The organism is Nocardia sp. NPDC055050, assembly GCF_053608345.1.
Genome location: NZ_JBSGVG010000003.1, coordinates 222,737 through 310,845, shown reverse-complemented (window position 1 = coordinate 310,845; position 88,109 = coordinate 222,737). Strand labels below are relative to the sequence as shown.

Sequence of the window (88,109 nt, the reverse complement as noted above, 5' to 3'; positions counted from 1 at the left end):
CGGGGGTTCTGTGCTGGAACGGGCTACAGCGAACGGGCGATCAGTTCCTTCATGATCTCGTTCGTTCCCGCGAGAATACGAAGCACCCGCGCACTGGTGAAGATCTCCGAGATCGGGTACTCGGTCATGAACCCGTATCCGCCGAACAGCTGCAGGCAGCGGTCGGCGACCACACTCAACTGATCGGTGAGCCAGTATTTGGCCATCGACGCCGTCGCCACGTCGAGCTCGCCTGCCAGGTGGTCGGTGAGGCAGTCATCGAGGAAGACGCGACCGATTCTGGCGATGGTGGCGCACTCGGCGAGCTCGAACTTGGTGTTCTGGAAGCCGAGCAGCGACTTTCCGAACGCTTGCCGATCCTTGGTGTAGGCGATGGTCATCGCGACCGCGGCCTCCATCGACGCCACGGCCATCACCGCGCAGACGAGTCGCTCCTGCTGGAGCAGCTTCATCATCTGATAGAAGCCCTGGCCCTCGGCCTCGCCGAGCAGGTTGCCGACCGGCACCCGCAGGCCGTCGAAGAACAGCTCGGCGGTGTCCTGGCCGGTGCCGCCGATCTTGGACAGGGTCCGCCCGCGGGTGAAGCCGGGGGTGTCGTCACCGACCTCCGCGACGATGAGCGACACCCCGGCGGCGCCCTTGTCGGGGTCGGTCTTGGCGGCGATGATGACCGCGTCGCAGAGCGCGCCGTTGCTGATGAACATCTTCGAACCGGTGATGACGTACTCGTCGCCGTCGCGCACCGCCCTGGTCTGAATGTTCTGCAGGTCCGATCCCGTTCCCGGTTCGGTCATCGCGATCGAGAGCAGGCACTCGCCGCTGACCACCTTGGGCAGCAGGCGCGCCTTGAGCTCTTCGGCGGCGAACTCGACGAGGTAGGGCGCGATGATCCCGGAGTGGATCGCGAGGCCCATGGAGGTGTCGCCTGCCTTCGACTGGGCCTCGATGATCGCCGCCTCGTGGGCGAAGGTGCCGCCTCCGCCGCCGTACTCTTCGGGAACAGACGGGGCCAGCAACCCGAGCTTGCCTGCTTTGAGGTAGAGGTCACGGTCGGGGTGACCCTGCTGTTTGTACCGCTCGGCGCCAGGAAGCACCTCTTTCTCGAAGAACTTCGTCGCGAGTTCGCGAACGGCTTCGATCTCATCGTCTACCCAGCCCGCTTGTGCGGTCATCCGTGCCTCCCAGGACGCAATCTGCCTCAATCTGCGGAAACAGATTGTCAGATATATTGGCACGGCGTCAATAGGGAATGCTCGGCGGTCGGGGTCGCCGTGATCAGCGGCGACCCCGGGTGCGCCGGTAGGCGGCCGGAGTGGTGGCCGTCCAGCGCTTGAAGGCGCGGATGAAGGGGGCCGCCTCGGTGTAGCCGAGCCGCACGGCGATCTCCTCGACCGAGAGCGCGGTGGCGGTCAGCATGTCCTCGGCCAGACCGCGCCGCGCCTCGTCGAGCAGGACGCGGTAGCTGGTGCCGTCGGTGGCGAGATGCCGTCGTAGCGTGCGGCCGGTGGTGCCGAGGTCGTGGGCGACCGCGTCCAGCGACGGCGGAATCGCGATTCCCGCGGTACCGGTGCCTGCCAGCAGATGGTCGCGAACCTCGGCCGCTATCCCGGTGCGGGTGGTCCGGCGGTCGATCAGTTCACGGCATTGCGCCAGGCACAGGGCCAGCGTGGCCTGATTCGCCTGTGGCAGTGGCTGATTCAGGGTTTCGGCGGTGATCGTGATACTGGTTTCGGCCTGCCCGTATCGGGGGTCCACGCCCAGGATCGCGGCGATGTCGTCGCCATAGCCGGGTTCCGGGAACGCGAACCGCGCCTGGTGGATATCCACCGGTCGGCCGAGCAGGTCGTCGAGCACCCGATGCATCGCGAAGGTGTCGCGTTCGACGAGGAACTGCTGGACGTCATCCGGGATCCGATCGTGTCGGATCCGGGCAACCATCTGCTGGTCGTGGAGCTCCACGACCGGTGTGCAGAACGCGAAGCTCAACTGGAAGTAGCTCAGCGCCAAGGAGATCGCCTCGCCGAGGGTGGGACTGGTGATCCAGGCGTAGCCGTAGATACCGAAGGCGCTGATGCGGTAACTGCGCCCCACCTCGATGCCGAGCGCGGGGCGGGTTCCGAGTTCGCGCAGCAGATTGCGAACCACCAGCAATTCCGTGCGGGCATCGATCTGGCGGTCGGCGGAGTCGAGGTCGGCGACGGACAGACCCGTACCGGCGAGCATCGACGTCGCGTCGGCTCCGTGTTCGACGGCGAACCGGTGCATCACGGCGACGCTGGCAACACCCCGGGGGAAGTCCCACGTGTCCACTGCTGGTTCCTGTCGCGCGCGCATGCCTTCCATTATGGCCTGAAATGTCAATTTTCTGTCCGCGGGCATCCTCGTTCTCGCGTCGACGGCGACCTACCGTTGACCGCAGAGATCACTGACATGAGGAGCTGGGCTATGCGCACTCGGACAATGCCGTCCGCTGTCATCATCGGCACCGGGTTCGGCGGCCTCGGCATGGCGATGGAACTGCTGCGCCACGGCTTCGACGACCTCGTCATCCTGGAGCGGGCGTCGGATGTGGGTGGGGTGTGGCGGGAGAACACCTACCCGGGCGCCGGGTGCGATATTCCCTCCCCGCTCTACTCGTACTCGTATGCGCCGAAATCCGATTGGCCCAAGCGGTTCTCGGGACAGCCCGATATCCACGCGTATCTGCGGGATGTGGCGCGCGACAACGGCCTGCGCGAGCGGATCCGGTTCGGGTCCGAGGTGACCGAAGCCGAATTCGACGATGCGAGCGGGAAATGGACGGTGCGTACCGCCGACGGCTACGAGGCAACCACCGACGTGCTGATTTCCGCGGTCGGTCAGCTCTCGCGGCCCGCGCTGCCCACCATCGCCGGGATCAGCTCGTTCGCCGGACCGGCCTTCCACTCCGCGGAGTGGGACCACAGTGTCGACCTGACGGACAAGCGGGTCGCCGTTGTCGGCACCGGTGCCAGTGCGATCCAGTTCGTGCCCGCGATCCAGCCGCAGGTGGGGGCCCTGACACTGTTCCAGCGCTCGGCGGCGTGGGTGCTGCCCAAGCCCGATGTCGAGTACAAGGCGTGGCATCACCGGATGTTCGCGACGGTGCCGCCGGTTCGCCTCGCCGAGCGATTCGCGGTCTGGGTCCTGTGTGAGTTTCTGTCGCTGGGCATCGCTGATGTCACCGCGATCAGGGGCCTGGTCACCAGGATCGCCGTGAACCATCTGCGCACGCAGGTCAGCGACCCGCAACTGCGCGCGAAACTGACGCCCGACTACCCGGCCGGCTGCAAACGTGGGCTGTTCTCCAACAACTACTATCCGGCACTCACCCAGCCGAACGTGCGGGTGGAGACGACCGAGATCGCCGAAGTCGTGCCGACCGGGGTGAAAACCGCCGACGGCGTGCTGCACGAAGTCGACGTGATCATCTACGGAACCGGGTTCAAGGGCACCGAATTCCTGTGGCCGATGGCGATTCGCGGCGCGAACGGGCGCAAGCTCGAGGACGAGTGGCAGGGCGGTGCCCGCGCCTACCACGGCATCACGGTGCCCGGCTTCCCGAACATGTTCATGGTGTACGGGCCCAATACGAACCTGGGCGTCGGCTCGATCGTCTACATGATCGAATCGCAGGCTCGCTACATCCGCCAGGCGCTCGAGGAACTGTCCCGCCACCCGGCGCACACCCTCGATGTCCGGCGTGCGGTGGCCGAGGAATACGACGTGAAGCTGCAAGCCCGGCTCGCCCGTACGCCGTGGGGTCTGTGCTCGAGCTGGTATCGCAACGCCGCGGGCCGGATCACCAACAACTGGCCGGGCGCGGTCCTGAGTTATCGACTACAGACCCGAGCCCTGCGCCCCGAGCACTATCACCTGACCACCAACACGACAACGCCTGCGGGCCAGTGATATTCGCGGACCGGAATTCGAAAGAGGCTCATCGATGAAGCTGACCAACGGCACCGCGGCCGAGGTACGCGAGAAGGTGCGGGCGGTGCGCCGGTTGCACCAGACCGGCCTGATCGACCTGTGGCGACCGCGCCGGATCAAGCGCATGATCGCGCTCAACAACTCCTACGGCCCACAAGCGGCGATGATCAGCGCCGGGGCGGCCGATCGGCCCGACGAACCCGCGCTGGCCGACGAGCACGGCGTGCTGACCTACCGCGAGCTCGACGAACAGTCCAACGCCTTGGCCCACGGTCTGCTCGGGCAGGGCCTGCGCGGCGGCGAGGTGGTCGGCGTGCTGGCCCGTGACCATCGTGGCCTGGTGCTGGCGATGGTGGCGGCAGGCAAGGCAGGGTTGCGGCTGGCCATGCTGAACACCAGTTTCGCCAAGCCGCAACTCACCGAAGTCGCTGTGCGGGAGAAGGTTCGCGCGATTCTGTTCGACAGTGAATTCGCCGGGCTCATCGATGCCCTGCCCGAGACGATGCCCCGGATCCTCACCTGGGTCGACGCGGAACACACGCCGCTGCCGAGCACGGTCACCATCGACATGTTGGTGGCGGCGAACAGTAATGCCCCGCTGCCCCCGCCGGACCGGCCCGCGGGCTTCATCATCCTCACCAGCGGCACCACCGGTCTGCCCAAGGGTGCGCCGCGCACCAAGGTCTCTCCGTTCGCCACCGCCCTGGTCGTCGACCGGGTGCCGTTCCCTCGCGGTGGGGTCGTCATGATCGCGACTCCGGTTTTCCACACCACCGGGATGGGGACCTGGACGATAGCCAGCGCGCTCGGCGCCGAGATCGTGCTGCGGCGCCGCTTCGACGCGCAGGCCACCTTGGCGGCGATCGAGCGGCATTCGGTCGAGATGCTGGTCGCGGTGCCGACCCAGTTGAACCGCATTCTCGCGCTCGGTCCCGACGTCATCGCCGAGTACGACACCTCGACGCTGCGCACGGTTTTCGTCGGCGGCGCACCGCTGCCCCCCGACCTGGCGATCCGATGGCAGGAGGCCTTCGGTGACGTGCTCTACAACGGGTACGGCTCCACCGAGGTCGCGATCACCGCTGTCGCCCAGCCGCACGAATTGCGTCGTGCGCCGGGCACCGTCGGGCGGGCACCGGTCACCGCGCGCATCGCGCTCTACGACAGCGACGATCGCCGAATCACCGCGGCGAACGTCTCGGGGCGAATCTTCGCCCGCACCGTCGCCCCGTTCGAGGGGTACACCGACGGGAAGACCAAACAGATCATCGACGGGTACATGTCGACCGGGGACATGGGCCACTTCGACGCTGATGGGCTGCTGTTCATCGACGGCCGCGACGACGACATGGTCGTCTGCGGTGGTGAGAACGTCTATCCGCTGGAGGTGGAGAATCTGCTGGCGGGTCGCGCCGATATCGCCGATGTCGCGGTGATCGGTGTCGACGACGCTGACTTCGGACAGCGATTGCGCGCCTTCGTCGTCGCCACGGACGACAAGCCGGACGCGCAGGAGATCAAGAACTACGTCAAGGACAACCTCGCCAGGTACAAGGTGCCCCGTGACGTGGTGTTCCTCGACGAGATGCCCCGCAATCCCACCGGCAAGATCGTGCGCAAGGCGCTGACCGAGTATGTCGTCGACGGACACGGGGGGCGGTGAGCGTCATGACCGAATACGACTACGACGTGATTGTGATCGGTTCCGGCTTCGGCGGCAGCGTCACCGCGCTGCGGCTGACCGAGAAGGGCTACCGCGTCGGCGTTCTCGAATCCGGGCGGCGATGGAATCCCGAGGATTTCCCGAAGTCCAACTGGAATATCCGCAAGTCGCTGTGGATGCCCCGACTCGGCTTGACCGGGCCGCAGCGGATCAGCGTTCTCGGCAAGTGCGCGGTGTTCAGCGGGTCGGGTGTCGGTGGTGGGTCGGTGATCTACGGCAACACCCTGTACGAGCCGCTGCCCGCGTTCTACGAAGACCGTGCGTGGTCGCACATCACGGACTGGAAATCGGAGCTGGCGCCGTATTACGACCAGGCCAAGCGGATGCTCGGCGTGCAAACCAATCCGCGCGTCGGGCCCAAAGATGAAGTGCTGCTGAAGATTTCCGAGGGCCGCGGGGTTGCCGACACGTTCCATCGCACGAATGTCGGGGTCTTCTTCAACGAGGGTGCGGAGGGCACGGAGGTGCCCGATCCGTACTTCGGTGGTGCCGGCCCGACGCGCGCGGGCTGCATTCATTGCTCCGAATGCCTGACCGGCTGCACGCACAATGCCAAGAACACCACCACGGTGAACTATCTGTACCTGGCCGAACGCAACGGGGCCGAAGTGCACCCGCTCACCACGGTCACCTCGGTGCGGCCGGACGGCAACGGCGGCTACCTCGTGGAGACCATGCGGTCGGGCGGTATCGTCCGCCGGAACCGGCGCCGGTTCACGGCGCGCCAGGTCGTCTTCGCCGCGGCTGCGTTGGGTACCCAGAAGTTGCTGCACCGCATGCGAAACGATGGTGTGCTGCCCGGGTTGTCGCCTCGGCTCGGGGAGCTGACCAGAAGCAATTCCGAGGCGGTGGTCGCGGTATGCAGTCGTAGCCGGTACGACCTGTCCCAGGGTGTGGCGATCACCTCCTCGATTCATCCCGAGCCGCACACCCATATCGAGGTGTGCTCGTACGGCAAAGGACAGAACGCGCTGTTCACCCAGGGCCTGCCGATGGTCGACGGCGGCGCGTTCCGGATGCTGCGGCTACTGCTCATGGTGGCGGCGCATCCGCTCGAGTTCATCCGGTTGAAGAATGTCCACCGTGCTGCCGAGCGCTCGGTTGTGCTGCTCGTGATGCAATCGCTCGACAACTCGCTGACCTCCTTCTTGAAAGGCCGGCGTCTGGTCACCAGACAGGGGTCGGGGGAGCCGAATCCCGAGTGGATCCCGATCGCGCACGAGATCGCTCGGGAGTACGCCGCCGAAATCGATGGTGACGCGGGAAATCTGGTCACCGACCTGCTGGGTATTCCGGCCACCGCGCACTACATCGGCGGCGCGACCATCGGTGACTCCGCCGACACCGGCGTGGTCGACCCCTGGCAGCGGGTCTACGGATATCCAGGACTGCACATCGCCGACGGCAGTGCGGTCACGGCCAATCTCGGGGTCAACCCGTCGTTGACCATCACCGCGCAAGCAGAGCGCGCGATGGCGTTCTGGCCCAACAAGGGTGATGCCGACCCCCGTCCCGTGCTGGGTTCTGCTTACGTCCGCCTCGCACCGATCCTGCCCAAGCGGCCCGCTGTTCCCGCTACCGCGCCCGCGGCACTGCGCTACTCGGTTCAGGGTTGACCGCACCATCGTCGAACCACCACGACGCCCCGCAGCGCTTCGGCGCTGCGGGGCGTCGGTGCGTAGCGGCAGTGACCGAAAGCCCCCACTGAGTCGTTTAGTCGAATATCATCTCACTGTATCATTGCCTTAGTGGCTCTCAGAAGAAGGAGGCGCAGGACTATGCGTCAAGTGTCAACGGTGACCGATCCTGTGACGGCGAGCGATGTCGACGGAGTCCTGCGGTGTCGATACGGCACCGTCGAGGACTTCGACATCGAGCGATTCCTCGACGGGATCGGCGCCTTCGCCGGGGCGGGCGCGAATGTGATCGTGCAGCTCGCGAACCGGCCGGTGGGCTACGGCGTCGTCGAGAGCACCGTCGACTCCGGCCGCGCCGACGTCCATCCGTGGAAGCGGTTGCGCACCACGCTGACCTACATCGCGGTGGCGATGCTCGGTACCGAGCAGGACCGGGACGAGTATCGACAGGCCGTGGGTAGCGTCCATCGACGCGTTCGTTCCGCGCCCGGCGCCGAGGTGAAGTACAACGCGTTCGACCCCGAACTGCAGAAGTGGGTCGCGGTCTGCCTGTGCTGGGGAGTCATGGATACCCACGAACGCCTCTACGGGCCACTGGACAGGGCCACCAAAGAGGTCTTCGTGCAGTACGGGGCCAGATTCGGCACCGGGTTGCAGATGAGGCCCGACATGTGGTTTGCCGACCTGGCGGCTTTCGACAGCTACTTCGAATCGGGGCTGGCGAACATGCAGATCGACGACCTGGTCGCCGAATATCTGCGCAAACTGGTCGGATTGCGCAATGTTCCGAGGCCGCGTCGGCTTGCCGACTTTCATCGTTTCGCCGTCACCGGACTGCTGCCCGAAACCATGCGCGCACAGCTCTACCTTCCGTGGACCGACGAACAGGAGCGGCGGCATCGGCTGATGTTCCGTGCCATCGGGGCCGTCTACGGACGGCTACCCGTCCGTGCGCGGATCGTGCCGTACTCGACGATGCTGCGGGACATGCGGCGGCGTCAGCGGCTCGGCCGCCCCCTGGTCTGACAGAGTCGAGGTTGCGGGCTACCGGCAGACCACATTATGTTCGGGCTCTTGTCAGCTGAGGGGAATGGGATATGGCCGAGTCGATCAGGTTGCTGGCACGTATTCGCGGACACGGCGGTGTCGAGCGCGATAACGCCGACGTCCTGAACGGCGCCTTGGCCGCGTTTCTGGACTTCGGGATCAAGCGCACCAGCATGGCGGAAGTAGCCCGCCGTGGCGGTCTGTCCCTGGCGACGCTGTATCGCCGGTTCGGTGGGAAGACCGACGTGGTCCAGGCGGTGGGGCTCTGGCAGGTGCGCCACCTGCTGGAGCAGGCCGACGCCTCGATGCGCCGGCAGGCCGACGAGGGCGCCAGCGCCGAAGACCAGATCGTCGAACTGTTCGTCGCCTTCGCCCTCGGCTTGCGGAACAACCCGTTGCTCGACCGCCTCCTCGCCACCGACGCCGCCACCGTCCTGCCCTACCTCACCACCGGTGGGGCGCCGGTGATCGAGCTCGGTCGCGACTTCCTGGCCGAGTTCATCACCCGCTTGCAGGAGGCGGGCAAGCTGCCCGCCTACGACCCGCTCCCCGTTGCCGAGTTGGTGGCGCGTACCGCGCTCTCGCTGGTGCTGACCAGGCCGACGGTCATCCCGCTCGACGACGAGGCGGCGGCGCGCCGATTCGCCCGCGATCACATCGCACCCGGGTTCCGTCCGCTGGACGTGCGCACGGCGACCCAGGAGACCGGCGCCGCGCCTCGCTGATTCCCTGGCGTGGGGCAGCGACCACCGCGTGCCGCGGACAGATGAGTCACCGGCTCGGTGAGACATCCGTCCGCGGCCGGACCTCTACCTGCCGAAGCGGCGCCTGCCGCGAGCGCCGGTCGCGCGCATCGCGTTCCGCATGAAGCCGAAGTTCTTGAGGCTGTACGGGTACCAGACGAGTTCGGACTTCTGGGTCGGCAGCGCCGGAGCCGTGATCGCCTGCTTGCGGCAGTACTTGCGCACGCCGTCGGCACCGCCGAATCGGTACCCGGTGCCGGACTGGCCCCAACCACCGTGGGGGAGCGCGAAATTGAACAGATTGATGGTGGCGTCGTTGATGTTCACCGCACCGACGGCCAGTCGCCGCGCGATTGCCTGCCCGCGGGACTTGTTGCCCGTCCACACCGAGGCCGACAGTCCGTACTCGGAGTCGTTGGCGAGCCGGATCGCCTCGTTCGCATCGGCGACCTTGATGACCGGGATCGTCGGGCCGAACGTTTCCTCGGTGATGCACGACATCGAGTGATCGACGTCGACCAGCACCGTCGGTTCGAAGAAGTTGCCCTCGCCTGTCGCCTTGCCGCCGGTGAGCGCTCGCGCGCCTTGGGCCAGCGCGTCATCGACGTGGCGGGTGACGATGTCGAGCTGGGCCTGGTTGGCGAGGGGACCGACGTCGATGTTTCCGCTACGGTCGTCGCGGCCGAGCCGCAGCGTCTTGACGTGGGCCACCAGCTTGTTCACGAACTCGTCGTATACCGCGGCCTCGACGTACACCCGCTCCACCGACACGCACAGCTGTCCGGCGTTGGTCAGTGCGCCGAAGGCGATGCCGTTGGCCGCGCGGTCGAGGTCGGCGTCAGCCAGCACGATCGCCGGGTCCTTGCCGCCCATCTCGAGGCTGTAGGGCAGCGTGCGTTCCGCGCAGGCGACCGCGATGCGGCGACCGGTGTTGCCGGAGCCGGTGAACTGGATGAAATCAGCGTTGCCGACCACCGCGGCGCCGGTGGCGCCGGATCCGGAGACCACCGTGAACACCGGCGGCGCACCGATCTCGGCCCAGCCGCGCGCGAGGGCGAGCGGCGTCAGCGGGGTCACCTCCGAGGGCTTGAGTAGCACCGCGGCGCCCGCGGCGAGCGCCGGGACGAGGTCGGAGGCAGGCATGGCGAGAGGGAAGTTCCACGGCGTGATGATGCCGACCACCGGATACGGCGTGTATGTGGTGGTCAGCTTCTTGACCCGCATCAACGGGGTGTGGGGGCTCACGGCGGTATCGGCGAGAAACTTCGCGGCGTTTCGCGCGTAGTAACCCAGCAGGTCGACGGTGAACGCGACCTCGACCTCGGCCTCCACCCGAGGCTTTCCTGACTCGTCTTGAATCGAGTCCGCCAGCTCGTCGCTGTGGTCGAGCACCCAATCCTGCAGCTTGAGCAGCCACTGCTTGCGCCCGGCCGCGCTGATCGAAGCCCACCGCGGCTGTGCTGTGCGCAGCGCGGCCGCGGCTGCGGCGACCTCCTCCGGGGTCGACACGGCGACGGTGCCGACCAGTTCTCCGGACGCTGGGTTGCGAACAGCCAGTTCAGCGGCGTCGACGGTGGGTGTGGCGGAATCAGACACATTTTCTCCTGGATAGCCGTATCGGACTACCAACCACCTTAGACAGAGTGAGATGTTTTGTATATCACTCTGTCATTTCGATGACCGGCTCAGATCTTCGGGTCGAAACGGATCCGCCATGTTCATCCGCTATTTGCCCCTGCTTGCAAATATCAGAACAGGTGGAAGCCGTGTTTGACCGCTATATGTTACCGAGGATTCTCTCACTGGTGAAGAGGAAAGGGAATCAAAATGGTGATCAGGAAAGCTGGATCGGATCCGGCTACAGCTCCCGGCCCGCACGATGGACGAGACCTGCGCGCCTGTCGGCGCGCGCGGAAGGAACGTAGCGAATCCTGCGCGGTGCTACCGTCGCCGCCATCCGCAGGCCGGTGGCGTAGGAGCGGAACGCGGCCCGATCTCCCGGTCTGGACCGGACGTCGAGCAGTTCCTTGGTGCGAGGGTGGAGCAACTCGCGGACGGCGGCGGATGGCAGGAGTCGCGGGACCCAGCTGGTCGGACGCACGATCTCGGGTGCGAGCGTGCGACCGGCTGGGGTGAGGCGTAACTGCTGTGCGCACACCCGTTCGAAATAGTCGCCGAAACCCGCCCAGTCCTGCGGCATGGCCCGCGCCGACACGCCGAATCGCAGATACCACTCGCAGCACTCCTCGTACAGCCGTTCATGGTCGCGATCCGACATCGGCGCGATGAAGGTGTTGATCGCGACCACCAGCGTCTCCACGTAGGTCGCGTGCTGAAAGTGGAACAGGTCCGGATTCAGTGCGTGGAAGCGCGCGCCACGGTCGTCGGTTCCGCCGATGTGCCCATGAATGTTGACCATGCGGTGCTGCTGGTCCCGATCGTGATAGGCCATGTGAACCGTCTGCGACACGGTTCGCGCTTTGTGGTACCACAGCCGCATCGCCATGTGTTCGTCGAGAGCTGTCGCGATGGCCGGGTGCAGAATCTGTAGCCCCACCGCGCGCGGCAGGGCGAGCAGAAATCGTCGATCGCCGACGTATCGGCGAAGCAGCGAGGTCCCTTTGTGTGGTGCGGTGGGCACGGGAGACGGTGTGGTCATGGTCGGCTCCGTTCGAAGGCTGGCAGCTGTCAGAGGCTGTCGAGGGGTGGAGATCGCCATGAATGCGCAGCTGAGCGGCGGGACCGGCATATGGCTCGCCTGCCTCGCGTGGGCGTGATGATCGTGCTGCCAGAGGGTGGCGTAGAGCATCGCGAACGGGGAGCGAAACTCGCGGTGTCGGTCTCCGTGGCCGGGCGACGGCGCAGCCGCTGGAATCCCGCGACGAGGTAGCTCGCCGGCAGACAGCAGGGCATCGTTACCTCATCCGATTCTGGGCGGTCCGCCTCGAATAATTATGGTGCACGCTGACACCACAATGATGTGGTGTCAGCGTGCACCAGAAACTGCGGATGGTCAAGGGTCAGCCGTCGAGCAGGTGAGGTAAACCGGCGCGAAAGCGGTCCGCGTCGATGGCTTTGGCGGCAGCGAAAGCGGGGAGGGAGACCAGCGGGAAGATCTGGGCGCGGGGACTCGGATCGTCGGCGGCGTCGAGGATGGCGTTGGCCGCCGCGCGACCGGATTCGTTGGCGCCCTCCATGGTGGCCAGGTCGATGTGGTGGCGGACGTGATCACCGCCGAAATAGAGGTTGGGAATCGCGCAGTGTGCGTCGGGACGATCGTCGTAGGAGCCGACTGTGTTGACCAGCAGCGGGGTTTCGTTGTGGATGGTGGTTCCCGACCAGGTGATGCCGGGGTCCAGATGCCAGGAGTGGATGTCTTCGTCGCGTAGCCAGTCGGTGCCGGTGTTGAGCCAGGCTTTGAGCTGCGCCCAGGTCTCGATGGCGATTTCGGCGGCGGTGCATTCCTTGGCGGTGCGGCCGAAGTGGATTCCGGGTGTGTCCCAGTCGGAGATGTCGACCGACAGGCATTCCAGCACCGAGCCGTCGCCGTAGGTGGCAGGGAAGTCGCCCACCCACATGGGGGCTTGGCGCAGCGCGGTGAGGGCCCAGGGGGAGCCCAACGCGGCGATGTGTCCCTCGGGGATGTCGGTGGGGCGGCGCAGGTAGTACTGGATGCCGACCATCCAGTCGGTGACCAGGTTTCGCATCCCGCCCAGGCGCGGATCGGCCTCGATGATCGTGTCGTCGAGGAGGTCGACCGCGCGGTCGACCGGCATGGCGCACAGATAGTGGTCGGCTGTCACTGTCGTGGTCCCACCTGTTCCGCTGATCGTCGCGGCGGCGATGCGACCGCCGGCCATCCGCAATGCGGCCAGGCCCTGCCCCATGACGAAGCGGACGCCGAGCGTGCGCAGGTAGTCGACCCACGGATCGATCCAGGCGACGTTGGTCGGGCGGTTGAGGATTCGGTCGACGCCACCGGAGAACTGCGCAACCGTGCCGGACGCGGCCAGGACCAGCGCCTCGCCGATCGTGCCGATGGTTCGTGCGGAGCTGGTCTGCGGCTTCGCGGCGACGGTGATCCGGGTGAGCGCGTTCACCAGGTACTTCCGGTACGCGGGCGACTTTCCCTCGGCCTGCATGATCTGTTCCCAGGTCACGTATTCCCACTGGCCGAAGCGTCGTTCGGTGCTGGAGGTGAACCACACGAGCATCTGCTTGGCGAAGAACGCCAGCTCGTGTGGTGGTAGGTCGGGGATGAAGCCGAGCGCGCCGATGATGCTGTTCTGCACCAGTTCCGGCGTCAACTGACTCAGTCCACCGAGCTCGACCGGGGCGAAGATCGGCGGCAGGTCCTGGAATCCGGCGACCGTGCCCTCGACCCGCACCAGGTTGTCGAGCACACCGTTCGGGTTGCCGGGGAACGGGATTCGGCTCATCGTGTCGGGGACATGCTGATAGCAGCCGGGGAAGAAGCGGAACCCGTGTTCACCCGGCAGATGCTGACGACCGGGCGACGCGGTTCCCGGCACGCCCATGCTGCGGGCTTTTCCGCCGAGGAACGCGGGCTCGTAGACGGTGATGTCGTAGCCTCGCTCGGCCAGCTCGTGCGCGGCACTGAGCCCGGCCATGCCGCCACCGAATATCGCCACCGACTTGCCGCCGGAGCGCAGTAGTGGCGAACGCCGGGCAGTCGTCGCTGCGGCGAAGGCCGGGGGAGTCACGGCTAGTGCGGCTCCGGCGACGAGCCCGGCGCGCAGCGCGGTGCGGCGGGTGATCGGTGCTGACAACGGTGTCGGCTGATCAGGCATGGTGTTCTCCTGGACCTGCGGTGGTGAGGGTGAAAGGCGGGTTCGGTGGTGGGCAGTCATCGGTTGCGTTGCCGCGCAGGGTTGTCCGCGTGGTTCGCCATTCGCTGGTCGAGTCGCGGATCTCGCGTGCCACGTCGGAGAGGACGGCGGGCAGATGTGCCCACTGGTGGAACGAGGCGCGGACCGCGAGGCCCAGTGCGCGGGACGGGGTATACAGTTCGGCGGGCCGGTGGGTGCGGGAGAAGATGCCCGCGGTGATCTCCGCCAGTTCCGGGTCTTCGGCGGCGGTGCGGTAGAGCTCGATCTCCAAGGGCCGCAACGATTCACCACGTGCCAGCCGATTCGTCCAGTGGAAGATCTCGCGGCACTCGACGACGCGGCGGCGCTCCCACTCCGACAGGGCAGTGTCGAGAGCCCGCGGGTCGTGGAGAACCTCGTCGACCGACTCGGCGAGCGTGCGTCCATAGTGCAGGGCGTCGCGGATGCCCTGCGCGGTGACGGGATCTTTGAAGTGTCCGGAGTCGCCGGGCAATGCCCAGCCCGGGCCCGCGGAACGGCGGAAGTACGAGGAAATGCCGGTGGCGGAACGGATCCGGCCCACGCGCTCACAACCGCGCAGTCGGCTGGTCAAATCCGGAATCCGGGCCAGGGCCTCGGCGTAGCGGCGTTCCGCCACACCGGGACCTCGTCCGAGGTCGCTGACCGTGGGCGGCTGTACCAGGCTGAGCACCAGGCCGTCGTCGCACGGGAAGGCGGTGCCGAGGTCGGCACCGACACGCCACTGGGCGGCGATGTGGCGGGGGGCGTCGGCGGCATCGCGCCAGTAGGCGAAATAGCAGTCGCGCCCGCTCGGCACGCTCAGAAACGGTCGTTCGGCGCCCACCGCGCGGGCGATGGTGCTGCGCCGCCCGTCCGCGCCGACAACGAGCGCGGCGCGGATCTCCCTGGTCTGGCCCGCGGCATCGAGGTATCGCACACCGGCGCAACGGTTCCCGTCCCAGACCACCGAGGTGACCCGGCAGCGCGGCCGCACCTGCGCGCCCGCGTTCACCGCGGTGTGCACCAGCACGGCGTCGAGTCCGGTGCGGCGCACACACATCGCGTAGTCGATGCCGTCGACCGAGGGAAAGCCGGAACCGACACCGTGGCCCGCGGCCTGTGCGTAGGCCCTGGTAAGCCGTGGCGCACCGAGTGCTTCGACGGCGGCCAATGCGTCGAGGCGCTGGAGCTCGGCCAGCCCGGCCGGCCAGAGCAGGTGGGTGGACAGGGTGTCCGACGGCAAGATGGCGGCGTCGAGCACGACCACAGCGTGACCCGCCCTCGCGAGTGTCGCCGCGGTAGCCGACCCCGCGCAGCGCGCGCCGACCACGACGACGTCGGTCCTTTCGACTGCGGTGACGGGGGAATCGACCATGAAGACCACCTCGGTCACTGAGTCTCGGACAGTGTGTCCGATTGATGATGAGGCGGGCCGTATTCAGGTGTCAATAGCCAACCGGGACAGGGGGATTGCCGCGGCCCCTACCCCCGCCACCACGGCGGCCCGCGGGTCTACGGGCACAATGGGACGCATGGGCAATGCCAGCGCACCCGGTGCGGCATCGGCGACGGATAGCCGATGCCCTCACTGACCCGTGTCCCGCGATCGGCGCGCAAACCCGCTGACGACCGGCGGGCGGAATTCGAACGACGGGTCCTGACCGCGGTCGAAGACCTGCTGGCCGACGGCACGCCGTTCACCGAGATCGCCGTGCAGAAGATCGCCGCCGCGTCCGGGTCGGCGAGATCTACCTTCTATCGCTACTTTCCGGACAAGAGCAGACTGCTGATCCGGATGGCCGAGTTGGCCACCGCCGATCTGTTCGCCGCGGCCGAGATGTGGTGGAGTGCCGAGCACACCGATCAGCAGGCCGGAGTCGTGCTGGCCATGCGCGCGATGATCGGCGGGTTCCGCGACCATCGCTATCTGCTGCTCGCCCTGACCGAAGTGGGCTCCTACGACCGGGAGGTCGGTGCCTACTGGCGTTCCCGAGTGGCGACCTTCGCCGAACTGGTGCGTGCCCGGCTGGCGGCCGAACAGGCGTCGGGCCGCGTCGGGCCGCAGCTCGATCCCCGAGCCACCGCCCTGATTCTCACCTCGATGGTCGAACGCACGATCTCGGTCGCCTTCGCCGCCGAAACCGGTGTCGGCGAGGAGGAATTGGCCGAATCACTCGGTCGCGCGATCTGGCTCGTCATCTACGGTGACGCGCCCTAGTCGCTGTCCTTCTGCGAGACAGCGTCCTCGGCTGCGACTGCGGCTGTGGTTGTGGTTGTGTGGGCGGAACGTTTGCGGCGCGGTGTCGTCTGATCGATGCGCGGATCCTCGGTCACCGCATAGTGTTTGACGTACTCGGACAGGAACGCCTGCACTGTCGCGGTGGCCGGAATGGCCAACAGCGCGCCGACCGCGCCGAGCAGCGCGCCACCGGCGAGTACCGACAGCAGGGCGATCGCGGCATTGACGTCGACGGTGCGCGCGGTGATCCGAGGCTGTAGCAGATAGTCCTGGAACCACTGGTAGACAACCGCGAACACGATGATCCATACCGCGTCCATCGGGTCGACGGTCAGCGCCACGAAGACCGGAACGATCGCGGCGATGTAGGTGCCGATGGTCGGGATGAACGCGGAGATCACGCCGAACCAGACCCCGAGCGCGATGGGGTTGGGCAGGTGCAGGATCGACAGGAATACCCCGTGCACGATCGCGGAGACGATCGCCAGCAGCAACCGCGAGAACAGGTAGCCGCCGGTCTTGTCGATGGCGAGGTCCCAGGCGTGCAGGAAGGTCTGCTGGCGTGCCGGCGGCAGGAGCGAGCACACCGTGCGCCGCACCTTCGGGCCGCCCGCGGTGAGGTAGACGCTGAACAGTGCGATGGTCAGGACCTGGGCCAAGCCGCCCAGGACCGTGGTAGACACGCCCCAGGCATTGTCGGCGGCGGTGTGCGCGTAGCTCTCGAGCAGGTCGGATTCGCGTAGCAGCCGTTGACTCAGGTCGTGCGTTGTGAAGTGCTGTCCGAAGGTGTGATTGACCCAGTCCACGCCCTCGTCGAGCAGTCGTGGCGTCTCATGGACCAGGTTGGTCGCCGTCTCCACGAGCAGGGTCACCAGTGCGGCGAGAAAGGCCAGCACGCAGAGGAAGGTGGCGATGAATACCAGGCCGGTGGCGAGACCACGCGGTACCCCCCGCCGCACCAGCAGTGCGACGGGCGGCTCCATCGCCAGCGAGATGAAGAACGCGACGAACAAGATGATCAGGATGCCGGTCAGCCGGTGGAACGCCCAGTCCGCGAGCAGGAACAATCCGAAGAACGCCAGTGCCAGCGCCATTGCCCGAGGTAGCCACGTCGGCATTCTGGTTCGCGCGGGCGCCTGCGCAGCGCTGTCCCCGGGGTCGATGTCCACGACTTCCAGTGTCGCCCCGGGTCGGTCCTTTTCCCGGCATCAACGCGGCGTCGACCTGCCCGAAGAGTTGGCCCGCTTCTCGGGCAAATAGTTGCAGTTCCTGAAATATTGCAGTTTGTGCTAATTTATGGGCGTGACTCAGGAGCCGGTCAAACAGGCCGCGGTCGGTCTGCGTGAACAGAAGAAGCAACGGACCCTGCTCGATCTCTGCCTCGCCGCGCGGCGATTGGCGGTCGAGCACGGGCTGGACGCGACGAACGTCGACGACATCGCCAAGGCCGTGGGCGTCTCGCCGCGCACGTTCTTCAACTACTACGAGACCAAGCTGGACGCGGTGGTCGGCCCGATCGGTGAGATCGGTACGCCCGAAGCCAGAAGCGAATTCGTCGCAGGCGGTCCGACCGGTGTGCTCATCGAAGACCTCACCTGGCTGCACGCCGCGGGCTTCCAGCCGGAAAGCGAAGTGCGCGAGGGTATCTCGCTGGTCACGAAACTGGTGATGGCCGAGCCGAGAGTGCTCGCCGCCTTCATCGCCTCCGGCGCCCGGATGGAGGCCGCCATCGCCGAACTCCTCGCGGCCAGGTGCGGGGCCGACGTTGACCCCGAATTCGCCTCGCTCACCGCGGGAATCATGACAACCATCACCACGCGGGCAGCGATGTCGCTGGCCGCCGACCCGAACGGGTCGCTGGCGGCAGCGCTGCACGAGCACTGCGCCATGGCCTCCCGGCTGTTCCGGCCGGACGACAGCACAAGGGAGACGCTCCGATGACCACGACGGCCGACTCGCCGCCCACCCCGATCGTCCTGACGCAGAAGCGGATCTGGCTGATCTTCTCCGCTCTGATCGCGGGCATGTTCCTGGCCAGCCTCGATCAGATGATCGTCGGCACCGCGATGCCGACCATCGTCGGCGAACTGGGCGGTGTCTCGCACATGGCCTGGACCGCCACCTCTTACCTGCTCGCCACCACCATTGTGATGCCGATCTACGGAAAACTCGGCGATATGTTCGGCAGGCGATGGCTGTTCCTGTTCGCGATCACCGTCTTCACCGCCGCGTCGATCGGCGCTGCCGCGTCGACCAGCTTCTGGGAGTTCATCGCGTTCCGCGGTCTGCAAGGTGTGGGTGGCGGCGGTCTGATGATCCTGGCGCAGGCCATCATCGCCGATGTGGTGCCCGCCAAGGACCGCGGCAAGTACATGGCTCCGATGGGTGCTGTCTTCGGCATCACCTCGGTCGCCGGACCGCTGCTCGGCGGACTGTTCGCCGACCATCTCGACTGGCGGTGGTGCTTCTGGATCAATGTGCCGATCGGCATCGCCGCGCTGTTCATCGCCTTCCGCTACCTGAACATCCCCAGCCATCGGCCCAAGTTCCGGCCCGACTACCTCGGCATCGTGCTCATGTCGACCGCGACCACCTTGCTGATCCTGATCACCGACTGGGGCGGCAAGCAGTACGCCTGGGGCTCGACGGTGATGGTGTCGATGATCGCCGCTCTCGTCATCGTGGTTGCGGCCTTCGTGTTCGTCGAGTCGAGGGCCGAGGAGCCGATGCTGCCGCTGTGGCTGTTCCGCAATCGCACCTTCGTGCTCACCTCGCTGATCGGATTCCTCGTCGGCCTGGTGATGTTCGCGGCCATCGGCTTCATCCCGACCTACCTGCAGATGGCCAGCGGTACCTCCGCGTCGGTGTCGGGTCTGCTCCTGATCCCGATGATGATCGGCATGATGCTCACGCTGATCACCTCGATGAACGCGATCACCAAAACCGGTCGCTACCGGGTGTACCCGCCGATCGGCGCCGCGCTGATCGGGATCGACATGCTGTGGCTGACCCGCCTGGACGCCAACACCTCGATGTGGCTGGTCTCGGCCATGCTGTTCGTGATGGGCGCCGGCCTCGGCCTGATCATGCAGATCATCGTGCTCGTGGTGCAGAACGCGGTGGCCCCCGACCAGATCGGCACGGCGACCAGCGCCAACAACTACTTCCGTGAAATGGGTGGCGCGCTGGGCATCGCGATCTTCGGTTCCATCTTCACCGGCAGGCTGACCGAGAACCTCACCGGCGCGTTCCAGGCGAACTGGCAGGAAGCGGCGGCGGCGAAAATCGATCCGAGCGCACTGATTCCCTCGGTGGTCAAGAACCTGCCGGACAACCTGCACGACGCGATCGTCAGCGCCTACGTCGACGCGCTGGTCCCCGGGTTCTGGTACCTGATCCCGGGTGCGGTGCTCGCGTTCGCGCTCGCGTTGTTCATCCCGCATCTGACACTGTCCGACGAAGCGGGAATGGTCGCGCGTGGTGAAGCGGTGATGGCCGAGACCGAGCCGGACCTGGTCAAGGAGAGCTGAGCGGGCCGCCTGCCGATCCGGCCGATGCTGCGGCGAATGTATAAGGCCCGCTATCGATTTCGGTAGGGCGGCCTTATCATTCAGGTCGGACACCGTGCGACGTCGCAGCGCCGATCAGAGGAGCGAGTCAGTGACTACCTATACCGAGCAGTGGTCGGAACTGTTCGGAATGACGCTCGACGACTGGCTGTGCACCGGGACCGTGAACGAGGTGCATCCCGACCTGAGCTGGGATCGGGTGCGCCGGTACGCGGTGGCGGAGATGAACAAACGGCTGGCGGACAGCTGGAGAGCCGGCGTAGACGAGGCGGGGACGATCAGTAGCGCCTCGCTCGCGCTCTTCGACGAGGGGCACATGAAAGCGATCGCGACCGAGGTGCGGGTCGCGACGATCGACAGCGTCGCCTGGATGTCGCAGCTCAGCGTCAGACGTCCGGTGGACGGGTCCACCGGAGGCCGCTGACGGAGTGCGGCAGGGGCTGCCGATCACCTGATGGTAGTGGGCTTCGGGGCTGTTCGGTTCAGCCGTCGAGGTATCGCCGCGGCGATGTGCCGACCGTTCGGCGAAAGGCCGCGAGAAACGCACTGGCGGTGGCGTATCCGACGGTGTGCGCGACGAGGAAGACGGGCCGGCCGTCGGCCAGCAGTGGCAGCGCGGCCTGGATTCTCGCGTGGGTGCGCCAGCGGTCGAAACTCATCCCGGTGTCCTGCACGAACAATCGGGTGAGCGTGCGACGGCTCACGCCGACGGCCCGGGCGTGGGCTTCCAGGCTGCGCGGGTCGGCCGGGTTGTCCAGTAGCGCGTCGGCGACTGTGCGTACTCGTTCGTCGACGGGGTGGGGCACGTCGATCGGCGTCGCGGGCAGCGGCTGCAACAGGTCGAGGACGACCGCCTCGGCGCGGAGCCGCTGATCATCGGCCAGTGTGCTCTGGGCGAGGTGCACGATCAAGTGGGCCAGCAGGCCGTCGACGCGGACCGCGGTGGGTTCGGACCAGTCCAGCTCGCAGCGGTCCGGTTCGAAATAGAGGCTGCACAGCACGGCGTCGCGGCTCGCGCCGGTCTTGTGCGCGACTCCTGCGGGCAGCCATAACGCGCGGGTCGGCGGCACGATCCAATGCGCTTGTCCCACAGCGACTCCGAGTACGCCGCTGCGTGTCCAGGCCAGCTGGTGCTGGGGGTGGTAGTGCTCGTGGGTCCACTGTCCGGCCGCGAGCGGGAAGCTGCCGACCACGATCGCGCCCACGCCGGGGGGAGCGGGTTCGAAGGCGGGTTCGGGCACATTCTGAGTCTATGTCCTCAACGCGCTATCAGTTGGCCTGGTGACGGCTAGCGGCCATCTGTCTTCGCTGCCTACCGTCGATGCATGACTTCGATCTCTACGGCGGAATCCGGCTCGGGCGCAGATGTGGCTCGGCGCCGCGCGGTGCTGATCGTGCTCTGCCTGGTCCAGTTCATCTTGAATCTGGACGACAACGTGGTCAGTGTCGCGCTGCCCACCGTGCGCGACGACCTCGGATTCACCACCGCGGGTCTCGCGTGGGTGGTGAACGGCTACATCCTCGCCTTCGGCGGGTTCCTGTTGTTGTTCGGCCGAGTGGCCGATCTCCTGGGCCGGCGCCGGGTGTTCCTCAGCGGCGTAGCCCTTTTCGGCGTGGCGAGCGTGTTGTGCGCGCTCGCGCAGGAACCGTGGCAGTTGGTGGCGGGGCGATTCGTCCAGGGCACAGGTGCGGCGATGGCGAGCCCGGCCGCGCTCGCGCTGCTCACTCTGCTCTATCCGGGTGCGGGCGAACGCGCCAAGGCGATCGGCATCTGGGGGGCGACGGCCGCGGTGGGCGCCACATCCGGGCTGGTGATCTCCGGGGCTCTGACGGGGTTCGCTTCGTGGCGGTGGATTTTCCTGATCAACGTCCCGGTCGTTGTCGTGGCCTCGGTGCTGCTGCCACGGTGGGTCGCGGAGAGCCGGAGTGGACCACGTACGCGGGTCGATGTCGTGGGAGCGGCCCTCATCACCGGCGCACCGGTGCTACTGGTCTATGGCTTGCTGCGCGCGTCCGAAACCGGTTGGGGCGAACTCGGTTCCACGATGGCGATGATCGCTGCGGTCTTGCTGGCGGTGGTGTTCGTGATCGTGGAGCGGCGCACCGAAGAACCGCTGGTTCCGTTGTCGTTCCTGGCTTTTCGGCCACGAGCGGTGGCCAATGGGGCGACCCTGCTGTTCTCCGCCGCCTTCTACGCGATGGCCTTCCTGCTGATGCTGCACCTCCAGACCGTTCTCGGCTACGGACCTTTCATCGCGGGTCTGGCGTATCTGCCTTTCGGGGCGGGGATTCTGGCCGGGATGTGGGTGTCGTCGCGGGCGGTGAACCGGCTCGGTGAGCGTGCTGGGCTGGTGACCGGGCTCCTTGTCAGCGCGGTGGGCCTGGTGCTGATGTCGGGCATCGACGGCCATGACAGCTACGCCTCGGGGGTGCTGCCCGCCCTGCTCGTCACCAGCATCGGCTGCGGGATGAGCCTGCCCGCGTTGGCGGTCACCGCACTCACCGGCACCACCGCGGACAACGCCGGAATCGGCTCCGCCGTCCTCAGCTCGGTCCAGCAACTCGGCGGCGCACTGGGTTTGGCGATCCTGGTGACGCTCGCCACGCGTCGCGGTGACTCCTCGGCCGGCTCGATCGACGCTCGGCAGGCCGCGACCCAAGCGTTCACCTATGCGCTGACGATCGCCGCCGCGCTGGTCGGGCTCGCTGCGGTGCTGATCGCGACGATGCTGCGCAATCACACTCGAGAAACTGAATAGTTGTATCGTGGTGTGCGAATAGGTACTCCAGGGCGGAGGGGAGGAGGCGCGGTGGGCGGCAACATGGAGCCTGTCGATGCATCACCGCCCACACAGCGCGTCGTGTCCGTGCTGGAACTTCTCGCCGACGCGGCTGAACCGCAGACCTCGGCGCAGATCGCCGATTGTCTCGCGCTGAGCCGGTCGACGGTCGGCAACGTGCTCTCCGCGCTGCGGGCGCGCGGGTGGGTCACTCGCCGCGGTGATCTCACCTACGAGTTGGGTCCCGCGTTCCTGCGGACCGCCGAGCGAGAACGAAGCAAGCGCGCCGAGGACTCGTCGTTGCACGCCGCCCTGCAGGGCCTGGCGCAGGACGTGGATTGTGGTGTCGCACTGGTTGTTGTCGACGGCGCCGAGATCCTGTTCAGCGCCGTCGTCGAGAACCGTGGACGAATTCCCGCCGGAATCTCGGTCGGCACCAGATTGCCGCTCATCCCGCCCGCCGCGGCGACGATCGTGGCCCATTCCGCCGACCTGATCCGGCAACCGTGGCTGGCGGCGGCAGAGCCGCAAGATCGCGTGAAATTCGAGCGGCTTCTGGGCGACATCCGCGTCGTCGGCGCCGCGGTCTGGGGGGTCGACTCCCGCAGCGTCGCGACCCTCGATGTCCTCGCCGACGTCGTCGACCATCTCGCCCACGATCCGGTCAGCCGAACGCTGCGCGAACGGGTGCTCGCGCTGCTCGGGGAGATCAGCGGCACGGCTTATCGTCCTGCCGAACTCGACACCGATGTGGCACTGCCGATCAGTTACGTGTCGGCGCCCGTCTTCGGCCCCGGCGGGGATGTGCTGGCGGAGCTGATCGTCGGCCCGATGCGGGCCGCGGTGACCAGGGCCGAACGCGACCGTTACCTGGCCGCGGTGATCGCGGCAGCGAAAGTGATTCCCGGCCTGCGTTGACCGCCATCGAGAGCTTGTGATCATCGACGCCACCGCACGGGTAGCGCGTTCGGTCCACGCAGCGCCACCCCGACCTGACTGGAGCCTCTCGGTGCATGACGCGGGAAGCTAGCGGCTGGTCTCCATCGTCTGCTTGAAGATGGTCAGGCCGTGTTCCATTGCCGCGCCCATCGGGACGGCGAGGGCGTCGGGTTGGACGTCGTGGATCCAGACGAATCGGCTGTGGCCGTCACCGTGGGGGAAGACCTGCATCGACGCGTTGTCGTGGGTGGGCCGCATGGTGTCGCCGATGACGGAGTAGGCGATTCGGCGTGATTGCTCGTCGAGGGCGATGAGGCGCTCGCGAACGACCGTTCCGTCGGCGAAAGTGGCGGTCCTGACCCCGGGCTCGACGAGTCGGCTGTCGGTGACGAATCCCGGGGCCATCCGGACGGGGCCGTCGGTGAAGTCGCTGATGACCGCCCACACCTGTGCGGGGTCGGCGTCGATGAGGATCTCTTTGTGCACCGTGGCCATGCTCTGTGTCGCTTTCTGTCGTGAGTGTCTGTGAGGAGGCGTTGTCAACGGAAGTCGCGGAAGCTGGCGCGCAGGTCGTCGATGATCAGGTCGGGTTCCTCCATGGCCGCGAAGTGGCCGCCGCGATCGAATTCGGTCCAGCGCACGATGGTGTGGTTGCGTTCGGCGATGCGACGGACCGGGACACCGAGGTCGTTCGGCAACACGGCCACCGCGACCGGCACCTCGGTCGCGGGCTCGGGCAGGCCCCACGTCGCGGCGCCCTCGTAGTAATAGCGCGCCGAGGAACCAGCGGTGCCGTTGAGCCAATAGATCATGACGTTGGTGAGCATCGTGTCACGGTCGACGGCGTCCTCGGGGACATCGGTCGAATCGGTCCAGTCCTTGAAGCGCTCGACGATCCAAGCCAGTTGCCCCACGGGGGAATCGGTGAGCGCGTAGGACAGTGTCTGCGGGCGGGTGGCCTGCAGCATCGCGTACGCGCCGAGTTCGTACTGGGCGCGCTGAGCCAGCTGGAGGGCCCGCTTCTCGGCCGGGTTGTCGAGATCGGCCGTCTCGGGAGTGACGGTGGCCGAGGCGATCATGGTCACGTGCAACGCGACGAGGTGGTCGGGATCGAGCACCGCCAGTTCGCGCGAGATGGCAGCACCGGTGTCCTCGCCGTGGGCGGCGTAGCGCTCGTAGCCGAGTCGGCGCATCAGCTCGGCCCAGGCTCGCGCGGCCCGGCTGGTCGACCAGCCGATCGCGGGACCGGACAACCCGAAGCCGGGAATCGTCGGCACTACCACGTCGAACGCGTCCTCGGCCCGGCCGCCGTGCGCGACCGGATCGGTCAGCGGCCCGATCACGTCGAGGAACTCCACGATCGATCCGGGCCATCCATGGGTGAGGATCAACGGCATCGCATCGGGTTCGGCCGACCGGACATGGAGGAAATGCACGGCGTGACCGTCGATCTCGGTGCGGAACTGCGGGAACGCGTTGAGGCGCGCCTCCTGCGCTCGCCAGTCGTAGGTGGTGCGCCAGTACCGCACCAGTTCCTGGGTGTAGTCGAGCGGAATACCCTGCGCCCAGCCGACTCCGGTCACACCGTCGGGCCAGCGGGTGTCGTCCAGACGTCGATGGAGATCGTCGAGCTGGGACTGCGCGACGTCGATGCGGAAGGGAGTGATTGCTTCGCTCATGAAAACCACGCTACGAGACAGTTAGGACAGGTTCTGCCCTAGCAGTGGGGAAGAATGCGAACTGTGTTGGAAACTTCGGCTCGCCTCCTCGAACTGCTGTCGTTGCTGCAAACGCCCCGGGTGTGGACCGGCGCCGACCTGGCCGAACGTCTCGAGGTCGACGCTCGCACGGTCCGTCGCGACATCGACAAGCTGCGCACCCTCGGCTACCCGGTGCACGCGGTGGCCGGCACCGCCGGATACCGGTTGGGCGCGGGCACCAAGCTGCCACCGCTGCTGCTGAACGACGACGAGGCGGTCGCCGTTGTCCTCGGACTGCGCACGGCCGCGGGCGGATCGGTCACGGGCATCGAGGAGAGTTCGCTACGAGCGCTGGCGAAACTGGAGCAGATCCTGCCGTCACGGCTGCGACACCGGGTCTCGGCGTTGCACGCCGCGACTGTCACCGTGCCCGCCGGAACCGCAACGGTCGACCCCGAGGTACTGACCGCGATCGCCGCCGCGATCCGAGACCACGAACGGCTCCGGTTCGACTACCGCACCCACGACGGCGCCGAGGTCCGGCGAACAGCCGAGCCCCATCGACTCGTGCACACCGGGCGGCGCTGGTACCTGGTCGGCTGGGACGTCGAGAAGCAGGACTGGCGCACCTACCGTGTCGACCGACTCCGCCCGCGAATCCCCACCGGGCCACGCTTCACCCCACGCGAGGCGCCCGAAGTCGACCTGGGCGGGTGGGTATCGCGCGGTGTCAGCACCTCCGCCTACCGCTATCAGGCCCGCATCACGCTGGAGGTGTCGGCGGCCGTGGCGGCGGATCGCATCCCGCCGACTGTCGGAGTCATCGAAGCGATCGACGAAGCGCACTGTCTGCTGCGCACCGGCTCGAACTCGCTCGACGAAATAGCGGTCTACACCGGGCTTTTCGGCTTCGGATTCCACGTACACGAACCGCCCGAACTGATCCAGCACCTGCGCGCGCTGGCTGACCGAGTCACCGCGTCCATCACACCACGCGACGACCTGCGAGGTTCCGGGCACAGCGCATCGGGCTGACCGACGGTGCCGTCCGTTTTCCGCCGGATCCGAAGCGGCGCGATTCCTATCGTCGGTGCCATGGACAGCGAACGGATTCCGGAGATTTCGACCAATGCGTTGCGCGCGCCGGTGGTGTGGTTCATGGCGCTGGCCGCCGCGCTGGCGACCGCGAGTGTGTACCTGCTGCAACCGGCCGTCGCCGAGGTCGCCGGATCGCTGGACACCTCCGCGGCGGCGATCGGCACCGCGTTGGCCTGCGGCCCGATCGGCTATCTGGCGGGGTTGGTGTTGCTGGTGCCGCTGGTGGACCGGTTCGCGCCCCGCACCGTGGTGGCGGCGCAGTTCGCGGCGCTGGCGCTGGCTTCGGTCGCCGGGGCGGCGGCCCGTTCGCCGTTGACCTTGGGGATCGTCATCGGTGTGGTCGGCGCGGGATCGGCGGTCGGAGCCCAGTTGAGTTCAGTGGCAGGGCGGTTCGCGGCCCCTCGTCGGCAGGCCACGGTTCTGGGGATCGTCACCGCGGGCATTTCGGCCGGAATCCTCGCCGGGCGCATCGTCGGTGGCTGGCTCACCGAGATGATCGGTTGGCGCGCAATGCTGCTGGTGTTCGTGGTGCCCTGTGTCGTGGTGGCGGCAGTGTCGTATGTGGTGCTGCCCGCGGTGCGTGGGCGGGCAGCTATCGGATATCTGGATACGGTGCGGGGGATGCCCGGCCTGTTCGCCCGCTTCGCCGCGTTGCGCTGGGCGGCAGCGCGAGGCGCGCTGTGGTTCTTCGCGTTCTGTGCGGTGTGGGCTGGGCTCGCGGTGGCGCTGTCGCAGCCGCCGTACTCGTATACCCCCGAACGGATCGGCCTGTATGCCTGCGCCGGGCTGGCCGGCGTCTTCGCCACCAGGATCGCCGGCAGCTGGACCGATCGTGTCGGCCACCGGAAGGTGATCCTGGTCGGGCTCGCGCTCGCCCTGAGCTCGGTCGTGGTCTTGTCCGTCGCGCTGTCGAACACCGTGGTGACGCTGATCTGCCTCGGCCTTTTCGACGCCGGACTGTTCGCCGCGCAAGTCGCCAATCAGAGTGCGGTGCTGGCCATCGATTCCTCCGCGCCGGCTCGCTTCAACAGCGCCTACATGTCCGTCTACTTCGTGGGAGGAAGCTTGGGCACGGCGTTCGGCGCGGCGGCGATCGGCTGGTTCGGCTGGGTTGGTTCGGTCGCTGCCGCCGCGACCGCCACGGCAGCGGCGGGTGTGGTCGCCCTGGCCGATCGGTCGCGCATCGGCACGGATTCGTTCGGTGTCGGAGCAGGCGAGGACGGCCGCGATCGTGCGGAGATTTCGGGCGGACGCTGAGCCGGATGCGCGCGGGGCTAGGTGCTGGGGTCGGGCGCTGCTCCGGAGCCGGAAGTCGGCGAGGCCACCGCGGCCTCGCCGGTCTCGGCTTCGTCGGCATCGGGCTCGTCGACTGCTGGTTGTGCTCCGGTGGCTATGTCGATCTGCTCGCCGATGTAGCGGATGATCACCGCGATCATCGCCACGACGGGCACGGCGAGGAAGGCCCCGGTGATGCCGTAGAGCGAGCCGCCCGCGGTGACCGCGAGCAGCACGATGACGGCGTGGAGTTCCATGCTGCGGCTTTGCAGGACCGGTTGCAGCACATTGCCTTCCAGCTGCTGCACCGCGATGACGATGCCGAGCACGATCAATGCCGTGGTGAGCCCGTTGCCGACCAGCGCGACGAGGACGGCGAGCGCACCGGCGACGAACGCGCCGACCATCGGGATGAATCCGCCGATGAAGGTGATCACCGACAGCACCAACGCCAGTGGCACATCGAGGATGAACAGCGACGCGCCGATGAGGACGGCGTCGACCATGCTGACGATCGCCTGGGTCCGGATGAAGCCACCCAGAGTCGCCCACACCCGCTCCAAAACGGCTTCGACGTGGCGGCCGCTGCGGTTGCCGAACACCTGATGCATCCAGGGCAGAAAACGCGGCCCGTCCTTCAGGAAGAAGAACACCAGCACCAGGACCAGGAACAGGGTGATCAGTAGCGATGTCGCGGTGGACACGCCGGTGAACACACCGTTGGCGATCTGTGCGCCGCTGGACTGGAGTCGTCCGATGATCGCCTCGACCGCGGAATCGAGTTGCTCGTCGCGGATGCGCAGCGGTGGTCCCTGGATCCAGCCGCGTACCTGGTTGACCCCGTCGGTGGCCTTGTCGGCGAGCTGCGGTGCTTGATCGGCCACCGAGGGCACGATCGAGGCGACGACCCCGGCCAGCAGTGCGACGAACCCGAGTAGCGTGATCGACGCGGCGAGCGCGGGTGGCAGTTTGCGCCGGATCAGCCAGCGGGTCAGTGGCCACAGGATCGTGGTCACCACGACCGCCAGCGCCACGGGCAGGATCACCACCCAGAGCCGGGCGGTGATCGTGCCGAGTACCCATGCGCCCGCCGCGATCGCCACGATGCACAGCGCCCATTTGGCCAGCCACAGGATCCCGCCACCGATCACGTCCCCGCGTTCACGCGAAGGCTTGTCGTTCGGTTGCGCCCCACTGGTTTTCTTCACCGGCCCGCTCACGTCGCCCAGTCTGGCACGCGCGCCGCGTCCATCGGAACTTGTCGGTGCCACGGCCTAGCGTTTCGTCCATGTCGGAAACCATCACTGTCGGCGGCATCACCATCGACAGCAACGATCCCGCCGAACTGGCCGAGTTCTGGAGCTCCGCCCTCGGTTACACGGTCCTCGTCGACTCCGGGGACTACATCATGATCACCCCGCCCGGCGTCGGTTTCGGGGAGGGGCGTTATCTCGCGTTCCAGCTGGTTCCTGAAACCAAGGTGACCAAGAACCGGGTGCACATCGATTTCCAGACCACGGCTCGCGCGGCCGAGGTCGCCCGGCTGACGGCGCTGGGAGCCACGGTCCACGGCGAACACTCGCTGCCCGGTTTCGCCTGGACCGTGCTGCAGGACCCGCACGGCAACGAGTTCTGCGTCGTCGCCGCCGAGAGCTGAGCGAAGTGGCATGCTGTGCACAATGGCATGAAGTGCATCCTGCGCTGTCTGACGTGTTCGCATCGTGGGTGAGCTGATCAGTCCGGCGCGGGCTCGGCCTCGGCGCGATCGAGTTCTTCGTCGAGCGCGATGGCAGCGGCGATCAGGGCCAGGTGGGTGAAGGCCTGCGGGAAGTTGCCCAGCTGCTCACCCGAGGGACCGATCTCCTCGGCGAACAACCCGACGTGGTTGGCGTAGGTGAGCATCTTCTCGAACGCGTAGCGGGCCTGTTGCAAGCGGCCGGTTCGGGCGAGGGCCTCGACATAGAGAAAGCTGCACAGGTTGAAGGTGCCTTCGGTGCCGAGCAGGCCATCCGGTGACGCCTCGGGGTCGTATCGGTAGACCAGGCTGTCGCTGACGAGTTCCTTGTCCATGGCGTCGAGGGTGCTCAGCCACATCGGGTCGGTGGGGGACAGGAATCTCATCCGGGGCATGAGCAGCAGCGAGGCGTCCAGGACGTCGGTGGCGAAGTGCTGGACGAACGCTTGGCGTTTCTCGCTCCAGCCGCGGTCGATGATCTGCCGGAAGACCGCGTCGCGTTCGGCGGTCCAGCGGACCACGTCGGCGGGCCTGGCTTGCGCGTTCGCCATGCGGATGCTGCGGTCGAAGGCCACCCAGGTCATCAGGCGGCTGTAGGTGAATTCCTGGCGGCCGCCGCGGGTTTCCCAGATGCCCTCGTCGGGGCGATCCCAGTTGTTCGCGAGCCAGTCGACAAGGCGGCTGAATGTCCGCCAACCGGCGATGGCGGCCATATCGGTCCCCTGCGCCAGCGCGTCCGCTGCCTCGCCGTAGATGTCGAGCTGGATCTGGTCAGCTGCGCCGTTGCCGACCCGGACCGGCGCCGAACCCTGGTATCCCTCCAGGTGGGGCAGCGTTATTTCGTCCAGGCGTGGGTCGCCGTCGACGCGGTACATGATCTGCAAGGGTTCGCCGGAGGCGGTGCCGCCCGCGTCGACCCGGTCGCGTAGCCAGCGACGGAACGCATAGGGCTCCTCGGTGAAGCCGAGGTCGCTCAGCGCCCGCACCGACAGCGAGGCGTCGCGGATCCAGGTGTAGCGGTAGTCCCAATTGCGTTCGCCGCCGATTTGTTCGGGCAATCCCATGGTGGCCGCGGCGATCGGCGCGCCGGTCGGGGCGTAGGTGAGCAGTTTGAGGGTGATCGCGGACCGATTGACCATGTCCCGCCAGCGCCCGCGGTAGGTGGACGAGCGCAACCAGGTCTGCCAGAAGCGACGGCACTGGTCGAACTCGTGGGCGATCGTTGCCCACATCGGTGCCGACGAGAAGTCCGCGCCCGCGGGAGCGGTGGTCAGCACGACCGCGGCTCGCTCACCGGCGGACAAGGTGAATCGCGCGGTGATGTCGGCGCCGTCGGGGTGCAACGCGATCGGGTCGGTGGATTGCAGGTGCAGATCGGCGATGCCGGAACGGAAGACGGCGGTTCGTTCATCGACTCGGTCGAGGGTGTGGGTGGCGCGGGCATAGTCGAACCGGGGGCGGCAGGCGAGAGTGAACGTGAAGCTTCCCCGCACCACCCGCGCGAATCGCACCAATCTGTGCCGGTCGGCGGGTTCGGTGCCGCGAATCGGCTCCATGAAGTCGGCGACCTCGCCCACGCCGTCGGGTCCGGAGAACCGCGTCAACAGAATGGCGGTGTCGGGCAGGTACAGCTGCCGGACGGTCACCGGGTTGGTGGTGTCGACGGCGAGCGAGCAATGTCCGCCCTTCTCGCTGTCGAGCAGCGACGCGAACACACTCGGTGAATCGAACCGTGGCGCGCACCACCAGTCGATCGTTCCGGCGGCCGATACCAGCGCCGCTGTCTGCAGATCACCGACGATGCCGTGCTCGTCGATCGGCGGGTACGAGTTCACGAACACTCCTCGCCTCGGACCGCCGTTCGCGCGGTCGGCGAGCTTCAGCCAACCAGCGAACGGCGGCGTCGGCCTCATCCGGAACGGGTGAATCCCGCGCCTCGGAGCTGAGGTTGGCGTGTTCGGCACTAGATTGGCGCGTTCTGTTCTTGTCGTGGCCGCGAGGTAATTCGACACTTACGTTCGGATGGTCGGTGAGTGAACGATGGGAGTGTGCGGTGACAAGGGAGAGTGCCACTGTCTACGTGATTTCCGCGCTGGAGTCGAAAGGAACCGCGACCCGCGATGACTTCGACGTAGCCGGTATCGTCGCGACGTTCCGCGATCTCATCGACGGGTGGGACTTCCGCTTGCTGGAGCGGGAAACGTTCTGGCAGATCGCCTCGACCTACCTCAGGACGTGATGTTGCGAACCGGAGGCGAACCCGTTTCCCAGCGCCGGGCAGCCCGGCGCAGCGAGCCCGCGTCGGAGTAGCCGAGCAGTTCCGCCTGCTTGGTGCCGCTGAGCGAGCCTCCGGACGCCGCTCGCGACAACCTCGCGCTGCGGGCCCGGTCCAGTTCGGCCCGCCAGGTGGTGCCGGATTCGGCCAGCCGCCGCTGCAACGTGCGAGGGCTGATGTTGAGGATCTGGGCGACACTGTCGAGCGAGACCGCCCCGCCGTCGATGGCCTCGTCCACCGCGTCGGCCACTCGTGCGGGCCAGGCCGAGGCAAGGGTCGGCGGTGGCGCCAGGGCGGCGGCCAGCGGTTCCAGAACCGCTGCCAGGACGGGATCAGCGGTGGTCAGGGGAAGATTCAGGTCCGCGGAGCGGAAAGTCATCGAGTCGGCCGGTGCGTCGAATTCCAGTGTGGCGGAGCCGAAGACGGCACGAAAGCGGTCCACGTGCGCGGGAGCGGCCTGACGCAGTGAGACACGCACCGGGTTCAGCGGATCGTCGACGACCCGGCGCGCGCGGCTCAGGACGGCCGACAGGCCCCACAGCTGGGTGTGGTCCCTGCCACGGCCTTCGCCGTCGAGCATCTCGAGGTACAGGGTGGACTCGTCCTCGGTCTCGGTGACCAGGTCGAATCGGTGATTGGTGGTGACCGCGGTGATGTAGGGACCGCAGGTGGCCAGCCCGGCTCCCAGCGTCGGCGCGGACGCGAACAGATAGTCGTACAGCCCGAGGCTGGACAGCTCGTAGCGCTGGGCCACCTGCAGCGCGACGTCCGGGCCGAGACGATGTTCGCCGACCTCCCACAGCCGGGAGAACGTCGCACTGGGTAGATGCACGTCGTGGCCGGTCATCGTCCAATCCGGGACCCCGGTGTCCCGGATCAGCTGCGCACGATCGAGCCCGGCTGCGCCGAGCTGGGAAATGACGAAACGGTGCAGCAAGCTCTGGTCGGTAGCCATGACGTCTCCTCGTGGCAGCGCGCCGATCTGCGAACGTTTACGTCAGCCGCGGGCGTCGACCGATAGGGAGAGTCTGTCGGCGAACGTCTCGGCGCTTCGCGATCGGCACCTCGTGTTTGATCCGGTTCTACCAGTTCCGCGCAGGTCGCGAAAGCAATCGCGATTCTGGTCGGCAATCATGGCAGCGGTGATGCGATGGGCTCCGATGGCATCCGGCGAACGGTGGATGCTCGGTACTCGAGCGTGCCATGGTGAGTTGTGACCGTGGAACTGTGCTGCCTGACCGTCCGTGTCGACACCGCGCGGTGGAGCGAAACCGTGCTCACGGAGGTCGATCTGGTGGTGCCTGCCGGTCAGATCACCGCTGTGCTCGGTGGGCCCGGCGCCGGAAAGTCCATGGCCGCTTCGGCTCTCGCGGGACGATTGCCCGCCGCCGCGCAGTCTTTGGGCCAGGTCTTGGTCGACGGTGTGGCTGTCGACGGTCAGCAATGGGCGGCCTTGCGTGAGGGCGTCGTGGGCTATGTGCCGCAAGAAGGTGTGACGGCATTCGACTCGGGCAAGACGGTAGGCGCCCAATTGCGGGCGTTGGAGCGGCGCCATCGAGCGTGGAGTGTCGAGCGAGCGTGCGCCGCCGCACAGTATCCGGCCGAGGCCTCGGACCTTCTCCCACATCAGCATTCGGGAGGTCAGATCCAGCGCGCCGCGCTCGCCGCCGCGTTGCTGCCGGCTCCGCGCGTCCTCATCGCAGACGGACCGACCAATTCTCTCGACCGGGCGACGGCGTACGGGGTGTGGCGATCATTGCGCGATTACGCCGACTCCGGTGCGGCGGTACTCGTGGTCAGCAACGAGGTGCAGATGCTGACTCACGGCCGCGTCGCCGACCGAATGGTGATCCTGCACGCGGGCCGGGTCCTCGCCGCGGGAACGACCGCAGAGCTCGGAAAGTCGACCGACACTTTCGTGCGGACCCTGCTCGGGTCGTCCTTCTGACGCGGCGCCGCGATCGGCAGCTCAGTCGGCGCCGGTCACGAAAACACGCTCCAGCAGGGCGAACAGGCAATCTCGATCTCGGTCACTGAGCTTCTTCAGGCCGTCTTGCGTCGACTGCATCTTCGCACGGATCGTATCGGTGACACGCTCGCCCTCGGGCGTGATGACGAGGTGGGTGACGCGCCGGTCGGACGCGCTGGCCTCGCGGCGCACGAGGTCGCGCTTCTCCAGCCGGTTGATGATCCCGGTGACATTGGACGCGTCGCAGGACAGGGTCTCGGCCAGGGCGCGCATCGCAACAGGCCCTCGGCGCAGCACCGTCAGCGTTTTGCCCTGACTCGCCGTGAGGTTCTCGCTCGCCGCCGCCGCGGTGAAGTCCCCGTAATAGACGCCGAGCGCCACCGAGAGCAGCTCCATGAGCTGGGCCGTATCGACGCGCGCAGCTTCTTCCATGAGGGTCAGCTTATCCGCAGAAACTTGACTATCTCAAATATCTGCCTCTAGCGTGGGGGCATTGCTTGAAGTTCTCAACCTTCGACTTTGTCAAGTACCTCTGAGGAGTATCCAGTGATCGTCACCCAGTCCGAGGCCTCCCGCACGGCGGAGATCCTGTCGCGGCCCGTCACACTGAACGGCCTGACTGTCCCGAACCGCATCGTGATGGCGCCGATGACGCGGATGTTCTCGCCCGGCGGCGTTCCCGGTGACGATGTTCGGTCCTATTACGCCCGCCGCGCCGCCGCGGGTGTCGGTCTGATCGTCACCGAGGGAACCTACGTCGGCCATCAGTCGGCCGGGCAGAGCGACAGTGTGCCGCGGTTCCACGGTGAGGAGCAGTTGGCGGGGTGGGCGAAGGTCGCCGAGGACGTCCACGCGGCGGGCGGCACGATCGTGCCGCAGCTGTGGCATATCGGCATGGTGCGCAATCAGGGCGAGCAGCCCTATGTCGACGCGCCCGCCGTCGGCCCCTCCGGCATTCGCGTCGACGGCACCGAGGGCACCGGCAAGGCGATGACCCAGCGTGACCTGGACGACGTCATCGGCGCCTTCGCCGAGGCCGCCGCGGCGGCCGAGCGCATCGGTTTCGACGGCGTCGAACTGCACGGTGCGCACGGCTATCTGCTCGATCAGTTCCTCTGGGAGCGCACGAACCGCCGCGACGATGTGTACGGCGGTGACGCGGTGGCCCGCACGCGGTTCGCGGCCGAGCTGGTGGGCGCCGTCCGCGCGGTCGTCTCGCCCGAGTTCCCGGTGATCTTCCGTTACTCGCAGTGGAAGCAGGAGGCCTACGACGCCCGCCTGGCCGAGACGCCGCAGGAGCTGGAGGCGATCCTGGCTCCGCTCGCCGCGGCCGGTGTGGACGCTTTCCACGCCTCCACCCGCCGCTACTGGCTCCCGGAGTTCGACGACTCGGAGCTGAACCTGGCGGGTTGGACCAAGAAGCTCACCGGCAAGCCCACCATCACCGTCGGATCGGTCGGCCTCGACGGTGATTTTCTCCGTGCGTTCTCGGGCCAGGGTGCCGAGCTCGGCAGTCTCGACAACCTCCTCGATCGCATGGAGCGCGACGAATTCGACATGGTCGCCGTCGGTCGAGCCCTTCTCCAGGACCCGGAATGGGCCGCCAAGGTCCTGGCGGGGCGGATCGACGAGGTGAAGCCCTACGACGGGACAGCGCTGAAGACGCTGAGCTGAGCGATTCTCGCCGAGGCGGCGCCGTCAGCCGGTGACGGCGCCGTGTGCGGCCGAGCTGACGAGCTTGCGGTACTTCGACAGCACCCCCGAGGTGTATCTGGGCGGCAGCGGTTCCCAGCCGACCTTACGGGCGGCGAGTTCGTTCTCGTCGATCTCGACGTCGAGGATGCGGTTGGCGACATCGAGCACGATCGGGTCGCCGTCGCGGACGAAGGCGATCGGGCCGCCGTCCACCGCTTCGGGGGCGACATGCCCCACGCACAATCCGGTGGTGCCGCCGGAGAACCGGCCGTCGGTGAGCAGCAGAACGTCCTTGCCGAGGCCGGCGCCCTTGATCGCGCCGGTGATGGCGAGCATCTCGCGCATGCCGGGTCCACCCTTGGGCCCCTCGTTGCGGATGACGACGACATCACCGGCCACGATCGTGCCGTCCTCGAGTGCGTTCATCGCGCCACGTTCTCCGTCGAACACCCGGGCCGTGCCGCGGAAGACATCGGAGTCGAAACCGGCGCTCTTCACGACGGCGCCTTCGGGCGCGAGCGAGCCGTGCAGGATGGTGAGCCCGCCGGTACGGTGGATCGGCCGGTCGAGGCGGCGGATCACGTCGCCGTCGAGGCCGAGCTCGATGTGGGCGAGATTCTCGGCCATGGTCGCGCCCGTGACGGTCATGACGTCGCCGTGCATGAGACCGGCATCCAACAGGGCCTTCATCACGACGGGGATGCCGCCGACCCTGTCGACGTCGTTCATGACATAGCGGCCGAACGGCTTGAGATCGCCCAGGTGGGGCACCTTGTCACCGACCCGGTTGAAGTCGGCGAGGGTGAGGCCGACACCGGCCTCGCGGGCGATGGCCAGCAGGTGCAGCACGGCGTTGGTCGACCCGCCGAGCGCCATGACGACGGTGATGGCGTTCTCGAACGCCTCCATCGTCATGATGTCGCGGGCCGTGATCCCCTTGCGCAGCAATCCGACGACGGCCTCGCCGGACTTCTCGGCGAAGTCGTCACGGCGACGGTCCGGGGCAGGCGGTGCAGCCGATCCGGGCAGGCTCATTCCGAGTGCCTCGGCCGCCGAGGCCATGGTGTTGGCCGTGTACATGCCGCCACACGCGCCTTCGCCAGGACAGATCGCCCGCTCGATGCGGTCGACCTCGGCGGGGGTGATCAGACCTTTGATGCAGGCGCCGACAGCTTCGAACGCGTCGATGATCGTGACGTCCTTGCCGTCGATATTGCCGGGCAGGGTCGAACCCGCGTAGAGGAATACGCTCGCCAGGTCCAGTCGCGCGGCGGCCATCAGCATGCCCGGCAAGCTCTTGTCGCAGCCGGCGAGCAGCACCGAACCGTCGAGGCGCTCGGCCATCATCACGGTTTCGACGGAATCGGCGATGATCTCGCGGCTGACGAGTGAGAAATGCATCCCCTCGTGGCCCATCGAGATGCCGTCGGAGACCGATATCGTGCCGAACTCGAGCGGGAAACCGCCCCCGGCGTGAACACCGCGTTTGACCGCCTTGGCCAGCCGGTCGAGCGACAGATTGCACGGTGTGATCTCGTTCCAGCTCGAGGCCACACCGATCTGCGGTTTGACCCAGTCTTCGTCACCCATGCCGACCGCGCGGAGCATGCCACGAGCGGCGGTCTTCTCGAGTCCATCGGTGACATCGCGGGAGCGTGGCTTGATGTCGACGGGCTGATCGGTGTCGTGTGCCATAGCGCAAGCCTACGAGGCCGGGCAATGAAATCGCCACGACGGCGCAGCTATGGGCGGTGCGAACTACTCCGCGGCCATGGCCGATGACGAAGCCCCGATAGCGCTCAGGTCCGCTGGGCCCCGGGTGTTGGCGAGGGAACTGACTGTCGCGGTACCGAATACGCCTTTGCGGTCATAGATCGCCGCGGTGCCCAGCGCGATGCCGTCCTGTGCCAGCCGGTCCAAGCCGACCAGCCCGGCTTCGTCCCCTTCCGGAAGCCTGGTCAACGTCAGCGTGGCATCGGCGTTGATGTATTCCAGGCCGTGGCTGCCGAGGTTGGTGACCACATTCGTCACATCGGCGAGTCCCGCGACGAACTGGAACGGCGTCGGTTGCTCACCGACCACGACCGCGATCGGGCGGTGCCAGATCCCCGTGCGGGCCGCGTTGTGGTGGGTGCGGACATCGGGACTCCATCCTTGTTCCTCGCTGAAGTACACGCGATCCTGATCGGGCGAGGGTTCGCGGTCGGCAGGCGGCGGATCCGCGGCCGTCTCCGGCGACCAGCAGATGCCGTGCGGTGTCGGGCCGGGGCGCAGATACAGCGCGCCGGCCCGAGCGACGGCTCGGCCGTCTTGGATCAGCGTCGCGTCGAACAACGACAATCGGCGGCCGTCGCGGATCACGTCGACACGAGTTGTGCAGGGCCGCATGAACACCGGGCGGAACAGGTCGAGCGTCCACCGCACCGGCCGCAAGTCGCTCCGTTCGCGAACGATGAGCTCGCGCTCCACCGCACGCGCCAAGACCGCGCCGACAGCCATCCCGCGTAGCTGTCCACCGATCCATCCGCTGCTCGCCTCGGGTTCGGGATGGAGTACCTCGGCGCCACCGATCGGATCGGATTGTGCGCGAAAGAATGCATGGCTCACCGGCGGACTCCTCAGGCATGGGCAGTCTCGCCGAACGCGCGGCACCGGTGGCGCGCGACTGACAGATGCCCGGATCTGAGAGTCGGCGATTTGTCCATGATGCGGCCATCGGGAGGGGGCGGCTACTCAGGCGTGGAAGATCACAGCGTGCGTTAGGCTCGGATATGGCTCACCGATCGGTTGTTCTCGGTGCGATGCTGACCGCGGTGTCGTTGCTCTGCGCGTGCACTGTGTTCGGCCGCGGCGAAAGTGATCCGCCCGCCGTGCGTGACGCGGATGTGCTGGTGTCGATCGCTGAGTCGGCGGGGTTCCTGGAGACCGGCCGTGTCGGGAGCCGGCGTGTTCCCTTCTTCGAATTGCGGCGCGACGGTACGGTTTTCACCTACGTGGACGACGGGGCCGAGGAGAGTGTGTTCGGCGTGTACTGGGCCCGGCTCACCGAGGACGGCATCGAGCAGGTTCGCGCGTGGTTCGACGAACTCTCCTTCAACGATGCCCACTACCGCGAGTTCTCGCCGCCGACGGACCAGCCGACGACGGTGGTGTACGCGAACTTCGATGGGCCGGTGGGTGTCTCGGTCTACGGCCTGGACACCGACTCCCGCACGCATTCCGGCAATCGCGAGATGCGCAGGTTGGGGAATGTGATCGATCGTTTGCGAGCGCTGCCCGATGACGAGCAGCTCACGGTGCAGCGTCGTGCGCCGTACACGCCGACGGCCCTCGATATCGCGTTCCAGCCCGCGGTCTCACCGGACGACGAGCCGTTGCCCGAGCCGACCAGATGGCCGTTCGCCCTCCCGCTCACGCAGCGCCCCTTGGGCGTCGGCGGCTACGGCAGAGCGCTGTGCGCCACTGTCGACGGTGCCGAGGCTGCCACGATCGTCGAGCTCATGGCCGGACACGACGAGGACACCCCACCGCATTGGACCACCGGGGCGGCACCGGGGTCCGGGCAACCCACCACGGTCCTGGTGACGGCGAACGCGCTCCTGCGCGGTCGATCCGGGTGCAGCGCAGCGGCGTCGGACCCGGCGTCGTCGAATCGTATCGTCGTCGAGCCGCTCCAGGACGTGGTACTCGCCGATCCGTCGGGCTGGCAGGGCCGCTATCCGGCCGACCGGTTCACCACCGCGACCAGCCTGGAACTCTATGCGGCGGTGCCGATTCTGGTCCGCGATCTCGAGGCCAGAGAGGCGATCGAGGACACGGACGGCACCAGCGACAGCACCGAACTCCACGTGCCGACCGGCTCGGACCTCACCTGGTACGACTACGAATTCGTGGCAGCGGAGGCGGGCGGATCCCGCTACCTCGACCTGTCGGCCCGCTACCAGGGCGTGGCTCCCGATCCGTGGGAGCCACCGACCTGGCACGCCCGCATCGCGCTCGGCCCCGAGACCGTCACCAACCTCGACCTTCATTGACCGGCTGCGAACCCGTCGCTGCTGTCGGATGCCGGATCCACACATTGGGCTCCACATAGACCGCGACACCGTGCTCGACCGAACAGGACACCGGGGCCAGTGCTGTGGGTACGAGCACCTGCCCGCTGGTGTCGAACGGCAGGCCGGTCCACGCACGCCATTCCGCCAGCGTCCCAGGAATAACCATGGATCGCGGTGCGATCTTGTCGATCGTGCCGCCGGCTCGGACGTGTACACGTAGCCATGGGTCGACCGGCAGCCCATCCGCCCTCGTCAGCCCGGCGTAGACACTCATCGGCTGTTCGATGTCGGTTTTTCCGGTGGGGCGCACCGGTGCCACGAGCTCGGCGAATCCGAGCCGAGCGGCGTTGTCCCGCAGAGCGGCAAGGATTTCCGCGCTCAGCCCGGTGCCCAGCCTGCTCGGTTCGACCACGATCTCGATCGCGGACACCGTGTCGGGCTGTGCGCCGGTCGCCGAGGTATGGATGCCGCGGCGAATCGCACCGTCCCAGCCGTCGTCGGGGAGGTCGGCCGCACCGAGCCGGAACGGGACTGAATAGGCTCGACCCACCACCTCGCCCGCCTCGTCCTGGCAGACCAGGATGTAGTCGGCGAACCGATCCAGCATCGAGTAGTACAGGCTGCCGACGGGGTCGTGGCGCATGAATTCGGGCCAGGAGTCGGCCATTGCGGTGAAGGCGTCATACAGGTCGGGGCGGTCCGCGAGAACCGAAATCGTCAGCGGCATGGATCTACGATGCCTCACCCGGCGCCGCGAAATCGAGCGAAATCAGGTCAGTTCGATCGGGCCGCGGAGTTGACGGGCAACCGCGCGGAACCAGCCGAGGTGGTAGTGAGCGCCTTCGGAGTCGAATCGGGAACGTAGCTCGTACCAGCGCAGGCCGGGGTGGCGGTGGTGTACGTCGTGCAGATTGAAGCTGAGGGCGAAGCGCTCGAGGGTGCGGGGCAGGCGCAGATTCATTGCCGCTCTCGGTGATTCGAGGTCTGTGCCGTAGTGGTAGGCGTTGTCGGAGAGGGAGATGATGAGGGCGCGGCCGCCGAGCGCGGCGAGCAGCATCCAGCCGTGCGCGCCGTAGCAGAGGAACGCGACGGTGTGGATGACGACGATCGCGGCGGCGTCGGTGCGGAACTTTCCCAGAACCACCGGCTGGGCGACTCGTTCGAGTACGAGACCACCGACCGAATCGGGTGCGTCCACTCGACGTCCCAGTGCGCGAATGGTTCGCTCGGGCATCGGCGCGAGCAGGAGCGCGAGCACTTCGAGCAGGTACAAACCGCCGAACAGTTTCAGATAGAACTGGGGAGCGGCGGACCGCCGAGTGGTCGTCGCCGGGTCGTAGATCTCGCTGCGCTCGCGAACCCGGCTGTATCGATGGTGGAGCAGGTGGCCCACTTTCAGCATCGCGAAGGGCGATCCGTACACCACCGCCAGCATGCGTCCCATCCGGTCGTTGCGGGTCCGATTCCGTAGCAGCGACCCGTGTACGGCCTCGTGGATCAGTGACCAGAACGGCGTGACGGTCAGCGTCAGCGGCACCAGGGCCCAACCCCACGCGGCATCCACGGGGAGCAGCACCAGCGGGATCACGAACAGCTGGGTGCCGCCGATTGTCAACGCGAGCACGCTGAGTCGCACATTCACCAGGTCGCCGCCGGCAGTGCGCGGCACATCGGAGGGGCGCGGGGTGCGAGTTCGAGTCATGGTGCAGCGGTGCTCCGGATAGATCAGGCAAACTCCGCCCCTATCCTGCCACCCGTGCACGCAGGCGTGGCAGGCCCGACGGTACCGCGAACCGGGTGTTCGCCGACAATTCAGCAGAGATGCACCCGCACGGCCGAGGCGGAACGGCTAGGTGTTCTGCTGCTCCGGTTCGATATCGAACTGGAGAGGGAACTGGCTCACGGTCCATGCGGCCACCGCGGTCGACGCCAGGACGTGGAGCAGGTAGATCGTGCAGACCAGGCCGATGCCGTAGTCGCGCATCCACGCACCGAGGGGAATCAGGGCCACCAGGTCGAGGCCGAGCATCAGTAGCGACAGGAGCAGAGCAGGCGCGGCCCAGGACGGCGCGGCCGGTTCGGCGGCCGCATCGGTTGTGGGCGGGAAGTCGACGGGGTTTTCGGTGGCCATGGTGTCCTCACAGGCAAAGCCGGGGGCTGGACGCTGCGTGCTAGCTGATCTGTCACATATTCGGGGTCGCAGGCTGCCCGGATCGGCGCGCGAGGTGAAAATCTCGGCATCCGCAATCGATGGGCAACATGGCGCAAGCACCTGTCACGCGGCAGCGGTCGACTCTCGGAGGCCGGTTGCCCCGCGGTGTGGCAACCCGAATCGCATCACTGCAGATCGGGGCTGTCGTGGACGGGAATCCGGTGTGGTCACGGATTTGCCGCCGGTGTCGGGCGCACGAGCGCTTCCCGTTGCTTCCCCCTTCTACTGTATACACGATTCCGGGCTCTCATGAGGCGCTGAATCCTGGTCCATAATCGCTCGCGTCAGACCGAAACCACCAGGTGAGGAGTAGCGGAATGGCCTATGTGCTCGGGTTCGACGAGATCGATCGAACAATGGTCGCGATCGTCGGTGGTAAGGGTGCGAACCTCGGCGAATTGTCGCGGATCGACGGTGTCGAGGTGCCGGACGGGTTCTGCGTGACGACCGATGCCTTCGCTCGGACGGTGGCGGGGGAGCCGACGCTCGATGCTCGGCTCGACGAGGTGTCGCGCCTCGAGCCAGGTGATCGGGCCGCGATCTCCCGGCTGAGCGCGCAGTTGCGGCGCATGATCGAGGAGCTGGTCGTGCCGGACGCGGTCGTGGAGGCGATCCTCGCCGCGCATGCTCGGCTCGGAGCAGAGGGCGCCTGTGCCGTGCGATCCAGTGCGACGGCCGAGGATCTGCCGGGCGCCTCGTTCGCCGGCCAGCAGGACACCTTCCTGAATGTCGTGGGAGCGGCGGCGATCGTCGAGCATGTCCGCCGGTGCTGGGGTTCGCTGTTCACCGAGCGAGCGGTCACCTATCGACTGCGAAACGGCTTCGACCAGAAGAAGATCCGGATGGGCGTGGTCGTGCAGCGGATGGTGTTCGCGCGCGCCGCCGGCATCCTGATGACGGCCGACCCCCTCACGTCCGACCGGACCGTCGTGTCCATCGACGCCGGTTTCGGTCTCGGCGAAGCGCTCGTGTCGGGTCTGGTCGATGCCGACGTCTACCGGGTTCGCGACGACCACATCGCCGACAAGGCGATCGCCACCAAGAAGATTCGCGTGGTGCCGGTCCCGACCGGCGGCACCCAGGTGCGCGAGATCGTGGGCGAACACCGAAACGAGCAGGTCCTCTCCGATGCGCAGGTGCTGGGGCTCGCGCGGCTCGGCCGCCGCATCGAGGCGCATTTCGGCAGTCCTCAGGACATCGAATGGTGTGCGGACGGAGATGATTTCCGCATCGTGCAGAGTAGGCCGATCACCAGCCTGTTCCCGATCCCCGACGCCGACGACGGGGAGAACCACGTCTATGTGTCGGTGGGCCATCAGCAGATGATGACCGACGCGATGAAGCCGTTGGGGCTCTCGGTGTGGCAGCTCACGAGCAACGCTCCGATGCGCGACGCGGGCGGGCGGTTGTTCGTCGACGTCACCGCGATGGTGTCCGTGCCCGCGAAAGGCGCCGCCTTGGCGGCGGGACTCGGCAAGTCCGACCCGCTGATGGGGGACGCGCTGCGCACGGTGCTCGAGCGCGGTGACTTCGTTCGTGAAGTGCCAGAAGAGGATTCCGGCGCACCAGCGACGCCGTTCGGTACCGCCCCCGCGCCGATCGACACCGATCCCGACATCGTCACCGAGCTCATCGCGCAGAGCGAGGCATCGCTGGCGGCCATGAAGCGCGACATCGAGGACCTGTCCGGACCGCCGCTGCTCGAGTTCATCCGGACCGATATCCAGCAGGAGCTGCGGCGGGTCCTGTTCGCTCCCCAGGGTTTGCAGGTGATCATGGCCGCGATGGAGGCCACGGAGTGGCTCAACGATCGGTTGCGGGAATGGCTGGGCGACAAGAACGCTGCCGACACACTCACCCAGTCGGTCCCCGGCAACGTGACATCGGAGATGGGCCTGGCGTTGCTGGACGTCGCCGATGCGATCCGCCCGCATCCGGAGGTGGTGGCGTACCTGGAGCGGATCGAGGGCGACGATTTCCTGGACGGTCTGGCCGATCACCTGGGCGGTGATGACGCACGAGTCGCGATCGAGGGGTTCCTCGGCAAGTACGGCATGCGCTGCACCGGCGAAATCGACATCACCCGGCCGCGCTGGAGCGAGAGTCCCGCCACGCTGGTGCCGACGATCCTCGGCAATATCAAGAACTTCGGGCCGGGTGAGGGCAGACGTCGCTTCGAGGACGGCCTGCGCGAGGCCGAACAATCGGAACGACAGATTCTGCGACGCCTGCGCGCTCTCCCCGAAGGGGAGCACAAGGCCGCCGAGACCGCGCGAATGATCGAGCGTGTGCGCACCTTCTCCGGATATCGGGAGTACCCGAAATACGGCATGGTGAGCCGCTACTTCGTCTACAAGCAGGCGCTGCTGCGCGAAGCCGAACGGCTGGTGCAGGCCGGTGTACTGGACGAGTCCGGCGACATCTTCTTCCTGAGATTCGACGAGCTGCAGGAGGTCGTTCGCACCCATCGGGCCGAGCGGGCCCTCGTCGGTGAACGACAGGACGCGTTCCGTTCGTATCGGTCGCTCACCGCGCCGCGAGTGCTCACCTCCGACGGTGAGGCGCTCGCCGGGGCGTATCGGCGCGAGGACCTGCCCGCCGGGGCACTGCCCGGCTTGGCGGTCTCGGGCGGGACGATCGAAGGTCGCGCCCGCGTCATCGCCGAGATCGCGCAGGCCGACCTGGAATCCGGTGACATCCTGGTCACCGCCTACACCGATCCGAGCTGGACCCCGTTGTTCGTCGGGATCGCGGGACTGGTGACCGAAGTGGGCGGCCTGATGACCCACGGCGCGGTGATCGCCCGCGAATACGGCCTCCCCGCCGTCGTCGGCGTGGAACACGCCACCGAGCTGATCCGTGACGGGCAGCGTGTCCGCGTGAACGGCACCGACGGATATCTCGAGATCCTCTCGGAGCCGTAACCAGGACGGCAGCGATGCCCGCGCCGTCGCGGCGTCGCTGGTCGGTGTCGACGGATCAGTCTCGCGGCGGTCGCCGTACTGTCGGTCGGGCCGCTTCGATGCGGGCGGCGAGGTCGACCAGGTCGCCCGCGGGGCCGGATGGTGGGGTGCTGCGGTGCCAGATGGCGCGAAACTTTCGGGTCAGCACCAGCGAATCGGCCAGCTCGACCTCGTGCAAGGTGCCCGCACGGAGTTCGTGGGCGACGATCAGGCGGCTGACCACCGCGGGGGCGAGTCCGCTCCGGGTGGTCGCGAGAATGGCTGCGGCGGAACCGAGTTCGGCCGCGGGCCGCGCGGGGGTGCCGTGGATCTGTAGCGCCGCCCAGACGGTGTCCCGTGTCCCGGATCCCTTCTCGCGCCACACCAGCGGCGTATCGGCGAGTTCGCGCGGGCGCACCGAGCGTGCGCGGGTGGCCCACGAATGGGTCGGTGCCACGACCACGACCAGCTCGTCGGCCACGAGCACCCGGCTTCCCAGCCCCGCGGGTGCCTGCGGCCCCTCGACGAATCCGAGCACCACCTCGCGATCGCGCACCGCCGTGGTCACCTGCTGTGAGTTCGCGACGTCGAGTTCGACGGCGAGCTCGGGCCGGAGCTTGCGCAACGCCGCCAGCCACTGCGGAATACGGTGGTCGGCAATGGTTTTCGAGGCGATGACATGCAGTTGTGGTGACAGTTCGCGGTGCAGGTCAGCGACACCGTCCATCAGAGCCAGCCCCGCGGCCAGTACCGGCCGACCCAGCTCGACCACGGCCGCACCGGCATCGGTCAAGGCCGAACCGGTGGGTCCGCGATCGATCAGCCGCAGCCGCAGCCGCCGTTCCAACGCGCTGATGCGCATGCCGACCGCGGGCTGGCTGATGCCGTGTCTGCGCGCCGCGGCACCGAGGCTGCCCAGCTCAGCCACCGATACCAGGAGATCGAGCACCTCCAGATCAGGCGTTCCGGGCGGCAAGCTCATAAGGAAACCTTACGAGGTGGTGGATATCGGGGGCTACCCGCCCGCAGGCGCGCGCACCAGGATCAGCACTACCGCAATGTGCGGGCCAGTACAGCTGAGGAGTACAACATGACGTTCGTGGTCGGCGCCGCCTGCGTGGACATCCTGGATCGGGCCTGCATCGAGGAGTGCCCGATCGACTGCATCTTCATCGGCGATCGGATGGCCTACATCCAGCCCGACGAGTGCATCGACTGCGGCGCGTGCGAACCGGCCTGCCCGGTCGAGGCGATCTATTACGAAGACGATCTGCCACCCGGTCAAGAACAGTTCGTCACCGAGAACGTCCGCTTCTTCCACGAACCGCTACCCGGACGGGCGGAGCCACTCGGTCAGCCGGGCGGCGCGACCTCGGTCGGTGTACTCGGCGTCGACACGGTCTATGTGCGGGAGTTCCCGGCATAGTTCCGGCGGATCGTCGACCGGAAGGGCAACGAGTTCGGTGAATCGAGGGGGTAAATCCCGCAGGTCGGCGTAGTTGTACGCCAGAATGTCGCCATGCGGACATTCGCCAAGGTGTTGCACGCCGTCACTGTCGGGGTTCTGATCGTCGCCGCTGGTCACGGCGTTGCGGCTGCCGCACCCTCCGGGAGTGCTGACGGTCTGCTGCCGTGGCCGGCTGCCGGGCCCGACGGTGTCCAGGCCTCGGGCGCGGCGTTGGCGGAGGGGCTCACCGGGACGGTGGTGTGGTCGCGGGAGGCGAACACCCCGGTCCCGATCGCCAGTATCGCGAAGGTGATGACGGCGGTGGTCGTGATCGTCAGCGGTGACCTCGAACGGCCGGTGACGGTGCCGCAGGAAGCGGGCGCCTACTGTGCCAGGGAAAACGGCAGCACCGCGGGACTGGTTCCCGGCGAGGTGCTCACCGCGCGCCAGCTGCTCTACGCGCTACTGCTGCCGTCGGGCTGCGACGCCGCCTACACCGTCGCCGAGTCGTTCGGTCCCGGTCAGGGCGGTTTCCTGGCCAGGATGAACGACACCGCGCGGGTGATGGGTTTGGCCGGAACACATTTCAGTGACCCGGCCGGTATGCCGTATCCCACCGATCACTCCACCTATTCCACGCCGGCGGACCTCGTGGCACTGGGTGTGCGGGCGATGAACCTGCCGCTGTTCCGCGAGATCGTCGGTGCGCGGGACTTCCACGTTCCCGCGGGACCCGCCAACCGCGAGCACCACTGGGAAACGACGAACCGCATGCTCGACGAATATCCCGGCACCATCGGCATCAAGACCGGCAACACCGACGCCGCCGGACACTGCCTGATGTTCGAGACGGTGCGCGCCGGCATCCCGCTGATCGGTGTCGTCCTGCACAGCTCCGACCATAGCAGCGCCGCCGCGCGGCAGGACGCCGAGCGCATGCTGAACTGGGCCTACGACCCGATTCTGCGCGTGCTGCAACCAGTCGGGGGCTGACGACCGGCGCGATCCCGGCACAACGCTTAGCATTCGGGATGTGCGCGGTGGCAGATGGTTTCGGGTCCTCGTTTGCCTGGTCGTTCTGGGCACCAGCGGGTGCGTGGGCGCGGTGGACCGGGCGGATTTCGAGGATCAGCTGCGAGCGCGCGGCGGCGGATTGGTGAGTTCGTTGCCGCAGGAGGCCATCACGGCGCTGAGCCGGCGAACCGGTGCCACCGACCTCGAAGCGAACGTCATCATTCTCACCCCGCCGAACTCGACCCGGTTCCGCCTCACCTTGAACGACCAACCCGCCCAGATAACCCGGTATCTGGCCGGCGACGAGGTACTGGCCGCTCGGGAACCCACTGTGCGCCTGCGCGTTCGGCCACCTGATCGATCCCGGCAGCTCGACGACTACTCCTTCGCTCTCGGCGCCCTCAGCGCGCCACGTCCGGTTCGGGTCTCCGCCGCCGACGACCTCGACGGCGAGGATTTCGCCGTCAGCGAGGTACCCGGTCTGTCGCGTATCGAAGACATCGTCGACACCGCCCTCGCCCGAAGCGCGCTGCCCGACGGGCAGGTGACCGTCATCGTGGTGAGCTGTTTCGGCCGCGAGATCCGCATCGTCGCCAATGTCTTGTCGCCGCGCTCGGAGATGGTCGTCGAATTCGACCGGACCGGCACCTTCCTTCGAGTGCGGCAGGTATAGCGAATGCGACGAGTCCTGATTTCCGCGGTGTCGCTTGCCTGCGCCGCCGCCTTTCTCACCATTCTCCTGGCTGTTGCCATCTGGCCGGGCGAAGCGAAACTCACCGCACCCCTGTTCTGCTCACCGCCGGCCACCGAGCCGGTCGTCGTCTCGGACACCTTCCACGACTCCGAAGGAACGTCGACCAATTTCACCCTGTATTGCGTCAGCGACCGCGGGATTCTCACCGACGAGGGCTTCGCGCTCCCCGTGCTGGCGCTCTTCGTCGCCCATCTGCTGATCCTGATCGCCCTGTTCGTCCTCACCGCCCTGATCGGCCGTATCGGACAGCGGGGCGAGCGATCCGATGGGCAGGTCGAACGGTGGCAAGACAGCTGACGCCGGAAGGCCGCCGTCAGCCTCCAGGTCGACCTGGAGATCCACCGAGAAATGGTCGATCGGTAGTGGATTCCCCGACTCGGTCATCGTCAGATTCTCCGAACCGAGCCCGACTCGGTGCAGGAAGACCACGGTGACGGTGGCGGCGGCTCGTGCCTGGTCGGTCGGCCACATCCGGGTGGCACTGCCGTCACCGCAGTCGACGAAGCCGAGCCGGTCCAGGTGTGGGCGGGTGGCCTCGGTGGTGAAGGCGCGCAGGCGGATCTCGGTCGGCGACAGCTCGAGTTGGGCGTAGCGATCCGGTGTCTTGTCGCGGTCGAAGAAGTGCAGGACGAGCGGCTCGGGGCCGGGGCCGAGCGCTCGCATGGCGAGGTGCACGCTGCCCAGCAGGTCGGTCAGCAGGCCACGCAGGTGACCGAGGGTGTAGACGCTCCAGATCTCGTTGCCGCGCCCGGCCGAACCGGCCGACCAGGTGAAGCTGACCTCGTAATCGTCGGCGCTCGTGTGCGAGACATCGTGCTCATCGTTGGGGACCCGGTCGGCTTCGTCGATGAGATGCGGGTAGTGGTACTGGGTTTTCCAATTCCGCCACCTGCGCTGGGCATCCGCATCGAGGGCTTCGATTCGCAAGGACACCGTGCCGTGGTCGGAGAGCTCGAGGGTGCGCAGGGCGTCGCCGTCGACCCAGCCGACGCCGAGAGCCGACAGGCCGCAAAACCAGGTCGGTGCACCCCACGTCGTCACCGTCAGGTCCAGGTAGTGACGGAACTGTTCGGGCTCGATGGTCGTGACGGTGAGGGACAGGTGTGCGCGCTGCTCGCCGTCGGCACGGCGGTCGTCGACGATGCGGCCACCGGACGGTGTTCCCGGGATGACCACCACGCCGTCACCCTGGAGCAGCCACCCCGCGGTACCGCACACCTGCTCGACGTCGAGCCGGCTGAAGGTGCGGAAGTCGCTCGCGCACAGCTGTGTCAGCAAGTCGGCGAACCAGGCATCGGGCACGGTGTCCATACCCGAGCACGCTAGCGCTGAGCACCGACACGAAGCCGTTTCGACGAATCACCGAAACTGTTGCCCCGCTTGGCTATCGGGACCGACGGTCAGCGGGCCTCAGCCGATCGCGGGGACCTGCTCGGCGGGGATCGGCGCAGGCGGCGGGGTGCCGTCGCCGAAGGGGCGCCCACCCAGTTCCGCACGGTGGTGCGGGGTCAGCCAGTTCGACAGGTCCGGCCCCGCGGGGACGATACCGGTGGGATTGATATCGCGGTGCACGACGTAGTAGTGCTCCTTGATCTGCCCGAAGTCGATGGTGTCGCCGAAGCCGGGAGTCTGGAACAGGTCGCGGGCGTAGGCCCAGAGCACCGGCATCTCACTGAGTTTGGTGCGGTTGCACTTGAAATGGCCGTGATAGACGGGGTCGAAACGGGCAAGCGTGGTGAACAGCCGCACGTCGGCCTCGGTGATGGTGTCACCGACCAGGTAGCGCTGAGTGCTCAGCCGCTCGGTGATCCGGTCGAGGGCGGCGAAGAGCCGGACGTAGGCGGCGTCGTAGGCGTCCTGATCGCCGGCGAACCCGCAACGGTAGACGCCGTTGTTGATGTCGCGGAACACGTCTCGGTTGACCTCGTCGATCTGCTCGCGCAGCGGTTCGGGGTACAGCTGCGGTGCGCCCGGCCGGTGGTAGGCCGCCCATTCGGTCGAGAAGTCGAGGGTCATCTGCGCGTAGTCGTTGGTGACGACTTGCCCCGTGACGATGTCGACCATCGCGGGCACGGTGATGCCGCGCGGATAGTCCGGAAACCGGGCCAGATAGGCATCGCGCAGACGGTGGATGCCGAGCACCGGATCGACCTCGCCCGGATCCAGATCGAAAGTCCAGCTGAGCTTGTCGTGGGTGGGCCCGCACAGCCCGAGCGACAGCACCGGCTCGAGCCCGAGCAGCCTGCGCACGATCAGCGTGCGATTGGCCCACGGACACGCCCTGGCCGCGACGAGCCGGTACCGCCCCGGTTCGACGGGATAGCCCTCACGTCCGTCGGCGGTGATCCGCGTGGTGATGTAGTTGGTATCGCGGCGGAACTCGCCCGCCTCGACGTAGGTGCCCGCATCGGCATCGCTCACCGCCCCAGTCTCGCACACCCCGCGCGCCGGACAGCTCGACGCCGTGCACCGCTGGTCGCCGACGCACCGATCGTGGCCGGCCCGGAGCGACGGCCTAGCATCGCGGGAGCAGCTCGACACCCTCAGGGAGGAACCCGCCGATGAGCCTTCGTCAGTTCGAGTACGCCTTGGCGGTGGCCGAAGAGGGATCGGTGACGGCGGCGGCAGAGGTGTTGCACGTTGCTCAACCGTCGGTGTCGCAGCAGATTCGCGGCCTCGAGCGGGAACTCGGCGTGAAGCTGTTCGCTCGTACGCCGACGGGCCTGGTACCCACCGTGGTCGGTCGCGCCTTCCTGCGCGAAGCGGAGGTCGCGGTGAGCGCGGCGCGGCGGGCACGGGCAACGGCGCGGGCGGGCGCCGACGAGCTGGTGGGTGAGCTGGTAGTCGCGGCGCAGATGGGCTTCGGCACTCGTCAACTGCCGCGTGCGCTGGGTGCGCTGCGCCGCCGGTTCCCCCGGGTGGAGGTCACCGTCTTCGAGGAGCCGAGTTCGGCCGAACTGGAACGCCTGGGGCGCCAGGGCGTCCTCGACCTGGCCCTGATGGCGGCGTGCGAGCAGTCTCCCGACGACGCGCACCACCTCGGCGACGAGGAGTTCGTCGTCGTGCTCGGCGCCGGGCACCCCCAACTCGCCACGGAGCGGGTCGAACTGCGTGCGCTGGCGGGGGAGCCGTGGGTTCGGTTCGACCGGGACAGCGCGCTCGACGCCGTGCTCCTGGACGTGCTGGGCAGCAACGAGCTGACCCCGACCACGGCCGCCCGCGTGTCCCAGACGTCGACGGCGGTGCGGTGGGCGGCCCAAGGGCTGGGGGTGACTCTCGTCCCGGCCTCGGCCGTGCCGCACGGTCACAAGCACCTTGTTCGCCCGGTGAATCCGGTCGTTTCCCAGCCCGTCATCGCTGTCGTCCGGACCGATCCGGGCCCGGCGGAGTCAGCGCTGCTCGAACTCCTTCGCCGCCAGACCTGGACCGAGGCCGCGTCACTCCCGCCGATGCGCTGACCGGCTTCAGCCCCGGGGGAATTCGCCCCCGTCGACGAACAGATTGGTTCCGGTGAGCCAGCTCGCCCGGTCGGAGACGAGGAACAGCACCGCGTCGGCGATGTCGCCGGGGCGACCGTCGCGCCCCAGCGGCGTCGTGCTGGTCGCGGTGACCGTGTCGCCCAGTGTCGCGTCCATCCGTGCCCACAACTCGCGGGTCTCTTCACCGCCGGGGGTGGCGGTTTTGCCCGGCGACACGGTGTTGACCCGGATTCCGGCGGAGGCCAGGTCCAAGGCGAGTCCCCGGCTGTAGGTCTGCAGCGCGGCCTTCGCGGCCACGTAGTGCAGGAACTGTGGTGCCGCGGTGGGAACCGCGGCCGAGGAGACGTGCACGATCGCGCCAGACCGCCGTTCCCGCATCCCTGGCACCAGCAGCGAGTCCAGCCGCACCGAGGCGAGCAAGTTCAAGTCGAGCGCGTCCTGCCATTCCGCGTCGGGGATCGCCGAAGCGCTCGCGTGCGGGCGCGCGCCACCGGCGTTGTGTACGAGGATGTCCACCCCGCCGAGCACGTCGTGCGCGGCGGCGGCGAGCGCCTGTGCCCCAGCCTGCGTGCGCACGTCGGCGGTCACGAAGGTGGACCCGTCCGGGATGGTGTTCGCCGCCGATCTGGCGGTGGTGAGCACCTCGGCGCCCGCGTCCAGCAGCTGGCGCACGACGGCCGCCCCGATTCCGCGGGAACCGCCCGTGACCAGAGCTCGTTTTCCGGCGAGTTCTCGCGTGTGCGAAACATTCTCGATCGTGGTCATGCCAGCGGTCCTTTCGATTGCGTATTCGCCCGACGGGCAGGGAATCGACATGTGCGGCGCGCGAAACCTCGATGAAATCGCGGTGCGTTCCTCGTCGAGCTGTTTCACGGTATGCCCGGAAAACAGTGCGCGGCAAAGACGAAATGTCAGCAGGTGGCATAGGGAATTCCTATGCCGGCCCGGCTCTTCCGCCGGTGCGCGTCCCGCTGATGTCGTCGGCCGGTGGCCGTCTGGCGTCTGGCTGAACCCGCCAGTACCCTGTGCCCGTGAGACCGATGGGCAATGCGCCGGGCGGGACGGCGCGACCGCGTGTCGCTCTGACCGCAGTCGCTGTAGTGGTATTTGTGACCTTTCTCGACACCACCGTTGTCAGCGTGGCGCTGGGCGATATTCGCCATGATCTGAGCGCGGACGTGACCGCGCTGCAGTGGGTGGTCAACGCCTACACCGTCGTGTTCGCCGGGCTGATGCTCGCCGGTGGGTCGCTCGGGGACCGCTGGGGTCGCAAGCGGGTGATGATCGTCGGCCTGGTGATCTTCTGTGCCGGGTCGGTGGTATCGGCACTCGCGAGCAGTGTCGCGGTGCTCGTCGCCGGTCGCGCGATCATGGGACTCGGTGCGGCGGCGTCGGAGCCGGGCACACTGTCGGTGCTTCGGCACGTCTTCCCGGACGACCGCACGCGCGCGAAGGCGATCGGAGTGTGGGCGGCGGTGTCGGGGCTGGCGTTGGCCGCGGGACCGGTGCTGGGCGGCGTGCTGGTCCATGCGTACGGGTGGCGCTCGATCTTCTGGTTCAACCTGGTGATCGCGGCGGTGGCGCTCGTCGTCGCACTGTGGTCGGTCCCGGAGAGCGCCGACCCGAGCCCCGAGCCGATCGACTGGGCAGGTGCTCTGCTCGGCGCGACAGCTTTCGGGTCGGTGATCTATGCCGCGATCTCCGGTCAGGATCGCGGCTACACCTCGCCGTCGGTGCTCGCGTTCTTCGTGCTCGGCGGGCTCGCGTTCGCCGGGTTCATCGCCGTCGAAACACGGGCGCGCGCACCGATGCTCAACTTGCACTACCTGCGCTTTCCGGCAGTGCGTAGTGCACTGATCGTCGCCTTCGCCGTCTACTTCGGCATCTTCTCGATCTTCTTCTTCACCGCGCTGTATCTGCAAGTGATGCAGTCGTACTCGGGTGCGCGTACGGCCACGGTGTTCGCGCCGATGGCCGCCATGATCGTGATCGGCTCGCTGGTCGCGGGGTTCTGGGTGGCGCGGCGAGGTGCGCGCACACCGATGATTCTCGGCTGTATGGTCGGCGCGGGCGGGATCTTGCTGACCCGCCATATGCTGTCCGGTGAGATCCACGATCCTTCGCTGTCGGCCGCGATGGCGTTGGCGGGCTTCGGCTTCGGGATCGCGGTGGTGCCGTTGACGTCCGCGGTGATGTCGGGAGTTCCGGCGGAACACTCGGGAATGGCTGCCGCGGTGACCAATACGATGCGCCAGGTCGGTTCGGCGTTCGGTGTGGCCGTGCTCGGTGCGCTGGTGAGCGGGTTCCTGTCCTCGGACCTGAAGGCGCGCATGAACGAGCTGGGTCTGCCGACCTCGCTCCAGCCCGACGCCATTCAAGCCGTGGAACTCGGGAAGATCCCCGAGGGCGTCGATATCGGCCCGTATCTGAAATACCTGTCGAAGGTTTCCGAGGTGCTCAATGCCGGCAAGGCGGCATTCCATCACGGACTCGACGTGGCTCTGCTCGTTTCAGCGGTGATGATCCTCGCCGCGGCGGCATTCACCGCGGTCGACGCGGCTCGGCACCGTGCGGATGTCACCTAGCGAATTGCGGTTCGGGTTCGAAGGATTCCGGCCGACGCGCACCGCGCCGGCCGGAATCGGTGTCAGGCGCTGACCGAAGCGGTCACTTCACGAGTCAGTCGCGACGACCACGGACACCAGAAGCAGCCAGGCAGGAATGCCCCACACGCTTCGTCGAGGTGATCCTCGGTGTAGACAATGCTGGAGTCGCACACCTCGATGGCCATGGTGAAGAACGTGATGGTGTCGGGATCGAGGTGGAAACTCCACCCGGGGTTGTAGCTCTGCGCGGTCTTGCGGATCCGGCCCATGACATGGATGGACATCGTCTCGTCGCCGGACAGGATCCGGCGCGCCTCCGCGATCCGTTGTTCGTTGTTCAGCTGGAAAATGAATTCTTTTCCGCTGTAGTCGGTGAATGCAAAGAGCGCCATGACATTTCCCCTTGGTCGATGTGTTCGGCTAGCGGGAGTCGAGCGTGTTGCGAGGTCGAGTGTATCGGCGGAGTCGCGGCAACATGAGCGCATTGCGAATGAAAACTGTTGGGAAACAACAGGTTTAGGGAATCGGTCGGTTTCTGTGTGTGAAACGGGGAAATAGGGGAGCGCCTATCGGCGCGTCCCTGAGGCGAGCTCGTCTCGACGGGGTGATCGCCGCCCCGCCTCCGTCTTCGCCGTGGTGATCAACTCGCGCACCGCGATGGCACCCCGGGCGACCGCACCCGCGACCCGCCCGTCCGCGCCGATCAGTACCGCCGACGGCGTTCCCCGGACCCGATAGCGGAGAGCGGTCTCATTGCCCTGTTGCACCAGGACCGGGATATCACCCACCTCCTGCGCGCGCCCCCAGGCGGCATGTTCGGCAAGATCGCCGTTGCCGACCAGCACGACTGTCAACGTATCCCGCACGCGCGACTGCCAGCGCGGCAACTCGCGGGCCAGCGCCGCGCACATTTCGCACCCCGGATGGACGAACACGAGCAGGACTGCCTTTCCCGGCGCGAGCAACGACGCCAGATCGATCCGCCCGCCCTCGGCGGCCAGTAGCTCGAACTCCGGTGCTACCGCGCCGACCGGCAGACCTTCGGCCCCGAGGGTCGACAGGGCCTGTTCGTCGACCCGGCGACGAAGGGCGCGCAACTCCCCGAGCGTCCAGGTCAGCACGACCGCCAGCGCTACGATCAGCGCGAGCCCCACGCAGGCCTCGACGGGTAATCCGGCAGGGACCTGCGGATACCGGATCGCGCCGACCGTGACCAGTGCGGCCAGCGCCAGCAGTAGCCCGTTACGCACCAGCGTCGCGTGCCCGATGGGCGCCGAACTCGCCGCGCCGAAACAGGAGCAGCTCGGATGCTCGCCGCGCAGCAGCAATCGCACGATCGCCGCGGTGAACCCGGCGAGCAGCAGCGCGGACACCGCGGCCGCGATCCCCGCCGTCCACGGCAGCAGCAATCCCGCGGCCACCGAACCCTCGGCTACCGGTAACCCGATCGCCACCGCGGGAGCCCACCTGATGTCTGTCCCGAAATCGACCACCGCCTTCCGTGTCGCGGGCCCGTCCGCCAACTTCCCCCATGTCGACAGCCCGAAAGCCCCGGCCAGTACCAATCGCGAACCCCACACTCCGTATTCGATCAGCATTCCGGCACCATCCCACAGCCGAAGCGGTCTGAAAGATGATTCGCGGGAACAGCTTTCACCACGCGAGTGCTTCGGTTACCACGGCGATTCGCGTGGTTTTCGCCGTGACGGGGTGCCGGGTCGGGGCGGGTGTTCGTACCGACCAGTAACCGTGTTACTCTCTGTCGGCGCTGGTGTGACAGGCATCATGATCTGCTGTTCCGGCGACTTGGATCACTGCGGCGACGACGCCGGCCGGTGATGACGACTGAGAGGTTCTCGATGAAGCGACAGGATCTTCGACGGATGTGGCCGCATGCCGGGCGCGTCGTCGCGGTCATGGTCTTGGCCGGCGCGATGGCGGCGACGGGTGTGGTGACCCAGGCGGGGCGGGTCTCGGCCGAGCCCGTCAGCGCGTTCTACACACCGCCGGACCGGATTCCGCAGGAACCGGGCGCGATCATCAAGACCGCGCCGATGACCTTGTTCGTGACCCCGCCCACCGAGCAGGGATGGCCGGGCAAGGCGCAGCACGTGATGTACACGTCGCGATTGCAGGACGGGTCCCCGGTAGCAGTGAGCGGGACCTACCTCGAGCCGACCGGTCCGTGGCAGGGTCCGGGACCGCGTCCGACGGTGGTCATCGGCCCCGGCACGTCGGGTCAGGCGGACCGTTGCGCGATGTCGGTGGCGTTCTCGACCGGGATGGCGGTGTCCACCCAGCCGTTGGGGATCTCGGCGAACCAGGAGCTACCGTCGTCGGTGGTGTGGAGCGGCCTGGGCGCGCGGGTGCTGGTGACCGACTACGTCGGCCTCGGCACACCCGGCATCCACACCTACGCCAACCGGTTCGAGAGCGGGCACGCGATTCTCGACGGTGTGCGCGCGGCCAACAATCTGGGCGGTGTCGGACCGGAGACGCCGGTCGTGCTCTGGGGCTATTCCCAGGGCGGTGGCGCCACCGCGGCCGCCGCGGAGATGCAGCCGAGCTACGCACCGGAACTGAATCTCAAAGGCACCTGGGCAGGGGGACCGGTCGCTGACCTCACCGCGATCCTGGAGAAGATCGACGGTGCGCTGATCGGCGGAGCGATCGGGTTCGCCGTCAACGGCATGCTCGCGCGCTATCCCGAGCTGCAGCGTGCGGTGGACCGGGTCACCAGCCCGGCCGGGCGCGCGATGCTCGAGACGCTGAGCGACTCCTGCATCGCCGATGTGATCACGTACCACCCCTTCCTCAAAACCGAGTCGCTGACCAACGACGGCCGGCCGCTGTCCGCTCATCTCGCCGAATTGCCCGAAGCCACGCCGGTATTGGCGGAGCTGCGCATCGGTAACTCCACTCCGGCCACACCGGTCCTGATCACCAGTGGCCGCAACGACGACACCGTCCCGTACGGACAGGCCCGACGACTCGCCGAAGACTGGTGCGGCAAGGGCGCCACGGTCACCTTCCGCACGAACGAGCTCCCGCCGATCCTGCCCGGAACCACCATCCCGAATCACTTCGGGCCGGAGATCATCGACGGCTTCGGGCCCGACAACGCGTTCACCTATCTACTCGATCGTCTTGCGGACAAGCCGGTCTCCGGCTGCAGCATCGACTGAACAAGGATCTGTGTGTGAAAGCCATTTCGCGCCGCTCGATGCTGTTTGCCGCGGCAACGGCGAGTGGGCTACTTCTCGGTGCCCGCCCCACGGGCACGCCGACTCCGATCGCGTTGCGGTCCAACAATGTTCCGCTGACCTACGAGGACCATCGGGTGGTGGTGATCGGGTCGGGGTTCGGTGGCGGCGTCAGCGCGCTGCGGTTGGCGCAAGCCGGTGTCACGGTGACGGTTCTGGAGCGAGGTCAGCGGTGGCCCAGCGGTCCGAACGCTGAAACCTTCCCGCGCGCGTCCGCCCCGGACAAGCGATTGCTGTGGTACCGATCGAGCCCGAACCTGTTCGGGCGACCGCTCGTGTTCGACCCGTACGCCGGGTTGGTGGAGGCGGTGCCCGGGGTGAACATGACCGCGCTGTGCGCCGCCGGTGTCGGTGGCGGATCGCTGGTCTACCAGGGCATGTCGCTGCAGCCCGCCGAGGCGGTGTTCAACGCGCATTTTCCCGAAGAGCTGGACTGGGCGACGATGGATCGGGTGCACTATCCGCGAGTGGCACGGATGCTCGGGCTGGCCGAAGCTCCCGACGAGCTGATCGCCGCCGACAACTACCGGGCCGCAAGGGTCTTCGCGGATCGAGTACGCGGGGCCGGGATGCCGTTGTCGAAGATCCCGATGCCCATCGACTGGAACTTCGCGCTGGCCGAGCTGCGCGGGGAGATGAAACCCTCCTACACCAACGGTGACGGTGCGATGGGGGTCAACAACGGCGGCAAGCACTCTGTCGACGTCACCTACATCGCCGCCGCCGAAGCGACCGGCCGGTGCCAGGTGCAGACCCTGCACGAGGTGACCGATCTCGAACGCGCCCGCGACGGTCGCTGGACCGTGCACGTGCAGCGTCTCGACACCGCGGGTGTCGTGGTCGAGAACAAGGTACTCACCGCGGGATCGGTGATCCTGGCGGCGGGCAGTCTCAACACCACCCGGTTGCTCGTGCGAGCCGGTGCCAAGGGCCTGATTCCCGACCTGCCCGACGGGCTCGGCCAGAACTGGGGCACCAACGCCGATCGCATCTATGTCTGGTCGGAACCCGCCGCGAACTTCGGTGCGGCACAAGGTGGTCCGGTGGTCTACGGCAGTAAGAACTGGGACGATCCGCAGGCTGCGCACACCGTGATCCAGGCCTCCATCCCGCCGATGTCGGTGGATCCGGGCAGCACGATGCTCGTCGGCTACGGCGTCAGTGACAGTCGCGGGTCGTTCACCTACGACGCCGCCCGCGACGACGCGATTCTGCACTGGCCCCACGACGGCGACCGGACCATCCAGAACAACCACATCGACCCCGCCGTGCGCCGCATCGCGGGTTCGACCGGGATGTTGCTGGACACCAACTCGCTGTTTCCCTCGACCTGGCATCCGCTGGGTGGGGCGAGCATGGGCTCGGTGTGCGACCTGGACGGCCGCGTCCATGACCAGCCGGGGCTCTACGTGCTCGACGGTGCGCTGTTGCCGGGTAACGCCGCCGCGTGCAACCCGTCGATGACGATCGCGGCGGTCGCGGAGCGGGCCTTGGACAACCTGGTCGCCGCGGATGTGGGAACGCGCATCTGAGATCGAATCGCCTCGGTGGCGCGACGAGACGATGGACTACTGTGACGTGGTGGCTAGAAAGGGCGAAGGTGATCCCGCGCGCAAGATCACCGAAACCACCCTGTCGTTGCTCGAATCGGAGGGGTATGACGCGGTTCAGCTGCGCCGGGTGGCCCGCGTCGCCCAGGTGTCGCTGACCACGGTCTACAAGCTGTACCCCACCCGCGACGAACTCGTGCTCGCCGCGGTCGCGCAGTGGATGGCCACGAACACCTACACCGAACTCGACCCGCCGCGAGCCGACGAATCGCTCGCCGATGTGTTGAAGCGGGTGACCCGCTACGTGTTCGAGCCGTGGGAGCGTCACCCACGGATGCTCGCCGCCTACTACCACGCACGCTCCGGTCCGGGTGGGCAGCGACTCGACGCGCAGGGTTTCGCCGCGGTGTTGCCCGCGGTGAGCACGATGTTCGCCAGCCTCGACGAGGACTACGCGGCCGATCTCGCCCTCGTGCTGACCAACATGGTCTATGCGCTGCTGGGACGTTTCGCGCACGGTGATCTGGCGATCACCGAGATCCTGCCCGCACTCGAACGCGCCATCGGCCGGCTGACTCAGAACAACGCTCCGTTCGCCGCGGCCGCCGAGCGGACCGCCGGTGCGGGGGCGACTCCGTTCGAGTGGGTGCCCGGTTTCAGCTCGCCCTACTCCCCGGGCACCGAGGCCGACGAGCCGTAACCGGTGTGAAACGTTTTCACGCCGCACCGGAGCAGTTCAAGCTTTGGCAATCGCGACACGGGACTCTGAGGGTTCGGCACCGACGCCGATGCCCAGTAGGAGGAGTCCGAGCGAATGGATCGCCTGAACCACGAGTTCAGTCGGCGCAGCGTGCTGTGCGCTGCGGGGGCGGCGATCGCGCTGACCGCGGTGGCACAGCCGACACAGGCGGGCACGATCACGCGGAAGTGCTCGGTCGACAGCGGTCCGGGAGAGCGCGCCGACCTGGCCGAACAGGCGATCGTGCAGCGGCATGTGCACTCGCTGCTCGGTTTGCCCGACTATCGGCTGGGAGTGCTCGCGTGGCCTGCGGACCTGACTGAAAGGTCCTTGCTCGGGCGATGGTGTTACTGGTGGCAAGCACACCTGCTCGATTGCGCGATCGACGCCGCGCACCGAACCAGCACTCCCGACCGCGTTGATCGGGTCGTCGCCCTCGCACGCGGTATCCGCGCCCGCAACATCACCGGTTGGACCAACCGCTACTACGACGACATGGGGTGGTTGGCAATCGCCCTCGAGCGTGCCGAGCGACTGCTCGACGTCCGTTTCGGCGACGCGATCGGGAATCTGCGGGGCGCCCTGCTCGAAGGATGGAACCCGGCTGTGGGTGCGGTGCCATGGCGCAACGGCGACGACTTCTACAACACGCCCGCGATCGGCCCGACCGGCATCGCGCTGGCGCGCCTCGGTGAACTCGACCGCGCCGGCCAACTGGCCGATTTCCTGCACACGCGATTGCGTGACACCGCCAGCGGCCTGATCCACGATGGGGTCCACGAGCCCGGCGGGCAGGTGGACCGCACCGTGCACACCTACTGCCAGGGCGTGACCATCGGGCTGGAGGCCGAATTGGCGCTGCGCACAGGCGAATCGGTTCATCGTCAACGTGCTGCCGCCGTGATCGCCGCGGTCGAGCAGCGACTCACCGCCAGGGGGGTGATCGTCGCCGCCGCCGGAAACGATTCCGGGCTCTTCATGGGAATCCTCGCGCGTTTTCTCGCCGAAGCCGCACTGTCGCTGAACAACACGACCGCGGCGAATATCGTGCACGCCTCCGCCCGGGCGGCTTGGGAAAACCGTGCCGAGGTGAACGGGTTGCCGCTGTTCGGCGCGGACTGGACCCGCCCGGTCGCGGTGCCCGAGCATCCGGGGACCTTTCTCCAGCTCGCGGACGCGTCCGCCGCATCGTCGGCGAACCTGAGCCGGGACCTCTCGGTGCAGCTGAGCGCATGGATGCTGCTCGAAGCGGACTACCGGCTCACCGCGGCGGGCCACTGACCGGCCTCATTCACCCGGCGAGAAGGGGCAACTGCTGGAACAGTATTCGCGCACCGCCGTCGCCGAGCCGGCCGTCCGGCTCAATGTCACGGACGCTCTGATCGAAGCGGGTCTGCCGCCCCTGCCCGCCGATCGTGTGGCAGTCGCCCTGTGCGCCGAGATCCGGCGGCTGCTCGACGAGGCGTGAAGCGGCTCAGGGCATTTCGACGGTTTCGGCCCTGGCGATCTCGTTGATCGCGCGCTGAACGGCGTGATCCGGCGGTGTCCGGGCGAGATCGGCGAGGTACTCGATCAGGAGTACCGCCGCGGGTTGGGGGTTGGTCCATGCCCGGTCGGGCTCGGCCGACTCGTCGATCCCGAGCGCCCCGGCGAGCGCGCTGAAGACCGCGGCGGCGTCGAGTCGGGGCAGCCACGTCGCCGATCGGCGTACCACCGATTCCAGCACGGCGCGCACATCGTCGCCGGTGAGACCGTCCGGATGCGCGATCTCGAGCAGGTCGCGAACGATCCCCGCCAGCACCGAGGTGACCTGGTCGGCGGGGAGTTCGGACAGATCCGCGGTGGTCGCGCTGAATCGGGGTTCGTCGGCTGCCCTCGCCGCGCTGACGGCGGCCTCGACGGCGGTCGCGATCGCGCGGGCTGACGAAGGCCAGTCGGACGGCCACATGGGTAGTTCTCCTCGCGGGTCGGTATACGTGCCTCGCCTACCTGCGTATGCGGGCTGTTGTCAGCGTAGTCAGTGCCGGGCCGCGGGCCGCACGCGTGTCAGCAGGTCCGACCACTCCATCGGCCGGGTCCGACCCCGTGACCGTGTGGGACCCGAGGCCGATGAGCTCGTTGCCTGGCTGATCGGTAGCGGGGAGGTGACCCGATCGCGCCCGCGCGTGATCGGGTAGCGCGCTACTCACGCGCGCCCGCAGGCCGGCGGGCCACGCTTTCAAGCAGAGGCGACGGATCCCGCCGTTGCCGACTCCGACACAGGAAGCACGACCGCCATGATCATCGACGACACCCTTCGATCGGCCGTCGACACCGACGACACCGGCGAATTCCATTCCGGCCCGGAGGCGGGCTCCGCGCTGATCGGCAGTGTCGCGCACGGGGTACGCGAACTGCGCTACGCCGCGGTCGACGACCTCGCGATCTTCGAGGGCGACATCGTGCTCGGCACCGTCGAGGAGATCGATGCCCGCCGTCGACAGGAAGGCGTGGTGGTCTCCGGTGCGGTGTTCCGCTGGCCGAATGCCGTGGTCCCCTTCGAGGTCGACCCGGCCCTGCCCGCACCGCAACGGGTCTTCGACGCGGTCGCACACTGGAACGCACGCACCAGGATCCGGTTCGTCCCGCGCACCGGCGCCCACGGCGACTTCGTACGGTTCGTGCCCAGCACGTCGAGCCGGTCGCCGGTCGGGCGCCGGGGCGGACGGCAGACGATCGAACTCGCCGCTTCCGCGCTCGTGGGCACCGTGGTCCACGAGATGGGGCACGCGCTCGGACTCTGGCACGAGCAGAGCAGAGAGGACCGGGGCAACTTCATCGCGGTGCGGCTCGACCGGGTCGACCCGGCGCACCGGCACAACTTCGATCAGCACATCACCGACGGCGACGACGTCGGCGGCTACGACTTCGGCTCGATCATGCACTACCCCGCGACGGCGTTCAGCACCACTGGGCAGGCGACGATCCTCGCGCGTGTGCCCGTGGCGCCCGGCGTGACGATGGGCCAGCGCTCCGCGTTGTCGGCCGGCGATGTGAACGCCGCCCACACGATCTATCCGTGACATCGCGCAGGTGCCCGCGCGGTGAAGTCGAGTGGTCCACTACTCGTGATCGGCACCACGCACGCGCCCACGCTGAATACCCCAGCACACATTCTCCGGGCGAGGTGACCCATGGATACCGAGAGCGAAGCTCGTACCACCGCGTGGCACGAACAGATGGATGCCGCATCGCAGCGATTCGACGACACCGAGGCGCAACGCGATGAGGTGACGCGCCTGCGGGCGGTGACCGAGTCCGATGTCGTCGACACCAAGGAACAGATTCTCGCCCGCGCCGACCGGCTGCTCGTCACCGGCGAAGTCCCCGCGCAGGCGGTGATCGAACTCGGCAGGCAGGACCCGGTCGACAGCATCCGCTCGCTCGAGCGGGTCATCGGCTTCGCCAACGAGTTGCAGGCCGCGAACTTCCTGACCCGCGGTGCTCGCGCCGCCGCGGCGGTGGCGCGTATCTCGTTGGCCGACAACGGCCGTGAGGTGCCGATGGGTACCGGTTCGATGGTGTCGCCGCAACTGCTGCTCACCAACAATCATGTGCTGCCGACGCGGGGGGCGGCCGAGTCGGTGGTGATCGAGTTCCGGGCCGAGGTCGACATCGACAACGTTCCGAACCCCACCGTGCGCTATCGCCTGGCGCCCGACGACTTCTTCGTGACCGACAAACACCTCGACTACACCGTGGTGCGTGTGGCGCCGGGGCCCGACGGCGTGGCGCCCGGCGCCACATTCGGCTGGAATCCGCTGATCGCCAAGCCCGGCAAGATCGTGATCGGTGAGGCGATGAACGTCGTCGGGCACCCCTCGGGCCGGCTCAAGGAGATCTCGATCCGGCACAACCGCCTCGACCTGCAACTCGACGACTTCCTGCACTACGCCTCCGACACCGAACCGGGGAATTCGGGCTCGCCGGTCTTCAACGATCAGTGGGAGATCGTGGCGCTGCATCACGCCGGAGTCCCGAAGAAGGACGACCAAGGCCGGGTGCTGCGCAAGGACGGCAAACTGTGGCAGTCCGGGGACGGCGACGACGCGATCGACTGGATCGCCAACGAGGGCGTTCGGGTGAGCGTGCTGTTGCACGATCTCGGATCGCGGCAGTTCGATCCGGCCCAGCGCGCCCTGCTCGACGAACTCGGGCTCGCGGCGGTCGCACCGAGCGAGGCGGCTGCCGGACTGCCGGTGCCGCCACGGGGGTCGGCCGCCGAAAGCCTGGTGCGTGGCCTGCGTGGTCGGTCGAGCGCGTTCGGTGGTCGACGCAGCGTGCTGTTCCTGCACGGACGCGGACAACAGGGCCGTGACCCGGTCGAATTGCGCCGCAACTGGACGGCGGGTTTGAACAAGGGACTCACCCTCGCCGGCCTGAGCCCCATCGACCCCGCCGATGTGTACTTCCCCTTCTACGGTGACCAACTCGTGGAGAGCATGGACACCCGCGAGGCCGTCGACTCCGGTCCGGCACTCTACGAGAGCCTGGTCGCCGAGGCCGCGCGCCGGGCCGGGATGCCGGACGCCGGTGACCTGCCCACCGACCCGCAAGCGCGCGAACTCTTCGGCGGGTTCGGTGCGGTGGTGCTGGGGCGGTTGCGCGACCAGCTCAGCTGGATCGCCGCCCGCAGCGGCCTCGATTCCGCGCTCATCGGCGCCATCTTCAAAGACGTCGCCGCCTATCTCGACGACGAGCGGGTCCGCAAGAGTGTGCTGGACACGGTGCTCATCGATGCGCCCACCGAGGGCGACCTGATCCTGGTCAGCCACAGTCTCGGCACGGTGGTCGCGATGGATCTGCTCACCCAGCTGCCCCGCGAACTGAACGTGCGACTGCTGGTGACGGCGGGCAGCCCGCTCGGGATGGACGGGGTGTACCGCAAGCTGCTGACGGGCGGGCCGAGCAGGCCCGAGCGGGTCGGTGAATGGCTCAACACCTGGTACGCCGGCGATCCGATCGCCATCGGCTGCCCACTGCGTCAGGCCTGGGGGCCGGATCTGCGCGACCTCCCGGTCGAGAACCCCAAGGAGCGGGCGCACGACATCGCCGAATACCTCGCCCACGCCGCGGTGGCGGCCACGATCGGACACACGCTGTCCGCCTGAGCCACACCACGATTCGCACGAAATCACGCGACACAGGTAGGCGGGCCCGCGCCCTCGGCGCTACGGCGTGAACGGGCGCTGATCGAGAAGATCGGCGCCCGCGTTGATCGTGATCAGATAAGGAATATCCGCTCACTGCCGTTCCTCCGAGAAATCGGCCCTTCTCGATCCTCCTTCGGCCGTGTCGAACTCGATTGCGTGGCGGACTACTCGAATGTGCGACACAACCGTCGCCGCATCCGCGCGTATTCGGGTAGTGGATTACGCATTCGCGCCCGCGCGCCCGCGCGCGACGATAGCTCCAGAAAGTTTTTCCGCCGAGAAAGGGCGCCGAAATGTTGGAGACGGATACGGAAGACGCGGTCGTGGCAGCGAGCGCGGATACCGAAGAAGAGGTGTTCGAGTCGGCGAAAACCGGCTACGGCGCCGAAGAAGCCGACGTTCGGGCGATCGACCAGACCAATATCACATCGATCTTCTGGGCACAGAAGATCCTGCGCACCCATGGAACAGGTGCCTGGGTATTCGGATTCCCGAACGCCGACGTGCGGGCAGATAGTCAGGTCTCGGTGAGTCTGACCGAGATCGACACCAACAACATCCCGTTCCTCGGACCTGCCACCACCCAGGTCCTGAATGTGGTTCCGCACGCCGACGGCACCATGACAGTGCGATATCACGTGGGGTGGAACAGCAATATCAGGGTGCTGTTCAACTTCATCATCGCCAATTGAGCCGCCGCGATGGCAGTGTCACGGGTCCGCCGGACGCCGGGCTCCGATCGACAGCGTGGTCGATCCAGGCCATCCGGCACCGTGGCAGTCGCAGGGCAGGTCCGCGTCGCCGACGACGTCGATCAGGACCGGTCATCGACCCCCTGCCGAGCGTTACCGAGCCGGTGCGCCGCCGCCAGTGCGGTGAGCACCTGCTCGGTTTTGGTATCACCTGACGCGATCGTCAGGCCGAGCGTACGCAGGGCGGCTTCGAGTTCGCGCCGGGCGTCGAGCGCGCGCAGGTGCAGATCAACGGGCGAATCGGCTTGTTGCGGTGTGACTTTCAGCGACAGCTCGACCAGATCGAGTCCGGTGGTGCTCCACCGTTCGACATCGGCGCGCAATGTCCCCACCGGCACCCCCGTCCACCGTGCCGAAGCGACCGGTCCCATCGCGCGCAGGTGGTCGACCGCGACGCCGGGCGGCGTGCAGCTGACCAGGAACTGGCGCTGAGCCGAGTGGAGCGCGCCGGTGACATCGACACCCCGGGCCACGGCCGCGCGCAGCGAACCGGCAGGCCGGGAGCTGATCGCCGAGGCCGACAGCATCCGCCGATCGGCCGACCAATCGCTTTCGATGCGGTACCGCACACCCGGCTCGGTGAAGGGCGCCCCCCAGCGGCCCGCCAGCTGGGAGGGCACGCACGGTCGCAGTTTGACGGTGAGATCGTCTTCCTCCGCGCCGCTGCGCAACCGGATGACGATGCGGCTCGACAGCAGCGTGGGCGCCCCCGCGGTACCCGGGTGCAGCGGCTCGGCGAACCAGATGTCGCGGTGGACCGCGGCGGTATCGGGACATCGGAGCCGGCGCAGTGCGCCCGCGACATCCCCGTCGAGGTTCACTTTGATCTCGATCGGCGTGATCACCCGGGCCCCCTTTCTGTCGCTGTGACGGGTATTGCCCGCGGTGCGCGGGCTCCCTGGAAGCCAGATTCGCCCATCGACGGGCCGCGGCGCGCGCGTAGTGCGCTACCCGATCAGGTCGCGCGTCCGGGTCGAGCGAGGACCATCGACGACAGCTGCGCCGGATCGGCGCCCCGGTGCCCGCGTGCGCGTGCCCGCGCGTAGTGGACTACTCGTGACAGGCCTGACCAGGCGCCGGAGACTGGATTCGATCGGTCCGGTAGGCGGCGAGCACGCGCCATTCCGTGGAGGTTCTCGATGGTCGACGCACAGCAGCAAACACTGGTCACTCGCGCATTGGTCACCGCCGCGGAGGCGCTCGACCGGCGTGTCGGCTGGTTCCGGCTACCGACCCCGTTGGGGTTGGCCGTGCTGGTCGGCCTGCGCAGCAGACTGCGGGCGCGCAACCTCTTCGACACCGGCCCTCACCCGGCCGGACCGTTGCCCCCGGACGACGCCGGCGAACACCGCAACGCGCGCACCGTCGAGGGCACTTACAACAGCCCCGACGACCCGCGCGCGGGTTCGATCGGCTGCCGATTCGGCCGCAACGTCCCACTCGATCGCACCTACCCCGAGGATCCCGCGCGGATCATGGAACCCAACCCGCGCACGATCAGCAGGCAGCTGCTCACGCGTGACCGATTCCAGCCGGCCACCACCCTGAATCTGCTGGCTGCGGCCTGGATCCAGTTCGAGGTGCACGACTGGTTCGTGCACGACCCCGCCGAACAGGACCCCTTCGTCGTCACCCTGGACGACGATGATCCGTGGCCGCACCCCCCGATGGCGATCCCGCGCACGGTGACGGTGCCCGCCCCTGACCCGGGCGCCGCGCCGACCTACGTCACCGTCGAGACCCACTGGTGGGATGCCTCTCAGATCTATGGCAAGACAGCGGAATTCGCCGCTTCCCTGCGCTCGGGAAAGCACGGCCAGCTCGTGATCGACGAACTCGGACTCCCGCCGCTGGACGCCGAGCGGCTGGTGGCACTCGATCCCTCGGCGGCCAACGCCTGGGTGGGCCTGGCCCTGCTGCACTCGCTGTTCCTGCGCGAACACAACGCGATCTGTGCCCGCCTGACCCGGCGCTACCCCGACATGAACGACCAGCAGCTCTACGACACCGCCCGGCTGGTCAACTCCGCGTTGATCGCGAAGATCCACACTGTCGACTGGACACCGGCCGTGATCGCCCATCCCACCACCGTGGCGGCCATGCGCGCGAACTGGTTCGGCGTGCTGGGAGAGCGGGTTTCGCGGCGCTTCGGCCACTTCATCGGCAACGAAGTGCTGTGCGGCATACCGGGTTCCGCGCGCGACGACAGCGGAGTGCCGTACTCGCTCACCGAGGAGTTCGTCTCGGTCTACCGCATGCATCCGCTGATCCCCGACGCGCTCGTCGTCCGCAGCCTGGCCGACGACACCGTGCTGGCCGAGCACCCGCTGCCCGACCTCGGCGTCGCCCACATCCGCGAACGGCTCGCCGAGACGGCGATGGACACGCTGCTCTACTCCTTCGGCCGAGCCAACCCCGGCGCATTGACGCTGCACAACTACCCCGTTCACCTCCAACAGCTCGAGCGTCCGGGCCAACCGCTGCTCGATCTCGCGACCGTCGACATCCTGCGGGTCCGCGAGCGAGGTGTGCCGCGCTACAACGAGTTCCGGCGGCACCTGCGCCTACCGCCGGTCACCTCGTTCGACGAACTCACCGATGACCCGCGGTGGGCACGCGAACTCGAACAGGTCTACGGCGACGTGGACGACGTCGACCTGATGATCGGCCTCTACGCCGAACCCAAGCCGCCCGGTTTCGGCTTCAGCGACACCGCCTTCCGCGTGTTCGTGCTGATGGCGTCGCGGCGGCTGTCGGCGGACCGGTTCTTCACCACCGACTTCCGGCCCGAGATCTACACCGAGGCGGGCTTGGCCTGGGTGCGTGACAACACGATGCGCAGCGTGCTGCTGCGCCATTTCCCGACCCTCGCGCCCGCGCTGGAGGGCGTCGCGAATCCGTTCGCCCCGTGGAGGAGCCCGCGATGAGCTATGTGAGCTACCGCGAGGACCTGGAACAACCGCGGCCCGACGAAGAACAGATCATCGACAAGATCATCGCGGTCCTGCGCGACAACAATGAACGCGCCTACCGCAAGTACAAGCGAGGTTTGCGCGACGCCCATGCCAAGAGTCACGGCATCCTGCGCGGCGAATTGACGGTGCCCGCGGGCCTGCCGCCAGAACTGGCCCAGGGCATGTTCGCCACCCCGGGCACCTATCCGGTGATCGCGCGGTTGTCGAGCACCTCCGGGGTGATCCGCAGCGACCAGCTACGCGGCGTCCGCGGACTCGGGATCAAGGTGCTCGGGGTACACGGGCCGCGCGCGCTGCCCGACGACGAGGCGAGCACGCAGGACTTCATCATGGTGACCCATCGTGAGTTCCTCTTCGCCGACGCGCACGCCTACCTCACCAAGGGCATGCCGACCGCGTGGGTGCTGGCCCGGCTGCCCGACGCCGCCCTGCGCGCGGGCAGCGACCTCGTCGCCGCGCTGAACACGCACGTGCTGCGCCGGATCGGGCGCAGCGTGCCACCGAATCTCGGTGTCTTCGTCGCACCCAACACCCACATCCTCGGCGAGACCTTCTACTCCTCGGCGCCGCTGCGCCACGGCGACTATGTGGCCAAGCTGCTCTACGTGCCGGTGTCGCCGGAAGTCGTGGCACTGCAAGGGCAACCGGTCGACCCCGACGCGGGAGTCAATGCCCATCAGGACCTGATCGTCGACTTCTTCGCCGCGCACAGCGCCACCTACGAACTGCGCGCGCAACTGTGCACCGATACCGCCACCATGCCGATCGAGGACGCGACTGTGCCATGGCCCGAAGACGACTCACCGCACCGCACCGTGGCGACCATCCGCTTCGACGTGCAGGATCCGTACACCCCGCAGCGGCGTGCCTACGGTGACGACGTGCTCTCGTTCAACTCCTGGCGTGGCCTGGACGCGCACCGGCCGCTCGGCTCGATCAACCGGCTCAAGAAGCGCGTGTACGAGGCCTCGAGCAACTACCGCCACGACGTCAACAACGCGCCGCGGCTCGAGCCCCGTGACGCCACCGAGCTCCCGCCGTGACCATCGCGGCACCCGCCCATGCGCCGCGCGCGCCCGCCGCGCCGGTCCACCCGCGCGTCGGCCGTGTCGCCGGGCCGAGTCGTTGTGACAGGGCCGGACGGGAACTACACTTTTCATGTATGGGCGGACTCTGGCAGCTGCTCGATCGTCCCGCCGAATATGACGCCGTCCGTAAGGCTTTGACGAACCGCGACACCGGTGGCGTGATCCTCGTCGGTGCCGCGGGCGTCGGCAAGACCACCCTGGCCCGGTTGGTCACCGCTGTGCTGTCCGAGCCGGTGCGCTGGGTGGCCTGTACCGCGTCGTCACAAGCCATTCCACTCGGTGCGTTCGCGCCCTGGATCGCCGCGTCGGTGTCGCGCGATCCGCTCGCGCTGCTGCATTCGGCCCGGGAGAACGTGCTCGCCCAGCCCGATACGGTGATCGGCGTCGACGACGCGCACCTGCTCGACATCCTCTCGGCCACGCTGGTGCACCAGATCGCTGTCGACCGTGGGGCCCGCATCATCGCCACCGTGCGCACCGGGGAACCGCTGCCCGACGCGGTCACCTCACTGTGGAAGGACGGGTACCTCGAGCGAATCGAGTTGGCGCCGTTCACCAAAACCCAGTGCACCGAACTCGTCGAGACCGTGCTCGGCGGGACGCTGGAGGGGCTGAGCGCCGATGTGATGTGGGAGTCCTCGGGCGGCAACCCGCTGTTCCTGCGCAACATGGTCGAGGGTGGCGTCGAGGCGAGCACTCTGACCGATGTCAACGGCGTCTGGCAGTTGCGCGGGCCCACCGCGGTGCCCTCGGGTCTGGTCGAGTTGCTCGGCGAGCGGTTGAGCAGGGCGGGCGCGCCCGTGCTCGACGTGCTGGAGACGCTGGCTGTGCACGAGCCGCTCGACGTCGACATCCTCAGCGAGCTCGTCGGCGCCGACGCCGTGGACGCTGCCGAGGTCACCGGCCTGATCCGGGTCACGAGCCACAACGGGGTCGTCGATGTCCGGTTCAGTCATCCGCTGCTCGGTGAGGTGGTGCGCTGCCGTCTCGGCACAGCCGCCGCGCGGATCCGGCGCGGACGTCTCGTCGAAACGCTGCAGGACCGTGACCTGAGCACACCGGCCCACCGGATCCGGCTGGCGCGACTGTGCGTGGAAAGCGATCGGCCGATCGACATCGTCTTGCTGATCGACGCGGCCAAGGACGCGGTGTCGCTGGCCAATCTGCCGCTGGGCGAACGGCTCGCGCGCGCCGCGTGCGAGCGTGGCGGTGGGCTGCGCGCGGCCGAACTGCTCTCCCGCGCACTGCTCTGGCAGGGCAGGCCCCAGCATGCCGACGAGATCCTGGCCCGGTTCGATCCCGACCGCCTTGATCCGCTGCAACTGGTGCAGTGGGGTATGGTGCGCGCCAGCTTGCAGTTCTGGTCGCTGGGCGATGTCGACCACGCCCGCGACCTGGTCGAGATGCTGCGCACCCGCGTCGAGTATCCCGCTCTTCGCCTGACGGTCGATGCCGCCGCGGCGGCGATGGCGGTCCATGAAAACCACCTCGACGAGGGAATCGACGCTGCCGAGCGGGTGATCGCCGATCCGAACTCACCCCGCCAGGCCGTCGATTTCGCCGCGTTCGCCCTGGGCCTGGCAATGCCGGTGGCCGGTCGCGGCGCCGACTTCGCGCCGATTGCGGCCTGCGGCCGCGCGCAGCAGAAGTCCACCGACGGGATCATCCGGGTGATGGTCCGCTACGGCGACGTTCTCGCCCTGACCACCATCGGCGACCTCGACCTCGCCGAGCAGCGCGCGACCGAATACCGCGAGTTCTCCTCGGCAGGGCAGTTCGTCGGCTGGGCGATCGCGCGCATCGCCGACGGGGTCGTCGCCACCTATCGGGGACGGTTCCGCGAAGCGATCACCGCCTTCGAACAGGCGCTCGCGGCGCTCAACGCCGAGAACTCGCTGCCGTGGAAGCTGCCGGCGCGGCTGCTGCTCGCCCGGGCCTACGCGGCGCTGGGCGAGGTCGAACAGGCCGCGCGGGTGCTCGGTGACGCCGACGAGCACAGCGGGCCACACATGGCCCTGCACGAACCGCAGCGCATCATCGCGCGCGCCTGGCTGGCCGCTGCCGAACACAGCGCGCACTCGGCGGTGGACCTGGCACGCAAGGCCGCCGACCTGGCGCACAGCGCCGGTCAGTACGCCATGGAAGCCGAAGCTCTGCACCATGCCACCCGGTTCGGCGATCGCACCCTCGCCACCCGGCTCACGACCGTCGCCGGTCGTGTCCAGGGCCCGGTGGCGGCGATCTACGCCCGCCACGCCGCTGCCCTCGCCGCTGCCGACCCCCGCGCGCTCGCCGCGGTCAGCCGCGAGTTCGAGTCCGCGGGGCTCCTGCTGTCGGCAGCCGACGCCGCGGCGCAGACGGTGCCGATCTACGACCACGCCGGACAGCGCAGGCCCAGCGCCCAGGCGGCCGCCCGCGCGATGGCCCTGGCCGCCCGCTGCGACGGCGCGGGCACTCCCGCTGTCACCGCGGCGGCGCGCCCCCTGCCGATCACCGAACGCGAACGCGAGATCGCCGCTCTGATCGGCCGTGGCCTGTCCAACCGCGCGATCGCCGAACGACTCTGTGTCTCGGTCCGCACCGTCGAAGGCCACATCTACCGGGCCTGCATCAAGCTCGACGCCACGGACCGCGACCAGCTCGCCGAACTCATCTGAGGTACGCGGGCTACCGGTATCCGATCGCGCGTGCGCTCATCGGCTCGGCTCCGGCAACTGGCATTCGGAGACCTTCGGGTTCATCCCGAGGTAGTTGAGCGGGCCCGCGAGCACCGTGAGTCCGATCGTGCCCAGATCACCGCAATTGGCCGGGGTATTGGTGAAGTAGTCCCGCTGCATCGCCGCTGCCAGCCCGGCCCCGAACCAGACCAGCATCAGCACCGACAGCAAGAATTTCGCGGTTTGGTGGGCCGGACTGGCCCGGATTTCCCGCACTTCGCGAATCTCTCGGTCCCGTCGATTCCGTCGACCGCGCATCGTCATCGCACCCTTCCCGCCGGCGAGCACCACACTGACACACCATGTGAACAGCGCCGACCCGGTGGACGCCGCCACGACACGCGCGAGATTCTGCTTTATCAACTGTGCAGCCCGGTAGCCGCAGAGTCAATGGACGGTATCGGTCGAAGCCCGCACTGCATCGTCTCGACACGGTGCGGGCGGGACGAAGATCAGGCCACGGGTACCGTCTGGTCATCGGCGGCCTTGGCACGCAGATCACCCAGCAGCCTGGTGAGCTTGCGGGAGACACTCATCTGGGACACGCCGAGGCGTTCGGCGATTTCGCCTTGGGAGAGCGTGTCGTAGAACCGCCAGATGAGCAATTGCCGGTCCTGCGGCGACAGCTGCGCCAGCAGCGGCGCGACGGTGATCGTGTCTTCGGTGAGACGGTAGCTCGGATCCAGGTCGCCGAACGTCTCGGCGACGGTCATGCCGGGATCGCCGTCGTTGTCGCGGGCGGGAGTGTCGAGGCTGCGGGTCTGGAAAGCATTGGCCGCCACGAGGGTTCGGGCGATGTCGGTGACCGGCACGTCGAGCTCGGCGGCGAGTTCGTGGGCGGTGGGGGAGCGCTGGAGCCGACGGCTCATCTCTTCGGTCGCTTCCCTGACCTTGCCCTGGAGTTCTTTCTCGCGACGGGGAACGTGCAGTGGCCAGATGTGATCGCGGAAATGCCTGCGCACCTCACCCATGATGGTCGGCACCGCGAAGCCGAGGAACGGTGAACCGGTGGTCACGTCGTAGCGGTCGACCGCCATGACCATGCCGAGCCGCGCGGTCTGGAGTAGGTCGTCGAAGATCTCGCCACGGCCTGCGTACTTGCGAGCGATGTGCTCGGCGAGCGGTAGACAGACCTCGATGATCCGGTCCCGCAGAGCGTCGTGTTCGGGGCTGCGGGGATCGGTCAGCGCCCAGTGTGCGAACAGGGGTTCGGCGTTTTCATAGGTGCGGTCGGTGGTCTCGGACATGCGGATCAGCTCCTGGCCTTCGAATGCTCTCCGGATCTGCGGAGGTGAACCTACAGTGCGTGCAGGTCCAGCATTCTGAACGTCATCATCATTCCCGCGCCGAGGCCGACGGCGCCGAGGATCGCGGCGGGCAGCGATCCGGTGAGCGCAGCCAGGCCGAAGAGGAAGAACACGCAGGTGGCCAACATGATGGTGGTGCTGGTCAGATCCATGCTCGGCGTACTCGTTGTCCGATTACGTGAGTTGGTCATAGATCAAGGGTTCACCAACGCGTCGGTTATTAAACCGTTATTGGTCGACTGGGGTTGACAGGGCGACCTTATAGGATTTAGATGTTTGACCCGACGTGCAATGGGAAAGATCAGTTTGCATCGCGCACGCGCAGATCGCGGGCGAGGTGGTCACGCTGTTCGACGACCAAGCGACGCAACGAACTCGGTGCGTCGGCATTCGCGGCGAGCCATCGGTCGACCCCGTCGAGCGAATCGGCGGCGGGAAAGAGCCCGACCACGATGCGTCGAGCGATCTCGATGCTCCGCTGATCCCATACCGTGCGCAGTGCCGCGAAATAGTCGTCGTCGTAGCGCGCGATCAGGTCGCGGCGGCGGCCTGCGCGGAACCCGTCGATGGTGGCGTCGAGGTGGTCGTTGGTCAGGGTGGGGTCGCCCAGCGCAGAATCCCATGCCGCGGCTTTGACATCTGCTCGCGGGCGGGCCGCGAGTGCGCGCAGGTGAGCGGTTCGCCCCGATGCGGTGCCGTCTCGTTCCCCCTCGGCGTCCAGGTCGGCGAGCTTGGCCTCACCGGTGGCGGCCAGCGCCGTCCACAGCGCCCAGCGCAGATCGGGATCCAGGGCCAGGCCCTCCGGTGCCCGGTCGAGCAGGATCGCCCGGATGTCGGTGGCACGGTGGCCGTCGACGGTGGCGGCGGCCGCCACCGCCCGCGCCCACGCCAGCTGCGCGCCGGAACCCGGTGCCGACGAATGCAGTGTGGCCCAGCAGGATTCGAGCCATTCACCGCGCCACCGATCCCGCGCCGGATCGGGCAGATAGTGCCCGATGGTGAAAGACGCGTTCGCCAGGACCGCGGTGAGCAGCGCCATGTTCGTTTCGACGGGCGCGAAATCACGAGCCATCGACAGGTAGCGTTCGGCGTGGAGTTCGCCGTCGCGGGTGGCGTTCCACAGTGCCGACCAGATCAGTCCGCGCGCCAGGGGGTCGGTGACCCGATTCAGTGAACTCTCCACGGTGGCGAGCGAATCCACGTCGAGACGGACCTTCGCGTAGGTGAGATCACCGTCGTTGAGCAGCCGCAGCGCAGCGGGTGCGAGAGTCACCGGTGTGTGAGCGTCGACGATGTCGAGTTCCACGCGCTCGCGAATCACCAAGTCACCCTCGGCATCGAAGTCGTAGAGCCCGACAGCGAGCCGGTGCGGACGCGGATCGGTTTGCACGATCGCACCGCTGTCGAGGGTCAGCGTGGACACTCCGGTCGTTTGCAACCAGGCCCGCGCCCAGCCCGCCAGATCGCGGCCGGAATCAGCCGACAATTCCGCCAGCAGGTCGTCGAGAGTAGTGTTGCCGAATGCGTGCGTGCGGAAATACCGGCGTACACCCGAGAAGAACTCCTCCCGGCCGACATAGGCGACCAACTGTTTGAGTACGCTCGCGCCCTTGGCATAGGTGATGCCGTCGAAATTGAGTTTGGCGGCCTCGAGGTCGGTGATATCGGCGACGATCGGGTGCGTGGTCGGCAGCTGATCCTGCAGATAGGCCCAGGCCTTGCGGCGGTTCGCGAACGCCACCCAGGCGTCGGTCCACTCGGTGGCCTCCGAGCTCGCGAGCGCGCCCATGTAGTCGGCGAAGGATTCCTTGAGCCACAGGTCGTCCCACCACACCATCGTGACCAGATCGCCGAACCACATGTGGGCCATCTCGTGCAGGATCGTATTGGCCCTGCCCTCGTACTGGGCGGCGGTGGCCGCGCCACGGAACACGTAGGCCTCGGTGAACGTGACCAGCCCGGGGTTCTCCATCGCACCCAGGTTGTATTCGGGGACGAACACCTGGTCGTACTTGCCCCACGGGTACGGGTAGTCGAAGTTCTCGGCGAAGAAGTCCAGACCCTGCTTCGTCACCTCGAAGATCGTGTCGGCGTCCAGGTAGCGGGCCAGCGAAGCGCGGCAATAGATCCCGAGCGGGATCGTGAGTTCCCCTCGCGTCCACGAGGATTCGACGCGATGGTACGGGCCGGCCGCGACCGCGGTGATATACGTCGAGATCGGCAAGGTGGGGGAGAACTCGACGTTCTGGAGCACGCCGTTGTCCTGGATTGCCGCGAACGGCCGATTCGAGATCACCTGCCACCCGGCCGGTGCGGTCACCGCGAACGTGAACGGCGCCTTCATATCCGGCTGTTCGAAGCAGGCGAAGACCCGCCGCGCATCCGCCGGCTCGTACTGGGTGTAGAGATAGGTCTGGTTGTCGACCGGATCGACGAACCGATGCAGCCCCTCACCGGAGCGGCTGTAGGCACCGGTGCCCCGCACGACAACGACGTTCGTCTCCGACAAGCCGACGAGCGCGAGCCGGGCTCCGTCGTACTCGACGGCGACATCCGTGCCGTTGACGGTCACCGATTCCACCGACGGACCGATGAAGTCGAGCCACGTCTGTTCGACGGAGGCACCGAACTCGACGGTGGTCGTCGTCGCGAAACCATCCTGGGACTGATCCGGGGCCGCCGACAGATCGAGTTCGACGCGGTAGGCGCGGACGGTGATCGCGGCCGATCGCGCGGCGGTCTCGGAGCGGCTCAGGTTCGCGGTGTTCACGCCTCGATCCTGCCAGCCGCCCCGGCGCCGTGCGTCGCACTCCACGCGACAACTACTCCACGGTGACGCTTTTCGCGAGGTTGCGCGGCTTGTCGACATCGCGCCCGAGCGCGATGGCCGTGTGATAGGCGAGCAGCTGCAGCGGAATCGTGAGCAGCATCGGGTCCAATTCCGGTGCGACGCGCGGGACCCGGATCACTTCGTCGGCCGCGTCCGGCGGCAGGTCCGCGTTCGTGACGGCGATCACGGGTCCGCCGCGTGCCTTGATCTGTTCGATGGTGCTGAGGTTCTTGGCCAGCAGTTCGTCGTCGGGGACGATCACCACGCTCGGCATCTCCTGGTCGATCAGCGCGAGCGGGCCGTGTTTGAGCTCGGAGGCCTGATAGGCCTCGGCGTGCACGTAGGAGACCTCCTTGAGCTTCTGCGCGCCTTCGCGGGCGACCGGCCACGCCCGCACCCGGCCGATGAAGAACATGCTGCGGGCCTTGGCGTAACGGTGCGCGATCTCGGCGATCGCGTCTTCGTCGGTGAGGACCTGGTCGATGGCGGCGGGCAGGGCGCGCAGGCCGTCGACGATGCGATGGCCGTCGGCGGCCGACAGGTCGCGAACCCGGCCCAGCAGCAGGGCCAGCATCGTGAACGACACGGTCATATTGGTCAATGCCTTGGTCGAGGCAACCGAGATCTCCGGGCCCGCGTGCAGGAACACCCCTGCCCCGCACTGGCGAGCGATCGCGCTGCCCACCGCGTTGACGGCGCCGATGACCCGGCCGCCCTTGCGCTGTAGCTCCTGCACCGCGGCGAGGGTATCGAGGGTTTCGCCGGACTGACTGATCGCGACGTAGAGCGCGTCGGGATCGACGACCGGATTGCGGTAGCGGAACTCCGAGGCCGGTTCCGCGGTGGCCGGAATACGGGCGAGTTCCTCGATCAGCTGGGCACCGAGCTGGCCCGCGTAGTAGGCCGAACCGCAACCGAGGAAGACGACCTTGCTGATACTGCGCAGTTCGCGGGCGTCCATGTTCAACCCGCCGAGGTGGGCGGTGGCGAAGCGGTCGTCGAGGCGCCCACGCAGCGCTCGGCGCACCGCCTCGCTCTGTTCGGCGATCTCCTTGCGCATGAAGTCGGGGAATCCGCCGAGCGCGTAGTCCTCGGCCACCATGTCGATGGTGGTCGGGGTCTTGTCGGTCTGTTCGGACTCGACTCCCAGTGTGCTGGTGCGGAATTCGCTGTCGCGGATGGTCGCGAGCTCGCCGTCGTCGAGGAACACCACCCGCTGGGTGTGGTGGACGAGGGCGGCGACATCGGAGGCCACGAACATCTCGCCGTCGCCGACGCCGAGCACGATGGGGCTGCCGTTGCGGGCGACCACCAGCTCGGCCGGGCGGCGCGCGTCGAGGACCAGCAGACCGTAGGTGCCGCGGACCCGGTGCAGCGCGGCGCGAACGGCGTCTTCGAGAGATTCGGATTCCTCGAGTTCGCGCGCGACCAGGTGGGCGATCACCTCGGTGTCGGTGTCGGAGACGAGATCGATGCCGAGCGCGGTCAGCTCGGCCCGCAGTTGTTCGGCGTTCTCGACGATACCGTTGTGCACCACGGCGATACGGCCGCTGACATCGGTATGCGGGTGGGCGTTGGCGTCACTGGGCTCGCCGTGGGTGGCCCAGCGGGTGTGCGCGATGCCGACGGTGCCGCGCAGAGCGGTGGTGTCGGCCTTGTCGCGCAGGTCCTGCACCCTGCCCCGGGTTTTGCACACGCGCGCCTTGCCGCGATGCGGCAGTGCCAATCCGGCCGAATCGTAGCCGCGATATTCGAGCCGATGCAGACCCTCCAGCAGCACGGGAACAGCTTGCCGGTGACCGATGTATCCGACGATTCCACACATGGCGTGATGAACCCCTTACCCGTAGACGATGCGACGAAGTTGTCGTTCGGTGAATGACGGTGCCGCGACCGGGCGCTCGCCGAGTTCGATCTCGAGGCGTCGCCAGATCTCGGCATTGCGCATCTCCCGAGCTTGCAGCTCGGCATGCCTGCGCCGGACGAACTGCTCGGCCGTCTCGTCGAAGTAGCCGACGATGTCGGCGACGACCCGGGCCGCCACGCGTTCGGGTAGGCCGGTGGACGCCACGACATAGCGGACCAACTCGGTGGGTACCCCGTCATTCACTCGCACGATCATGCCTGCCCCGACCGGGTTCGCCAACATCCCTGCCCGAATTCGGGCAGATTGTGTCGCGACTGCGCCTCGATGGGACGCGTCATGCATGCAGTCGGTCCGGCCGATGCGCGCGGAGTTCATGCCGTTATCGCCTTGTGAGGTGTGAGCCGCGACTTGCGAACAATTTGCTGGAAGGGTGTCGAGTACACGGAATACTGCGCATCCGAGTGGAGGTTGTGGTGAGGCGACGAATGGGCGACGCATTCAGTGACCGGCTCTATTTCGCGGGCCCCGCGTCGGCATCGGATGAAGCAGGCGGCAGGCCAGAATACGTCGTCGACGCGGCAATCGTGACGATCGCGGAAGAGATCGTGCGCACGGGTTTCGATACCGAGGATATCGTGCACCAGCGGCTGCGCAGGTTCTGTGCGCACGCGAAAGCCGAAGGCGCGATGGTGAATTGCCTTCTCGGTGCGGCAACTGCGGTGGAAGACGGAGGGGTGGTGCCCTTTGTCGGCAGAGTCGTCGGCAGGCTCGGGCACGCGGAGTTGTTGTTCGATCTGGCTCTGGACGAATCGGGTTTCGATCCGTTCGACGGTAACCCGGTGGTGAATTCGGTCGGGCCGGGGGCGATGACGGAACTGGATTTCGAATTCGTCATCGCTCAGGTGAGTGAGCTGGTCGATAGCTTGCTGCTACCCAATTATCTGGCACTGCTCGAATGGCGTGACCTCACCGGGGAGGCGCCGCGATCACGTCAGCCGGAGCAGTCGGCCGCGTTGCTGTACGAGCTGAACGAACGGCTCGCGCCGGTCCTCGGCGACATGCCGCTGGCCTGGTTGTTGCTGCACTACGCGGAGTTCGGCGTCGCGCCGCTGGCGGACTCGATCCATCGCGCGCTGCTGCGCACCAACGCCGCCGACGCCGTGGCCGCCGCGCGTACCGCCGCGGCGGCACTCACCGCGATGTCGTTCGTGTCCTCCTCGGCCAGGCTGGGTGATCTTCCGGTGGTGTCACGCCGTCCACGGCATCAGCCGACGCTGGTCACCGCCAACCACGTCATGGCCGATCTGGTCTGCGCGCTGTCGCGCTGCGATACCGCGAACGGCTGGCAGGCCGACGCGAAACTGCTGCGGACCGCCGACGCGCAGACGGTCGGCTGGCTGCTGGTCGAGGACCGCCGCCATCGACGTGAAACCCGCAGCAGCCGAGGCGATCTCATGGCATCGGCGATCGGGCTCGAGATCATGCTCGGCGTCGATCACACGTCCGGTTCGGCCCCGGCGACGGCGCAGGCGCCGGCGGCGACCGCGATCACCGCCGATCTGCTTCGCGTCCTGCGCCTGCCCTGGGACCAGATCCCGGAGTCGGCCCGCTACAGTCCGCGTCATCTGGACGGTGCCCTGCGTTTGGCCTGTTGCGCGATGGAGGCCATGGCCCCGGGCGTCGAGTCCATCTCCGATATCCTGCGCCGCGCGGCCGATCGGGCGATCCCCGCGCTGAGCGCCCGCCCGGAACCACCGATCTATCTCCAGGGCGCACTGGCCCTGCTCGAGTCCTGGCATCATGGCGGTGCGCCCCGCACCCGCCCCCTGCTCGAGGCGACCGAACCCATCGCCCCCGTGGTCTTCTCCACGCTGCTGCTGATCGGTGCGGCGCTACTCGAAATGCTCGCCGAGGAGTTCGACGCGGACGTGACACACGTACTCGACGCACTCGAGACGCGCCTGCGAGCCCGCGACCGTTTGGCGGAGTGACGACGGGATGGGTCGTTGCTCTCAGTGAAGATAGGCGGTGAGCTGAGGGACGGCGTTGACCACGTGCTGGGCGATGATCGGTTGGCGGATCAGGGTGAAGGCCCAATCCTGGTGGGGGCGGTGCAGTTTGCCGACGACGATGCCGGTGTGGGCGCCGACGCTGTCGAGATCGATGCGGATCAATTCGATACCGGTGACATTGTCGACGACGCGGCAGAAGCCGTTGGCGATCTGGTCGAACCGCTGGCCGGTGTAGCAGGTCACCAGGAACACGATCGTGGTGACGGCGGGATCGAGGAGGGCCAGGTCGACCACGATCACTTCGTTGTCGCCGTCCCCGTCGCCGGTGACGCTGTCCCCGAGATGGCGCAGCGCGCCGTCGCGCGAGGTGAGCTGCTCGTGGAAGGCGACATCGACGAAGTTCTCGCCGGCGAACGACAGCGCCGCCGCGTTGAGATCGATGTCCTTGCGGCGGGGATGCATTCCGTTGGCGTGGGCCGGGTCCCAGCCCAGGCCCATGCTGAGGTGGGTGATTGCGTGCGTCATGCGGTACTCCTGGCCGATAGAAACCCGCCCGACCGAGGACGAGCAGGGTTGCCGACCAGACTTCCCGGCTCGTCGACCCATAAACATGGGGTAAAGATCACGCCCAGCACAAATCTGGCTGCGTGCTGTGCGCGCCGTCCGGCCGGGTTGTGGTCGCCACGGGACTACCGTGACGGCGATGAGCGCACGCTTCGAAGAACTCGGCTGGCGGCAGACCCCGATCGGCGAGATCAGTCTGCGTCGACGCTTCGATCCGACGGTGCGGGCCGATGTCTACGAGGTGAAGCTCGGTGACGAGTACCTGATGTCGAGCTTGTTCACCGTCGCCGAACGCGCGCTGTCGCGGCTGGGATTGGGGCGCACGCCCGGCGACCGGCTGGATGTGCTCGTCGGTGGGCTCGGCTTGGGATACACCGCGCGAGAAGCGTTGCTGGACCCACGAATTCACGCGCTCACGGTGATCGAGTACTCCGACGCCGTCATCGAGTGGCATCGCCGTGAGCTGCTGCCCGACACCGCCGGGTTGGCTGCCGACTCCCGGGTCGAGCTCGTCTGCGCGGACTTCTTCGCCGCGGCGGCGGGGCCGGTGGGATTCGATCCGGCACAACCGGGACGCGTGTACGACGCGCTGCTGCTCGACATCGACCATTCACCACGCCATGTCCTGCACGGTTCGAATGCCGAGTTCTACACCCGCGAGGGCCTGCGCGCGGTCGCGCAACACCTGGTCGACGGCGGCACCTTTGCGATGTGGTCCGACGACGCACCAGATGACGAGTTCCGCGAAATTCTGGAATCCGCCTTCATCGATGTGGAGGCGCGGCCGATCCTGTTCGACAACCCGCTGACCCGCGGGCGATCCGGCGCGACGATCTACCTCGCGACCAGGTCCCACCGCGCTCGGAGCACAGACCGCGACCAGGCATTATGTGACTAGGAACAACAATGCGGCGAAGTGATTGCCGTCGGCGTCGCTGAGGTTGATCGTAAGTGTCTGGGAGTAGTTGTCCCACACACCGAACCTCCGGCGATCGCGTCATGACGGGCCGGTTCGGGATCGAGCTTTTCGGATTCGACATCGGAGTCAGGATGAACAGCTTGCTCGAAAACCATCGCGGATGGGTAGCCGACATCTTCACGGATGGGTTGTACGGACGCAGTGACGCCCCGAGCCCCCGCGCGACGGTCGCCAACGATGCCCGGCCGCTTGCCCCCACCGACAGCCACCCGCGCCGACCGGAGGAGGTGATCGGGTGGCGCGCACTGTGCTCCTGCGACGGCTGGCACGGACGAACCTGGCTACGCACCGATCTGTCCGCCGACCACGCCCCCTCCGCGCGGGTGCTGCATTGCTCCACCGGACGGCTCGACGCCGACCTCGCCCGCCTGGTCCTGGCCGAATGGGACTATCACCAGCTCGAGATGCAGGCGCTGATTCCGGTGCGCCTGGCGTTCGAGGACACGGCGTCGGCACAGCGGCGCCTCGTCGAAGCCGTCCGCTTCGTGCGCGCGTCGGGAGCGTCGTGGGAAGCGGTCGCCCGGGTGATCAGCGCGCCGTCGGCGGAAGCGGCCGAATCGCGATTCAGTACTTGGACATCCCAGGGGCACAGCGCGGCGGAATTGCGCATACCGTAATCCCCACCGATTCGGCCATTCCGCTCAGCCTGAATTCAATGATGGTCGCGGCGCGTTCCTGCTGGTTTCGTGTGACGAGATCGTCCAGGTTCGAGTGAGAGGCCTCCGTATGTCCGTCCATGACGCAGCTGTACCCGGGAGCGCGGTGCGGGTGGTCAAGCTCGGCGCCCACATCGGCGCTCAGGTCGACGGGGTTCGGCTCGGTGGTGACCTGGACGCGCGAACGGTGGCCACCATCCGCGCCGCGCTCAGCGAGCACAAGGTGATCTTCTTCCGGGGCCAGCACCACCTGACCGAGGACGGGCAGTACGAGTTCGCGCAGTTGCTCGGCAACCCGACCACCCCGCACCCGACGGTCACCTCCGCCGGTGCGAAGAGCCTGGCCATCGACTCGCACCAGACGCGGTCCAACGTCTGGCACACCGATGTCACCTTCGTCGATCGTGTCCCGCAGGCTTCCATCCTGCGTGCGGTCGCCCTGCCCAGCTACGGCGGTTCGACCACCTGGGCTTCGACCGTGGCCGCCTACAACTCGCTGCCGGAGCCACTCCAGCGACTCGCCGAGAGCCTGCGCGCGCGGCATTCGAACCGCTACGACTACGCCGCCGAGATCCAGGACCGACCCGCCGATACCGACCGCGACTACCGTCGCGAGTTCGAGTCCACCTATTTCGAGACCGAGCACCCCGTGGTGGAGGTGCACCCCGAGACCGGTGAGCGCGCCCTGCTGCTCGGCTGCTTCGTCAAGGAGATCGTCGGGCTGTCGAGCAACGAGTCGCGGGCACTGTTCCGGCTGTTCCAGGACCGGATCACCCGCCTCGAGCACACCGCCCGCTGGAACTGGTCGCTGGGCGACGTCGCGATCTGGGACAACCGGGCCACTCAGCACTACGCCATCGACGACTACGACGGCAGCGAGCACCGCAGGCTCACCCGCATCACGCTGGGCGGTCCGGTCCCCGTCGGGATCGACGGCACCGCGAGCACGGTGATCGCCGGCGACGCCGAGCCGTACACCGCACCGCTCGAGCGTGCGGCATAACCATCATCGACCGCCACCAGCTCGCGCGCGTCCCCGGGCCAACACCCGGTATCGACTATCCTTCGACGGCACATTCGACCGTTGATCACGCGCGAACAGGTACCCACTGGCTCAGTCCGACGATGGGAATGCCGTGAATTTGTGGAGCTATGTCCAGGACCGAGGCGAGGTGTTGACCTTCCTCACCTATCAGCATGCGTCGCTGGCCTTTCAGACCGTGCTGGTCGGCACCGTCGTCGCGATCCTCATCGCGGTGGCGGTGTATCGGTTGCCGCTGGCATCGGCGTTGACCCTCACCTCGAGCCGGGTCGCGTTGACGATCCCCTCGCTGGCACTGCTGGCATTGCTGCTGGTCCCGTTCGGCCTCGGTGTGGTGCCGTCGTTCATCATGCTGGCGTTCTTCGCGGCCCTGCCGGTGATCGGTAACGCGATCGTCGGGCTGCGATCGGTGCCTGCCACGGTCGTCGAATCCGCGCGCGGCATCGGACTTTCGCGCTGGCGGATCCTGCTCACCGTCGAGCTGCCGATCGCCTGGCCGGTGATCCTCACCGGGATCAGGGTCTCGACCCAGATGATCGTCGGTGTCGCCGCGATCGTGGCCTACGTCCTCGGGCCCGGCCTCGGCTCGCTGATCTTCAACGGCCTGTCGCGTCTCGGCGGGGCCAACGCGCTCGAAATGGCGCTCACCGGAACCATTCTCATCGTTGCCATCGCGTTGGTCTTCGACGCGCTCCTCGTCCTGCTCGGACGCCTCACGATTGCCAAGGGACTGTGATGACCGATGTGACCAGCCAGCCCGCGCCGACCGCGCCCCAGCGCAACGTGACCGGCGACTCCATCACCTTGGACGGGGTCGTCAAGCGGTACAAGGGCCAGGACACCCCCGCCGTCGAACGCCTGGACCTCGAGATCGAGGCCGGCAATATCGTCGCGTTCGTCGGACCTTCGGGCTGCGGTAAGACGACCACGCTCAAGATGATCAACCGGCTGATCGAGCCGACCGAGGGCCGGATATTCATCGGCGGACGTGACGTGACCCGCGAAGATCCCGACAAGCTGCGGCAGTCGATCGGCTATGTCATCCAGTCCGGTGGGCTGTTCCCGCACTGGTCGGTCGCCAAGAACATCGGCGCGATCCCGCGGGTGCTCGGCTGGGACAAGAAGCGAATCGCCGAACGCACCGAATATCTCCTGGATCTGGTCGGTCTCGACCCCGCGACCTTCGCCGACCGTCTGCCCAAGGACATGTCCGGCGGCCAGCAGCAGCGTGTCGGCGTCGCCCGCGCGCTCGCGGCCGACCCGCCGGTGCTGCTGATGGACGAACCGTTCGGCGCGGTGGACCCGATCACCCGGGTTCGCCTGCAGGACAGTCTGATCGCGATCCAGCACGAACTCGGCAAGACCATCGTGATCGTCACCCACGACTTCGAGGAAGCCACCAAACTCGGTGACAAGGTGCTCATCCTGTCCGAGGGCGGACACGTCGAGCAGTACGCGACACCGGAGGAGATCCTCACCGACCCGGCGACGCCGTTCGTCGAGGAGTTCGTCGGATCGGGCGCGAAACTGGCCTATCTCACGGTGTCTCGGGTCCGCGATGTGGAGGTCGACCCGGTGACCACCGCCAAGATCGGCGAATCCTCGCAGGTCGTGATCGGGCGGGCGAAAGCCGCGGGACACACCTGGGTGGTGGTCGTCGACGACGCGGGGCGGCCGCGGTCGTGGCCCTCGCTGCCGGAAGTGGCGAGCAAGCCGGAGGTTTCGGACTACCTCGATCGCCGGCTGCCCGTCGTCGCGCAGTCCTCGACCCTCAACGACGCGCTCGACGCCATGCTCGCCGCCAGTCAGGGGGCGACCCTGGTCACCGACGGTCGCGGCGCCGTAGTCGGCTCGCTGAACATCGGCTCGGTGACCGACGTGATCCAGACCAAGCTCGCCGAAGGGCACGCCGCCGCCGAGGACCTGTCCTACGAAACCTACGTCGACGGTTCCGATCCCACACCCACCCCGGTCGTCGCCGCCGACGAACACGGATCGGCCGGACCGGCATGAACCGACTGCGCCGGGTCCCGATCGATGTGTGGTTCGAACCGCTCATCATCGTCGTGATCGGCATCGGATACGTGCTCTGGTATCAGTCGTCGACGTTCACCGCGACCGAACAGGCCTCGCTCGGCTGGGCCAATCTGCAGACCACGATCCTCGAGCACATCCGGCTCACGGTGGTCGCCACGCTGATCGTGGTGGTGGTCGCGATTCCGCTCGGCATCGCCTTGACCAGGCCCGCGTTGCAGCGGTTCGAGCCGATCGCCGTCAACATCGCCAATATCGGTCAGGCCGCGCCCGCCGTCGGACTGCTCGTGCTGTTCACCTTCTGGCTCGGCACCGGGTTCCGCACGGCGGTCGTCGGTCTCGTCGTCTACGCGATCCTGCCGATCCTGCAGAACACGATCGTTGGGCTGCGGCAGGTCGATCACCGCACCATCGAGGCCGCTCGCGGCATCGGCTTCTCGGCCGGGCGGACGCTGGTTCAGGTCGAATTGCCGCTGGCCGTGCCGGTGATCCTCAACGGCGTGCGCACCGCGCTGGTCATCTTGGTCGGCACCGCGACGCTGAGCACCTTCATCGGCGCGACCAGCCTGGGCACGCTGATCACGACCGGTGTCACCCTGTTCCTGCCCAAGCTGCTCATCTCCGGCGCCGTGCTCGTCGGGTTGCTGGCGTTGATCATCGATTGGCTCGGCCGACTCGTCGAACTGGCCGCGACCCCACGAGGTGTCTCATGAGGCGAGTCCCGTTGATTACCGCGCTGGTCGCGACGCTGTCGTTGCTCGCCGGGTGTGGCCTGGTGAGCTCGTCGGGCACCTTCCACGACGCGAGCCTGCCCGGCGGCGAACGTCCCCTCGACGGCGCGAAACTGGTCGTCACCTCGAAGAGCTTCACCGAGGGGGTGTTGCTCGGCAAGATCACCGCGACCTACCTGGCCGCGGCGGGGGCCTCGGTCACCGATCTGACCGGCGCGCCGGGGTCGGCCTCGTCACGGCAGGCCCAGCTCAACGGCGACGCCGACGTGCTGTGGGAATACACCGGCACCGGCTGGGTCAACTACCACAACGAGACCGAGACGATCGTGGACCCGCAGGAGCTGTGGCAGCGCGTCCACGATGTCGAAAAGCGTGATTACGACCTGGAATGGCTGCCCCCGTCCAACTTCAACGACACCTACGCGTTCGGTGCGTCGACACCGACCGCGCAGCGACTCGGCGTGAAGTCACTCTCGGACGTGGCCGCGCTGCCGGTTGCCGAACGAACGTTCTGTGTCGACGACGAATTCTTCAGTCGCTCGGATGGTTTCATTCCGATGCTGCAGAAATACGGCATCCCCTACAACGATCCCAACGGTGTGCCCGCGGGCAACGTCACCCGCATGGACGCCGGCGTCGTCTACACCGCGACCGCCAAAGACTCTCCCTGCCACTTCGGCATGGTCTACACCACCGACGGCCGCGTCAAGAACCTGAACCTGGTGGTCCTGGACGACGACAAGAAGTTCTTCCTGCCCTACAGCGGGACCGCGGTCGTGCGGGGCCCCGTCCTCGCCGCCCACCCCGAACTGCGCGAACTCCTCGGCACGATCTCCGAACTGCTCACCGACGACCTGATGCGAGAACTCAACGGCCGTGTAGACATCGACGGAGAAGACCCCGCCGACGTCGCCTACGACTGGCTGAAAAGCGCGAAACTGATCGCCTAGCGCAGCGGCACGCTGCCGCGGGCGATCCAGCGCCGGGGAACGTGATCGACGCCGGTCTATGATCGCGCTGTGCCTCAGGATGGTCTTGCCGACGTGCAGCGTTTCGATCCGGTGCCGGACCCGCGGCCGACCGATGAGGTGTGGCCGGAGCTGAAGTGGCCGGTTGCCCCGGATGCCGAACTCGTCGGTGAGACAGTGCGGTTGAGCCCGGTCGATCCGGCAGCGGACGCGGCCGAGTTGTTCGCGGTGCTCGATCACGATGTCGTGTGGGCCCACATTCCGTTTCGTCCGCGCGATCGACAGGAACTCGAGGTGTTCCTGCGGTCGTGGCACGCGACGCCGGAGAACCATCTGTGGATTGTCCGAACGCGCCGGGCCATCGCCGGCCACCCGGTCGGTGCGATCGTCGGGATGACCTCCTATCTCGAAACCCGAGCGAGGGATGCCCGGTTGGAGATCGGCGCCACCCTCTTCGCCCCGGGCGTGTGGGCGAGCGGGGTGAACCCGGAGGCCAAGTGGCTGCTCCTGGGCTATGCGTTCGACACGCTGGGTGCCGGTCGCGTCGAGCTCAAAACCGATGTGCGCAATCACCGTTCGCAACAGGCCATCGCGCGCCTCGGCGCCCGGTACGAAGGCACACTGCGCCGCTATTCCCGGCGCGCCGACGGCACCATTCGCGACTCCGTGCTGTTCTCGATCACGGTGGAAGACTGGCCGGACGTCAGAGCGCGTCTTGCCGGTCGGCTTCACGATCTCGGGCATTCCGTGAACTCGTCCGCGGCACCCCTACGCTGAACGCGGCCGGCCACCGATGCGCTGATACGCGTAGGCGCCACGAGGGTTTCGCGTTTGCGTAGCCTGTCCTGCCGGCGATCCGACTACTCGGCAGGCCCTCACACTGCGCAGTTGCCGAAAGCCTATTTCGAGAGCGGCAGCCCGGTCGGTTCGGGAATCTGTTCGACGGTGAGTCGTTTGCGGAAGACCCAGTAGGTCCAGCCCTGGTAGATCAGGACCACCGGGGTGCACAGGACCGCTGCCCAGCTCATCACCTGGAGGGTGTAGTGGCTGGAGGAGGCGTTGTGGATGTTCAGATCGAACGCGGGGTCGATCGTCGAGGGCATCACGTT

General features: G+C 67.4%; 78 protein-coding genes (1 of these 78 cut by a window edge). 43 read left to right on the top strand and 35 right to left on the bottom strand.

Annotated elements, in window-relative coordinates; genetic code table 11:
• Positions 1-23: 23 nt before the first annotated feature.
• Together ACWGCN_RS05975 and ACWGCN_RS05970 are read right to left on the bottom strand one after the other, a co-directional pair.
• Positions 24-1,172, bottom strand: coding sequence for an acyl-CoA dehydrogenase family protein (locus ACWGCN_RS05975; RefSeq protein WP_387444780.1), 1,149 nt, complete (start codon positions 1,170-1,172; stop codon positions 24-26).
• A gap of 103 nt (positions 1,173-1,275) precedes the next feature.
• Complete coding sequence (locus ACWGCN_RS05970; protein ID WP_452460392.1) at positions 1,276-2,310, bottom strand: AraC family transcriptional regulator; 1,035 nt, start codon at positions 2,308-2,310, stop codon at positions 1,276-1,278.
• 135 nt (positions 2,311-2,445) lie between these two features.
• On the opposite strand from ACWGCN_RS05970, the gene ACWGCN_RS05965 reads away from it, so the two are divergent.
• From ACWGCN_RS05965 to ACWGCN_RS05945, 5 genes are all read left to right on the top strand, one after another.
• Complete coding sequence (locus tag ACWGCN_RS05965; RefSeq protein ID WP_452460393.1) at positions 2,446-3,930, top strand: flavin-containing monooxygenase; 1,485 nt, start codon at positions 2,446-2,448, stop codon at positions 3,928-3,930.
• 34 nt (positions 3,931-3,964) lie between these two features.
• The gene (locus ACWGCN_RS05960) at positions 3,965-5,614 is read left to right on the top strand and encodes an acyl-CoA synthetase (protein ID WP_452460394.1); all 1,650 of its coding nucleotides are present in this window, start codon (positions 3,965-3,967) and stop codon (positions 5,612-5,614) included.
• Between the two features lie 5 nt (positions 5,615-5,619).
• Entirely contained in the window at positions 5,620-7,290 is a 1,671-nt protein-coding gene (locus ACWGCN_RS05955) for a GMC oxidoreductase (RefSeq protein ID WP_449962009.1), read from the top strand.
• A gap of 180 nt (positions 7,291-7,470) precedes the next feature.
• The gene (locus ACWGCN_RS05950; RefSeq protein ID WP_378990135.1) at positions 7,471-8,337 is read left to right on the top strand and encodes an oxygenase MpaB family protein; all 867 of its coding nucleotides are present in this window, start codon (positions 7,471-7,473) and stop codon (positions 8,335-8,337) included.
• Positions 8,338-8,408: 71 nt separating this feature from the next.
• Entirely contained in the window at positions 8,409-9,083 is a 675-nt protein-coding gene (locus ACWGCN_RS05945; RefSeq protein ID WP_387444792.1) for a TetR/AcrR family transcriptional regulator, read from the top strand.
• 84 nt (positions 9,084-9,167) lie between these two features.
• Here ACWGCN_RS05945 and ACWGCN_RS05940 read toward each other — a convergent pair whose 3' ends face one another.
• From ACWGCN_RS05940 to ACWGCN_RS05925, 4 genes are all read right to left on the bottom strand, one after another.
• Positions 9,168-10,697: an aldehyde dehydrogenase family protein gene (locus ACWGCN_RS05940; RefSeq protein WP_378990133.1), complete on the bottom strand. Its 1,530-nt coding sequence runs from the start codon at positions 10,695-10,697 to the stop codon at positions 9,168-9,170.
• 262 nt (positions 10,698-10,959) lie between these two features.
• Positions 10,960-11,760 (bottom strand): oxygenase MpaB family protein, encoded by an 801-nt coding sequence (locus ACWGCN_RS05935; RefSeq protein WP_378990132.1) that lies wholly within the window; start codon positions 11,758-11,760, stop codon positions 10,960-10,962.
• Between the two features lie 361 nt (positions 11,761-12,121).
• Complete coding sequence (locus ACWGCN_RS05930; protein ID WP_452458695.1) at positions 12,122-13,912, bottom strand: hydroxysqualene dehydroxylase; 1,791 nt, start codon at positions 13,910-13,912, stop codon at positions 12,122-12,124.
• Positions 13,905-15,326 carry an NAD(P)/FAD-dependent oxidoreductase gene (locus ACWGCN_RS05925; protein ID WP_452458696.1) on the bottom strand — a complete coding sequence of 474 codons (1,422 nt, stop codon included), beginning with the start codon at positions 15,324-15,326 and terminating at the stop codon, positions 13,905-13,907. The genes ACWGCN_RS05930 and ACWGCN_RS05925 overlap by 8 nt, the downstream gene beginning before the upstream one ends.
• Before the next feature lie 204 nt (positions 15,327-15,530).
• Here ACWGCN_RS05925 and ACWGCN_RS05920 point away from each other — a divergent pair, with 204 nt between their 5' ends.
• Positions 15,531-16,169, top strand: coding sequence for a TetR/AcrR family transcriptional regulator (locus ACWGCN_RS05920; protein ID WP_387444801.1), 639 nt, complete (start codon positions 15,531-15,533; stop codon positions 16,167-16,169).
• On the opposite strand, the gene ACWGCN_RS05915 is transcribed toward ACWGCN_RS05920, so the two are convergent.
• Positions 16,166-17,359 (bottom strand): AI-2E family transporter, encoded by a 1,194-nt coding sequence (locus ACWGCN_RS05915; protein WP_452458697.1) that lies wholly within the window; start codon positions 17,357-17,359, stop codon positions 16,166-16,168. The two genes, ACWGCN_RS05920 and ACWGCN_RS05915, sit on opposite strands and share 4 nt — an antisense overlap.
• Positions 17,360-17,492: 133 nt before the next feature.
• On the opposite strand from ACWGCN_RS05915, the gene ACWGCN_RS05910 reads away from it, so the two are divergent.
• The 3 genes from ACWGCN_RS05910 to ACWGCN_RS05900 all read left to right on the top strand — a co-directional run bounded on the left by ACWGCN_RS05910 (position 17,493) and on the right by ACWGCN_RS05900 (position 20,183).
• Positions 17,493-18,131 (top strand): TetR/AcrR family transcriptional regulator, encoded by a 639-nt coding sequence (locus tag ACWGCN_RS05910; protein WP_379313566.1) that lies wholly within the window; start codon positions 17,493-17,495, stop codon positions 18,129-18,131.
• Positions 18,128-19,720, top strand: coding sequence for an MDR family MFS transporter (locus ACWGCN_RS05905; RefSeq protein ID WP_378990125.1), 1,593 nt, complete (start codon positions 18,128-18,130; stop codon positions 19,718-19,720). The genes ACWGCN_RS05910 and ACWGCN_RS05905 overlap by 4 nt, the downstream gene beginning before the upstream one ends.
• 130 nt (positions 19,721-19,850) lie before the next feature.
• A complete protein-coding gene (locus ACWGCN_RS05900) occupies positions 19,851-20,183 on the top strand; it encodes a hypothetical protein (RefSeq protein WP_378990123.1) in 333 nt (110 codons plus the stop codon).
• A 58-nt stretch (positions 20,184-20,241) separates the two neighbouring features.
• On the opposite strand, the gene ACWGCN_RS05895 is transcribed toward ACWGCN_RS05900, so the two are convergent.
• Positions 20,242-21,000: an AraC family transcriptional regulator gene (locus ACWGCN_RS05895; RefSeq protein ID WP_379313569.1), complete on the bottom strand. Its 759-nt coding sequence runs from the start codon at positions 20,998-21,000 to the stop codon at positions 20,242-20,244.
• Positions 21,001-21,084: 84 nt separating this feature from the next.
• Here ACWGCN_RS05895 and ACWGCN_RS05890 point away from each other — a divergent pair, with 84 nt between their 5' ends.
• Both ACWGCN_RS05890 and ACWGCN_RS05885 read left to right on the top strand, forming a co-directional pair.
• On the top strand, positions 21,085-22,518 hold the full coding sequence (locus ACWGCN_RS05890) for an MFS transporter (protein WP_452458698.1): 1,434 nt from the start codon (positions 21,085-21,087) through the stop codon (positions 22,516-22,518).
• Positions 22,519-22,620: 102 nt separating this feature from the next.
• On the top strand, positions 22,621-23,457 hold the full coding sequence (locus ACWGCN_RS05885) for a helix-turn-helix domain-containing protein (protein ID WP_452458699.1): 837 nt from the start codon (positions 22,621-22,623) through the stop codon (positions 23,455-23,457).
• A 108-nt stretch (positions 23,458-23,565) separates the two neighbouring features.
• Here ACWGCN_RS05885 and ACWGCN_RS05880 read toward each other — a convergent pair whose 3' ends face one another.
• Both ACWGCN_RS05880 and ACWGCN_RS05875 read right to left on the bottom strand, forming a co-directional pair.
• Positions 23,566-23,973: an SRPBCC family protein gene (locus ACWGCN_RS05880; RefSeq protein WP_452458700.1), complete on the bottom strand. Its 408-nt coding sequence runs from the start codon at positions 23,971-23,973 to the stop codon at positions 23,566-23,568.
• Between the two features lie 44 nt (positions 23,974-24,017).
• Positions 24,018-25,157 (bottom strand): epoxide hydrolase family protein, encoded by a 1,140-nt coding sequence (locus ACWGCN_RS05875; protein ID WP_452458701.1) that lies wholly within the window; start codon positions 25,155-25,157, stop codon positions 24,018-24,020.
• A gap of 63 nt (positions 25,158-25,220) precedes the next feature.
• Between ACWGCN_RS05875 and ACWGCN_RS05870 the strand changes: the two genes are divergently transcribed.
• Positions 25,221-26,213 carry a helix-turn-helix transcriptional regulator gene (locus tag ACWGCN_RS05870; protein ID WP_452458702.1) on the top strand — a complete coding sequence of 331 codons (993 nt, stop codon included), beginning with the start codon at positions 25,221-25,223 and terminating at the stop codon, positions 26,211-26,213.
• Positions 26,214-26,273: 60 nt separating this feature from the next.
• Positions 26,274-27,533: an MFS transporter gene (locus ACWGCN_RS05865; protein WP_452458703.1), complete on the top strand. Its 1,260-nt coding sequence runs from the start codon at positions 26,274-26,276 to the stop codon at positions 27,531-27,533.
• 17 nt (positions 27,534-27,550) lie between these two features.
• Here ACWGCN_RS05865 and ACWGCN_RS05860 read toward each other — a convergent pair whose 3' ends face one another.
• Positions 27,551-28,771 (bottom strand): AI-2E family transporter, encoded by a 1,221-nt coding sequence (locus ACWGCN_RS05860; protein WP_378990110.1) that lies wholly within the window; start codon positions 28,769-28,771, stop codon positions 27,551-27,553.
• Between the two features lie 68 nt (positions 28,772-28,839).
• On the opposite strand from ACWGCN_RS05860, the gene ACWGCN_RS05855 reads away from it, so the two are divergent.
• Positions 28,840-29,208, top strand: coding sequence for a VOC family protein (locus ACWGCN_RS05855; RefSeq protein ID WP_378990107.1), 369 nt, complete (start codon positions 28,840-28,842; stop codon positions 29,206-29,208).
• Between the two features lie 77 nt (positions 29,209-29,285).
• Here ACWGCN_RS05855 and ACWGCN_RS05850 read toward each other — a convergent pair whose 3' ends face one another.
• Complete coding sequence (locus ACWGCN_RS05850) at positions 29,286-31,121, bottom strand: glycoside hydrolase family 15 protein (RefSeq protein ID WP_378990106.1); 1,836 nt, start codon at positions 31,119-31,121, stop codon at positions 29,286-29,288.
• Positions 31,122-31,339: 218 nt separating this feature from the next.
• Here ACWGCN_RS05850 and ACWGCN_RS05845 point away from each other — a divergent pair, with 218 nt between their 5' ends.
• Positions 31,340-31,525 (top strand): hypothetical protein, encoded by a 186-nt coding sequence (locus ACWGCN_RS05845; protein ID WP_378652994.1) that lies wholly within the window; start codon positions 31,340-31,342, stop codon positions 31,523-31,525.
• On the opposite strand, the gene ACWGCN_RS05840 is transcribed toward ACWGCN_RS05845, so the two are convergent.
• Positions 31,515-32,516: an AraC family transcriptional regulator ligand-binding domain-containing protein gene (locus ACWGCN_RS05840; RefSeq protein WP_452458704.1), complete on the bottom strand. Its 1,002-nt coding sequence runs from the start codon at positions 32,514-32,516 to the stop codon at positions 31,515-31,517. The genes ACWGCN_RS05845 and ACWGCN_RS05840 overlap by 11 nt on opposite strands.
• A 258-nt stretch (positions 32,517-32,774) precedes the next feature.
• Here ACWGCN_RS05840 and ACWGCN_RS05835 point away from each other — a divergent pair, with 258 nt between their 5' ends.
• Entirely contained in the window at positions 32,775-33,509 is a 735-nt protein-coding gene (locus tag ACWGCN_RS05835; RefSeq protein WP_378990103.1) for an ATP-binding cassette domain-containing protein, read from the top strand.
• Positions 33,510-33,530: 21 nt separating this feature from the next.
• On the opposite strand, the gene ACWGCN_RS05830 is transcribed toward ACWGCN_RS05835, so the two are convergent.
• Positions 33,531-33,962: a MarR family winged helix-turn-helix transcriptional regulator gene (locus tag ACWGCN_RS05830; protein ID WP_378990102.1), complete on the bottom strand. Its 432-nt coding sequence runs from the start codon at positions 33,960-33,962 to the stop codon at positions 33,531-33,533.
• A gap of 114 nt (positions 33,963-34,076) precedes the next feature.
• Here ACWGCN_RS05830 and ACWGCN_RS05825 point away from each other — a divergent pair, with 114 nt between their 5' ends.
• Complete coding sequence (locus tag ACWGCN_RS05825) at positions 34,077-35,204, top strand: NADH:flavin oxidoreductase (RefSeq protein WP_449962059.1); 1,128 nt, start codon at positions 34,077-34,079, stop codon at positions 35,202-35,204.
• Between the two features lie 24 nt (positions 35,205-35,228).
• Here ACWGCN_RS05825 and ilvD read toward each other — a convergent pair whose 3' ends face one another.
• The gene (gene ilvD, locus ACWGCN_RS05820; protein ID WP_378990100.1) at positions 35,229-36,920 is read right to left on the bottom strand and encodes a dihydroxy-acid dehydratase; all 1,692 of its coding nucleotides are present in this window, start codon (positions 36,918-36,920) and stop codon (positions 35,229-35,231) included.
• A gap of 63 nt (positions 36,921-36,983) precedes the next feature.
• Positions 36,984-37,832: an acyl-CoA thioesterase domain-containing protein gene (locus tag ACWGCN_RS05815; protein WP_452458705.1), complete on the bottom strand. Its 849-nt coding sequence runs from the start codon at positions 37,830-37,832 to the stop codon at positions 36,984-36,986.
• Positions 37,833-37,996: 164 nt separating this feature from the next.
• On the opposite strand from ACWGCN_RS05815, the gene ACWGCN_RS05810 reads away from it, so the two are divergent.
• A complete protein-coding gene (locus ACWGCN_RS05810) occupies positions 37,997-39,259 on the top strand; it encodes a hypothetical protein (protein WP_452458706.1) in 1,263 nt (420 codons plus the stop codon).
• Here the strand turns inward: ACWGCN_RS05810 and ACWGCN_RS05805 are convergent.
• The 3 genes from ACWGCN_RS05805 to ACWGCN_RS05795 all read right to left on the bottom strand — a co-directional run bounded on the left by ACWGCN_RS05805 (position 39,237) and on the right by ACWGCN_RS05795 (position 41,411).
• A complete protein-coding gene (locus tag ACWGCN_RS05805; protein ID WP_452458707.1) occupies positions 39,237-40,007 on the bottom strand; it encodes a hypothetical protein in 771 nt (256 codons plus the stop codon). The genes ACWGCN_RS05810 and ACWGCN_RS05805 overlap by 23 nt on opposite strands.
• Positions 40,008-40,049: 42 nt before the next feature.
• Complete coding sequence (locus ACWGCN_RS05800) at positions 40,050-40,982, bottom strand: fatty acid desaturase family protein (protein WP_452458708.1); 933 nt, start codon at positions 40,980-40,982, stop codon at positions 40,050-40,052.
• Between the two features lie 147 nt (positions 40,983-41,129).
• The gene (locus ACWGCN_RS05795) at positions 41,130-41,411 is read right to left on the bottom strand and encodes a hypothetical protein (protein ID WP_378990094.1); all 282 of its coding nucleotides are present in this window, start codon (positions 41,409-41,411) and stop codon (positions 41,130-41,132) included.
• Positions 41,412-41,809: 398 nt separating this feature from the next.
• Between ACWGCN_RS05795 and rph the strand changes: the two genes are divergently transcribed.
• Complete coding sequence (gene rph / locus ACWGCN_RS05790; protein ID WP_452458709.1) at positions 41,810-44,416, top strand: rifamycin-inactivating phosphotransferase; 2,607 nt, start codon at positions 41,810-41,812, stop codon at positions 44,414-44,416.
• 55 nt (positions 44,417-44,471) lie between these two features.
• Here the strand turns inward: rph and ACWGCN_RS05785 are convergent, their stop codons facing one another.
• Positions 44,472-45,416 (bottom strand): LysR family transcriptional regulator, encoded by a 945-nt coding sequence (locus ACWGCN_RS05785; protein WP_452458710.1) that lies wholly within the window; start codon positions 45,414-45,416, stop codon positions 44,472-44,474.
• 108 nt (positions 45,417-45,524) lie between these two features.
• Here ACWGCN_RS05785 and fdxA point away from each other — a divergent pair, with 108 nt between their 5' ends.
• The 3 genes from fdxA to ACWGCN_RS05770 all read left to right on the top strand — a co-directional run bounded on the left by fdxA (position 45,525) and on the right by ACWGCN_RS05770 (position 47,568).
• Positions 45,525-45,860, top strand: coding sequence for a ferredoxin (fdxA, locus tag ACWGCN_RS05780; RefSeq protein WP_378990091.1), 336 nt, complete (start codon positions 45,525-45,527; stop codon positions 45,858-45,860).
• 93 nt (positions 45,861-45,953) lie between these two features.
• Positions 45,954-46,874: a D-alanyl-D-alanine carboxypeptidase family protein gene (locus ACWGCN_RS05775; RefSeq protein ID WP_378652961.1), complete on the top strand. Its 921-nt coding sequence runs from the start codon at positions 45,954-45,956 to the stop codon at positions 46,872-46,874.
• A 40-nt stretch (positions 46,875-46,914) separates the two neighbouring features.
• Complete coding sequence (locus tag ACWGCN_RS05770; protein WP_452458711.1) at positions 46,915-47,568, top strand: hypothetical protein; 654 nt, start codon at positions 46,915-46,917, stop codon at positions 47,566-47,568.
• Positions 47,569-47,688: 120 nt separating this feature from the next.
• Here ACWGCN_RS05770 and ACWGCN_RS05765 read toward each other — a convergent pair whose 3' ends face one another.
• Both ACWGCN_RS05765 and ACWGCN_RS05760 read right to left on the bottom strand, forming a co-directional pair.
• Entirely contained in the window at positions 47,689-48,960 is a 1,272-nt protein-coding gene (locus ACWGCN_RS05765; protein ID WP_452458712.1) for a hypothetical protein, read from the bottom strand.
• A gap of 99 nt (positions 48,961-49,059) precedes the next feature.
• The gene (locus ACWGCN_RS05760) at positions 49,060-50,070 is read right to left on the bottom strand and encodes a glutathione S-transferase family protein (RefSeq protein WP_452458713.1); all 1,011 of its coding nucleotides are present in this window, start codon (positions 50,068-50,070) and stop codon (positions 49,060-49,062) included.
• 140 nt (positions 50,071-50,210) lie between these two features.
• On the opposite strand from ACWGCN_RS05760, the gene ACWGCN_RS05755 reads away from it, so the two are divergent.
• Entirely contained in the window at positions 50,211-51,107 is an 897-nt protein-coding gene (locus tag ACWGCN_RS05755) for a LysR family transcriptional regulator (RefSeq protein ID WP_452458714.1), read from the top strand.
• A gap of 6 nt (positions 51,108-51,113) precedes the next feature.
• Here the strand turns inward: ACWGCN_RS05755 and ACWGCN_RS05750 are convergent, their stop codons facing one another.
• Positions 51,114-51,893: an oxidoreductase gene (locus ACWGCN_RS05750; RefSeq protein ID WP_379314266.1), complete on the bottom strand. Its 780-nt coding sequence runs from the start codon at positions 51,891-51,893 to the stop codon at positions 51,114-51,116.
• A 344-nt stretch (positions 51,894-52,237) separates the two neighbouring features.
• Here ACWGCN_RS05750 and ACWGCN_RS05745 point away from each other — a divergent pair, with 344 nt between their 5' ends.
• Positions 52,238-53,713: an MFS transporter gene (locus ACWGCN_RS05745; protein WP_452458715.1), complete on the top strand. Its 1,476-nt coding sequence runs from the start codon at positions 52,238-52,240 to the stop codon at positions 53,711-53,713.
• Between the two features lie 62 nt (positions 53,714-53,775).
• Here ACWGCN_RS05745 and ACWGCN_RS05740 read toward each other — a convergent pair whose 3' ends face one another.
• On the bottom strand, positions 53,776-54,126 hold the full coding sequence (locus ACWGCN_RS05740; RefSeq protein ID WP_378990083.1) for a BP74-related protein: 351 nt from the start codon (positions 54,124-54,126) through the stop codon (positions 53,776-53,778).
• A gap of 174 nt (positions 54,127-54,300) precedes the next feature.
• Positions 54,301-55,332 (bottom strand): peroxiredoxin family protein, encoded by a 1,032-nt coding sequence (locus tag ACWGCN_RS05735; RefSeq protein WP_452458716.1) that lies wholly within the window; start codon positions 55,330-55,332, stop codon positions 54,301-54,303.
• Between the two features lie 285 nt (positions 55,333-55,617).
• Between ACWGCN_RS05735 and ACWGCN_RS05730 the strand changes: the two genes are divergently transcribed.
• From ACWGCN_RS05730 to ACWGCN_RS05715, 4 genes are all read left to right on the top strand, one after another.
• Positions 55,618-56,919, top strand: a complete 1,302-nt coding sequence (locus tag ACWGCN_RS05730) for a lipase family protein (RefSeq protein WP_449963414.1) — start codon at positions 55,618-55,620, stop codon at positions 56,917-56,919.
• 14 nt (positions 56,920-56,933) lie between these two features.
• Entirely contained in the window at positions 56,934-58,529 is a 1,596-nt protein-coding gene (locus ACWGCN_RS05725) for a GMC oxidoreductase (protein WP_452458717.1), read from the top strand.
• 49 nt (positions 58,530-58,578) lie between these two features.
• Complete coding sequence (locus tag ACWGCN_RS05720) at positions 58,579-59,247, top strand: TetR family transcriptional regulator (protein WP_379312141.1); 669 nt, start codon at positions 58,579-58,581, stop codon at positions 59,245-59,247.
• A gap of 114 nt (positions 59,248-59,361) precedes the next feature.
• Positions 59,362-60,567 carry a glycoside hydrolase family 76 protein gene (locus ACWGCN_RS05715; RefSeq protein WP_452451240.1) on the top strand — a complete coding sequence of 402 codons (1,206 nt, stop codon included), beginning with the start codon at positions 59,362-59,364 and terminating at the stop codon, positions 60,565-60,567.
• Positions 60,568-60,760: 193 nt separating this feature from the next.
• On the opposite strand, the gene ACWGCN_RS05710 is transcribed toward ACWGCN_RS05715, so the two are convergent.
• The gene (locus tag ACWGCN_RS05710) at positions 60,761-61,234 is read right to left on the bottom strand and encodes a hypothetical protein (protein WP_449962105.1); all 474 of its coding nucleotides are present in this window, start codon (positions 61,232-61,234) and stop codon (positions 60,761-60,763) included.
• Between the two features lie 328 nt (positions 61,235-61,562).
• Between ACWGCN_RS05710 and legP the strand changes: the two genes are divergently transcribed.
• From legP to ACWGCN_RS05695, 3 genes are all read left to right on the top strand, one after another.
• Complete coding sequence (legP, locus tag ACWGCN_RS05705; protein WP_452458718.1) at positions 61,563-62,348, top strand: Dot/Icm T4SS effector Zinc-dependent metalloprotease LegP; 786 nt, start codon at positions 61,563-61,565, stop codon at positions 62,346-62,348.
• A gap of 111 nt (positions 62,349-62,459) precedes the next feature.
• On the top strand, positions 62,460-64,436 hold the full coding sequence (locus ACWGCN_RS05700) for a trypsin-like serine peptidase (RefSeq protein WP_452528974.1): 1,977 nt from the start codon (positions 62,460-62,462) through the stop codon (positions 64,434-64,436).
• Between the two features lie 335 nt (positions 64,437-64,771).
• Positions 64,772-65,170: a hypothetical protein gene (locus ACWGCN_RS05695; RefSeq protein ID WP_452458886.1), complete on the top strand. Its 399-nt coding sequence runs from the start codon at positions 64,772-64,774 to the stop codon at positions 65,168-65,170.
• 122 nt (positions 65,171-65,292) lie between these two features.
• Here ACWGCN_RS05695 and ACWGCN_RS05690 read toward each other — a convergent pair whose 3' ends face one another.
• Entirely contained in the window at positions 65,293-66,075 is a 783-nt protein-coding gene (locus tag ACWGCN_RS05690; RefSeq protein ID WP_452458885.1) for a hypothetical protein, read from the bottom strand.
• 294 nt (positions 66,076-66,369) lie between these two features.
• On the opposite strand from ACWGCN_RS05690, the gene ACWGCN_RS05685 reads away from it, so the two are divergent.
• The 3 genes from ACWGCN_RS05685 to ACWGCN_RS05675 all read left to right on the top strand — a co-directional run bounded on the left by ACWGCN_RS05685 (position 66,370) and on the right by ACWGCN_RS05675 (position 71,950).
• Positions 66,370-68,157, top strand: a complete 1,788-nt coding sequence (locus ACWGCN_RS05685) for a peroxidase family protein (RefSeq protein ID WP_452458884.1) — start codon at positions 66,370-66,372, stop codon at positions 68,155-68,157.
• On the top strand, positions 68,154-69,248 hold the full coding sequence (locus ACWGCN_RS05680) for a catalase family protein (RefSeq protein WP_452458883.1): 1,095 nt from the start codon (positions 68,154-68,156) through the stop codon (positions 69,246-69,248). The genes ACWGCN_RS05685 and ACWGCN_RS05680 overlap by 4 nt, the downstream gene beginning before the upstream one ends.
• A gap of 119 nt (positions 69,249-69,367) precedes the next feature.
• Positions 69,368-71,950 carry a LuxR C-terminal-related transcriptional regulator gene (locus ACWGCN_RS05675; RefSeq protein WP_452458882.1) on the top strand — a complete coding sequence of 861 codons (2,583 nt, stop codon included), beginning with the start codon at positions 69,368-69,370 and terminating at the stop codon, positions 71,948-71,950.
• Between the two features lie 36 nt (positions 71,951-71,986).
• On the opposite strand, the gene ACWGCN_RS05670 is transcribed toward ACWGCN_RS05675, so the two are convergent.
• From ACWGCN_RS05670 to ACWGCN_RS05645, 6 genes are all read right to left on the bottom strand, one after another.
• Positions 71,987-72,226, bottom strand: coding sequence for a hypothetical protein (locus ACWGCN_RS05670; protein WP_378990065.1), 240 nt, complete (start codon positions 72,224-72,226; stop codon positions 71,987-71,989).
• Between the two features lie 236 nt (positions 72,227-72,462).
• Positions 72,463-73,257: a SigB/SigF/SigG family RNA polymerase sigma factor gene (locus ACWGCN_RS05665; protein WP_452451227.1), complete on the bottom strand. Its 795-nt coding sequence runs from the start codon at positions 73,255-73,257 to the stop codon at positions 72,463-72,465.
• Between the two features lie 50 nt (positions 73,258-73,307).
• Positions 73,308-73,508 (bottom strand): hypothetical protein, encoded by a 201-nt coding sequence (locus tag ACWGCN_RS05660; RefSeq protein WP_452458881.1) that lies wholly within the window; start codon positions 73,506-73,508, stop codon positions 73,308-73,310.
• Between the two features lie 110 nt (positions 73,509-73,618).
• Positions 73,619-76,087 (bottom strand): aminopeptidase N, encoded by a 2,469-nt coding sequence (pepN, locus tag ACWGCN_RS05655; protein ID WP_452458880.1) that lies wholly within the window; start codon positions 76,085-76,087, stop codon positions 73,619-73,621.
• 52 nt (positions 76,088-76,139) lie between these two features.
• Positions 76,140-77,972: a glutamine--fructose-6-phosphate transaminase (isomerizing) gene (gene glmS / locus ACWGCN_RS05650; RefSeq protein WP_387444894.1), complete on the bottom strand. Its 1,833-nt coding sequence runs from the start codon at positions 77,970-77,972 to the stop codon at positions 76,140-76,142.
• Between the two features lie 15 nt (positions 77,973-77,987).
• Positions 77,988-78,257 carry a hypothetical protein gene (locus ACWGCN_RS05645; RefSeq protein WP_378990060.1) on the bottom strand — a complete coding sequence of 90 codons (270 nt, stop codon included), beginning with the start codon at positions 78,255-78,257 and terminating at the stop codon, positions 77,988-77,990.
• A 230-nt stretch (positions 78,258-78,487) separates the two neighbouring features.
• Here ACWGCN_RS05645 and ACWGCN_RS05640 point away from each other — a divergent pair, with 230 nt between their 5' ends.
• Complete coding sequence (locus ACWGCN_RS05640; protein ID WP_452458879.1) at positions 78,488-80,005, top strand: hypothetical protein; 1,518 nt, start codon at positions 78,488-78,490, stop codon at positions 80,003-80,005.
• Positions 80,006-80,026: 21 nt separating this feature from the next.
• Here the strand turns inward: ACWGCN_RS05640 and ACWGCN_RS05635 are convergent, their stop codons facing one another.
• The gene (locus ACWGCN_RS05635; RefSeq protein ID WP_452458878.1) at positions 80,027-80,632 is read right to left on the bottom strand and encodes a TerD family protein; all 606 of its coding nucleotides are present in this window, start codon (positions 80,630-80,632) and stop codon (positions 80,027-80,029) included.
• 97 nt (positions 80,633-80,729) lie between these two features.
• Between ACWGCN_RS05635 and ACWGCN_RS05630 the strand changes: the two genes are divergently transcribed.
• The 8 genes from ACWGCN_RS05630 to ACWGCN_RS05595 all read left to right on the top strand — a co-directional run bounded on the left by ACWGCN_RS05630 (position 80,730) and on the right by ACWGCN_RS05595 (position 87,777).
• Complete coding sequence (locus tag ACWGCN_RS05630; RefSeq protein ID WP_452451222.1) at positions 80,730-81,488, top strand: spermidine synthase; 759 nt, start codon at positions 80,730-80,732, stop codon at positions 81,486-81,488.
• 152 nt (positions 81,489-81,640) lie between these two features.
• A complete protein-coding gene (locus ACWGCN_RS05625) occupies positions 81,641-82,186 on the top strand; it encodes a hypothetical protein (RefSeq protein ID WP_387444901.1) in 546 nt (181 codons plus the stop codon).
• Positions 82,187-82,295: 109 nt separating this feature from the next.
• A complete protein-coding gene (locus tag ACWGCN_RS05620) occupies positions 82,296-83,228 on the top strand; it encodes a TauD/TfdA dioxygenase family protein (RefSeq protein ID WP_379318476.1) in 933 nt (310 codons plus the stop codon).
• 133 nt (positions 83,229-83,361) lie between these two features.
• Entirely contained in the window at positions 83,362-84,003 is a 642-nt protein-coding gene (locus ACWGCN_RS05615) for an ABC transporter permease (protein ID WP_378628901.1), read from the top strand.
• A complete protein-coding gene (locus ACWGCN_RS05610) occupies positions 84,003-85,280 on the top strand; it encodes an ATP-binding cassette domain-containing protein (protein WP_452458877.1) in 1,278 nt (425 codons plus the stop codon). Before ACWGCN_RS05615 ends, ACWGCN_RS05610 begins: the two co-directional genes overlap by 1 nt.
• The gene (locus ACWGCN_RS05605) at positions 85,277-86,014 is read left to right on the top strand and encodes an ABC transporter permease (RefSeq protein ID WP_378990051.1); all 738 of its coding nucleotides are present in this window, start codon (positions 85,277-85,279) and stop codon (positions 86,012-86,014) included. The genes ACWGCN_RS05610 and ACWGCN_RS05605 overlap by 4 nt, the downstream gene beginning before the upstream one ends.
• Positions 86,011-86,982, top strand: coding sequence for a glycine betaine ABC transporter substrate-binding protein (locus tag ACWGCN_RS05600; RefSeq protein ID WP_449962142.1), 972 nt, complete (start codon positions 86,011-86,013; stop codon positions 86,980-86,982). The genes ACWGCN_RS05605 and ACWGCN_RS05600 overlap by 4 nt, the downstream gene beginning before the upstream one ends.
• A gap of 69 nt (positions 86,983-87,051) precedes the next feature.
• Entirely contained in the window at positions 87,052-87,777 is a 726-nt protein-coding gene (locus tag ACWGCN_RS05595) for a GNAT family N-acetyltransferase (protein WP_452458876.1), read from the top strand.
• A 122-nt stretch (positions 87,778-87,899) separates the two neighbouring features.
• On the opposite strand, the gene cydB is transcribed toward ACWGCN_RS05595, so the two are convergent.
• Positions 87,900-88,109: the 3' portion of a cytochrome d ubiquinol oxidase subunit II gene (cydB, locus tag ACWGCN_RS05590; RefSeq protein WP_452458875.1), read on the bottom strand. Its footprint extends 813 nt past the window's final position; the window shows 210 of its 1,023 coding nt (coding positions 814-1,023); its start codon lies beyond the right edge, outside the window — the gene reads right to left on this strand; the stop codon is at positions 87,900-87,902.

Coding starts and splice junctions, on each gene's coding strand:
- ACWGCN_RS05975 (WP_387444780.1), bottom strand. CDS start 1,172: ATGACCGCACAAGCGGGCTGGGTAGACGATGAGATCGAAGCCGTTCGC.
- ACWGCN_RS05965 (WP_452460393.1), top strand. CDS start 2,446: ATGCGCACTCGGACAATGCCGTCCGCTGTCATCATCGGCACCGGGTTC.
- ACWGCN_RS05960 (WP_452460394.1), top strand. CDS start 3,965: ATGAAGCTGACCAACGGCACCGCGGCCGAGGTACGCGAGAAGGTGCGG.
- ACWGCN_RS05955 (WP_449962009.1), top strand. CDS start 5,620: ATGACCGAATACGACTACGACGTGATTGTGATCGGTTCCGGCTTCGGC.
- ACWGCN_RS05945 (WP_387444792.1), top strand. CDS start 8,409: ATGGCCGAGTCGATCAGGTTGCTGGCACGTATTCGCGGACACGGCGGT.
- ACWGCN_RS05935 (WP_378990132.1), bottom strand. CDS start 11,760: ATGACCACACCGTCTCCCGTGCCCACCGCACCACACAAAGGGACCTCG.
- ACWGCN_RS05930 (WP_452458695.1), bottom strand. CDS start 13,912: ATGCCTGATCAGCCGACACCGTTGTCAGCACCGATCACCCGCCGCACC.
- ACWGCN_RS05925 (WP_452458696.1), bottom strand. CDS start 15,326: ATGGTCGATTCCCCCGTCACCGCAGTCGAAAGGACCGACGTCGTCGTG.
- ACWGCN_RS05920 (WP_387444801.1), top strand. CDS start 15,531: ATGCCCTCACTGACCCGTGTCCCGCGATCGGCGCGCAAACCCGCTGAC.
- ACWGCN_RS05905 (WP_378990125.1), top strand. CDS start 18,128: ATGACCACGACGGCCGACTCGCCGCCCACCCCGATCGTCCTGACGCAG.
- ACWGCN_RS05890 (WP_452458698.1), top strand. CDS start 21,085: ATGACTTCGATCTCTACGGCGGAATCCGGCTCGGGCGCAGATGTGGCT.
- ACWGCN_RS05880 (WP_452458700.1), bottom strand. CDS start 23,973: ATGGCCACGGTGCACAAAGAGATCCTCATCGACGCCGACCCCGCACAG.
- ACWGCN_RS05875 (WP_452458701.1), bottom strand. CDS start 25,157: ATGAGCGAAGCAATCACTCCCTTCCGCATCGACGTCGCGCAGTCCCAG.
- ACWGCN_RS05865 (WP_452458703.1), top strand. CDS start 26,274: ATGGACAGCGAACGGATTCCGGAGATTTCGACCAATGCGTTGCGCGCG.
- ACWGCN_RS05855 (WP_378990107.1), top strand. CDS start 28,840: ATGTCGGAAACCATCACTGTCGGCGGCATCACCATCGACAGCAACGAT.
- ACWGCN_RS05840 (WP_452458704.1), bottom strand. CDS start 32,516: ATGGCTACCGACCAGAGCTTGCTGCACCGTTTCGTCATTTCCCAGCTC.
- ACWGCN_RS05830 (WP_378990102.1), bottom strand. CDS start 33,962: ATGGAAGAAGCTGCGCGCGTCGATACGGCCCAGCTCATGGAGCTGCTC.
- ilvD (WP_378990100.1), bottom strand. CDS start 36,920: ATGGCACACGACACCGATCAGCCCGTCGACATCAAGCCACGCTCCCGC.
- ACWGCN_RS05810 (WP_452458706.1), top strand. CDS start 37,997: ATGGCTCACCGATCGGTTGTTCTCGGTGCGATGCTGACCGCGGTGTCG.
- ACWGCN_RS05805 (WP_452458707.1), bottom strand. CDS start 40,007: ATGCCGCTGACGATTTCGGTTCTCGCGGACCGCCCCGACCTGTATGAC.
- ACWGCN_RS05800 (WP_452458708.1), bottom strand. CDS start 40,982: ATGACTCGAACTCGCACCCCGCGCCCCTCCGATGTGCCGCGCACTGCC.
- ACWGCN_RS05795 (WP_378990094.1), bottom strand. CDS start 41,411: ATGGCCACCGAAAACCCCGTCGACTTCCCGCCCACAACCGATGCGGCC.
- rph (WP_452458709.1), top strand. CDS start 41,810: ATGGCCTATGTGCTCGGGTTCGACGAGATCGATCGAACAATGGTCGCG.
- ACWGCN_RS05785 (WP_452458710.1), bottom strand. CDS start 45,416: ATGAGCTTGCCGCCCGGAACGCCTGATCTGGAGGTGCTCGATCTCCTG.
- fdxA (WP_378990091.1), top strand. CDS start 45,525: ATGACGTTCGTGGTCGGCGCCGCCTGCGTGGACATCCTGGATCGGGCC.
- ACWGCN_RS05775 (WP_378652961.1), top strand. CDS start 45,954: ATGCGGACATTCGCCAAGGTGTTGCACGCCGTCACTGTCGGGGTTCTG.
- ACWGCN_RS05765 (WP_452458712.1), bottom strand. CDS start 48,960: ATGGACACCGTGCCCGATGCCTGGTTCGCCGACTTGCTGACACAGCTG.
- ACWGCN_RS05755 (WP_452458714.1), top strand. CDS start 50,211: ATGAGCCTTCGTCAGTTCGAGTACGCCTTGGCGGTGGCCGAAGAGGGA.
- ACWGCN_RS05750 (WP_379314266.1), bottom strand. CDS start 51,893: ATGACCACGATCGAGAATGTTTCGCACACGCGAGAACTCGCCGGAAAA.
- ACWGCN_RS05740 (WP_378990083.1), bottom strand. CDS start 54,126: ATGGCGCTCTTTGCATTCACCGACTACAGCGGAAAAGAATTCATTTTC.
- ACWGCN_RS05735 (WP_452458716.1), bottom strand. CDS start 55,332: ATGCTGATCGAATACGGAGTGTGGGGTTCGCGATTGGTACTGGCCGGG.
- ACWGCN_RS05730 (WP_449963414.1), top strand. CDS start 55,618: ATGTGGCCGCATGCCGGGCGCGTCGTCGCGGTCATGGTCTTGGCCGGC.
- ACWGCN_RS05715 (WP_452451240.1), top strand. CDS start 59,362: ATGGATCGCCTGAACCACGAGTTCAGTCGGCGCAGCGTGCTGTGCGCT.
- ACWGCN_RS05710 (WP_449962105.1), bottom strand. CDS start 61,234: ATGTGGCCGTCCGACTGGCCTTCGTCAGCCCGCGCGATCGCGACCGCC.
- legP (WP_452458718.1), top strand. CDS start 61,563: ATGATCATCGACGACACCCTTCGATCGGCCGTCGACACCGACGACACC.
- ACWGCN_RS05700 (WP_452528974.1), top strand. CDS start 62,460: ATGGATACCGAGAGCGAAGCTCGTACCACCGCGTGGCACGAACAGATG.
- ACWGCN_RS05695 (WP_452458886.1), top strand. CDS start 64,772: ATGTTGGAGACGGATACGGAAGACGCGGTCGTGGCAGCGAGCGCGGAT.
- ACWGCN_RS05685 (WP_452458884.1), top strand. CDS start 66,370: ATGGTCGACGCACAGCAGCAAACACTGGTCACTCGCGCATTGGTCACC.
- ACWGCN_RS05680 (WP_452458883.1), top strand. CDS start 68,154: ATGAGCTATGTGAGCTACCGCGAGGACCTGGAACAACCGCGGCCCGAC.
- ACWGCN_RS05675 (WP_452458882.1), top strand. CDS start 69,368: ATGGGCGGACTCTGGCAGCTGCTCGATCGTCCCGCCGAATATGACGCC.
- ACWGCN_RS05665 (WP_452451227.1), bottom strand. CDS start 73,257: ATGTCCGAGACCACCGACCGCACCTATGAAAACGCCGAACCCCTGTTC.
- ACWGCN_RS05660 (WP_452458881.1), bottom strand. CDS start 73,508: ATGACCAACTCACGTAATCGGACAACGAGTACGCCGAGCATGGATCTG.
- glmS (WP_387444894.1), bottom strand. CDS start 77,972: ATGTGTGGAATCGTCGGATACATCGGTCACCGGCAAGCTGTTCCCGTG.
- ACWGCN_RS05635 (WP_452458878.1), bottom strand. CDS start 80,632: ATGGGTCGACGAGCCGGGAAGTCTGGTCGGCAACCCTGCTCGTCCTCG.
- ACWGCN_RS05630 (WP_452451222.1), top strand. CDS start 80,730: ATGAGCGCACGCTTCGAAGAACTCGGCTGGCGGCAGACCCCGATCGGC.
- ACWGCN_RS05625 (WP_387444901.1), top strand. CDS start 81,641: ATGAACAGCTTGCTCGAAAACCATCGCGGATGGGTAGCCGACATCTTC.
- ACWGCN_RS05620 (WP_379318476.1), top strand. CDS start 82,296: ATGTCCGTCCATGACGCAGCTGTACCCGGGAGCGCGGTGCGGGTGGTC.
- ACWGCN_RS05610 (WP_452458877.1), top strand. CDS start 84,003: ATGACCGATGTGACCAGCCAGCCCGCGCCGACCGCGCCCCAGCGCAAC.
- ACWGCN_RS05605 (WP_378990051.1), top strand. CDS start 85,277: ATGAACCGACTGCGCCGGGTCCCGATCGATGTGTGGTTCGAACCGCTC.
- ACWGCN_RS05600 (WP_449962142.1), top strand. CDS start 86,011: ATGAGGCGAGTCCCGTTGATTACCGCGCTGGTCGCGACGCTGTCGTTG.